The organism is Achromobacter sp. ACM03, from assembly GCF_014851665.1.
Classification (GTDB): Bacteria; Pseudomonadota; Gammaproteobacteria; order Burkholderiales; family Burkholderiaceae_B; genus Achromobacter; species Achromobacter aegrifaciens.
Map to the genome: position 1 here is coordinate 1,695,207 of NZ_JACVAD010000001.1, position 96,220 is coordinate 1,791,426.

90 protein-coding genes and 3 pseudogenes (1 of these 93 running past the window's edge) are annotated in these 96,220 nt (G+C 64.6%); 41 read left to right on the forward strand and 52 right to left on the reverse strand.

Going from position 1 to position 96,220, the window contains the following annotated elements; genetic code table 11:
- The 5 genes in view from IB257_RS07775 to IB257_RS07795 are tightly spaced (at most 28 nt apart) and all read left to right on the forward strand, a layout consistent with a single transcriptional unit that may run on beyond the window.
- A protein-coding gene (locus tag IB257_RS07775) for a PepSY-associated TM helix domain-containing protein (RefSeq protein ID WP_054452454.1) crosses the window boundary here: on the forward strand, positions 1-255 show its 3' end. Its footprint begins 372 nt before the window's first position; only the last 255 of its 627 coding nucleotides appear in the window; the start codon falls outside the window, past its left edge; it ends in the stop codon at positions 253-255.
- A 28-nt stretch (positions 256-283) separates the two neighbouring features.
- Entirely contained in the window at positions 284-799 is a 516-nt protein-coding gene (locus IB257_RS07780) for a DUF2271 domain-containing protein (protein ID WP_054452457.1), read from the forward strand.
- 20 nt (positions 800-819) lie between these two features.
- Positions 820-1,620, forward strand: a complete 801-nt coding sequence (locus tag IB257_RS07785; RefSeq protein ID WP_054452460.1) for a DUF4198 domain-containing protein — start codon at positions 820-822, stop codon at positions 1,618-1,620.
- Between the two features lie 14 nt (positions 1,621-1,634).
- Positions 1,635-2,660, forward strand: a complete 1,026-nt coding sequence (locus tag IB257_RS07790) for an FAD:protein FMN transferase (protein WP_175181448.1) — start codon at positions 1,635-1,637, stop codon at positions 2,658-2,660.
- Positions 2,661-2,664: 4 nt separating this feature from the next.
- A complete protein-coding gene (locus IB257_RS07795; RefSeq protein WP_119449288.1) occupies positions 2,665-4,035 on the forward strand; it encodes a sulfite reductase subunit alpha in 1,371 nt (456 codons plus the stop codon).
- Positions 4,036-4,042: 7 nt separating this feature from the next.
- Here the strand turns inward: IB257_RS07795 and IB257_RS07800 are convergent, their stop codons facing one another.
- Both IB257_RS07800 and IB257_RS07805 read right to left on the reverse strand, forming a co-directional pair.
- Positions 4,043-5,002 (reverse strand): tripartite tricarboxylate transporter substrate binding protein BugE, encoded by a 960-nt coding sequence (locus tag IB257_RS07800; RefSeq protein WP_054452466.1) that lies wholly within the window; start codon positions 5,000-5,002, stop codon positions 4,043-4,045.
- Between the two features lie 32 nt (positions 5,003-5,034).
- The gene (locus tag IB257_RS07805) at positions 5,035-6,519 is read right to left on the reverse strand and encodes an amidohydrolase family protein (RefSeq protein WP_175164169.1); all 1,485 of its coding nucleotides are present in this window, start codon (positions 6,517-6,519) and stop codon (positions 5,035-5,037) included.
- Between the two features lie 126 nt (positions 6,520-6,645).
- Between IB257_RS07805 and IB257_RS07810 the strand changes: the two genes are divergently transcribed.
- Positions 6,646-7,611 carry a LysR family transcriptional regulator gene (locus IB257_RS07810; RefSeq protein ID WP_054452471.1) on the forward strand — a complete coding sequence of 322 codons (966 nt, stop codon included), beginning with the start codon at positions 6,646-6,648 and terminating at the stop codon, positions 7,609-7,611.
- 18 nt (positions 7,612-7,629) lie between these two features.
- Here IB257_RS07810 and IB257_RS07815 read toward each other — a convergent pair whose 3' ends face one another.
- From IB257_RS07815 to IB257_RS07825, 3 genes are read right to left on the reverse strand one after another with little or no spacing between them, the layout of a single operon-like run.
- Positions 7,630-8,073, reverse strand: coding sequence for an SRPBCC family protein (locus IB257_RS07815; RefSeq protein WP_054452474.1), 444 nt, complete (start codon positions 8,071-8,073; stop codon positions 7,630-7,632).
- 56 nt (positions 8,074-8,129) lie between these two features.
- Entirely contained in the window at positions 8,130-8,960 is an 831-nt protein-coding gene (locus IB257_RS07820; RefSeq protein WP_175164168.1) for a phosphoenolpyruvate hydrolase family protein, read from the reverse strand.
- An 11-nt stretch (positions 8,961-8,971) separates the two neighbouring features.
- Positions 8,972-10,183: a Tm-1-like ATP-binding domain-containing protein gene (locus IB257_RS07825; RefSeq protein ID WP_054452480.1), complete on the reverse strand. Its 1,212-nt coding sequence runs from the start codon at positions 10,181-10,183 to the stop codon at positions 8,972-8,974.
- Positions 10,184-10,330: 147 nt separating this feature from the next.
- On the opposite strand from IB257_RS07825, the gene IB257_RS07830 reads away from it, so the two are divergent.
- Positions 10,331-10,978, forward strand: a complete 648-nt coding sequence (locus IB257_RS07830; protein WP_054453648.1) for a TetR/AcrR family transcriptional regulator — start codon at positions 10,331-10,333, stop codon at positions 10,976-10,978.
- A gap of 6 nt (positions 10,979-10,984) precedes the next feature.
- On the opposite strand, the gene IB257_RS07835 is transcribed toward IB257_RS07830, so the two are convergent.
- Positions 10,985-11,803: an IclR family transcriptional regulator C-terminal domain-containing protein gene (locus IB257_RS07835; RefSeq protein ID WP_156337347.1), complete on the reverse strand. Its 819-nt coding sequence runs from the start codon at positions 11,801-11,803 to the stop codon at positions 10,985-10,987.
- 140 nt (positions 11,804-11,943) lie between these two features.
- Between IB257_RS07835 and IB257_RS07840 the strand changes: the two genes are divergently transcribed.
- The 9 genes from IB257_RS07840 (at position 11,944) to IB257_RS07880 (ending at position 20,582) form a co-directional block, all read left to right on the forward strand.
- On the forward strand, positions 11,944-13,521 hold the full coding sequence (locus IB257_RS07840; protein WP_192492112.1) for an alkaline phosphatase family protein: 1,578 nt from the start codon (positions 11,944-11,946) through the stop codon (positions 13,519-13,521).
- Between the two features lie 50 nt (positions 13,522-13,571).
- Positions 13,572-14,540, forward strand: a complete 969-nt coding sequence (locus tag IB257_RS07845) for a tripartite tricarboxylate transporter substrate binding protein (protein ID WP_192492113.1) — start codon at positions 13,572-13,574, stop codon at positions 14,538-14,540.
- 71 nt (positions 14,541-14,611) lie between these two features.
- A complete protein-coding gene (locus tag IB257_RS07850) occupies positions 14,612-15,106 on the forward strand; it encodes a hydroxyquinol 1,2-dioxygenase (RefSeq protein WP_192492114.1) in 495 nt (164 codons plus the stop codon).
- Between the two features lie 34 nt (positions 15,107-15,140).
- Positions 15,141-16,160 carry a hydroxyquinol 1,2-dioxygenase gene (locus IB257_RS07855; RefSeq protein ID WP_175164164.1) on the forward strand — a complete coding sequence of 340 codons (1,020 nt, stop codon included), beginning with the start codon at positions 15,141-15,143 and terminating at the stop codon, positions 16,158-16,160.
- Between the two features lie 35 nt (positions 16,161-16,195).
- Positions 16,196-17,656 carry an aldehyde dehydrogenase family protein gene (locus tag IB257_RS07860; protein WP_119449282.1) on the forward strand — a complete coding sequence of 487 codons (1,461 nt, stop codon included), beginning with the start codon at positions 16,196-16,198 and terminating at the stop codon, positions 17,654-17,656.
- Between the two features lie 9 nt (positions 17,657-17,665).
- Positions 17,666-18,538 carry an intradiol ring-cleavage dioxygenase gene (locus tag IB257_RS07865; RefSeq protein WP_175164162.1) on the forward strand — a complete coding sequence of 291 codons (873 nt, stop codon included), beginning with the start codon at positions 17,666-17,668 and terminating at the stop codon, positions 18,536-18,538.
- Positions 18,513-18,884, forward strand: coding sequence for a Rieske 2Fe-2S domain-containing protein (locus IB257_RS07870; RefSeq protein ID WP_054452499.1), 372 nt, complete (start codon positions 18,513-18,515; stop codon positions 18,882-18,884). Before IB257_RS07865 ends, IB257_RS07870 begins: the two co-directional genes overlap by 26 nt.
- An 82-nt stretch (positions 18,885-18,966) precedes the next feature.
- On the forward strand, positions 18,967-20,157 hold the full coding sequence (locus IB257_RS07875) for an FAD/NAD(P)-binding oxidoreductase (RefSeq protein ID WP_119449280.1): 1,191 nt from the start codon (positions 18,967-18,969) through the stop codon (positions 20,155-20,157).
- Entirely contained in the window at positions 20,154-20,582 is a 429-nt protein-coding gene (locus IB257_RS07880) for a DUF1641 domain-containing protein (protein ID WP_119449279.1), read from the forward strand. The genes IB257_RS07875 and IB257_RS07880 overlap by 4 nt, the downstream gene beginning before the upstream one ends.
- A 94-nt stretch (positions 20,583-20,676) precedes the next feature.
- Here the strand turns inward: IB257_RS07880 and clpB are convergent, their stop codons facing one another.
- Positions 20,677-23,283, reverse strand: a complete 2,607-nt coding sequence (gene clpB, locus IB257_RS07885; RefSeq protein ID WP_175164157.1) for an ATP-dependent chaperone ClpB — start codon at positions 23,281-23,283, stop codon at positions 20,677-20,679.
- A 137-nt stretch (positions 23,284-23,420) separates the two neighbouring features.
- On the opposite strand from clpB, the gene IB257_RS07890 reads away from it, so the two are divergent.
- From IB257_RS07890 to IB257_RS07925, 8 genes are all read left to right on the forward strand, one after another.
- Positions 23,421-23,855: a gamma-glutamylcyclotransferase gene (locus tag IB257_RS07890; RefSeq protein WP_054452511.1), complete on the forward strand. Its 435-nt coding sequence runs from the start codon at positions 23,421-23,423 to the stop codon at positions 23,853-23,855.
- 97 nt (positions 23,856-23,952) lie between these two features.
- Positions 23,953-24,681, forward strand: a complete 729-nt coding sequence (locus IB257_RS07895) for a helix-turn-helix domain-containing protein (protein ID WP_013394848.1) — start codon at positions 23,953-23,955, stop codon at positions 24,679-24,681.
- Between the two features lie 62 nt (positions 24,682-24,743).
- The gene (locus IB257_RS07900) at positions 24,744-25,880 is read left to right on the forward strand and encodes an alpha/beta fold hydrolase (RefSeq protein ID WP_192492115.1); all 1,137 of its coding nucleotides are present in this window, start codon (positions 24,744-24,746) and stop codon (positions 25,878-25,880) included.
- A gap of 162 nt (positions 25,881-26,042) precedes the next feature.
- Positions 26,043-27,347: an MFS transporter gene (locus IB257_RS07905; RefSeq protein WP_054452516.1), complete on the forward strand. Its 1,305-nt coding sequence runs from the start codon at positions 26,043-26,045 to the stop codon at positions 27,345-27,347.
- 61 nt (positions 27,348-27,408) lie between these two features.
- Positions 27,409-27,861: a helix-turn-helix transcriptional regulator gene (locus IB257_RS07910; RefSeq protein ID WP_119449275.1), complete on the forward strand. Its 453-nt coding sequence runs from the start codon at positions 27,409-27,411 to the stop codon at positions 27,859-27,861.
- Complete coding sequence (locus IB257_RS07915; RefSeq protein WP_119449274.1) at positions 27,747-28,211, forward strand: SRPBCC domain-containing protein; 465 nt, start codon at positions 27,747-27,749, stop codon at positions 28,209-28,211. Before IB257_RS07910 ends, IB257_RS07915 begins: the two co-directional genes overlap by 115 nt.
- Positions 28,212-28,265: 54 nt before the next feature.
- Positions 28,266-28,967 (forward strand): DUF899 domain-containing protein, encoded by a 702-nt coding sequence (locus tag IB257_RS07920; RefSeq protein WP_119449273.1) that lies wholly within the window; start codon positions 28,266-28,268, stop codon positions 28,965-28,967.
- A complete protein-coding gene (locus IB257_RS07925) occupies positions 28,918-29,403 on the forward strand; it encodes a hypothetical protein (RefSeq protein WP_225588761.1) in 486 nt (161 codons plus the stop codon). Before IB257_RS07920 ends, IB257_RS07925 begins: the two co-directional genes overlap by 50 nt.
- Here IB257_RS07925 and IB257_RS07930 read toward each other — a convergent pair.
- From IB257_RS07930 to IB257_RS07940, 3 genes are all read right to left on the reverse strand, one after another.
- Positions 29,384-29,719: a 2Fe-2S iron-sulfur cluster-binding protein gene (locus tag IB257_RS07930; protein WP_054452532.1), complete on the reverse strand. Its 336-nt coding sequence runs from the start codon at positions 29,717-29,719 to the stop codon at positions 29,384-29,386. The genes IB257_RS07925 and IB257_RS07930 overlap by 20 nt on opposite strands.
- Before the next feature lie 25 nt (positions 29,720-29,744).
- Entirely contained in the window at positions 29,745-30,332 is a 588-nt protein-coding gene (locus IB257_RS07935) for an NUDIX domain-containing protein (protein ID WP_054452535.1), read from the reverse strand.
- 93 nt (positions 30,333-30,425) lie between these two features.
- Positions 30,426-31,445 carry an NAD(P)-dependent alcohol dehydrogenase gene (locus IB257_RS07940; protein ID WP_119449272.1) on the reverse strand — a complete coding sequence of 340 codons (1,020 nt, stop codon included), beginning with the start codon at positions 31,443-31,445 and terminating at the stop codon, positions 30,426-30,428.
- Between the two features lie 240 nt (positions 31,446-31,685).
- Between IB257_RS07940 and IB257_RS07945 the strand changes: the two genes are divergently transcribed.
- Positions 31,686-32,606, forward strand: coding sequence for a LysR substrate-binding domain-containing protein (locus IB257_RS07945; RefSeq protein ID WP_119449362.1), 921 nt, complete (start codon positions 31,686-31,688; stop codon positions 32,604-32,606).
- A 5-nt stretch (positions 32,607-32,611) separates the two neighbouring features.
- On the opposite strand, the gene IB257_RS07950 is transcribed toward IB257_RS07945, so the two are convergent.
- From IB257_RS07950 to IB257_RS08010, 13 genes are all read right to left on the reverse strand, one after another.
- Positions 32,612-33,865 carry an Hsp70 family protein gene (locus IB257_RS07950; RefSeq protein ID WP_192492116.1) on the reverse strand — a complete coding sequence of 418 codons (1,254 nt, stop codon included), beginning with the start codon at positions 33,863-33,865 and terminating at the stop codon, positions 32,612-32,614.
- A 65-nt stretch (positions 33,866-33,930) separates the two neighbouring features.
- The gene (locus tag IB257_RS07955) at positions 33,931-35,109 is read right to left on the reverse strand and encodes a RhtX/FptX family siderophore transporter (RefSeq protein ID WP_225588848.1); all 1,179 of its coding nucleotides are present in this window, start codon (positions 35,107-35,109) and stop codon (positions 33,931-33,933) included.
- A 25-nt stretch (positions 35,110-35,134) separates the two neighbouring features.
- A complete protein-coding gene (locus IB257_RS07960) occupies positions 35,135-35,563 on the reverse strand; it encodes a cupin domain-containing protein (protein ID WP_119449271.1) in 429 nt (142 codons plus the stop codon).
- A gap of 56 nt (positions 35,564-35,619) precedes the next feature.
- Positions 35,620-37,737 (reverse strand): TonB-dependent siderophore receptor, encoded by a 2,118-nt coding sequence (locus IB257_RS07965; protein WP_370540092.1) that lies wholly within the window; start codon positions 37,735-37,737, stop codon positions 35,620-35,622.
- Positions 37,738-37,852: 115 nt separating this feature from the next.
- The gene (locus IB257_RS07970) at positions 37,853-38,731 is read right to left on the reverse strand and encodes an AraC family transcriptional regulator (RefSeq protein ID WP_175164269.1); all 879 of its coding nucleotides are present in this window, start codon (positions 38,729-38,731) and stop codon (positions 37,853-37,855) included.
- A 100-nt stretch (positions 38,732-38,831) separates the two neighbouring features.
- Entirely contained in the window at positions 38,832-39,161 is a 330-nt protein-coding gene (locus tag IB257_RS07975; RefSeq protein WP_054452546.1) for a hypothetical protein, read from the reverse strand.
- 168 nt (positions 39,162-39,329) lie between these two features.
- Positions 39,330-39,554 (reverse strand): DUF3820 family protein, encoded by a 225-nt coding sequence (locus IB257_RS07980; protein WP_041655832.1) that lies wholly within the window; start codon positions 39,552-39,554, stop codon positions 39,330-39,332.
- A 5-nt stretch (positions 39,555-39,559) separates the two neighbouring features.
- Positions 39,560-39,709: a hypothetical protein gene (locus IB257_RS07985; protein ID WP_225588762.1), complete on the reverse strand. Its 150-nt coding sequence runs from the start codon at positions 39,707-39,709 to the stop codon at positions 39,560-39,562.
- Between the two features lie 23 nt (positions 39,710-39,732).
- Positions 39,733-40,290, reverse strand: a complete 558-nt coding sequence (locus IB257_RS07990) for a GNAT family N-acetyltransferase (RefSeq protein ID WP_192492118.1) — start codon at positions 40,288-40,290, stop codon at positions 39,733-39,735.
- Positions 40,271-41,200, reverse strand: a complete 930-nt coding sequence (locus tag IB257_RS07995; protein ID WP_119449268.1) for a sigma-70 family RNA polymerase sigma factor — start codon at positions 41,198-41,200, stop codon at positions 40,271-40,273. The genes IB257_RS07990 and IB257_RS07995 overlap by 20 nt, the downstream gene beginning before the upstream one ends.
- Before the next feature lie 11 nt (positions 41,201-41,211).
- Entirely contained in the window at positions 41,212-41,658 is a 447-nt protein-coding gene (locus IB257_RS08000; protein WP_054452557.1) for a carboxymuconolactone decarboxylase family protein, read from the reverse strand.
- Positions 41,659-41,769: 111 nt separating this feature from the next.
- Positions 41,770-42,417: a glutathione S-transferase family protein gene (locus IB257_RS08005; RefSeq protein ID WP_192492119.1), complete on the reverse strand. Its 648-nt coding sequence runs from the start codon at positions 42,415-42,417 to the stop codon at positions 41,770-41,772.
- An 11-nt stretch (positions 42,418-42,428) separates the two neighbouring features.
- A complete protein-coding gene (locus IB257_RS08010; RefSeq protein ID WP_054452562.1) occupies positions 42,429-42,902 on the reverse strand; it encodes an OsmC family protein in 474 nt (157 codons plus the stop codon).
- A gap of 163 nt (positions 42,903-43,065) precedes the next feature.
- On the opposite strand from IB257_RS08010, the gene IB257_RS08015 reads away from it, so the two are divergent.
- Together IB257_RS08015 and IB257_RS08020 are read left to right on the forward strand one after the other, a co-directional pair.
- On the forward strand, positions 43,066-43,491 hold the full coding sequence (locus tag IB257_RS08015) for a copper resistance protein NlpE (protein ID WP_054452565.1): 426 nt from the start codon (positions 43,066-43,068) through the stop codon (positions 43,489-43,491).
- Between the two features lie 80 nt (positions 43,492-43,571).
- On the forward strand, positions 43,572-44,309 hold the full coding sequence (locus tag IB257_RS08020) for an ABC transporter substrate-binding protein (RefSeq protein WP_119449266.1): 738 nt from the start codon (positions 43,572-43,574) through the stop codon (positions 44,307-44,309).
- Between the two features lie 74 nt (positions 44,310-44,383).
- Here the strand turns inward: IB257_RS08020 and IB257_RS08025 are convergent, their stop codons facing one another.
- Positions 44,384-44,716, reverse strand: a complete 333-nt coding sequence (locus IB257_RS08025; RefSeq protein ID WP_125472600.1) for an FmdB family zinc ribbon protein — start codon at positions 44,714-44,716, stop codon at positions 44,384-44,386.
- Positions 44,717-44,726: 10 nt separating this feature from the next.
- Positions 44,727-45,956, reverse strand: coding sequence for a formamidase (fmdA, locus tag IB257_RS08030; RefSeq protein ID WP_175213736.1), 1,230 nt, complete (start codon positions 45,954-45,956; stop codon positions 44,727-44,729).
- 368 nt (positions 45,957-46,324) lie between these two features.
- Here fmdA and IB257_RS08035 point away from each other — a divergent pair, with 368 nt between their 5' ends.
- Both IB257_RS08035 and IB257_RS08040 read left to right on the forward strand, forming a co-directional pair.
- Positions 46,325-47,371, forward strand: coding sequence for a glycosyltransferase family 9 protein (locus IB257_RS08035; RefSeq protein WP_054452574.1), 1,047 nt, complete (start codon positions 46,325-46,327; stop codon positions 47,369-47,371).
- A gap of 55 nt (positions 47,372-47,426) precedes the next feature.
- Entirely contained in the window at positions 47,427-47,786 is a 360-nt protein-coding gene (locus tag IB257_RS08040; protein ID WP_054452577.1) for a hypothetical protein, read from the forward strand.
- A gap of 28 nt (positions 47,787-47,814) precedes the next feature.
- Here the strand turns inward: IB257_RS08040 and IB257_RS08045 are convergent, their stop codons facing one another.
- Entirely contained in the window at positions 47,815-49,299 is a 1,485-nt protein-coding gene (locus IB257_RS08045; RefSeq protein ID WP_192492120.1) for an aminotransferase class V-fold PLP-dependent enzyme, read from the reverse strand.
- 108 nt (positions 49,300-49,407) lie between these two features.
- Between IB257_RS08045 and IB257_RS08050 the strand changes: the two genes are divergently transcribed.
- Together IB257_RS08050 and IB257_RS08055 are read left to right on the forward strand one after the other, a co-directional pair.
- On the forward strand, positions 49,408-49,881 hold the full coding sequence (locus IB257_RS08050) for an Lrp/AsnC family transcriptional regulator (protein WP_054452588.1): 474 nt from the start codon (positions 49,408-49,410) through the stop codon (positions 49,879-49,881).
- 191 nt (positions 49,882-50,072) lie between these two features.
- On the forward strand, positions 50,073-51,230 hold the full coding sequence (locus IB257_RS08055) for a porin (RefSeq protein WP_054452591.1): 1,158 nt from the start codon (positions 50,073-50,075) through the stop codon (positions 51,228-51,230).
- A 149-nt stretch (positions 51,231-51,379) separates the two neighbouring features.
- Here IB257_RS08055 and IB257_RS08060 read toward each other — a convergent pair whose 3' ends face one another.
- The 7 genes from IB257_RS08060 to IB257_RS08090 all read right to left on the reverse strand — a co-directional run bounded on the left by IB257_RS08060 (position 51,380) and on the right by IB257_RS08090 (position 55,601).
- Positions 51,380-51,742, reverse strand: a complete 363-nt coding sequence (locus IB257_RS08060) for a winged helix-turn-helix domain-containing protein (protein WP_192492121.1) — start codon at positions 51,740-51,742, stop codon at positions 51,380-51,382.
- Between the two features lie 26 nt (positions 51,743-51,768).
- Positions 51,769-52,077 (reverse strand): DUF4148 domain-containing protein, encoded by a 309-nt coding sequence (locus IB257_RS08065; protein WP_119449262.1) that lies wholly within the window; start codon positions 52,075-52,077, stop codon positions 51,769-51,771.
- A gap of 124 nt (positions 52,078-52,201) precedes the next feature.
- A complete protein-coding gene (locus tag IB257_RS08070) occupies positions 52,202-52,864 on the reverse strand; it encodes a class I SAM-dependent methyltransferase (RefSeq protein WP_192492122.1) in 663 nt (220 codons plus the stop codon).
- A 484-nt stretch (positions 52,865-53,348) separates the two neighbouring features.
- Entirely contained in the window at positions 53,349-53,690 is a 342-nt protein-coding gene (locus IB257_RS08075) for a transposase (RefSeq protein WP_370540095.1), read from the reverse strand.
- Positions 53,691-53,917: 227 nt separating this feature from the next.
- Positions 53,918-54,616 carry a transposase gene (locus IB257_RS08080; protein ID WP_192492123.1) on the reverse strand — a complete coding sequence of 233 codons (699 nt, stop codon included), beginning with the start codon at positions 54,614-54,616 and terminating at the stop codon, positions 53,918-53,920.
- Positions 54,617-54,804: 188 nt separating this feature from the next.
- Positions 54,805-55,116: an Imm45 family immunity protein gene (gene imm45, locus IB257_RS08085; RefSeq protein ID WP_370540093.1), complete on the reverse strand. Its 312-nt coding sequence runs from the start codon at positions 55,114-55,116 to the stop codon at positions 54,805-54,807.
- A gap of 194 nt (positions 55,117-55,310) precedes the next feature.
- The gene (locus IB257_RS08090) at positions 55,311-55,601 is read right to left on the reverse strand and encodes a hypothetical protein (protein ID WP_192492124.1); all 291 of its coding nucleotides are present in this window, start codon (positions 55,599-55,601) and stop codon (positions 55,311-55,313) included.
- 658 nt (positions 55,602-56,259) lie between these two features.
- Between IB257_RS08090 and IB257_RS08095 the strand changes: the two genes are divergently transcribed.
- The gene (locus IB257_RS08095) at positions 56,260-56,592 is read left to right on the forward strand and encodes a transposase (RefSeq protein WP_192492125.1); all 333 of its coding nucleotides are present in this window, start codon (positions 56,260-56,262) and stop codon (positions 56,590-56,592) included.
- Entirely contained in the window at positions 56,589-57,443 is an 855-nt protein-coding gene (locus IB257_RS08100) for an IS3 family transposase (RefSeq protein WP_370540094.1), read from the forward strand. The genes IB257_RS08095 and IB257_RS08100 overlap by 4 nt, the downstream gene beginning before the upstream one ends.
- A gap of 142 nt (positions 57,444-57,585) precedes the next feature.
- Here the strand turns inward: IB257_RS08100 and IB257_RS08105 are convergent, their stop codons facing one another.
- The 10 genes and pseudogenes from IB257_RS08105 to IB257_RS31840 form a co-directional block, all read right to left on the reverse strand.
- Complete coding sequence (locus tag IB257_RS08105) at positions 57,586-58,080, reverse strand: DUF2247 family protein (RefSeq protein ID WP_175163968.1); 495 nt, start codon at positions 58,078-58,080, stop codon at positions 57,586-57,588.
- A gap of 513 nt (positions 58,081-58,593) precedes the next feature.
- Positions 58,594-58,848 carry a MafI family immunity protein gene (locus tag IB257_RS31835; RefSeq protein WP_082400863.1) on the reverse strand — a complete coding sequence of 85 codons (255 nt, stop codon included), beginning with the start codon at positions 58,846-58,848 and terminating at the stop codon, positions 58,594-58,596.
- Positions 58,849-58,853: 5 nt separating this feature from the next.
- Positions 58,854-59,036, reverse strand: a pseudogene (locus IB257_RS08115) (hypothetical protein); the annotation flags it as partial.
- A gap of 548 nt (positions 59,037-59,584) precedes the next feature.
- The gene (gene imm45, locus IB257_RS08120) at positions 59,585-59,815 is read right to left on the reverse strand and encodes an Imm45 family immunity protein (protein ID WP_192492126.1); all 231 of its coding nucleotides are present in this window, start codon (positions 59,813-59,815) and stop codon (positions 59,585-59,587) included.
- 122 nt (positions 59,816-59,937) lie between these two features.
- A complete protein-coding gene (locus IB257_RS08125; RefSeq protein WP_192492127.1) occupies positions 59,938-60,336 on the reverse strand; it encodes a hypothetical protein in 399 nt (132 codons plus the stop codon).
- A 2-nt stretch (positions 60,337-60,338) separates the two neighbouring features.
- Complete coding sequence (locus IB257_RS08130; RefSeq protein WP_217481788.1) at positions 60,339-60,596, reverse strand: hypothetical protein; 258 nt, start codon at positions 60,594-60,596, stop codon at positions 60,339-60,341.
- A gap of 509 nt (positions 60,597-61,105) precedes the next feature.
- A complete protein-coding gene (locus IB257_RS08135; RefSeq protein ID WP_175181474.1) occupies positions 61,106-61,654 on the reverse strand; it encodes a hypothetical protein in 549 nt (182 codons plus the stop codon).
- Positions 61,651-64,143 (reverse strand): annotated as a pseudogene (locus IB257_RS08140) (hemagglutinin repeat-containing protein); the annotation flags it as partial. The pseudogene IB257_RS08140 and the gene IB257_RS08135, both read right to left, overlap by 4 nt.
- 335 nt (positions 64,144-64,478) lie before the next feature.
- Positions 64,479-65,009, reverse strand: coding sequence for an SMI1/KNR4 family protein (locus tag IB257_RS08145; protein ID WP_192492129.1), 531 nt, complete (start codon positions 65,007-65,009; stop codon positions 64,479-64,481).
- A gap of 2 nt (positions 65,010-65,011) precedes the next feature.
- On the reverse strand, positions 65,012-65,260 hold the full coding sequence (locus tag IB257_RS31840; RefSeq protein ID WP_225588853.1) for a DNA/RNA non-specific endonuclease: 249 nt from the start codon (positions 65,258-65,260) through the stop codon (positions 65,012-65,014).
- Between the two features lie 69 nt (positions 65,261-65,329).
- Between IB257_RS31840 and IB257_RS08155 the strand changes: the two are divergent.
- Positions 65,330-65,524 (forward strand): annotated as a pseudogene (locus tag IB257_RS08155) (IS110 family transposase); the annotation flags it as partial.
- Between the two features lie 31 nt (positions 65,525-65,555).
- Here the strand turns inward: IB257_RS08155 and IB257_RS08160 are convergent.
- From IB257_RS08160 to IB257_RS08185, 6 genes are all read right to left on the reverse strand, one after another.
- Positions 65,556-65,927: a hypothetical protein gene (locus IB257_RS08160; protein ID WP_156337349.1), complete on the reverse strand. Its 372-nt coding sequence runs from the start codon at positions 65,925-65,927 to the stop codon at positions 65,556-65,558.
- A 1-nt stretch (position 65,928) separates the two neighbouring features.
- Positions 65,929-66,138 carry a deaminase domain-containing protein gene (locus IB257_RS31845; RefSeq protein WP_119449257.1) on the reverse strand — a complete coding sequence of 70 codons (210 nt, stop codon included), beginning with the start codon at positions 66,136-66,138 and terminating at the stop codon, positions 65,929-65,931.
- Entirely contained in the window at positions 66,081-66,764 is a 684-nt protein-coding gene (locus IB257_RS08170) for a hypothetical protein (RefSeq protein ID WP_192492131.1), read from the reverse strand. The genes IB257_RS31845 and IB257_RS08170 overlap by 58 nt, the downstream gene beginning before the upstream one ends.
- A gap of 481 nt (positions 66,765-67,245) precedes the next feature.
- Complete coding sequence (locus IB257_RS08175) at positions 67,246-67,776, reverse strand: contact-dependent growth inhibition system immunity protein (RefSeq protein WP_175163979.1); 531 nt, start codon at positions 67,774-67,776, stop codon at positions 67,246-67,248.
- 1 nt (position 67,777) lies between these two features.
- Positions 67,778-83,449 carry a hemagglutinin repeat-containing protein gene (locus IB257_RS08180; RefSeq protein ID WP_192492132.1) on the reverse strand — a complete coding sequence of 5,224 codons (15,672 nt, stop codon included), beginning with the start codon at positions 83,447-83,449 and terminating at the stop codon, positions 67,778-67,780.
- Between the two features lie 55 nt (positions 83,450-83,504).
- A complete protein-coding gene (locus tag IB257_RS08185; RefSeq protein ID WP_192328651.1) occupies positions 83,505-85,211 on the reverse strand; it encodes a ShlB/FhaC/HecB family hemolysin secretion/activation protein in 1,707 nt (568 codons plus the stop codon).
- 444 nt (positions 85,212-85,655) lie between these two features.
- On the opposite strand from IB257_RS08185, the gene IB257_RS08190 reads away from it, so the two are divergent.
- The 7 genes from IB257_RS08190 to IB257_RS08220 all read left to right on the forward strand — a co-directional run bounded on the left by IB257_RS08190 (position 85,656) and on the right by IB257_RS08220 (position 93,901).
- On the forward strand, positions 85,656-86,168 hold the full coding sequence (locus tag IB257_RS08190) for a winged helix DNA-binding protein (RefSeq protein ID WP_035360603.1): 513 nt from the start codon (positions 85,656-85,658) through the stop codon (positions 86,166-86,168).
- A gap of 9 nt (positions 86,169-86,177) precedes the next feature.
- Positions 86,178-88,031 carry a dipeptide ABC transporter ATP-binding protein gene (locus IB257_RS08195; RefSeq protein WP_225588763.1) on the forward strand — a complete coding sequence of 618 codons (1,854 nt, stop codon included), beginning with the start codon at positions 86,178-86,180 and terminating at the stop codon, positions 88,029-88,031.
- Positions 88,032-88,086: 55 nt separating this feature from the next.
- Positions 88,087-89,619 (forward strand): ABC transporter substrate-binding protein, encoded by a 1,533-nt coding sequence (locus IB257_RS08200; protein ID WP_125472617.1) that lies wholly within the window; start codon positions 88,087-88,089, stop codon positions 89,617-89,619.
- Between the two features lie 208 nt (positions 89,620-89,827).
- Positions 89,828-90,751 carry an ABC transporter permease gene (locus IB257_RS08205; RefSeq protein WP_054452620.1) on the forward strand — a complete coding sequence of 308 codons (924 nt, stop codon included), beginning with the start codon at positions 89,828-89,830 and terminating at the stop codon, positions 90,749-90,751.
- A gap of 5 nt (positions 90,752-90,756) precedes the next feature.
- Entirely contained in the window at positions 90,757-91,626 is an 870-nt protein-coding gene (locus IB257_RS08210; protein ID WP_118934718.1) for an ABC transporter permease, read from the forward strand.
- 34 nt (positions 91,627-91,660) lie between these two features.
- Entirely contained in the window at positions 91,661-93,400 is a 1,740-nt protein-coding gene (locus IB257_RS08215; protein WP_192492133.1) for a peptidase M14, read from the forward strand.
- A 63-nt stretch (positions 93,401-93,463) separates the two neighbouring features.
- Complete coding sequence (locus tag IB257_RS08220) at positions 93,464-93,901, forward strand: acetyltransferase (RefSeq protein WP_054452633.1); 438 nt, start codon at positions 93,464-93,466, stop codon at positions 93,899-93,901.
- A 23-nt stretch (positions 93,902-93,924) separates the two neighbouring features.
- On the opposite strand, the gene IB257_RS08225 is transcribed toward IB257_RS08220, so the two are convergent.
- The 3 genes from IB257_RS08225 to IB257_RS08240 all read right to left on the reverse strand — a co-directional run.
- Positions 93,925-94,110: an oxidoreductase-like domain-containing protein gene (locus IB257_RS08225; RefSeq protein ID WP_054452636.1), complete on the reverse strand. Its 186-nt coding sequence runs from the start codon at positions 94,108-94,110 to the stop codon at positions 93,925-93,927.
- A 9-nt stretch (positions 94,111-94,119) separates the two neighbouring features.
- Positions 94,120-94,692 (reverse strand): GNAT family N-acetyltransferase, encoded by a 573-nt coding sequence (locus IB257_RS08230; RefSeq protein ID WP_054452642.1) that lies wholly within the window; start codon positions 94,690-94,692, stop codon positions 94,120-94,122.
- Positions 94,693-94,895: 203 nt separating this feature from the next.
- The coding region (locus IB257_RS08240; protein WP_192354948.1) for a lytic murein transglycosylase at positions 94,896-96,220 on the reverse strand (1,325 nt) is incomplete at its 5' end.

Sequence of the window (96,220 nt, forward strand, 5' to 3'; positions counted from 1 at the left end):
CTGGCCAGCGGCGACGTGGAATACGAACGCACCGACCGCGGCTGGATCTCGTACCTGAACGACCTGCACAAGGGGCGCAACACCGGCCTGGCCTGGAGCTGGTTCCTGGACATCTTCGCCGTCGCCTGTCTGGTCTTTTCGCTGACCGGACTGGTGCTGCTCAAGATGCACGCCGGCAACCGCAGCGCGACCTGGCCCATGGTCGGCCTGGGCGTGGTGATCCCGGTGGTGCTGGCCCTGCTTTTCATACATTGATTCCAACGATCCGCCCCTGGAGATTTCCATGCGCAAGCTGTTGCTGTCGGCCCTGCTGGCCGGCCTGATCGCCCGAACGGCCCAAGCGGCCGACATCGGCCTGTCCATCGAGATCCCGCGCCTGGACGTGGCGGAGTACCACCGCCCCTACGTCGCGATCTGGATCGAAAACCCGGATCAGAGCGTCGCGAGCGACCTGGCCGTCTGGTACGACGTGGCCAAGAAGAACAACGAAGGCACGGAATGGCTCAAGGACATGCGCCAATGGTGGCGCCGCAGCGGCCGCAACCAGCAGTTCCCGGTGGACGGCGTCAGCGGCGCGACCAAGCCCGTGGGCAAGCATGCGCTGAGCTTTGACGCGGCCAGCAAGCCGCTGTCGGGCCTGAAGCCCGGCCAGTACGCCGTGGTGGTCGAAGCCGCACGCGAAGTCGGCGGCCGCGAGCTGCTGCGCATTCCCTTCCAATGGCCGCCGCAAAAAGCCGAGCAATTGACCGCGCGCGGCGAACACGAACTGGGCGCCATCGCGCTCGACCTGAAACCTTGAGATCCCCTAGGAGCGCAACGATGAAATCCGCCGCCAAACTGGCCGCCGCCCTGGCGCTGTGCCTGCCCTTCGCCTCCCAGGCGCATGACGTCTGGATGGTGCCGTCCTCGACGGTGCTGTCGGGCACCGACAGCTGGGTCACCGTCGACGCCGCCGTCGGCAACGACAAGTTCTATTTCAACCACGCCCCGCTGCGCCTGGACGGCCTGGCCGTGACTGCCCCGGACGGCAGCGCCGCCGAAGCCGAGAACATCAACAAGGGCAAGCTGCGCAGCACCTTCGACCTGCAACTGAAGCAGGCCGGTACCTACCGCGTGGCCGTGGTCAACGACGGCGTGTTCGCGCGCTGGAAGGAAGACGGCAAGAACAAGCGCTACTTCGGCAAGCCCGAAGGCCTGGCGCAGGCCGTGCCGGCCAAGGCCGATGAACTGGAAGTCTCGCAAAGCCTGGGCCGCGTCGAAACCTTCGTGACCGCCGGCAAGCCTTCGGCCGTCAAGCCGGTCGGCCGCGGCCTGGAACTGGCGCCCGTGACCCACCCGAACGACCTGTTCACCGACGAGCCCGCCACCTTCCAGATGCTGCTGGACGGCAAGCCCGCCGCCGAACTGGAAGTCAACGTGGTGCCCGGCGGCAGCCGCTATCGCGACAAGGTCGGCGAAATCCAGCTGAAGACGGACAAGGACGGCAAGTTCTCCGTGAAGTGGCCGCAGCCCGGCCTGTACTGGATCGAGGCCGGCATGGAAGACGCCAAGGTCAGCGTGCCGCAAGCCAAGAAGCGCCGCCTGTCCTACGCGGGCACGGTCGAAGTGCTGCAGCCCTAAGCCGCCGCAGGCGCATGGCCAACTCTCCTTCCTACGCCCAGCGCGGCGCGCCGGCCGCGGCCGTGCGCGTCGCCTATGGCGCCATGCCGGCAATGCCGGCGGCGCCCGCGGCGTTGGCCGGCGCCACCATGGGCACCACCTGGTCGGCGCGCATGGCGCTGCCGGCCGGACGCACGGAAGCCGCGGCGCGCCATGCCATCCAGGCGGCACTGGACGAAGTGGTCGCCCAGATGAGCACCTGGGAAGCGGATTCCGACATCACGCGCTACAACCAGGCCGCGGCCGGCTGGCAGGAATTGCCCGCGGAATTCTTCCATGTGCTGAGCCACGCGCTGGCGCTGGCCGGGGACTCCGGCGGCGCGTATGACCCCACGGTAGGACCGCTGGTGAACGCCTGGGGATTCGGACCGCACCAGCGCGCCTTCGAGCCGCCCGCGCCTGCCGCCATCGAGGCGGCGCGCGCGCGCTGCGGCTGGCGCCGCGTGCGGCTCGACACCGAACGCCACGCCGCGCTGCAGCCGGGCGGCGCCTATCTGGATCTTTCCTCCATCGCCAAGGGTTACGGCGTGGACCGCGCCGCGATGGCGCTCGATGCCCTGGGCATCACCCAATACCTGGTCGAAGTGGGCGGCGAATTGCGCGCGCGCGGCAAACGGCCCGACGGCCAGCCCTGGCGCGTCGCGATCGAAGTGCCGGACGCGAGCGACGACCATGCGCTGGCCCTGCCGCTATCCGACCGCAGCATCGCCACCTCGGGCGATTACCGCCGCCACGCGGGCAACGGCGACGAGCGCTACGCCCACACCATCGATCCGCGCACCGGACTGCCGGTGCGCAACAATCTGGCCTCGGTCACCGTGCTGCATTCCGGATGCATGCAGGCCGACGCGCTCGCCACCGCCCTGACCGTGCTGGGCGAAGACGAGGGCCTGGCCTATGCGCGCCGCCACGATCTGGCGGCCTTGTTCATCCTGCGCGAGCGCGACGCGTGGCGCGTCGTCGCCACGCCCGCATTCCAGGCGCTTGCCGCCATAGCCTGACGACATGCCAGCAACCCGGTTGATCGCGGCAGCATGCGTGGTGGGCGCCTGGCTGCTTCTGTGCGTCTGGGCCCGCCGCCGCGCCAAGCGCCATCAGGCGCAGCAGGAGCAGGCCTTGCAAGCCCTGCAGGCGCCCGTCCCTGAAGACACGTTGCTGGTCGCCTATGCCACGCAGACCGGCTATGCCGAATCGCTGGCGGCGCAGACCGCCGAATCCCTGCGCGCGGGCGGCCTCGCCGTGCGCGTGGCCTCGCTGGAACAGCTGGATGCCAAGCGTCTTGCGGCGTATCGCCGCATGCTGTTCGTGGTCAGCACCTATGGCGAAGGCGATCCGCCCGACGCCGCCGCGGCCTTCGCCGAACAGATGCAGCAGACGGTCCCGGCGCTGGCCGGCGCGCATTACGCGGTGCTGGCGCTGGGCGACAGCGAATACGCCCAGTTCTGCGGCTTCGGCCATCGCCTGGACGACTGGCTGCACGCGCAGGGCGCGACGCCGCTGTTCGACCTGGTGGAAGTCGACAACGGCGACCCCGCCGCCCTGCGCCATTGGCAACACCACCTGGGCCTGCTGGCCGGACGCAGCGACCTGCCCGACTGGCAGGCGCCGGTGTACGAATCCTGGCGCCTGGCCGCGCGCGAGCAGCTCAATCCACATAGCCAGGGCGGCCCCTGCTACCTGCTGACGCTGACGCCGCCAGCCGATGGCGTGCGCGGCTGGCAGGCCGGCGACATCGCCGAGATCGGCCCGCGGCGCGAAGCCGGCGGCCCCTTGCTCGCGCATCGCGAATACTCGATCGCATCGCTGCCGGAAGACGGTTCGATCCAGTTGCTGGTGCGCCAGATGCGCGGCGCCGATGGCGCGCTGGGCCTGGGCAGCGGCTGGCTCACCCACATCGCCCAGCCCGGCGACGCGATCGACCTGCGCGTGCGCGTCAACCGCAATTTCCACGCCCCTGCCGACGACCGTCCGCTGCTGCTGGTGGGCAACGGCACCGGCCTGGCCGGCCTGCGCGCGCTGATCAAGGCGCGCCGCGCCGCGGGCCGCCGTCGCAACTGGCTGGTGTTCGGCGAACGCAATGCGGCGCATGACTGGTTCTGCCGGGAAGAGATCGACGCCTGGCGCGCCGACGGCACGCTGGAACGCGTGGACGCGGTGTTCTCGCGCGATCAGGCCGACCGCCGCTACGTGCAGCACCATCTGCGCGATGAGGCCCAGGCCGTGCGCGCCTGGGCCGATGCCGGCGCCGCGATCTACGTCTGCGGCAGCCTGCAAGGCATGGCCGGCGGCGTGGACGCCGCCCTGCAGGACATACTGGGCGCCGCGCGCCTGCAGGCCATGCAGCGCGACGGCCGCTACCGCCGCGACGTGTACTGAGCTGCGTTTACTGCAGCTTGATATCGGCCTTCTCGATCACTGTCTTCCAGCGGTCGCGCTCGGCGCGGATCTGCTGGCCGAACTCGGCCGGAGTATTGCCCAGCGGGAACGCGCCCGTCTCTTCCATCTTGGCCGCGGTCGCCGGATCGCGCACGGCGCGGGCGAAGGCGTCGGCCAGCTTGTCGCGCACGTCGTCAGGCATGCCGGCAGGTCCCACCACGCCGTACCAGGCCGTCACGTCGTAATCCTTGTAGCCCTGCTCCGCGAACGTCGGCACGTCCGGCAGACGCGGGTTGCGCTGGGCGCCGGTGATGGCCAGGGCGCGCAGGTGATTGCTCTTCAGATAGGGCAGCGACGACGGGAAATTGTCGAAGATCACCGGCACCACGCCGCCCACCGTATCGGTCAGCGCGGGCGCCGAACCGCGATAGGAAATGCTGTTCATCTTGCCGCCGATGATCTGCAGGAACCAGATCATGCCCAGGTCGTTCACGCCGCCCGCGCCGGCATTGGCATAGCCGTCCTTGTTGGGATTGGCGCGCACGTGCTCGACGAACTCGGCCAGCGTCTTGGCTGGAAACTGCGGATTCACGCTGAGGATGTTGGGGCTGGTGACCAGGTTGCTGACGGGCGTGAAATCCTTCACCGGATCGTAAGCCAGCTTGGGGAACAGGTGCGGCGCGGTGCCGTGCGTGCTGACGGTGGCCAGGCCCACGGTGTAGCCGTCCGGCTTGGCCCGTGCGGTGGCGGTCATGCCTATGGTGCCGGACGCGCCCGTGCGGTTCTCCACGACGATCTGCTGGCCCAGGATCTCGCCCGCCTTGGCGGCCGCAAGCCGGCCCACGATATCGGTCGGGCCGCCCGCCGGGAACGGCACGATCAGCGTGATGGGATGGTCGGGAAAAGCCGCGTGGGCGGCGGGCAGCATGGCGGCCAGCGCCAGGGCTACGCAAGTCTTGCGCATCATGGGTATGTCTCCTGTACGGATGGTTGGAATTCTTATGTGGCCGCGCCGGCGGCGGCTTGCGCCATTGCTTCACGGCGCAGGATCTTGCCGGGGCGGGCCATCCCGGGGCGGGCCATGCCGGCTTCGGCCGGGAAGACCTGCTGGCCGTTGACCAGCACGTGCTCCACGCCCGCGGAAGCCAGCGTCGGCGCCTCCCAGGTGGCGCGGTCCTCGACCGTGTCGGCGTCGAACACAACGATGTCGGCCCAGGCGCCCTCGCTCAGCTGGCCGCGCCCGGCCAGGCCGAACACGCGGGCCGGCAGGGAAGTCATCTTGGCGACCGCGGTCTCCAGCGTCATCAGCTCGGCCTCGCGCACGTAGCGGCCCAGCACGCGCGTAAAGCTGCCCCACAGCCGGGGATGCGGATGCGCGTCGTTGGGCAGGCCGTCCGAGCCCACCATGCAGCATTCGTGCTGGAAGATGCGCTGGACCTCGGCCTCGTCCATGGCGAAGTAGATCGCGCCCGCGGGACACAGCCGCTGCGCCGCGGTGGTCTTGTCGCAGCCCCAGCGCGCCGCAATGTCGCTGAGAAACTGGCCGCCGCATTCGGGATGGGGCGTGGACCAGGTGATGCGTATGTCCTCGATGGTCTCGGCGCGCTCTGGAATCAGGATGGTGGAGCTGCCGGGGTACGGGTAGATGTCCAGCGCCACCTCGACGCCCTCGCCACGCGCGCGGTCGATGTTGGCCAGCGTGGCGCGGCTCTTGCCCCAGTTCTGCGGCATCATGCATTTGTGGTGCGACAGCACGGTGGCGCAACCCGTGTTACGACCAACCGAGAGCACCTCGTCGACGGCCGCCTCGACCTCGTCGCCTTCGTTGCGGATATGGCTGGTATGCATGGCGCCGCGCGCCGCCGCCACCCGCGCAAGCCCCTCCAGTTCAGCGGGACGCGCCGCGCCGCCAGGCTGGTAGGCCAGGCCCGTGCTGAAGCCCACCGCGCCCGCGGCCAGGGCTTCGTCCAGCATGCGCTGCATGCTGTCCTGTTCTTCGGCCGTAGGCTGGGCCGCCGGGTCGCGCATGGCGGCCAGTCGCAGGTTGGCGTGCCCCACCAGGGCCGCCACATTGATCATGGGTTGCTGCGCGCGCAACTCGCCGAAATAGGCCTGCATGTCGGCGAACAGCGGCGTCTCCCCCAACAGGGCCAGCGCCGCGGCCGTATTGCCCGGCAAGGGCGCCGGGGCGCCGCTCACGCCGCAATTGCCCACCACCACCGAGGTGATGCCCTGGGTGGTCTTCCATTCCAGGCCGGGCCGCTCCACGAACATCAGGTCGTCGTGGCCATGCACATCGATGAAGCCGGGGGCCACGATCTTGCCGCGCGCGTCCACCCGGCGCGTGGCAGTCCTGCCCGACAGGTCGCCGATGGCGGCGATGCGCTCGCCCGCCACGCCCACGTCGGCGCGCCGACGTGGGCCGCCCAGGCCGTCGATGACCCAGCCGCCTTCAATGATCAGATCCAGAGGTTCCTGCCGCATGGTGCTCCCGCCTTGAGGGTGTCGCCGGCGGATACGCCAGGCCAGCGGACGCCGAAAGGGTCTAGTATCGTCGGCCGGATCAATCTGGGAAAATTGTTTTTATTGATCCATCTATCGCTATTTGAAATGAATCGTCTGCCCAAGCACGTCACCCTGAAGCACCTGACCGCCTTCGTCGCGGTGGCCCAGGAATCCAGCTTCACGCACGCGGCCAAGCGCCTCTTCCAGACGCAGTCGTCGGTGACCAGCCTGGTGCGGCAGCTGGAAGACGCGCTCGCCACGCAACTGTTCGCGCGCACCAGCCGGCGCGTGCTGCTGACGGCGGCCGGCGAGGAATTCCTGCCGCGCGTCATGCGGCTGCTGGCGGATTTCGATGGGGTGATAGACGACGTGCAGCGCTATGGCGCGCTGGAGCGCGGTCGGGTCGGGGTGGCGGCAGCGCCGTCTGCCATCACGCAGATCATCGCGCCCGCCGCCGCGGCGTTTTCCGCCCGCTACCCGGCGGTGCGCCTGTATCTCAGCGATGACAACTCCGGCCGCATCCAGCGCAAGGTCGCCGCGCGCGAGGTCGACTTCGGCCTGACCAGCCGCTGGGCCGACGCGCCCGGCCTGCAGTTCGACGCCCTGCTGGAAGATCGTTTCGGCGTGTTGTACCGGGAAGACGACGCCAGCCTGCGCCCCGCGCGCGACGGCACGATGCGCTGGTCGGACCTGGCCGGCCGCAAACTGGTGGGGGTGGTGGACGAGACCGGCATCATGGCGCTGTTGCGCGCCCGCGCCGACCTGCCGATAGAAGCCGGCGCGCCATTCTACGAAGCGTCCAGCACCACCTCGCAGGCGGCGCTGGTCCAGGCCGGCCTGGGCGTGGCGCTACTGCCTGCGCTGGCCGCGCAGCGGGTAATGGAGCCGGGACTGGCCTACGCATTGCTGGCGCGGCCCACTGTCGTGCGCACGGTCTGCATCATCCGGCACAAGGAATACCCCTTGAGCCCCGCCGCGCAGGCGCTGATTCGCGCCATCCACGACTACCTGCGCAGCGCGCCGCTGCCGGCCGGCTGCAAGCGCATGCCGGCCAAGGGTTTGAAAGCCTGAAAGACAGGCTCGGCGCGATCAGGCTCCGCGCAGCTTCTCATCCAGCGCCGCCAGCCCCGCCGCGAACACGTTGCGGCCCACGGCGTTGGCCACGTCGCTCAGCTCCGCGCCCTCGACGCGGAAATCCGCCCACCACTCCACCAGCGTGTGGCCGCCCTCGGTGACGGCATGCAGGGACACGCCGGCGATGTAATCGCGCATGGGCAGGTCGGTCTCGATGATGGAATAGCGCAGCGCCGTGCCCGGATCGTCCAGCATCAGCAACTGCTCGCGGACGAAACCGGAAGGCTTGAGCGACAGGTGCCGCACGCTGCCTACGGCGTCATGGCGGCCGCCCTCTTCCAGGCGGCTTTCGGCGATGCCGGGATGCCAGGCGGCCAGGCCGTTGAAGTCGCGGAAACTCGCCCAGACTTTCTGAAGCGGCGCGTGGATGATGGCGCTGACGTGTACGGTATGCGGCATGCGGACTCCTGCGGGCGCGCGGCCCAGGGATGGAGAAAACGTCGGAAGCGACGGAATCAGAACGTCAGGCTCTTGAATTCGCGCGTTGCCGCGGTCAGTGCCTGTTCAGTGGGCAGCCGCTCCATCGAGCTGGCGCCATAGAAGCCATGGCAATGCTTGCACGCGCGCAGCACGTAGGCCGCGTCTTCGGGCGTGGCGATGGGACCGCCGTGGCACAGCACGATGATATCCGGGCGCACCGCCAGCGCGGCAGCGGCGATGCGGTCGATGGCCGCCACGCAACCGTCCAGCGTCTGCGCGGTCTCGGCGCCAATCGAGCCGCCGGTCGTCAGGCCCATATGGGCCACGATGATGTCGGCGCCGGCCTTCGTCATGGCGACGGCGTCGTCCTCGTTGAACACGTAGGGCGTGGTCAGCATGCCCTTCTTGTGGGCCAGGCGGATCATGTCCACTTCCAGCGCGTAGCCCATGCCGGTCTCTTCCAGGTTGGCGCGGAAGGTGCCGTCGATGAGGCCCACGGTGGGAAAGTTCTGCACGCCGGCAAAGCCCTGGCGCTTGAGGTCGTCCAGGAACACGTCGAAATCGCAGAACGGATCGGTGCCATTGACGCCGGCCAGCACCGGCGTCTTCTTCACCACCGGCAGGACTTCGCGCCCCATGTCCACCACGATCTCGTTGGCGTTGCCATAAGCCAGAAGCCCCGCCAGCGACCCGCGCCCCGCCATGCGGTAGCGGCCCGAGTTATAGATCACGATCAGGTCGATGCCGCCCGCTTCCTCGCACTTGGCCGACAAGCCGGTGCCCGCGCCGCCGCCGACGATGGGCGTGCGCGAGCGCACCATGGCGCGATACTTGTCCAGGAGTTCGTTGCGGTCAAAGCGCGGCATGGCGGCGGTCCTCAGTGTGTAGCGATTTCAAGAAATTGGTCGACCGCGGTCTGGGCGAAGAGCGGGTCGTTGATATGGCACGGCACGCGCACCAGGCGGCGGTCGGCGGTCTGCACCAGATTCGCCTCCAGCGCCGCGTACAGCGCGGCGTCGGCTTCCGGATCCCAGAACGCCTGTCCCGGCGCGTCCAGCGCAGAGACGCCGCCCTCCGGGATCAGGAAGCGCACCGGACCCTGGCATTGATTCAGCCTGGCGGCGATCCACTCGCCCTGGCGGGTGTTTTCTTCCACGGTGGTGCGCATCAGCGTCACCTGCGGATTGTGCGGATAGAACTTGCGGCCGCGGTAGCGTTCCGGAACGGTGTCCATGGCGCCGAAATTCACCATGTCCAGCGCGCCGCAGGAGCCCACGTAAGGCAGTCCGGTGCGGGCCACTGCGCCGAAGCGGTCCTCGGTGCAGGCCAGCACGCCGCCAAACAGGAAGTCGCAGACTTCGGTGGTGGTCAGGTCCAGCACGCCGCCCAGCAGATGGCTGTCCAGCAGCTTTTCCATCGACTGCCCGCCCGTGCCGGTGGCATGGAACACCAGGCAGTCGTAGCGGGACTCCAGCAGCGGCGTCACCTGCTGCACGCAGGCGGTGGTGACGCCGAACATGGTGATGCCCACGGCGGGCCGGCCGTCATCGGCCGTGGCGCTCGCCGCCTGTTTGAAGGCGCCGCCGATCGCGCCGGCGGCATTGGCCAGCACCCGGCGGGAAATGCGGTTCAGGCCCGCGACGTCGGTCACGGAATACATCATGGCAATGTCCGAGGGCCCGACATAGGGCGCGACATTGCCCGAGGCCATCGTCGACACCATCAGCTTGGGCGTGCCGATCGGCAGCGCGCGCATGGCGGGCGTGATCAGCGCGGTGCCGCCCGAGCCGCCCAGGCCCAGCAGCGCGCCTATCCCGGCGTTGCCGGCCGCGTAGCGTTCGAACGCCAGCGCCATGGCCGCGATGGCCGTGCCACGGTCGCCGGTGAAGACCGCGCCGGCGCCGCCCGGATGGCTGGCGGCCACCTCGCTGGCCTGCACCTGTGCCGCGCTGGCGGCGCCGGAAGTGGACACGTCCACCGACACCGGATCCAGTCCGTCCCGGCGCAGCAGGTCCATCACGTACTCAGCCTCTTGGCCCTTGGTGTCATAGGTGGCGGCCACGTAGACCCGCCGATTCGTATGCGTCATGACTCCTCCGCGGGCGGCTACACTCGGTGCGCGCCTCGATATGTGAGGCCGCGAGGCCTGTAGAATCTAGAAATGAGACGAAAGAATCATACTGAGACACCTGTCTCACGTCAAACTCCCGCCCCCTCCGCGGCCGGCACGGCGCGCCTGATCGCGCCGGCCAGTCCGCAAGCCGCCGCCAGCGGCGAACCGCCGCACGGGCCGCGCGCGCGCATGCGCAAGATCCTGCTGGATGCGGCGCAGCGGCTGATGGCCCAGGGCATCACGCCGTCGGTGGCCGAACTGGCCGAACACGCGCAGGTATCGCGCGCCACCGCCTATCGCTACTTTCCCAGCCAGAGCGCGCTGATCGCAGCCGTGGTGGACGAGAGCCTCGGGCCCATCCTGGCCTGGGACTCTGCCGCGCCCGACGCCGCCGACCGCATCGACGAACTGCTGCGCTTCGCCTACCCCCGGCTGGCAGCGCACGAAGCGCCGCTGCGCGCCGCCATCATGGTGTCGCTGCAGCAGCACGCCGAAGCCAGCGCCGGACGCGCCGCAACCGAACCCCGGCTGGTGCGCGGCCATCGCGTCGACATCCTCAGGCGCGCCATCGCGCCGCTGGCGCCCGAGCTGACCCCGGCCCAGCTGGACCGCGTGGCCCAGGCCTTGTCGCTGGTCTATGGGACGGAGGTGTTCCTGGTGTTGAAGGACATCTGGAAACTGGAGCTGGCCGAACTCACGGACGTAGCGCGCTGGACCGCCCGCGCCATCATCGCGCAGGCGCGCGCAGAGGCGAAGGCCGCCAAGGCCTGAACGGCTTCAATCGCGCCGGTTCATCCCGGCGGAGATGGCCCGCGCCGTGCGGCACAGCGGCTCCAGGCACTGCTCCACCATCTGCTCGGCCGTGCGTACGCCCTGGATCCACACGATGTTGACGCAGCCGTAGAGCCGCCCCGGCGCGGCCAGGATAGGCAGGGCGATGGCCTCCAGCCTGTCGTTCTGATCCTTGCGGGTCTTGTCGTAGTCGCCGCCAAAGCGCTGCTCGCGCAGGCCGTAGCCTTGGCGGCGTGTCTGCTCCAGCATTTTCTCCACGGCGGCGCAATCGTGGGCCAGCGCGTCGCCCTCGCGGCGGCTGCGGCGCAGCGCGGCCAGGATCGAATCGCGCTCTTTGTCGGCGCAGAACGCCAGATACGCGCGCCCCACCGCGGAGCGCAGCATGTTGATCTGGAAGCCGATGTTGTCGCGGCGGATGGTGAAGTACGACTGGCTGCGGTTGGTTTCGCGCACGATCATGGCGGTGCCGCGGCGCACCGTCAGGTCCGACGGCCACAGTACCTGCGCCTGCAGCCGGTCCAGCTCCGGCGCCGCGCACTGGCCCAGCAGATCCAGCACGCGCGCGCGCCGGCTGGGCTCGTTGAGCGAGCTGGCGGGGCAAAAATAGTCGTCCGCGATCCGCCGCCAGATCAGTCCGCGCAGTTGCAGCGTCGCCAGGATGCGCAGCAGCGTGGCCTTGGCGTAGCCGGTGCGCACATGCAGCTCCTGCAGGCTTGCGCCCTGCGTGGCGCGCACCTCGTCCAGCACGATCAGGCCGCGCTCCAGCGCGTCTATGGTCTTTACCTTCGGCGTCCAACGGCTCATTGCGCCCCCTCTTTCAGCACAACCGGAAATTTCACTCAGTGAAACTCTAGCAAAACCTGCTTGAGCCGCCCAGCCCCCGCGAAATATCGTGGCGTCTAACGCAAGCCGCGGTGGCTGGCGGAACGGGAAGAGAGGCGGGAATGAGCGGACAGGCTGTACGCAATGTGCTCTGGATCATGTGCGACCAATTGCGCTGGGACTACCTGTCCTGCTATGGGCACCCGCGCCTGCGCACCCCCAATATCGATCGTCTGGCCGCCGAAGGCATGCGTTTCGACAATGCCTTCGTGCAGGGCCCGGTCTGCGGGCCGTCGCGCATGTCCTATTACACCGGCCGCTATGTCACCAGCCACGGTGCGGTGTGGAACTTCGTCCCCATGCCTGTCAGCGAAATGACGCTGGGCGACTACCTGCGCCCCCTGGGCGTGCGCGTGGCGGTGGCGGGCAAGACCCACGTGGAGGCCGACAGGTCCGGCATGCGGCGCCTGGGCATAGATCCGGCAAGCGCCAGCGGCCTGCTGGCCGCGCAAGGCGGCTTCGAGCCCTACGACCGCGACGACGGCATCTGGCCACCGGGCTTCAACGACGAATCGCACCACTACACGCAATACCTGCGCAAGCAAGGCTACGACGGCGCCAATCCCTGGCACGACCACGCCAACTCGGCGCTGGGCGCCAACGGCGAGATCCTGTCCGGCTGGAACATGCGCTATGCCGGCCTGCCGGCGCGCGTCGCGCAAGCCGACTCCGAAACGCCCTACATGACGCGGCGCGCGATCGAATTCATGGAGCAAAGCGGCGAGCAGCCCTGGGTGCTGCATCTGTCCTACATCAAGCCGCACTGGCCCTATGTCGCACCCGCGCCGTACCACGCCATGTACTCGGCCGACGACATGCAACCCGCCAAACGCGCGGCGCGCGAACTCGAAAACGCGCATCCCGTGCTGCAGGGCTTTCGCCAGGCCGAGGTCAGCAGGAACTTTTCCTGCGACCAGGTGCGCGAGACCGTGATACCCACCTACATGGGCCTCATCAAGCAGGTCGACGACCAATTGGGCGTGCTGTTCGACTACCTGCGGCGCAGCGGCCGCGACCAGGACACCATGGTCATCTTCTGCAGCGACCATGGCGACTACCTGGGCGACCACTACCTGGGCGAGAAGGAATTGTTTCACGATTGCGTGGCCAAGGTGCCGCTGATCGTGCGCCTGCCCGGCGACGGCGCGCGCCGCGGCGCGGTGGAATCGCGGCTGGTGGAAGCGATCGACCTGGTGCCCACCATCCTGGACGCGCTGGGCGCCGAGATCCCCGACCACATCCTCGAAGGCCGTTCCCTGCTGCCGCTGCTGCGCGGCGAGGAACCCTCCGACTGGCGCCGCGCCGTGTTCTCGGAAAACAACTACGCGTTCCGCGACTTCGTGCGCGAACCGCTGGGCCGTCCCGCCGACGGCTGCCACACCATCATGGTGCGCGACCACGATTGGAAGTACGTCCATTTCGAAGGCCTGCGTCCGCAGCTGTTCGATTTGCGCGCCGACCCGGACGAGTACGACGACCTGGGCGCGGATCCCGCGCACGCGTCCGTGCGGGAACGCTACCAGGCCATGCTGTTCGACTGGCTGCGCAACCGCAGGATCCACCCCACCGTCAGCCACGCCGCCATGACGGGATGGACACGCAAGGAGGACTCGGTCGGCATCCATATCGGCAGGTGGTAGCGCAGCGCGCCCGGACCAGGGCGCCTGAAAAAATAAACTCAGGAGACAGCATGAAATCGCAATTACTTGCGCTGGCAGCCTGTATGGCCGCCGGCACGGCGTCGCACGTCCAGGCGCAGGAGGAGTGGCCCACGCGCGCCATCCGCATCGTGGTCGCCTTTCCCGCGGGATCGCCGGGCGACACCGCCGCGCGCATCGTGGCCGACGCCGTGGGGCAGTCGCTCAAGCAGCCGGTCATCGTCGAGAACCGCCCCGGCGCGGGCGGCAACATCGGCGCCGAAGCGGTGGTCCGTGCGCCCGCCGACGGCTACACCTTCCTCGAAGCGCCCGACACCGTCGTCACCATCAACCCCGCCATCTATCGCAAGCTGAATTTCAAGGCCGACGACCTGACGCCGGTGGTCGCGCTGGCGAACTTCAACCAGATGCTGGTGTGCTCGGCCGCCTCGGGCCTGCGCACGCTGGCGCAGCTGGACGCGCAAGCCAAGAAGACGCCCGGCGCCCTCAGCTATGCCTCCGGCGGCCAGGGCGTGCCTGGCCATCTGGCGATGGAGCTCTATCTGTCGGGCGCCGGCCTGGACATCCTGCATGTCCCCTACAAGGGGCCGTCGCCCGCCACGCAGGACGTGCTGGCCGGCCAGGTGCCCTGCGGTTATCTGGCCTCGCCGGTGGTCGCGCCCTACGTTGCGGCCGGCAAGCTCTACGGGCTGGCGGTGTCGGGCAGCGCGCGCTCGGTCCAGGCGCCGGACGTGCCGACCATGCAGCAGGCCGGCGTGGCCGGCTACGACGCCACCTTCCGCGAAATGCTGTTCGCGCCCAAAGGCACGCCGGCCGCCATCGTGCAACGCATGAATACGGAGGTGGCGCGCGCCCTGGCGCTTCCGGAGGTGAAGCAGAAGCTGCAAGGCAACGACCTCGATCCGCAGCCCGAATCGCCCGACGCCACTGCGCTGCGCTTGCGCGAGGACGCCGCCAAATGGACCGGCGTCATCCGCAAGATCAATCTCAAGGTGGACTGAGACGCCCGCCCCTTTCCCCCGTCCGCGCCCTTTCCGCCGCGCGGGCAGCAGTACCCGACACAGGAGGCACCATGAACACCGCAACACCGACCACCGTCTTCGGCTCGCTCAAGGATTACCGCAAGGGCTCGATCGAGATCACGCAAGGCTCGCCGCGCCATTACGTCTTTTCCAACATTTTCGAGGTGGCCGCGAACTCGGCGCCCTACGAAAAGGTCGTCGTCGGCAAGAACCTGGAATACGTCATCGAAACGCTGCGCGCCGAAGGCGTATCGCCTTGGTACGCCTGCAGCCACGACGAGTTCGCGATCCTGATGGACGGCCAGGCCCAGGTCGAGTTCCTGGCGCTGGACCAGCCGCCCCCCGCCACTGACGGCACGGTGCTGGCGGGGACGGCCCCCGCCGGCAAGCCCATGGGCCGCGTGCTGCTGGGCCGCGGACACCAATGCCTATTGCCCGCCGGCTGCGCCTACCGCTTCACCGCACCGTATCCGGGCGTGCTGCTGATCCAGACCCGCGCCGGCGAATTGTCCGTCGAAAAGTGGGCGGACATCTGCCTGCAGTAAGCCGCCCCCCTTTTTCCTTTTCTGGAGTACCGATATGGCCATGCTGGACACCCCCGCTCCCGCCTCTTCCTTCGCCGCCGGCAAAGTCGCGGCTGGGCCCGCCGACGCCGTCACCGGCTACAAGCGCTTCGATCTCGGCGCGTTCACCTTCACCCGTGACGAATACTTCGTCAAGGTGCACTGGCCTTCCAAGGGCCAGACGCGCACCCACGCCATCGCGGCCGACGCTTTCCTGCGCGCGCTGATGCGCGACGTGGCCTGGGGCTTCTTCTACGGCTGGGTCAACTTCGACCACGTGTTCGGCACGCGCAACCACTACGGCAAGGTGGACGTCTACGCCGGCTCGTTCAACGGCGTCATGAAGGCCGCGGGCGTGGACTACACGGAAACCTTCGACACGCCGCTCATCATGGCCACCTTCAAGGCCATGCTGCACGACTGGACCAACGAAGGCTTCGATCCGTTCGCCGCGCCCGAGGAAACCGGCTCCGCCTTCGGCCGCAAGCACGGCGACAACATCGCCGCCATCGAGCGTTCGCGCATCGCCACGCGCCGCATGCCCGGCCTGCCGGAAGACTCGCCGCTGCGCGACGACCTGCCGGTCAACCGCGCCTTCGCCGACGTGACCCAGGATGAGCCGCAGATCCAGGCCGAACCGGGCTACGAAGGCGCGCTGCACGCGTTCAGCCTGTTCAAGTACCTGTCGCGCTCGGACGTGACCTGGAACCCCTCTGTCACCTCCGTCTGCGGCGCCAGCCTGTTCTGCCCCACCACCGAGGAGTTCATCCTGCCGGTGTTCCATGGCAATGACCGCGTCGAATGGTTCCTGCAACTGTCCGACGAAATCGTCTGGGACATCGGCGACAAGGACACCGGCGCGCCGCGCGCCCGCGTCACCATGCGCGCAGGAGACATCTGCGCCATGCCCGCCGACATCCGCCATCAGGGTTATTCGACCAAGCGCTCGATGCTGCTGGTCTGGGAGAACGCCACCCCCGATCTGCCCCAGCGCTACGAAAGCGGCGAACTCGCGCCCTACCCCGTCGAGTTCTGAATCCGCCTCCTTCCACCCATCACGTATCCAGAGCCATGCAGAACAAACTCTTTATCGACGGCCGTTTCGTGGACGCAGCCGCCGGCGGCACGATAGACGTGCTCAACCCGCACGACGGAACCCTCATCACTGCCATCGCCGCGGCCGAAGCCGAAGACGTGGACCGCGCGGTCGCGGCCGCGCAACGTGCCTTTCCCGCCTGGTCGCGCATGGCGGCGGCCGAACGCGGGCGCCTGCTGCTCAAGCTGGCCGACCTGATCGAAGCCAACGCGGAAGAACTGGCGCAGCTGGAAACGCTGGACACCGGCCATCCGATACGCGACACGCGCGGCCTGGACGTGCCGCGCACCGCCGGCTGCTTCCGTTACTTCGGCGGCATGGCCGACAAACTGCAAGGCAGCGTCATTCCGGTGGAAGCGGGCTTCCTCAACTACGTGCAGCGCGCGCCCATCGGCGTGGTCGGCCAGATCGTGCCGTGGAACTTCCCGCTGATGTTCACCAGCTGGAAGCTGGGGCCGGCGCTGGCGGCCGGCAACACGGTGGTGCTAAAGCCTTCCGAACTCACCCCCCTGTCGACCCTGCGTATCGCCGAACTGATGGCCCAGGCGGGCTTTCCCGAAGGCGTGGTCAACATGGTCCCCGGCTACGGCCACACCGCAGGCCAACGCCTGGCCGAGCATCCCGGCGTGGGCAAGATCGCCTTCACGGGGTCGACTGCCACCGGCCGCCGCATCGTGCAGGCGTCCCAGGGCAACCTCAAGCGGGTACAGCTGGAACTCGGCGGCAAGGGCGCCAATATCGTGTTCGACGACGCCAACCTCGACGCCGCCATCAACGGCGCGGCCTGGGCCATCTTCCACAACCAGGGCCAGGCCTGCATCGCAGGTTCGCGCCTGATGCTGCACGACAAGATCGCCGATGCCTTTCTGGAGCGCTTCACGGCGCTGGCGAATTCCATCCGCCTGGGCGACCCGCGTTCGCCCGATACCGAAATGGGTCCGCTGACCTCGGCGCAGCATCGCGACAAAGTCCTGTCCTACGTGGGCATTGCCGCCGAACAGGGCGCGCGCCTGCTGGCCGGCGGCCAGGCGCCCGGCGGCGAACTGGCCCGCGGCTACTACGTCGCGCCCACCATCGTCGAAGCCCGGCCCCAGGACCGCGTCGCGCAGGAAGAAGTCTTCGGCCCTTTCGTCACCGTGCTGCGCTTTGGCAGCGACGAGGAAGCGCTGGCCATCGCCAACGCCACCGATTACGGCCTGGGCAGCGGCCTGTGGACGCGCGACCTGGCCCGCGCCCACAAAATGGCAGGCGCCATCCACGCCGGCATGTGCTGGATCAACTGCTACAAGCGGGTCAATCCCGGCAGTCCGTTCGGCGGCGTGGGCCAGTCCGGCTACGGACGCGAAATGGGCTTCGAGGCCATGCATGACTACACTGAGGCAAGGTCCGTGTGGGTCAATGTGGACGCCGCCGTGCCGCCGCATTTCAAGCGCTGAGGAGCCGCCATGAACCCTGCCATGCCGAACGCCGAAACCGCCCTGACCGACACGGTCGCCGCCGCCTTTGCCCAGACGCCGGATCCCAGGCTGCGTCAGCTGATGCAGTCCCTGGTGCGGCATCTGCACGCCTTCGTTGCCGACGTCGAGCCCACCGAGGCCGAATGGATGGCCGCGATCCGGTTCCTGACCGAGACCGGCCAGATCTGTGACGGCGCGGTGCGGCAGGAATTCATCCTGCTGTCCGACACGCTGGGCGTGTCGATGCTGGTGGACGCCATCAATCACCGCAAGCCGGGCCAGGCCACCGAGAGCACGGTGTTCGGCCCCTTCTACATGGCCGGCATGCCCGAGCGCGCGGCGGGCGAGGACATGGCGCAGACGCCAGGCGAGCCCGCGCTGGTGCATGGTCATGTGCGCGACACCGAAGGCCGGCCGCTGGCCGGCGCCGTGCTCGACGTGTGGCAGACGGCCGCCAACGGCATGTATTCGGGCCAGGACCTGGACCAGCCGCAGGGCAATCTGCGCGGCCGCTACCGCAGCGGCGAAGACGGCAGTTTCGCGATCCGCACCATCCTGCCGGTGTCCTATCCGATCCCGGGCGACGGTCCCGTCGGCCGCATGATGGCGGCGACCGGCCGGCACATCTTCCGGCCGGCGCATCTGCACTTCATGATCGATGCGCCTGGGCACCAGCGGCTGGTAACCCATCTGTTCAACGCCGGCGATCCGTATCTCGCGTCGGACGCGGTGTTCGGCGTGAAGCCCTCGCTGGTGCTGCAATACCGCCCGCAAGCTGCGGATTCCGCGCTGGGCAAGCGCTACGGCTTCGGGTCGGACTTCCACGAGGGACGTTATGACTTCGTGCTGCCCCGCGCTTGAGCACGCCGCCGGGGCGGCGCTGTGCCGGGTCGAAGACATTCCGGATGGCGGCTCGCTGACGGCGGAGATGGGCGCGCAGCCGGTGGTCCTGCTGCGGCGGGGCCAGACGGTCTGGGGCTACGTCAACCGCTGCCCCCACTTCTCGGTGACGCTCAACGCGGCCGACGGCGCGGTCCTGACCTACGAAGCCCAGGTATTGATGTGCGCGCATCATTCGGCCCTGTTCCGCTTCGAGGACGGGCTGTGCATCGAAGGCCCCTGCCAGGGCGCGGCGCTCGATCCGCAACCGCTGCGCGTGGACGCGGGACGCGTCTACGCGGCCGATTCGAATCTGAAAATCGATTGAAAGGTTGACGCCGCCGACAACAGTTGTTACACACACAGACGCATTGCACTTGCCCTCAGAATCTCTCCATAAGAGGTGGTTTATGAACAAGCGTATTGTTGTCGTAGGCGGCGGCGTAGGCGGCACCATGCTCGCCAATCAGCTCGCCGGAAAGCTGTACCCCGAAATCAGCCGCGGTGAAGTCTCCATCACGCTGCTGTCGGACACGCCGGATCACTACTACAAACCGGCGTTCATGTACGTGGCCTTCAACCTCTTCTTCCAAGAGGAACTGAAACGGCCGGAACGTTCCCTGCTTCGCCCCGAGATCGAATTCCGCGTCGACAAGGTCACGCGGTTCCACTTCGACCGCCAAGAGGTCGCCACGCAGGGCGGCAAGCGCTACGGCTATGACTATCTGGTCATCGCCACCGGCTGCGTACCCTCGCCCGAACGCATCGAAGGCCTGAAGGAGGCCGGAGACCACTTCTACCAATACGCGCCCGCCAGGCAGTTGGCGGACCGCCTGTCGCGCATCGAGCGCGGGCGGGTATTCATCAGCGTCACCTTCCCCAAGACGCCCAACGTCCCGCACCAGTGCGGCATCGCGCCGATCGAAACCACGCTGATGCTGGACGACTACCTGCGGCGGCGCGGCGTGCGCGACAAGGTGGAGATCATCTACACCTACCCCACCACCTCGCAGCTGCTTCGCAATTGCCTGTTCCTGCAGCGGCCAACCTGCGAAGTGCTACCCGCCATCTTCGAGCAGAAGGGCATACAGTTTCAACGCGGCTTCACCTTGTCGCGGGTCGATCCCGACCGGCGCATCGCCTACTCGGAGGAAGGCGGCGAACAGCCCTTCGACATCCTCATGGCCACGCCGCCGATACGCGCGGTGGATGTCGTGCTGGAGTCCGGCGTGTCGCAAGCCGAAAACAACGAAGGCTGGCTGCCGACCGACCACGAGACGCTGCAGGTCTACGGGCTGCAGAATGTCTACGTCATCGGCGACACCGTCGACCTGCCGGTCAGCAAGGCGGGCGGCTCCTGCCATAACCAGGCGCCGGTCATCGCCAACAACATCGCCGGCGAGATCCGGCTGGGCCAACCGTGCAGCGCCTATGACGGCCGGGTGCAGGCGGTGGCCCAGATGGGGCTGAACGCCGGCATGCCGCTCTGGTACGACTACACCCATGACGTGCTGCCCACGCCGCCCACCAAACTCGGCGGCCTGCTGCGCCACGGGTTCAACCGCGGCCTGTACTGGGCCGTCGCAAGGGGAATGCTATGAACGCGCCGCACGAAGCAAGCGCCACGCAGGTCGCCGACGCGGCCGCTCCGTTCCTGGGCGGCGGGCCGGGCGCACGCGCGCTGGCCGACAGGCTGGGCCTGCTGGCCGAAGCGGGACGGCTGGACAACATCGCCGACCTGCTGTCGCTGGCGTCCGATCTGGTGGATCTGCTGGATCAGTCCATGGTGGAAAAGCTGGCGCTGCTGTCGGAACAGGCCAGCAGCGCCGCCTGGACCGCCGCCAATACGCTGCGCGATGCCCACACGCGCACATTGCAGGAAGCGCGCCCTCCGAGCCTGACCGGCCTCATCGGCCTGATGCGCGATGAGGACACCCGCCGTGGCATGGCCGTGGTGCTGCGGGCGCTGCAGACGCTGGGCAGGCAGATGGCGGCGCAACGCAAGGACTACGCCGACGCAAGCTGAAGACGCATGTAAAAAACCCCCGGAAACTGGACGTCAGTCCAGCTTCCGGGGGTTGTTTTCATGCGCGGCCGGGATCTCGCCGCGCCGGACCCGTTTACTGCAAGGTCCGCGTAAAGACGAACTGCCCGTCCTGCCAGTCCACCGGCACCACGTCGCGCGGGCCGAAGCGGCCTTCCAGGATCAGGCGCGCCACCGGGTTTTCGATCTGCTGCTGGATCGCGCGCTTCAAGGGGCGCGCGCCGAACACCGGATCGAAGCCGGAGCGGGCCAGTTCCGCCAACGCGGGTTCGCTCACTTCGAGGCGCATCTCCTGCTTTTCCAGGCGCTCGCCCAGGCGGCGCAGCTGGATGCGGGCGATCGACTCGATGTGCTGCGCTTCCAGGCCATGGAACACGACCACTTCGTCGATACGGTTCAGGAATTCGGGGCGCAGGGTCTGCTTGAGCTCGTCCCACACCACTTCCTTGACCACTTCGTAAGGCTTGCCGGCCAGGCTCTGGATATGGTGCGAACCCAGGTTGGACGTCATCACGATCACCGTGTTGCGGAAGTCCACCGTGCGGCCCTGGCCGTCGGTCAGGCGGCCGTCGTCCAGCACCTGCAGCAACACGTTGAAGACGTCCGGATGGGCCTTTTCGACTTCATCCAGCAGCACCACGCTGTACGGCTTGCGGCGCACGGCTTCGGTCAGGTAGCCGCCTTCTTCGTAGCCCACGTATCCCGGCGGCGCGCCGATCAGGCGGGCCACCGAGTGCTTCTCCATGAATTCGCTCATGTCGATGCGGATCATGTGCTCTTCGGAATCGAACAGGAACTCGGCCAGCGCACGTGTCAGCTCGGTCTTGCCCACGCCCGTGGGGCCCAGGAACAGGAAGGAGCCGTAGGGGCGCGACGGGTCCGCCAGGCCGGCGCGCGAACGCCGGATGGCGTCGGACACCAGGCGTACGGCCTCGTCCTGGCCCACCACGCGCTTATGCAGGTATTCCTCCATGTGCAGCAGCTTCTCGCGTTCGCCCTGCATCATCTTGGACACCGGAATGCCGGTGGCGCGCGACACGACCTCGGCGATTTCCTCGGCGCCGACGCGGGTGCGCAACAGGCGCGGACGCCCTTCGCCGCCCTCGGCTTCCTCGGCCGCTTCCGCGGCGCCCACTTCGGCCGCCTTCAGGCGCGCTTCCAGGTCCGGCAGCTTGCCGTACTGCAGCTCGGCCAGCTTGTCGAACTGGCCCTTGCGCTGCAGTTCCGCCATTTCGGCGCGCACGCTGTCGATTTCTTCCTTGATGGCCTGCGTGCCCTGCACCGCCGCTTTCTCGGCCTTCCAGATTTCCTCGAAGTCGTTGTACTCGCGTTGCAGCTTTTCGAGTTCGTCCTCGATCACGCCCAGGCGGCGCTTGGAAGCGTCGTCGGATTCCTTCTTGACGGCTTCGCGCTCGATCTTGAGCTGGATGATGCGGCGGTCCAGCTTGTCCATCACTTCCGGCTTGGAATCGATTTCCATGCGGATGCGCGCGCCGGCCTCGTCGATCAGGTCGATGGCCTTGTCAGGCAGGAAGCGGTCGGTGATGTAGCGGTGCGAGAGCTCGGCCGCGGCCACGATGGCCGGGTCGGTGATCTCGACGCCGTGGTGGATTTCATAGCGCTCCTGCAGACCGCGCAGGATGGCGATTGTGGATTCCACGTCGGGCTCGTCGACCAGCACCTTCTGGAAGCGACGCTCCAGCGCCGCGTCCTTCTCGATGTACTTGCGGTATTCGTCCAGCGTGGTCGCGCCGATGCAGTGCAGCTCGCCGCGCGCCAGCGCGGGCTTGAGCATGTTGCCCGCGTCCATCGCGCCTTCGGCCTTGCCCGCGCCCACCATGGTGTGGAGTTCGTCGATGAAGACGATGTTGCTGCCGTCGTCCAGCGACAGCTCTTTCAGCACGGCCTTCAGGCGTTCTTCGAATTCGCCGCGGAACTTCGCGCCGGCCAGCAGCGCGGCCAGATCCAGCGACAGCACACGCTTGCCGCGCAGCGTTTCGGGAACTTCGTCATTGACGATGCGCTGCGCCAGGCCTTCGACGATGGCGGTCTTGCCCACGCCGGGTTCGCCGATCAGCACGGGGTTGTTCTTGGTGCGGCGCTGCAGGATCTGGATGGTGCGGCGGATTTCGTCGTCGCGGCCGATCACCGGGTCGAGCTTGCCTTGGCGGGCGCGCTCGGTCAGGTCCATGGTGTACTTGGACAGGGCTTCGCGGTTGGATTCGCCTTCCGCGCCGGAGACGTTCTCGCCGCCGCGCACGGCGTCGATCGCGGCCTCCAGGGCCTTTTTCTGCAGGCCCGCGTCGCGCAGGATGCGGCCGGCGTCGCCCTTGTCGTCCGCCAACGCCAGCAGGAACAGTTCGCTGGCAATATAGGTGTCGCCACGGCGCGCGGCTTCCTTGTCGGTGCGGGTCAGCACCGCCTGCAGGTCGCGGCCGACCTGGACGTTGTCGTCGCCCTGCACCTGCGGCAGGGACTTCAGGGCGCTGTCGAGGGCCGACTGCACCCGGTTGACGGCCACGCCGGCGCGCGCCAGCAGGCTGCCCGCGCCGCTGTCGGAATCCGACAGCAAGGCGGAGAGCACGTGGATGGGCTCGATGTAGGGATGGTCGTTGCGGGCGGCCAGACTCTGAGCGTCGGCCAGGGCTTGCTGGAACTTGGTAGTCAGTTTGTCGAATCGCATAATGGTCGTTTGGCTTGTTGGGGAGCCTGACCGATACGTGCCGGCTGGCTCGATATCCTGAATATGCGGCCAGATGCGAGAATTTCAACACCCTGCCCGCGCCATGGTTTTTTCGACGTGCAGCAACAACCTGACCTATGAGCATATACGTTTTTGTCTACGGCACCCTACGCGCGGGCGAAATCAATGACCTGGCTCAAGCCGCCGCCCGGCGCGGCTTGCCGGCGGCCCGCCATGTCGGTCCGGCCAGCGTGCCGGGCCGCCTGGTGGACTTCGGCGACTGGCCCGGCCTGATCCCGGTGGACGACGGCCGGCGCGTGCGCGGCGACGTTTTCCAGGTGGAGCCCGCCCTGGTGGCGCTGATGGACGAGATCGAGGAGTACGAATCCGGCAAGCCCTGCTGCTTCGTGCGGCGCGAGGTCGTGGCGCGCCTGGAACCGCCCGCGCAAGCCCCGGAACTGCGCTGCCAGTACTACCCGATAGACCCGGCCCTGCGCGGCGCGGCGGTCGATATAGCCGCCGACGACTGGGTCGCTTACCGCCTTGCGCGCCCCCTATCGGACGCCCCGTAAGACGCCCGTAGTAACAACGGACTACAATACAGCTTGTCTTAAGCTTTATACCCATGCCGGCATCCGTCCGCGCAATGGGCACTATAGAGGTCATCGTATGCAAAAACGGGTCCCCGTTGCCCCTGATGCCGCCCATTGCTCCACATGCATGCTGGGGCATGTGTGCGTGCCCGTGGGCATGGCAGCCGCGGAAGTGGAAAAGCTGGACGAACTGGTCAGGGAACGCGTGCGCCTTGAAAAAGGCAAGCCGCTCTATTCGCTGAATCACCCGCTGGACGCGGTCTACAGCGTGCGCTTCGGCAGCCTCAAGACGCAGCTGGAAGACGCGACCGGCCAGATCCAGGTCACCGGCTTTCATCTGCCCGGCGAAATCGTCGGCATGGACGGCATGCTGGACGGCAAGCACGTCTCGACCGCCGTGGCGCTGGAAGATTCCGAGGTCTGCGTCATCCGCCTGGCCGACATCGACCGGGTCGCGGCCCACCTGCCCTCGCTGCAGCAGCAATTCCGCCGCCTGATGAGCCGCGAAATCAACCGCTCGCACCAGATGCTGGCATCGCTGGGCTCCATGCGCTCCGAGCAGCGCCTGGCCGCGTTCCTGCTGAACTTGTCGCAGCGCTACGCTTCGCTGGGCTATTCCTCCACCGAATTCGTGCTGCGCATGAGCCGCGAGGAAATCGGCAACTACCTCGGCCTGACCCTGGAAACGGTCAGCCGGCTGTTCTCGCGCTTTGCGCGCGACGGCCTCATCAAGATCAACCAGCGCGAGGTCCGCATCCTGGACCTGCCCGCGCTCAAGCAGTTGCTGGGCCAAGAGAGCTGCTGAATTTCCGCCGCGCCATGCGCCGCGCACCCATCCTCCCCTTGCTTATAGCGCGGCCGGACCGCATGCGCGGCCTGGCCGCGCTGTTCGCCCTGGCGGCGCTCGCGCCGCTGGCCGCGCGCGCGCAGACGCCCCTGCCCGACCCTTACGACTACAGCGAAACCGCGCCCGCGCCCAAGCGCGCGGCGCCCTTGCGCTGGCAGTCCGTGGAACTGGGCAAGCCCGGCCACCGCTACAAGATGCCGGTCTACGCCAACCGCGACCTGGCCAAGGACGACCTGCGCAACATCAAGCAGGTCGTGGTCGTGATCCACGGCGTCAAGCGCGACGCCGACCGCTATTACGAATCTGTCGCCGCGCTGCTGGCGCACAACCCCGAGCGGGCCCGCGACACCCTGATCCTGGCGCCGCGCTTCTCGGGCTCCATCGATTCGGGTTTCGGCGGCATGGCGGCCTGGCGCAAGGCCAGCTGGGAAGACGGGGAAGACAGCGTGCAGGCCGCGGGACGCCCCGCGCCCGTCAGCTCGTTCCAGGTGCTGGACGACCTGCTGCGCAGCCTGGACGACCGCAAGCGCCTGGCCTCGCTGGCCGGCATCGTGCTGGCCGGCCACTCGGCCGGCGGGCAGTTGGTACAACGCTACGCGGTGCTGAACAACATCGACGGCCCGCTGCGGCGCGACGGGCTGGCGCTGCGCTACGTCGTCGCCAATCCTTCGTCCTACCTGTACCTGAGCAACGAGCGCCCCCGCGCCGACGGCAAGGGCTATGCGCCCTACGAGCGCGGCATCTGCCCCACCTACAACCAGTACAAGTACGGCCCGGACAAGCTGCCCGCGTACTCGCGCGAGACCGACGAATCCAAGCTCTTTGTGCGCTACGCCGCGCGCGACGTCACCTATCTGCTGGGCGGCGCCGACAACAATCCCGAAGACCGCCTGCTGGACAAGACCTGCGGCGCGGAAGCCCAGGGCGCGACCCGGCTGGCCCGCGGCACAGGCTACGCACAATACGAACACGTGCTGGCCGCCCGCGGCGCCAAACCCGTGACGCTGCACCGGCGCGCCTTCGAAGTGGCCGGCATCGGCCACAACAGCAAAGGCATGTTCGGCTCGGTCTGCGGCACGCAGGCGCTGCTGGGCGACGAGGCCCAGGCGGCGGAAGGCGCCGCGCCTTGCGAAGTCATCAAGCCACGCGGCAAGTGAGCCGGCGCGGCCAGGCCTGACAAAAAGCTGAACAAGAAGCGGTATTGATACGCGTGCATTTCCGCGCGCGCAGGCGCAACATAACGCAATGCATGTTCCATTCGCGGCCCACCCGCGATCGCGTGTCCGGCGTCCCCCGACAAACGCACCCGAAGGATGGATATGACACAAGCGTATCTCGACATCCCCGACGCGAAGCGCCGCATCAAGGCGATCTTCATCGGCTCCATGGGCAATCTGGTGGAGTGGTATGACTTCTACGCCTATACCGCTTTCGCCCTGTACTTCGCCCCCGCGTTTTTCCCGTCCCACGACCCGGTCGTCCAGCAACTGAACGCGGCCACGCTGTTCGCGGCCGGCTTCATCGTGCGTCCGCTCGGCGGCTGGCTGTTCGGCCATCTGGCCGACCGCCATGGGCGGCGCCTGTCGCTGATGGTGTCGGTGGGGATGATGTGCGTGGGCTCGCTGATCATCGCGGTCACGCCCACCTATGCCACCATCGGCCTGGCCGCGCCCGCGCTGCTGGCCCTGGCGCGCGTGATCGAGGGGCTGAGCCTGGGCGGCGAGTATGGCGCCAGCGCCACCTACCTGACCGAGATCGCGGACCCCGAGCATCGCGGCTTCTATTCCAGCTTCCAGTACGTCACGCTGATCGGCGGCCAGCTCTGCGCCATCCTGGTGCTGCTGCTGTTGCAGAACGTGTTCCTGACCCACGAGCAGTTGGTGGAATGGGGCTGGCGCATCCCCTTCGTGATCGGCGCCATGCTGGCCATCATCACGGCCCTGATGCGGCGCGACATGCCCGAGACGGATTCCTACAAGGAGGCGCAGAAAGCACCCAAGCCGCAGACCAGTTCGCTGCGCGGCCTGCTGAAATATCCGCGCGAGGTCGCGATCGTGGTGGGCCTGACCGCGGGCGGCACCGCGGCGTTCTATACCTTCACCACCTACATGCAGACCTTCGTGCGGCAGACCTCGGGCTTCTCCGACATCGTCACCACCTACATCATCGCCGGGTCGCTGATCTTCGCGCTGATCCTGCAGCCGGTGTATGGCGCGCTGTCCGACAAGATCGGGCGCAAGCCGCTGCTGGTGTTCTTCGGCGTGGCAGGCGCGGCGCTCACGGTGCCCATCCTGATGACGCTGTCGCATACGCATTCGCCCTTCATGGCCTTCCTGCTGATCTGCGGCGCCTGGGTGTTCACGGCCGGCTACACCTCCATCAACGCGGTGGTGAAGGCGGAACTCTTCCCCACCAACATCCGCGCCACCGGCGTGGCCGTGCCCTACGCCGTGACGGTGTCGATCTTCGGCGGCACGGCGCCGGCCATTGCCCTGTTCTTCAAACAGCAGGGGCACGAGGAGTGGTTCTACTACTACCTCGCCGGCATCATCTTCCTGTCGCTGCTGGTGTACGCCACCATGCGCGACACCAAGCACCGGTCGGCCATGCACCAGCACGCCTGATTCCTTTCGCGCCAACTTTGTTGCTTGACAGTCCCGCGGCTTCGGCTTAATACTTAACCCTATGGTTAAGTTTAAAGACGACACACTGGACAGCATCTTTTCGGCCCTGGCAGACGGCACGCGGCGCCGGGTGCTGGCCGACCTGGAACAAGGCGCGGCCTCGGTCAGCGAGCTGGCCCGGCCGCACGCCATGTCCCTGCCCGCTTTCATGAAGCATCTGCGCGTGCTGGAAGACGCCGGCCTGATCGCCCGCGCCAAGGACGGCCGCGTCGTGAACTGCACGCTATCGCCCGAACCCATGCGGGCGGCATCCGACTGGCTGGCCCGCTACGAGAAGTTCTGGAACGGGCAGCTGGATTCGCTGGCGCGCTACCTGTACCACGAGGAAGAGGTCCATCCATGGAAAAACGAAGCACCCGAGGCGAAACAGCCCCCATCGAACTCCGCCTCAAACGCCGCTTCGACGCCCCCGTCGAACGCGTCTGGCGCGCCTGGACGGACCCGCAAGCGCTGATGCGCTGGTTCGGTCCCGCCGAAACCCGCAAGGTGCTGCGGGCGGAAACCGACGTGCGCGTGGGCGGCGCCTATCAGGTGGGATTCGCCACCGAGGACGGGCTGGAGCACCACGCCAGCGGCCACTACCGCGAAGTCGAACCGCAGCGCCGCCTGGTGTTTACCTGGGCCTGGCGCGATACGCCCGCGGAAGTCTCGCTGATCACCCTGGAATTCACCCCTGCCGGCGGCGGCACCGAGCTTGCCTTCCTGCAAACCCCGTTCGTCGACCAGGCCACCCGCGACAGCCACCAGCATGGCTGGCTGGGCGCGCTGGAACGGCTGGCGGCCCATCTGGCGAAGCCGGCCTGAATCCCCGCCGTTCGCCCTACCCGGGCCTGCCGGCCCGTTCCAAGGAGACACACGATGCAGACCGATCACCCCGTCGTATCCCGAGCGCAATGGGACATCGCGCGCGAGGCGCTGCTGCGCCGCGAAAAAGAACTGACTCGTGCCCAGGACGCGCTGGCCCGCGAGCGCATGGCCCTGCCCTGGGTCAAAGTGGACAAGCCCTATCGCTTCCAGGGCGCGGCCGGCTCCGTGGACCTGGCCGCGCTGTTCCAGGGCAGGAGCCAGCTCATCGTCTACCACTTCATGTTCGGCCCGGACTGGGAGGAAGGCTGCGTGGGCTGCTCGTTCCTGGCCGACCACATGGACAGCGCGCTCATGCACCTGCGCCAGCATGACGTGACGGTGGTCGCCGTGTCGCGAGCCCCCTACGCCAAGCTGGAGGCCTTCAAGCGCCGCATGGGCTGGCAGTTCCCCTGGTACTCGTCCGAAGGCTGCGACTTCAATTTCGACCTGCTGGCCTCCGTGCCCAAGGCCGACGGCAGCATGGAGGAAAACTCCGGCGCCAGCGCGTTCTTCCGCGACCCGGACGGCGAGATCTTTCATACCTATTCAAGCTTCTCGCGCGGCGTGGAAAGGCTGGCCGGGGCCTACAACTACCTGGAATTGGCGCCCCTGGGCCGCAACGAGAACGGCCCGCACTTCAACCTGGGCGACTGGGTACGCCACCATGACCGCTACGACGACGCGCGGCCGCACGCCTGCCACGCCTGCGGCTAGGCGCAAGCCCGGCGATGCAGTCCGCGTGGCCTCCGACGCCGCCGTCCTGTGGCTGGCCTGCACCGCAGCCATGGCCGCGGGGCTGTGGGCAGACACGCTGCGCACGCCGGCGGCGCTGCTGGCCAGCCTGTGCGGGGCGTCCGGCGGGCTGCTGGACCAAGCGTGGCGCCATGCGGCCCTGATGCCCGCCAGCAGCGCAGCCATGCTGCTTGCCGCGCTACTGCCACTGCCGGGCGCGCCGCGCATGGCAGCGCGGCTGGCCTGCGCGCTGGCGATGGGGCTGGGCATGCTGGCAGGGGCTCAATGGGGCATGGCGGCGGCGCTGGCCGCGAGCGTCGCGCCATTCGGCGGAATGGCGGCCGGCATGGCGCTGGGAATGGGCGTCGCCATGGCCGCCGCGGCGCTGATTGCAGGCGCTAGCGCCGCGCCCCGGTAAGCGGGCGCGGCGGCGCAACGGGCGCGGCCTCGATCGGCGCGGCCAGGGGCGCCTGGATTTCCAGGGCGGACTCGGCCTGCGCCACGCAGGGCAGGATCCAGCCTTCTTCCTTCTCGTCGCGCGACAGCCCCGGCCACTCGATGCGGTACGAGATCTCGCCTTCCAGCAGCAGGCACATGCAGGCGCGGCATGTGCCGTTACGGCACGAACTGGGCAGCTTGATGCCGGCCGCCTGCGCCGCCAGCAGCACGGAGGTATCGGCCGGCGCGTCAAAGCGCAGGCCGGCGGGCTGCACCAGAACGGGAAATGCGGACATGTCTGGACAGATTCCGGACCGGGCTTCAGCCCGCGTTGTCCTGCCAGTCCAGCTGCCAGGCGCCGGACAGCACGTTCTGCATCCACAACACGCAGGTCAGCGTCTTGGCGTCGGTGACCTCGCCCTTGGCGCAAGCCTCGATCAGCTCGGCGGGATCCGCGCTGATCACATCCAGGAATTCGTCCTGGTCCAATTGGCGAGGCCCGGCGCGCAGGCCGCGGGCGAAGTAGATATGGATGATCTCGGTGGAATACGCGATGGCCAGGTGCAGCGCTCCCGCATGCGCCCACTGATCCGCGGTATAGCCGGTTTCCTCCAGCAGCTCGCGCTTGCCGCAGGCCAGCGGATCCTCGCCCGGATCCAGCTTCCCGGCCGGGAACTCGGTCATCACGCGTCCGATGGGATAACGGAACTGACGCTCCAGCAGGACCCGGCCATCGTCCAGCAGCGGGATCACCACCACCGCGCCCGGATGCACCACGTACTCGCGCGTGGCCGTGTTGCCGTTGGGCAGGCTGACCGTGTCGCGGCGGATCTTCAGGAAGGCGCCGTTGTATGGCGCCTCGCTGGCGACGAGTTTTTCTTCGAGATGGGAATCGGGCTTGCGGGTCATGGCGGGTCGGATACCTCAAGGGACGCGCGGATGATGGCCAGTCCGCGCGGGCAGCACGAGCTTACCATCGCCGCCCGCCTTCCCCGATGACGCCTACTCCGCGACGCGGATGACGAGCTTGCCGAAGTGCCGGCCCGACGCCAGGTGCTCGAACGCCTCGCGCGCTTCGGCAAACGAGTAGACGCGGTCGATGACCGGCGCGATGCGCGCCACGTCGACGAAACGCGCCACGTCCTCGAGCATCTTGCGGCTGCCGACGAAGATGCCTTCCAGCCGCTTGACGCCCGCGATCAACGCCAAGGGCGCGACCGGCACGGCCGCGAAGCCGCTGACGCCGCCGATGACCGCAATGGTGCCTCCCATGCGCGCGGCCGCGACGGAACGTTCGAGCGTGCCTTCGCCGCCGACTTCCACCACCACGTGGGCGCCCTCGCCGCCGGTCAGGCGCAGCACTTCGTCCTGCCATTGCGGCGTTTCACGGTAGTTGATCGTAAGGTCCGCGCCCAGCTCGCGCGCGCGGGCCAGCTTGTCCGCGCTGGACGAGGTGATGATGGTGCGCATGCCGGCTGCCTTGGCCAGTTGCAGGCCCCAGATGGAAACCCCGCCCGTGCCCAGGAACAAAGCCGTCTGGCCCGCCTTGGCGCGTCCGGCGACGAACAGCGCGTTCCATGCGGTGACGGCGGCGCAAGGCAGGGTCGAGGCCTGCTCGTCGCTCAAGGATGCCGGCGTTGCGACCAGGGCGTGCTCGGCAAACACACTCTCGGTGGACAGCAGGCCGTCGGTGGCGGCGCCCGGCGCCAGCGCCACCGTGGCAGGCGTGGGCTCGCCATCGATCCAGTCCGGCATGAATGCGCCCATGACGCGGTCGCCGACCTTGAACCGGCTCACGCCCGCACCCACCTCGATCACCTCGCCCGCGGCGTCGGAGGCGGGTATGACCGGATCGCCCGAACCCTTCAGATACTCGCCGCGCGCCACCATCAGGTCGCGGTAGTTCAGCGACACGGCCTTGATGCGCACGCGCAGCTCCAACGGCCCCAGGCTGCGAGGCTGGCGCGTGACGCGCTCCAGCGAAGCGATGTCCTTGCCGCTGGTGACGGTGTATGCCTGCATGTTGTTTCTCCTATCGATTCAAAAAAGGCCCCCACGCTGCGCCTTCGGCTTGCTGCCCCCCAAGGGGGCTTTTTTTTTGCCTTGGGGCGGCCCGGCGGCAAAAAAGACCGCCGCCCGCCATTGGCGGCTATCCGTGACGGTCAAGTACCGATAAGATATATGGGAACCAATTTCCCTAGTGGCGAATGTTTTTCATTTCATAGAATCCCACCAGGAACCAATAAATGCAGGGAGTCCATGATGGCTACAGCGATCACCTATGACCGGCTGAGCGGCATCGAAGTCTTCGTTCAGGCCGTGGAAGCAGGCAGCTTCGCGCTCGCGGCGCAACGCCTGAACCTCACGCGCTCCGCGGTGGGCAAGTCCATCGCGCGGCTGGAGGCGCGGCTGGGCGCCAGGCTGTTCCACCGCACCACCCGCCAGCAAAGCCTGACCGACGATGGCCAGGCCTATTACGACCGTTGCGTGCGCGCGCTGGCCGAACTGCAGACCGCCGAGGCCGAGCTGGACAGCGGCCGGCGCGAGCCCCAGGGTCGCTTGCGCGTCAGCGCGCCGTTGGTGTTCGGCCGCCATTGCGTCGCGCCCGTGCTGCGCGAACTGGCACAGCAGCATCCGCAACTGCAGGTGGAGGTTTCATTCAACGACCGGGTGGTCGATCTGATCGAGGAAGGCTACGACCTGGGCATCCGCGTGGGCGAGCTGCCCGACAGCGCCAGCCTGGCCGCGCGGCGGCTCGGCATGCAGACCATGGGCATCGGGGCTTCTCCCGCATACATCCAGGCACATGGCCGCCCGGTCACCGTGGATGAGATGCAGCGGCATGCCGCCATCGTCTACACGCGCAACGGCGTGGACAAGGCCTGGGCGCTGCATGGGCCCGACGGCCAGGTACTGCAGCTGCGTCCGCGTCCGTGCCTGCGTCTGGACGACCTGCAAGCCATCGCGGACGCCGCCATCGCCGGCGCGGGGCTCGCCTGGCTGCCCTGCTGGATGCTGACGCACTATGTGCGCACCGGCGAGCTGGACGTGCTGATGCACGGCGATCGCCTGGCCGCGCAAGAGGTGCACGCCGTCTGGCCGCAAGCGCGCTACCTGCCGTCCAAGACGCGCGCCGCCATCGACGCGCTGGCGGCCCGCGTACCCTCGATGCTGGCCGCCTGAGCGGCTCAGCCGAACTTGCGGCGGGCGTCCAGCGCCAGGCCGGCGCCGATGCTGCCGAACAGGTCGCCTTCGACGCTGCGCGCGCCCGGCACCAGGGCTGACACCGATTCGCGCAAACGCGGCACGCGGCTGGAACCGCCGGTGAAGAACACCGTATCCACGTCCGCGGTCGATACGCCGGCGTCGCGCAGCAACGCGCCCACCGTGGTCTCGACCTTTTCGATCAGGCGGCCCACGCAGGCGTCGAACGAGGGGCGCGTCACGTCCACGCCCAGCTCCGGCGCGATGCGCGACAGGTCGATGCGCGCGGCGGGCGTCTCCGACAGTGCGATCTTGGCCTCTTCGACCTGCACCGCCACCCAGTGGCCGGCGCGCTGCTTGACCAGGTTCAGCAGCAGGTCGATCTTCTCGCGGTCGCCGGCCTCGGCGCGGATGTAGGCGAAATGTTCGGCGGCCTTGCGCGTATAGGCCTGGTTGATGGTGTGCCAGCAGGCCAGGTTGCCGTATTGCGTGGAGGGCACATCCTTGCCGCTGCGCAGCTGGCTGCCCAGCCCCAGCATGGGCATCACGTGCGCCAGGCTGAGCTGCTTGTCGAAGTCCACCCCGCCGATGTGCACGCCGCCGTAGGCCAGGATGTCTTCGCGGCGGTCGGCCTTGGTGGCGCGGCCGGGCCCCAGGCGGATCAGCGAGAAATCGGAAGTACCGCCGCCGATGTCGATGACCAGCACCAGTTCTTCGCGGTCGATCTGCGATTCATAATCGAATGCGGCGGCCAGCGGCTCGAACTGGAACTCGATATCGGTGAAGCCGACGCTGCGCGCGATCTCGCCCAGCGTGTCCTGGGCGGTCTGGTCGGCGGCCGGATTGTCGTCCACGAAGAACACCGGCCGGCCCAGCACGGCGCGCGTGAAGCCGCGCCCCGCTGCGGTTTCCGCGCGGTGCTTGAGTTCGGCGATGAAGCGCGTGAGCAGGACGCGGAACGGAATCGAACGGCCCTGCACTTCCGTCGAGCCGTCGATCAGCGAGCTGCCCAGCAGGCTCTTCATCGAGCGCATCAGGCGCCCGTCGTAGCCCGCCAGGTAGTCGGAGATGGCGGCCCGGCCATAGCTGACTTCGGCGTCTTCGTCATGGAAGAAAATGGCCGAGGGCAAGGTGGTCTTGCCGTCTTCCAGGGCGAGGAGCGCGCGCTGATCGGGGCGGCTCCAGCCCACGGTGGAATTGGACGTGCCGAAGTCGACGCCGCATGCGGTGGAAATCATGGGGAATTCTGGGGCTGAAAGCAAAACGGCGCATAAGTGTAGCCGCAACCGCCAGAATCGCCATATCAGCCCGTGCGCGCCAGCGCCCTGGCCGTGAACGCCAGCGTCGCGGCCGCCACCAGCAAGCCGCTGGCAAAGCCCCCCGCGTAGCCGACCTGGGCCGCCAGCCCGGTCATGAGGGACGAGGTCAGGATCTCGCCCAGGTCGCGCGCGCTCTGCACCGCCGTCATGTCGGTGCCGGCCTGCTCGCCGCGGCTGGCAAAGCGCATGGCCAGCGTCATCAGGGCCACGGACGCGGCGCCCGCGCCGAACGCGCCCAGCGCCTGCGCGCCCAGGGCGCTGCCCGCCTGCGACGGCATCCAGCCCTGGGCCTGCGCCATCCAGGCCAGCGCGGCCGCGCCCGAGGCAGCCAGGCCCAGCGCCAGCACCGCGCGCGCGCCCAGCCGGCCGATCAGCCATGCGCCACCGCCGCAACCCAGCAGCACCGTCACCACGCCCCCCGCCATGCCGACGCGCCCCACGGCCTCGACCGCCCAGCCCGCATCCACCAGGAACAGCTTGGACAGGCCATAGCCCGCCACCGCCGTCATGGCCGACAGGAAGGCGGCCGCGGCCAGGGCCCAGGCGCCGGGGCGGCGCACGAAGGCGCCCAGCGTGGCGCGGCGCCTGGCCGCGGGCATGGCCAGTTCGGTTTCACGCCAGGCGGCCGCCAGCAGCAGGCTGAACGCCACCACGGCCGCCAGGGTCAGCAACGCGCCGGTCTGTCCGATATGGCCGGCCAGTACCAGGCAACCCGGTCCGCCGAAGAAGAAGCCCACCATGGTGCCGCCCACCTGCACGGCATTGGCGCGCGCCAGATCCTGCCCCTGGAAGCGCTCCGCCGTCAGGCCGTCGGTGGCGATATCCTGCGTCGCACTGGCCAACGAAGCCAGCGCCATCAAAGCGACCACCCACGCCGCCCCCGCGGCATCGATGCCGAGCAAGGACAGCGCCAGCAGGCAGGCCAGCACCACGGCCTGCATCGGCAGGATCCAGCTGCGCCGCCGGCCCATGGCGCGGGTCCAGCGGTTGTCGACCACGGGCGCCCACAGGAACTTCACCACCCAAGGCAGGCCGACCAGCGGCAGCCAGGCCAGCGCGTGCAGGTCCGCGCCGTCGCGGCGCAGCAGCGTGGGCAAAGCCTCCATGGCCACGCCCAGCGGTATGCCTTGGGAAAAATACAAGGCGCCTATCATCACGAACATGCGTGCGTCTGCAATACGGTTCACTTCAGATTTCCTTCAACAAGGGGCTGCGGGATTGCGGCGCATCCGCGCGACGGTGTTCGCTGCCCTGCCCCGGCGTCACGAACAGGATCTTGCCGGGACAGGCCACGTGCAGCCTGTGCCACACGCCGCGCGGCACGATGGCGCTGCGCCGGGTATCCAGCAGCATGTCGGTCTGGACGCCGTCCTCCGCCATCAGCGTGACCACCACGCGCCCTTCCAGCACGCAGAGCATTTCATCGCCGGCCGGGTGGCGCTCCCACACATCGCCATGCACGTCGGCGTCGCTGGCCACGGCCTTGATGCCGACCAGCCATTCGTCCTGCGGCGCGAGGCGGCGCAGACGGCCCACGTCGCGCATGGCGCCGTCGCGCCCCAGCGCCACGAAGTGGTCCAGCCAGTCGAACACCGGCCCGGTATCGGGTGCACTCATCGATCTCTCCTTCTGGTTGCCGGCGGACGCGCGCGGTGGGCGTCCGCCGCGGGTCATCAGTATTCGGCGCGCAGGGTCAGCATGACGTTGCGGGGCTCGCCGTAGCGGTTGTTCCAGGCCGTGCCCGACAGGCTCTGGTAATAGCCGCGGTCGAACAGGTTGTTGACGTTGAGCGCCGCGGTCACGTGCTTGTCCACGCGATAGGCCATGCGCAGGTCCACCAGCGCATAGCCGCCCTGGCGCAGCGTGACGGGACCGGACACCGTGGAATAGCCCGACTGCACCTGCAGCCCGCCGCCCACGCTCAGCCGCCGCTCCATGCCGGGCAAGGCATAGTTGGTCCACAGGCGGAAGATGTGCTTGGGCGTGAAGCGCGCGAACGGCTGTCCGCCGGATTCCGAATCCGTCAGGTACTTGCTGGTGTTGAAGGTGTAGCCCGCGGCCACCGTCCAGTAGGGCGTGATGCTGCCGGAGGCTTCAGCCTCGATCCCACGACTGCGCACTTCCCCACCCGAGATGTAGTAGCAGTTGCGGCCCACGCATGGCCATGCCGGGTCCTCCTGCGCGCGGTTCTTCTGCTGGATCTGGAACACGGCCAGCGACAGGTTCAAGGCGCCGTCCGCCAGTTCGCCTTTGACGCCGGCCTCGTAGTTGGTGCCGGTAATGGGATCCAGCGGCTGGCCGTCGCGCGTCAGCTCGCCCTGCGGCTGGAAGACCTGCGCATAGCTGCCATACAGCGACCATTGGCGGTCGAGGTCGACGATCAGCCCGCCATAGGGCGTGAACTCCGGATCGATGCGCTGGCGCGCGCGGGGCGCGCTCTGGTTCCACCAGCTCATGCGTCCGCCCAGCACCAGCGTCACCGGATCGGCCAGCGAAAAGCGGCCCATGCCGTAGACGCCCTGTTGCTTGAGCCGGGTCTCCCCGGGCGAGGTGTACGGCCCCACGCCAGGCTCGGGCACGCTGTGCGGATCCCAGTCGAAGACATTGACCGGCACGTTCGGATAGGGCGTCAGGTCCGCGCTGTACTGCTCGGACGTGGTGCGTTGGGCATTGCCGCCCAGCAGCAGTTCATGGCGCCGGCCGAACAGTTGCACCGGGCCGCCGACATAGGCGTCCACGCTGGCCTGGGTGTTGTCGAACTTGTAGGCCGCGCCCATCAAGGAGGAACCCAACCCGGTCTGGCGGTCTATCGCGCCATAGGCGCCGGCGTACTTCAGGTTGCTGTCCGCGGTCAGGTAATTGGCGCTGATCTTGGCGCTCCAGCCTTGGCCGAAGCGATGCTCCAGGTCCGCGAACACACGCGTCGTATCCCAGTTGAAGCGGTCCCAGGCCACGTCCAGGTAGGTCGAGCGCTTCAGGCCGATATCGCCGCCGTCCTTGTAGCGCGGCACGCCGGCCATGTTGGTGGTGGAGCGGATGCGTTGGGTCTGCAGGCCGGCGGACAGCACCGTGTCCGGCCCCAGGTCCACCTCGCCTATCGCGTAGAGCAGCGCCGATTGCTGATCCGCGACGTCATAGAAATAACCACGGTCTTCCACGGCGCCGACGATGCGGCCGCGCACGCTGCCGCTGTCGTTCAAGGGGCCGCCCAGGTCGGCCTCCGCACGGTAGCGATCCCAGCTGCCGGCGCTGAGGGAGCCGTTGAACGAGAACTCGCGTTGCGGCCGCTTGCGCACCAGGTTCACCGTGGCGGCGGGATTGCCCGCGCCATGCATCAGGCCGTTGGCGCCGCGCAGGATCTCCACGCGTTCGTACACCGCCATGTCCTGCGGCGATGCCGCCATGTTGCCCATCAGCACGGGCACGCCGTCCTGCTCGAACGAATCTACTTTGAAGCCGCGCGCGTAGTACGCGGTGGTCAGCAGCTGATAGGGCTGCACCGTGATGCCGGTGGCGTGCTGTATCACCTCATCCAGGCTTTGCAGGTTCTGCTCGCGCATCCGCTCCTGCCCGATCACCGTCACCGACTGCGGAATCTCGCGCAGCGTCAGCGGCAGTTTGCCGAGGGTCGCCGTGTCCTGCGCCACGCCCTCGCCGCTGACCGTCACCGCCGGCAGCGACGCGGCCTCCTGCGCCAGCGCCGGCCCCGCCGCCACCGCCAGCCACAGCGGCCAATGCCGCGCCCGCGCCGCGTTCCTGCGCGGCGCCCCCGTTTTCACCTGTTTTCGCACTGCCTGTCCTCTTAGAATTTTATTGAGAATAATTCTCAAGTAATTCTAGGAACGACAGCGGCCGCGCGTTGGCGATTGCGGAAGTCTTGCTGGCGATTGCCGAAGTTTCGACGCCTTAGCGGCCCGGCGCGACACTGCTGGGCAGCACGCCGTAGCGGCGCAGGAACGCCTTGGTGAAGTGCGAATCGGTATAGCCGCAGGCGTAGGCCGCCTCGGACACGGTATAGGCGCCTTCGGCCAGCAGCGCCTGGGCCTGCTCCATGCGCCGCTCGCGCACGTAGGCGTAGACGCTCTGGCCGAACAGCTTGCGAAAGCCGGTGGTGAGCTTGTTGACGTTCACGCCCACGCGTCGCGCCAGTTCGGGCAGCGAGGGCGGGTCCTGCAGGTTCGCCGCAACCAGGTCGCGCGCGTGATGCAGGCGTTCCACGTCGGCGCGCGTCAGGCCGCGCACGGGAGCGCCCTGCTCCGCCGGCTGCAGCGCGCCCAAGGCAAGCGCGGTCAGTTCCAGCGCCTTGGCCGAGAGGTACATGCGCCTGAGGGCGCCCTGCACCGGGCAGGCCAGCATCTGGTGGCCCAGAGCCTCCAGCTTGCGGTCCGCCCGCATATTGGCCTCGGCGTATGCGCCAACGGCCCGCGGCGCGCGCAGCAGGCCCGCCAATTGGGCCGGGTCCATGGCAAAGGCATCGCGCAGATGGTCCAGTCCCGTGCGCAGGGACACGAAGCGCAAGGACTGATGGGCGCCAAACTCGTGCTCCATGCCCATGGCGTCCTGGCACACGCTCAGGTGCAGCGCGGGCCCGCTCACGCGGGTGGACGCGGCGCCGCGCACGCTATAGCGCAGGTCCCCGTCCAGCACGAGCACCAGCTTCAGGCCCGGCTCCAGGCGCTCCTGCACGCGCTCGTCGCGGCCAAAGCGCAGCGTGCCGCCCGCCAGCGAAATAGCGGGCGTGGCGGCCGATACGGTCCAATCAGGTTCGGGATGGGCGGCGGTCAAGATGGCGGCTCCGTCGCGGCGGGCAGCGCTGTTGATGAGATTGAATATTATTACCGTTTGACCAGAACGGAAAGCCGCCCGTTGGGCGGCGGCGCGCGCCCTATTGCTGGCGACGCTGCTCCAGCTCTTTCAGGCACTGCGCCACGCCGGCCTGCATCTGCGCGTTCGACACGGCGGCGCGGTCCGACACTTCGCGGCAGCGCACGTACTGGGCCTGGCTTTCCGGCGTGTCGCGGATGACCGCGGGCGCGGAGCCGGCTTCGGGCGTGACCGTCATGCGCAACGTGGAAGGCGGCGACAGGCTGCCGTCCTTGGAGCGCACGCTGGGGTACTGGTATTCCTGCGTGACGGGCGCCGCATTCTGCGCCTGTACGGCGCCGGCCGCGCACAAGGCGGCAAGCAGGAAGGCGGAAATGTGGAGTTTCTTCATGACGACCTCTCTTCAATGGACTGACGTCCAGGGCGCGCTCCGGGGCCCCTGGACATGCCGCACTATGGTATCCCCGGCCGCTGGCGCGCGGCGTGCCAAGACGCTACACAATCCGCCACAGTTGTTTCCCGGGGTTTCTCTGGCGGGCCGCCCTACGCGGGCCGCGCCCTACTTCTTCGGCGCGGACTGGCGCAGCGGCGCCAGCAAGGAAGACAAGCCGTTGTGGTCCAGCTCGTGCATCAGGGCCAGCAGACGCCCCAATTCACCCGGCGGAAAGCCCTTGCGCGCGAACCAGGCCAGGTAGGGCCCGGGCAAATCCGCGATCAGGCGTCCCTGGTACTTGCCGAAGGGCATGGTGCGCGTGACCAGCAGGGACAGCAGTTCAGGATCCATGGCGGTCACCGGGCAACCACGGCGGCGAAGGCAATGTCCGCCGCAGGCCCGGCCAGCGCATTGATGCGGGCCAGCACGGCCTCGGCATCGGCTGGCGCGGGATTCGTCTCGAACAGCGCGCGCTGCACGTCTATCACGATCAAAGCGGAGGTCATGGTTTTCTCGAATTGGTTGGGCGTCAGTCCTGCGCGGCAGCGACCCGCGCGTACATCCAGAAGTCGCGAGGTTCGCCGCGCACCAGGCGGTAGCGGCGCATCAGTCCTTCGCGCTGAAATCCGCAGCGTTCCAGCACGCCGGCCGACGCCACGTTGGTATCCAGCACGGTAGCCTGGATGCGTGCGAAGCCCTGCTCGCGCAAGGCCCACTCGGTCACGGACACACAGGCGCGCGTGGCGATGCCACGCCGCCAGTACGGCGGCGCGACGTCATAGGCGATCTCCGCGCGCCGCGCGGACGCAGCGATCTCGTTCAAGCCTATGGTGCCCGCCAAGACGCCGTCCAGCGTGACGATGGCCAGGCGCAGGCTGTGCGATACCGCTGGCTGACCATAACCGCGGATCAGGCGCACCAGCGTATCCGGTCCGTCCAACTGCCAGCTGGTATGGCGCGTGACCGCCTCGTCGCGCAGATATGCGTGCCAATCGGCCGCGTCTGCTTCCCGCAATGGGCGCAGACGCAAGCCTTCCAGCCCCAGTACGGGCAGGTCCTGCGGATAGTCAGTGAGGTGCGGAATCATCCTGGGGCGCGGTCGGCTGCGGCGGCGGCGCCGCGACATGGCGCAGCTTATCAGGGTTGCGCACGATGTAGATGGCGGCGATCCTGCCGTCGCGCACCTCCAGCGTGGTGGACCGGGGCAAACCGTCCAGTTCGGTCGCCAGCACCCCCGGCATGCCGTTCAATTGCGTCACCACGGCGTCCAGGAACTGGCCGCTGGGCTTTTTCGCCAGACCGGCAAAAAAACGCGCGATCTTGTCGCTGCCCAGAATGGGCCTGAACACGGCCAGCTTTTTGCCGCCGCCGTCCGCATGCAGCACGGCGTCATGCGCCAACAGGCTGCGCAGGGCATCCACATCGCCCGCGCGCGATGCCTGCCAGAAGGCATCGGCGATGCGCGCGCCTTCCTGCTCCGTCACTGCGAACCGCGGACGCGCGTCGCGCACGCGGCTGCGCGCCCGCGCGGCCAACTGGCGGCAGGCTGCCTCGTTGCGGCCCAGCGTCGCCGCGATCTCCGCGAACGGCATGTCGAACACGTCGTGCAGCAGGAAAGCGGCCCGTTCCAATGCGGACAGGCGCTCCAGCGCCAGCATCAGCGCCACCGACAGATCGTGCGCAATCTCCCCCGCACCCGCCGCCTCATAGCTGCCCGCGTCGGGCAAGGGTTCGGGCAGCCATGGCCCCACGTACTCCTCGCGCCGCGCGCGCGCCGATTTCAACTGGTCCAGGCACAGCCGCGTGACCGTCCGCGACAGGAAGGCGCGCGGCGTCTCGACCCGGCCGCGGTCCGCGTCGCGCCAGCGCAGCCACGCGTCCTGCACGATGTCCTCGGCCTCCGCCCATGACCCCAACATGCGGTAGGCCAGGCCCTGCAAATGCCTGCGATGGGGCTCGAAGTCGGCAACGGCATCGGGAATGGCGGACGCGCTCATACGGCCTGGCCTCAGTGCTTGGGATGCTGCGAGCGGAACCCGACTGCGATGCGGTTCCAGCTATTGATCATGTTGATGGCGACGGTCAGGTTGACCTGCTCTTCCTCGTTGAAATGCCTTGCCATTTCGGCGTAGTCCGCGTCCGGCGCGCGAGTATCGGCAAGTCTGGTCAACGACTCCGTCCACGCCAGCGCGGCGCGCTCACGCTCGCTGTACAGCGAAGATTCGCGCCAGGCATCCAGCAGGTACAGGCGCATTTCGGTTTCGCCCTGTTTACGGGCATCGGTGGAATGCATGTGCAGGCAGTAGGCGCAACCATTGATCTGCGAAGCGCGCATCTTCACCAGTTCGAGCAGGCTGTGTTCCAGGCCGCAGCTTTCGACGAAGTCGTTCAGGGCGATCATGGCTTTCATGGCCTTGGGCGAGGCGGTGTAGGCGTTCAGGCGGGCGGTGCTCATGGCGGGTCTCCGGCAAGGTAGGCATGCGCCGCAGGATGCGGCGCCATTACCCGTAGGACGAGACAGCCTGCCATGACGTGACATCGCCCGCCGGAAAATTTGTAAATCCGGCTAGAAAGCCAGCCGTCCGCGCAGCTCCCCGAACGGCACCATCACATGTTCGCGATAGGCTGGACGGGCCTGCAGGCGCTCGTACCAGGCCTGCAGATGGGGCATGGACGGATGCGGGATGTCCAGTTCGAAGTAGCGGTAGAGCGTGGTGCCCGCCGGAATGTCGGCCAGGCCCAGGGTTTCGCCGCCCAGATACGGACGGTCCGCCAGCGCGCGGTCCAGTTGCCGCAGGCAGGCATGCGTGGCGGCGATGGAGCGCTCGATGGCCGCCGTGTCGCGCTGCGCCTCGGGAGTGCGGTAATAGCCCCAGAACACGCCCGTCAGAAAGGCTGGCTGCAAGGCGGTCTGGGCCCAGTCCATCCAGCCGTCGGCGCCGGCCCGCTGCGCGGGGTCGTCCACCCAGAAGCGGCCGGCGCCGTCGCGTGCGGCCAGATAGCGCAGGATGGCATGGGACTCCCAGACCGTCGTCGCGCCATCGCGCAGCAGCGGCACCTTGCCGTGCGGATTCATGGCGCGGAACTCGGCCGTGTCCAGCAGCCCGTGCTCGCCGCCAGCCAGCACATGTTCGTACTCCAGGCCCAGCTCTCCCGCCAGCCACAGCACCTTCTGCACATTGAATGAACTGCGGCGTCCCCAAATGGTCAGCATGGCGATGGTCCTCAGGCAGCTTGCACGATGCGCGGCTCGCAACGCACCGGGAAGTTGACCGAATTGGCGATGAAGCAGAAATGATGCGCGCGCTCGTGCAGTTCGGCCGCCAGCGCAGCGTCGTCGCCAGCGCGGATGGTCACTTCGGGGCGCAAGGTGACGGCGCTGAAGAAGCCGCCACGCTCGCGGTCCTCGACCATGACGCCTTCGGCCTCGTCGCGGTAGGCCTCCACCGTCACCCCTTCGACCGCGCAGAAGTGCAGATACCAGAGCTTGTGGCACGCGGACAGCGACGCCACCAGCATGTCCTCGGGATTCCAGCGCGCGGGATCGCCGCGGAAGGCCGGATCGGACGATCCCGGCACATCGGGCTTGCCCGCCGCACGGATCACGTGGTCGCGGGAATAGGCCGCGTAGCTGGACGTGCCGGAGCCGGTGTTGCCGGTCCAGTCGACGGTGACGTTGTAACGGTGTTCGCCTTTCATCGGAATCGTCCTGTTCAAGAGGGAAGGCCCGGGCCGGTGCGCCTGGAAAATAAGGTAGCGTAGCGCATGCACGGCCGCTGCCGGCCCCCGCGCTTTACATCCCGTTTCAGCACCGCCCCGTTACTGTCCGTATCGTGACCGGTTTGCCAAACAGGAGCTCGCCATGATGAAAACCACCCTGACCTGCGCCCTGACGCTAGCCCTGCTCGCCGGCTGCGCGCCCTCCCGGCCCGGCGCCGGCGGTTCCGCCCCCGTCGACAGCCACACCGCCCGCGATTCGCTGGACTGGGCCGGCAGCTACGAAGGCACCCTGCCCTGCGCCGACTGCCCGGGCATCCGAACCCGCCTGACCTTGGAACAGGATGGCCGCTACGAAAGACAGACCCAGTACCTGGACCGCCAGCCGCAGCCCGAGGTGGTAACCGGCACATTCAGCTGGGAGTCCGACGGCAGCACCATCCGCCTGGACGCGTCCGGCGACAGCCAGCGCTACTTCGTGGGCGAAAACCAGGTGACCATGCTGTACCGCGACGGCACCCGACCTACAGGTCCGCTGGCCCCGCACTACGTACTGCGCCGCGCACAATAAGGCATCGCGCAACGCGCGCGCTTGCGGCTATGCTTGCCGCATCGTGCGCGCCAGCGCGCGCCCCTACGCCCAAGGAAACCATGAAGACCGACCACGAGCTGCTTTCCGCCTTCGCCCCCACCGGCGCGTTGCGCGCGTCCATCAACCTGGGCAATCCCATCCTCGCCCACGCCGATCCCGTCACCGGCCAGGCCGGCGGCGTCTCGGTCGACCTGGCAACTGAACTGGCGCGGCGCCTGGACGTGCAACTGGAACTGGTGGTCTTCAAGTCGGCCGGCGAATCCGTCAATGCCGTGGCCGCAGAAGAGGCCGACGTGGGCTTCTTCGCCATCGATCCGCTGCGCGGCGCGCAGATCGCATTCACCGCGCCCTACGTGGTCATCGAAGGCGCGTACCTGGTGCGCCAGGACTCGCCCATCGCCAGCATGGACCAGGTGGACCGCAAGGGCCAGCGCGTGGTGGTCGGCAAGGGCAGCGCCTACGACCTGCACCTCACGCGGGAACTCAAGCAGGCGGAGATCTTCCGCGCGCCGACCTCGCCCGCCGTCGTCGACACCTTCATGCAGGAAAACATGGAAGTCGCCGCAGGCGTGAAGCAGCAGCTTGAAGCCGACGCGCAGCGCCTGGGCGGCCTGCGCCTGCTGGACGGCCACTTCATGCTGATCCGGCAGGCCATGGGCGTGCCCAAGAGCCGCGGCGACAAGGCCAGCGCTTACCTGGCCGCCTTCGTCGAGGCCATGAAGAAATCGGGCTTCGTCGCCGAAGCCCTGGCCCGCCACAAGATCCAGGGCGCCGCGGTGGCGCCACTGGAGGCCTGAACCCGTTGCTCGCGCCTCGCAAGAACAAGGCCCCGCTCGAGCGGGGCCTTGTTTTATGCGCCATCGGCGCGTCCTCAGTGGCTGATCATCCAGGGCCTTGCGCCCGCGAACGACTTCGCCCCATCGGGCGTGGTGCGCGTCTTGCCCGCCGTCTTGCCGCCGGAGCAGCATCCGCAATTCATGCCGTGGCCGGAACGCGAACTGCGCGGCTCGTGGGCGCTGCGTTCATTGACCGCGCGCGCCCGGTTCACCGCGGACGATAGCGCCGAGATCGCCGGCGCTCCGCCCAGGATGCGGCCGCACATCGCGCCGCATTGCGGGCAGGCCGCGGGATCACGCCACTGGGCCAGAGGCACCAGCGCCGCGAACTCGCCGCAATCGCCGCAGGCATAGTCATACATGGGCATGGGATGGCTCCTAGCGGTCGCGCGACAGCGGCATGTCCACGCCGCCCTGGATGTGCTTGACGGGGCCGGACGCCGACGGTTGGATGTCGAAGTCGAAAATCTCCGTCGGCAGCCACAGCGTGGCGCAGGAGTTAGGGATGTCCACCACCCCGCTGATATGCCCCTGCACCGGCGCGCAGCCCAGCAACGAATACGCCTGGGCGCCCGAATAGCCGAACTTCTTCAGGTACTCGATGGCGTTCAGGCAGGCCTGCCGGTACGCGACGTTCACGTCCAGGTAGTGCTGCTTGCCGGATTCGTCCACCGAAATGCCTTCGAAGATCAGGAAGTCCTTGTAGGCCGGCGTGATCGGGCTGGGCTTGAAGATCGGATTCTTGATCGCGTACTTGTCCATGCCGCCCTTGATCAGCGACACGCGCATGTGCACCCAGCCCGCCATTTCAATGGCGCCGCAGAACGTGATCTCGCCGTCGCCCTGCGAAAAATGCAGGTCGCCCACCGACAGGCCGCCGCCCTTCACATAGACCGGAAAGAACACGCGCGCGCCGCGCGAAAGGTCCTTGATGTCGCAGTTGCCGCCGTGCTCGCGCGGCGGCACCGTGCGCGCGCCTTCGCCCGCCGCCTTGTCGCGCTCCGCTCCCTGCATGGCGCCCATGTGCGCCGTCTTCGGCGCGGGCGGATTGGCCAGCGGCGGCACGCGGTTGGGATTGGTGTCGATCAGCGCCTGCTCGCGCCGGTTCCAGGTATCCAGAAGCTTCTTGTCCGGCAGGCAGCCGATCAGCCCGGGATGGATCAACCCGGCGAAGTTCACGCCCGGGATATGGCGGGACGACGTGAACATGCCATGGAAATCCCAGATGGATTTCTGCGCGTGCGGAAAATGCTCGGTCAGGAAGCCGCCGCCGTTATTGCGGCTGAAGAAGCCGTTGAACCCCCACAGGCTGTCCGGCTTGGCGCCGATGTCCAGCAGGTCCACCACCAGCAGGTCGCCAGGCTCGGCCCCTTCCACGCCCACCGGCCCCGAGAGAAAGTGCACCGTGGACAGGTCCACGTCGCGGACGTCGTCGGCGCTGTCGTCGTTCTTGATTGCGCCGCCGGTCCAGTCATAGGTTTCCAGCACGAAGTCATCCCCGGGCTTGACCCACACGGCCATCGGAATGTCCGGATGCCAGCGATTGTGGATCTGTGCGTTCTCGTAGGGGGATTGGGCCAGGTCGACCTTGATGAGGGTATCTGTCATTCTCTTTCATCTCCAACGTAACTTGTTGATAAAACAGAAATTTCTATCTCCGACTGTCTCGCGAGCGCGCCAGGCGGCGTTGCAAGTCGTTGATATGTAAAGAACAGTAGGCGAGTTTCAGGCAACCGTAAACTGGGTTTTCGACCAGTAACCAGGGGATAAATTGGAGTAGAACTTAAGAGGCATGGGATGCGTCATGCGCCCGCTGCACCCCCACCTGCCATCACCTGATCCAGGGCCATCGCACAACACTCTTTCCATATATTCAATACAAAAAACTACACACGCAGGAAACATACCTCCGCCAGACTAATGGATCCGAAATTCAGTTCCTTTTCAAAGGGCAGTGAGCGTATCTATTGGATGCCATGTCGACCGCCCCCTCCGTCTCGTGCAGCACTGCGCGAAATTGTGCGATTTATATTTCCGGCGGCATCGGCGACGGAGTGCTCAGCATGGTTTTTGCCCGGGCATTGGCCGAACAAACCGGAGGGACGGTCTCATTGCTCATGACTCAAAATGAGTCCGCGCAAGAACTGTTCCGCGCTCAGCCCTATGTAGGGGAAGTCATCTCGCTGCGATCGGAAAACCGGCTGCAAGGCTGGGAACGAATCACACGGGTGAAGCAGGTGCTGGCGGATCGCGCCTACGACAGCCTGTTTCTCTTTACCTTCCGTACTCACATTGCGCTGGCGGCCCGCTTGGCAGGAATTCCACGGCGCATCGGTTTCGTACGCATGCATCATCCGCATCTCGCGGCACTGCTCACGCATCGTCTCTGGGTACGCCGCAAAGGAACCCCGCACCCCGACATCTATACATGGCTGCCGTTGCTGTATGCCAAGGCTGGCTATCAGTATGAGCCACGTTATCCGTCGCTATTCTGTACGGATTCGGCGAGCAGCAAGGCCATCCAGTTCTGCCAAGCGCAATCGCGGACGGTTGGCTTCGGCTTGAATGGATCGATACCCTGCAAACGCTATAGCGGCAGAGCTTTTGCGGAGGTCGCGCGCATCTTGCATGCGCAAGATAGCGGACTGCGTTTTGCATTGGTGGGCGGCAGCGATGTCCAGGAGATCGCCCAAGAAATTCGCAGCTTGCTGCCCGAGTCCATTGTTTTGTTGGACGCAACGCAACAGGCCACGGACATATGCGATAGCCAGGCGCTGATCGCGCGCTGTTCGGTGTTTGTTTCCAACGACAGCATGGGCATGCACATTGCGGCGGCCCACGGAATACCGACCATAGGTCTGTTCGGCGCCACTCCTGCGTTGCGGTATGTGCCCTGGCTGCATCCGATTGAAGCCGCCGTAAAGGGCGACATGGCCAGCATTGCGCCGCAGACAGTGGCCGAGGCGATCTGGAAGCATCTGGCGGCAGCGGGTTCGGACGGATCTGCCCATCCGGCGCACTGATGCTCGCGGCAGTTATGATGCTGCCCATTCAGTCGCATTCCCAAGGTATCCCCGCATGGCCGCTCTTGACCGACGCTCCCTCGCCGTCCTGCTCCTCTGCGCCGCCAGCGCCCCCGCCGTCGCGCAAGACTGCGTTGCGCAGGTCCAGGCAGAGCAGGCGCGCATCGACCGCGCGCAGGACGTGCAGCGCACGCGCGAAGCATCCAACGATCTGCAATTGAATCGCGAGCTGTGCCAGGGCCGGCTGGACCTGCTGGATGCGCGCTACGCCCTGGTCGACGACTTCGAGGCCTGCCGCCGCAAGGGGGTCGAGTTTCCGGCGAAGATGGCGCGCGCGCTGAGCGACGCGTCCGAGGAACTGGCCGACAAAAAGGCCGCATGGATCAGAACCTGCGGCCTGCAGATGAAGGATTGAGCGGCCCGCCAGCCGGCGGGCGCGCGGCTCAGGCGGCCTGCTTCTCAGCGCTGTGCGGGAAGAAGATGGCCCGGCTTGGATCGAAGCCGTAGCGGTGCTCGAACTCGGTCGCATCCGCGGCCAGCGCCAGCACCGAATCCAGGATGAAATCGGCCTTCTCGTCTGGCAGCAGCACGCTGAAGTTCAAGCGGATGAAGCCTGGCTTTTCCATTTCCCGGCCGTCCAGGATGGCCTGGCGCATCTGCTGCGACTCTTCCGCGTCGATATCCAGCAGGCGATGCACGTAGGGTCCCGCGCAGGCGCAACCGCCGCGCGCCTGGATGCCGAAGCGGTCGCTCAGCATGCGCGTCACCAGTTGCTGATGCACGAAGCCGCCGCGGCCGTTGCGCACCCGGAACGAGAAGATCGGCAAACGGGCCGCCGTCAGCGAACCCAGCAGTTCCAACTGCGCAGCGCCCTGCCATCTGGCCAGCGCGCGCTGTACGAAGTGTTGATTGCGTTGGCGCATGAAATCGGCGCCCAGCGCTTCCTTCACAAGCAGCACCAGCGCCGCGCGGATATCGCCCACCACATTGGGCGTGCCCGCTTCCTCGCGCGCTTCCAGGCTGCCGCTGTAGTCGTGGCCCGCGGGCGAAACAAAGCGCACCGTGCCGCCGCCGGGCCAGGTGGGCTTGGTGTCCAGCACCGCGTCGCGGCGCACGATTAGCACGCCCGAGGCGCCCGGGCCGCCGATGAACTTGTGCGGCGAGAAAACAATCGCGTCGATCGCCGCGTCGGCAGCAGGCGTCATCCGCATCGTCAGATAAGGCGCACCACCTGCGTAGTCCCACAGCATCTTCGCGCCCGCGGCCTTGACGCGCCGGGTCACTTCCGCCACATCCGCCACGATGCCCGTCACGTTCGAAGCCGCCGACAGCGCGCAGATGACCAGCGCACCCTCCCCGGCTTGCAGCGCCGCGTCCAGCTGCGCCAGGTCGGGGCCGCCTTCCGGGCTTTCCGCCAGCTCGACGACTTCAGCGCCGCATTCGCGCCACGGCAGGATGTTGGAATGGTGTTCGTAGGGGCCGATGATGATGCGCACCTTGCGGCCCGCGGCGATGGCCTCGCGCACGCCGAACAGATGCACCAGCCGGTTGATCCCCGCCGTCGCGCCAGACCCCGCAAAAATCACGGCATGCTCATCGCTCGCGCCGCAGCACCGCGCAATCGCCGCGCGCGCCTCGCGGCGCAGGCGGGTAATGAAACCGCCGCAGTATGACGCCTCGGTATGTGAGTTGGCGTAGTACGGCAGCACCTGCTCAAGAATGAAACGCTCGACCTGCATCAGCGCCCGGCCGGACGCAACGTAGTCGGCGTACACCAGCGGCTTGATGCCATAGGGCCCCTCGACCACCGCATCCTTGCCGATCAGCCCCTCGGCCAGCGCCGCGGCCACGTCGTCCGTCTTCAGGCTTTCCTGGAATTGCTGCAACGGAGTGATCTTGGCGGGGGTCGTTTTGGTAGGCGTATTCATGTCGGGGATGTTCCTGGGCACACCGAAATATCATACGATGGAAAGAAATTTGAAACCTCACCTAAATTTTGCCAAAAACCTCATAAATTGGGTCATTTGATCTTTTAAATGGAAAAAATAGATAAATTTGATCTGAATATCATCTCCTGCCTGCAAAAGGACGGCGCGCTGTCGCAACGCGAGCTGGCCGATCGCGTCGGCCTGTCGCAAAACGCCTGCTGGCGCAGGCTGCAGCGCTTGAACGCCTGCGGCATCATTCGCGGCACCCGGGCCGAGGTCAATCTGGTCGAACTGGGACTGGACCTGACGGTCTTCGTGATGATCCGCACCAGCCATCACGCCAAGGCCTGGGCTGACGGCTTTCGCCAACATGTGGAACGCCTGCCAGAAGTCACGGAGTTCTATCGCATCGGCGGGGACTGGGATTACCTGATCAAGGTGGTCTGCCGCGGCATGGCCGGGTACGACCGCTTCTACCAGAAGCTGATCACGGATTTCGAGCTTTCCACGGTGACCGGGTTCTTCAGCATGGAGGCCATCATCGAGAACCGGCCTCCGGATCTGGGGGGATTGGAGGGATAAGGCAGGCGGGGTACGACCCATGCGGACATGACAGAACCGTGACGCCGGGACGATCGGATTTGTAATTCCAATGACTGCGGATTGTCGGGCGACGGCCTGCACACTGGCCCTGCCAATCCGCCAGAAGACATGGTTTCCGTGGCTTCCGGTCGGTATGACGCATATCGATCTTCCCCGCTCACGGAGTCCCCATGAAAAAGCTATACGCCGCGGCGGCCGCCACGGCACTGTCTGGCGCCGCCTATGCGCAGCCCTCTTCCGTCACGCTCTATGGCCTTATCGACACCGGCATCGGCTACGCCAACGTCGATGGCGCCTACACCGATCCCGCCACCGGCAGCCGCACCCGCGTCGACAGCAGCCGCATCGGGTCCACCACCGGCACCACCGCGGGTTCGCGCTGGGGCCTGCGCGGCAAGGAAGACTTGGGCGACGGCCTGTATGCGCTCTTCCAGCTGGAGTCCGGCTACGACAGCCGCAACGGCAACTCGCTGCAAGGCGGCCGCCTGTTCGGCCGCGAAGCCACCGTGGGCCTGGGCAGCGCCGACTGGGGCGAAGTCCGCCTGGGCCGGCAATACAACGTCGCCGCGCGCTACTTCACCGGCATGTTCGGCTCGTCGTTCGGCGGCGGCTTCAATCAGTTGAACACCGGCGCGGGCCTGGGCTTCAGCTCGGCCTACTTCGTGCGCTACGACAACCTGGTCGTCTATGAAACCCCGTCGATGGGCGGCTTCAAGGGCGCCGTCGGCTATGCCTTCAACGCCGACGACCGCCGCCTGGCCCAGACAGGCTTCGCCACCGCCGACAACACCCGCGCCATCACGGCCGGCCTGCGCTACGACAACGGCCCCGTGATGGGCTTTGCCACCTATGACCAGCTCAATGCCTCGAACAAGCTGAGCCCAAGCCAGACCGACGCCACGCCGCGCTCCTACATTGTCGGCGGCTCCTACGACTTCGAGGTCGTCAAGGTCGCCCTGGCCTACAACCGCATGAGCGACGGCTGGTTCGCGGGCAAAGGCTTCCCCAATGGCGGCAGCATCGGCGGCTTCACCGGCACGCCGTCCTACGCATTCGTCAAGGGCTTCCGCTCCAACGCCTACATGCTGGCGCTGGCCGCCCCGGTCGGCAGATCCGGCGGCGCGTTCGCATCGTGGCAGCGCGCCGACGCCAACAACAAGCAGCTCACGGGCGGCGATGCCACCAGCAACACCTACAGCCTGGGCTACAACTACAACCTGTCCAAGCGGACCGATCTGTATGCGGTAGCGTCCTACACCACCAACTGGGCGTTCCTGGACAACGTCAAGGCGACCGAAGTGAACATGGGCATCCGCCACCGGTTCTAGCGCAAGCTTTCACAAGACGCTGTATGCAGGGAGTCCCTTGATCGCGCCCTCCTCCGCGAAGGGAAGGCCAGATGATCGCCGCGCGCCTTTCCGGCGCGCGTTTTTTTGACACCGCGCAGTTGCCGGCCGCGCATGAAGGCTTGTGCCGATCACAAAGGACCCGCCGCCAGCATATAGCTGCCGCCCCGTATCGTATGCAGCAGCTTGGGCCCCGGGCCTGCGTCCACTTTCTTGCGCAGCCTGCGCATGGCGACCGCAACCGCATGCGACTTGAAATTGCGCTTGTCGTGGATATGCAGCTTCATTTTCCAGACCTGCTCGGCCAGCTCCCATCCCAAGCACACGACCCCGGGCCGCTGCATCAGAATGGCCAGCAAGCCGAATTCCTTGGGCGTGAGCGGCAGGAACTGCCGGTCGCGGTAGGCGCGGCAACGCAACAAGTCCAGCTCCAGGTCGGCAAGCTGCAACCTGGGGCTGGACTCGGGGGGATTGATCACGGAGGATTCGGCCACGCCGGGCGCTCCTGCCGCGCCGGCGGCTATCGCCGCGACGCGTTCTGGCGTTGTACTTCAGCCTGGTACTCCGGCCCCGAACGCAGGCGGAAGTATTCGGTGAATGCCGCCTTGTACTCCGGGCTATAGATGTCCGGCGTCTCTTCGCCGCGCCAGAACCGGTCCACCCCCGCGCGCTTCCAGAGCGCCAGGTCGGCCAGCACTTCGGCGCGCGTCAACGAGGGGCCATAAGGATTGGCCAAACCAGCGGGCGGCGGCGCGGACTGCGCCAGCGCCGCGCCGGTAGCGGCGGCCGACAGTGCCAGGATGAATGCGGCTTTGCGGATGATCTGCATGCTTGTTTCCTATGTATCGTGGAGGGGACTGCACGATCAAATTCTAGGAAAGCGATGCGGACAGAAAGCGGATAGCGGGATTACGTTTTTGAAATGGCGGACCGCTTTGCGCTTTGCGATGCCCCTACCAAGCCAGGCCCTGCTGCGCCAGTCCAAGGCGCCGCGGCCTCAAGAACACATAACAATGCTGAAACCCGTCCGCCACGACGTGGCGCGCGCCGGTCATCCCCGCTATTCCGGGTTCGAATGTCTTGAAGACCTGAAATCCCTTCGCCTGCTCGACCTTGAATTTCAGCCGATCGGGCTTGTCGTTATAGCCAAGCACCAGCATCCCGTCGTCGGCCAGCACGTGATGGCATTCAAACATCAACTGATTGAATGCGTCTTCCGTATCCAGGCCGAAGCCGATCAGTCCGTTGGCGAACACCACGTCAAAGCCATGCGGCGGATAGTACGAAGACAGTTCAGTCGCCGAACCCACCACGTGCCTGTTGGGCGGGCCGTAGGCGGCGTTGCGCGGATTCAGGTCGATCGAATAGAAGTCCAGATCCAGCAGCCGGTCGTAATGCCAGTTGTGCTTGTCCAGGCCAATGAAAAGGCACCTGGCCGCCGGCGCCGCCGCGCCGCGGCGGAAATGTTCATTGACGTAGTCGAAGACCTCCTGCTCCATGAACATCCGGCTAGGCACACGCAGCCGGAAATCGACGCCTAGCGATTTGGCAAGAGCCGGAGAAGCCCTAAAAGCCGCGCGTTTCAGGGCATACGATATTTTTTTTATGAACTTCATGATCCCTAAAACCCCGAATAGCGCCTATATCCGAGTGGCCTTCCAGCAGGCCATCAGCGTCATTTTTTTGAATTCTAGGTTGAGGCTTTTTCTTCTATTCTGAGTTTTTCTGGACTCGTATTTACCTATTCTTGTAGCGGCAGCAGACCGCAGGTCCGGACCTGCAAGACAAGGCTCAAGGCGTCCATGATTCCTGGCGTCCGGCATTCACGTTGCGAACTGACTTGGCGTCGCGGGTCGTGAAATGGCCGTTCCGGGATCGATGAGAATGATGCTGTCAATCTCCTTTTTTTATCATCGCGGGCGGAGCTGCACGTCAACACCGGATTCACGGAACGTCCATCTCATAACTGAACACAAGCAGCGCTTGGCTCGGCACTGCGTTGCCATCCTGGATCGCGGCCATCATGCGCACCGCGCCCGAGGCTTCGACGGCAGCCTGATCCAAGGTGCGGTTCCCTGACGGGAACCGTAAGCGCCCCTGTCAAGTAGGCTGTCTGATAGACGGTCGGAGCGAGGTTAACCGAGGCATGAAGTGCACCCGTGGGAGGCCGCCCAGCGACTCATGCGGGCGGTATTCGTCGTAATCGACCAGCCAACGATCGGTAATTGCTTGGAGCTGCTTAAGGTTGGCGAACAGATGCGCATCGAGCACTTCGGTGCGATAAGTGCGATTGAACCGCTCGATAAAGGCGTTTTGATTCGGCTTGCCAGGTTGGATATAGCGGATCGAAATGCCTTTGGCAGCAGCCCATTCGATAAAGGCCTCGGTAAAAAAGGTGAAAAAAGGTGTCAGACTACATTTTAAGGTGAAAAAAGGTGTCAGACTACATTTTCAGCTGTGGAAAACGTAGCCTGACACCTTTTTTACGATTTTCGCCAATGCCGGAGCTATTTCTATATAAATCCTAAGATACGTAGATCCTGCTTGAATTCATCAATCTCGTCCTGAGACGCCAATTGAAGCAAATTATCTAGGGCCCGCTCCGTAAATATCGTAACAGAGCCTTTTGCCGCTGCATTTTCAAGGAATAAAAGTGTCAAATAAAAGTGTCAGACTACAATTTTCGCTGGCCGCCCGCGCCGTCGGGTAACCACCTGTCGATGCAGGCCGTTTTCCAAACTCACACAATACGCTTCCGACCCAAGCGGGTTTCCTGACTGAGTCGATTGTCGAATACACTCAATTTCTTCAGTGGACACCGCTGATTCCACGTAGCTGCGATAAACAGTTCGACGCTCGTCCTCCGAACAACCCAGCGCCAGATATAAGGGATGCAGTTCCAGCATCCCATCTTCGGCCATCCCCATGCGACCTCTGTAGCTCGACCAAGGGTAGTCTGCCGCGTGTGCTGTCATGTGCGCGCGCACTGGGTTAAGTTCAATATATCTACAACATGCCAGCATGTAGGCTTCTGTCTGCACAACGCTCGATTTATACCGACTCTCCCATAACGTCCCTGAGCACCCCCAGCGTTGATTCCATCTCCGCGTCGCGCGCCGGCCTATCTCCTGCATTAATTTCGCTAGCGTCGTCGTTTCGTCCGTCGGCATCAGGAGCAGATGCACATGATTGGTCATCAGACAATATGCATATACTCGGACGCCAAGTTCTGTACTTTTCTCTTTGAGGTCGCACAGATATGCTTGATAGTCTTCTGGCGCAGTGAAGATTGCTTGGCGGCTATGACCGCGTTGCACAACATGATGAGGTGTATGCGCGATCACTACGCGCGGCAGGCGTGGGGCCATTGGTTCTCCTAACTCGATGTCAGATCGAATCCACGCTAGCATTTTTCCCCCAGCCATTGGAGCATCGCGGGACAAAGTGCTCACTCAACCGGAAGTCTCGCATCGGGAGTCCACCTTCGCCCCTCCCTTAACAATCTTTCGAAAATAGTATCTAGGTAAAAATTTCAACAATGGAAGATTTAATCTTTTCAGATGGTGTTATATCCATCAATCAAATATACATCCGCCGCATCACATTCCGGATATATCCATCGCTCCCAATTAGCTATCACCCAGCCTTTATCCACCCCAGATAGCTCCGCATGGCTTTCTTTCGGAAGATGAACCACAACTGATCCCGCCTTATATCCAGAAGTAACAAGCAGACCGTAGGTTTTTTCATCTGCCGGTACTTCATAAATCATGAAATCCACCCATCCTTCATATGGATATTTTCCACGCATTCTGAGAACGTTTCCACGTTGAATTGAATCGACAGAGGACTCAATAATTTTTTTCACTCATATACCTATTTAATCACGCTCTGAACCATCTGCCGGCTTCGCATTATTGAAATAAAAGTCAAAAAGTGTCAGACTAAATTTTCAGGTGAGAAAAAATGTAGCCTGACACCTTTATCATTTTCAGCTGTGGGAAATGTAGTCTGACACCTTTTTCTAATTGCAATACCCCCCCATGTCAAATTCATTAATATTTATAATTGAAAATTCACACTCAGACGCTCTAACTGCGCATACACATGAAGACAGCCCTCAACCAAAGAATCTGTATCCAACCTAACTACACTGCCATCAGCATCAACTAGATTTACCACAAAAGTGTATTTTTTTTCCAACCTCTCACCATCGATTTTAAATAAGAACATGCCCTTCCCGTTCGAAGCCAGAGCATCCATTACCTCCAGGAAACTTTTAATATCACAAGCCTCATCCAAAGACATTCCGAGGCGAGCCACATAGATTTTTGCAAGAGTTTTAGTTGACATCACTTAAGTCCTCTCAGCGCTTTTGAAATATCCAAACCATTCGTTAAACCTCCGATCGCGACGCAATCAACGACACTCCAGACAAGTTCTTTGGAAGGACCATCGATTAAAAAAGATGTCAGACTCTGAGGTTTCCCCACGGATTTCTGGGGAAATACATTCTGAATCAATAGCTTGTTGCACGGAGCGGACTCAAGCTTGTAGCTTGTAGATGATCAGGGCGTGCATGGTGCCAGTCCTATACCCTTCATCAGACGACCAAACCGTTTGAAGGAAGACAGGCCATGCACGCAGTCGGAGTATTGCAGAAACTGCTCCAGGACTCGATCCCCAGCCTACACTTGAACCGACTCAACGCCTTGATAAGCACGGTGCGGAGTGCAATGACAACACGGCGGTTGACGCTCAGCGGACTGGCGCGTGGCTTGCCCGCCGGCCAGGCAATCAGGCATAGCATCAAACGTGTGGACCGGCTGCTGGGCAACCGTCATCTGCATAACGAGCGGCCCATGTTCCATCAACTCCTGTGTCGGCAGTTCACGGCGGGGGCCAGAAAAAAAGTGCCAGACTACATATTCAGCAGCTGAAAATGTAGTCTGAGCTAACCCGGGTTTTCCGGACACCCGAAGAAGTAGACAATACTTGAAGGAGGTGTCCCATGGATAAATCCAAACCCGAAGGCAAGCCGCTTGAAGCCAAACGCCAGTATCACAGTCGAGAGTTCAAGATCGAGGCGGTCAGACAACTGGAGGAAGGCAAGGTCAGCGGCACGCAACTATCGCTGATGCTGGGCGTGAAGCGGTCGATCATTTACCGATGGAAGAAAGAGCTGGCGACACACTGCCGAGACGTCTCATTTCCCGGTAAAGGCAAGGCTCGCACCGACGAGCAGACCGAGATTCAGCGCCTCAAGCGTCAGTTGGCCGAGGTCACCGAAGAGCGCGATATCCTAAAAAAAGCGGCAGCGTACTTTGCGCGGGAACTGCCGTGAGGTACGCCTTTGTGCAGGCTCATCAGCAGCAGTTCCGGGTCGCTCGGTTATGCCGGGCCTTGCACGTCAGCCGCAGCGGATATTACGACTGGCAACGTCGTGAACCCTCGGCAAGGCAGCAAGAGGACGTCAAGCTGCTCGCGGCCATCGAGCAGACCCATCAGACCTGCCGGCAAGCGTATGGCGCGGAAAAGACCTGGCGCGCGCTTAACGCCAACGGCGTGGCGTGCGGCAAGCATCGCGTCGCAAGACTGCGACGCCAGGCCGGCATCGAGGCGCTGCGCAAGCAGCGCTTTCGTCGGCTGGAGAAGCATTCGCTGCTGGGGCCGGCCCCGAACCGCCTGCAACGTCAGTTCACCGTGCAATGTCCCAATAAAGTCTGGGTGGGCGACATAACGGTTGTACCAACACGGACAGGCTGGCTATATCTGGCCGTACTGCTGGATCTCTACTCTCGGTCGGTGATCGGCTGGAGCACGGCCGAGAAGGCCGACCGCAGGTTGTTGGTCCATGCACTTCAAATGGCCCTAGCCCGGCGCCGTCCCGATCCTGGACTGTTGCACCACAGCGATCGCGGTGCGCAGTACAGTTCGGCAGAGTACCGAGGCATGCTTAAGGACCACGGCATCATCATCAGCATGAGCGCCAAGGGGGATCCCTACGATAATGCCGTGGCAGAGAGCTTCTTCAGCAACTTAAAGAACGAATTAACGCATCATAAGGTCTTCCACAGCAGGGAGCATGCGCGGCTGGCGATCTTTAACTACATCGAGGTCTTCTATAACCGCCAGCGAATCCACCAGGGGCTAGGTTATCGAACCCCTGCCCAGGTCGAGGCCTCCGTGCCTTAACCAAAATGTCCGAGAAATCCGGGTCAGCTCAGTCTGACACCTTATTTCTCTCGGATTACGCCTAATCTCTTGACGAGTAAGACGGTATCTTTTTCGTGACACCTTTTTCGTAGCCCGACTTCTTTTTTTTCTGAGCAACGTTTCATTTCGTTCCCTTAACCTGAAGTTCCCTTCTAAGCACGTCCAACATGTCGGACCAGTTTTTAAAAAGCCACTCATCCCCTTCGAGAGAAGCATTTGCCGTCGGCATATATCTGACAAAAGAAGAGACAGACACAGGATAACCAAAATCTGCGTACAACTCCTCAACGACCCCCAAGGGATCTCGATATGAATTCCTATTTCTAAATACCCAAAGAAAAATCAAGAAAATCCATACCTTTTCCTCCCGCTCGGTATCTCTCGGGAATTCTGAAGCAAGATTACTAACGTGCTGCATCACCTCATTTACGTCATCACCGGCCAAGCAGGCCAACTCATAATGTTCAGCAGAAGAATCTACAGTAAGATTTTTAACAGCATACTGAACGGCGCCACGAGGACTCAAGAAACCGCGCTCCAACCCATATTTTATATCGCCCCATTGCATCCAGGGCGCTTCTTCAAGACAAAAATTACTATCCAACTTAATATCCACAACTCGCCCCATTATTTTGGCAGCCTAGACGGAACCTGATTTGGCGTTCCCGTTATTTTCCCCTCAGGTATAAATCTCTGATGCGTCAGCTCTCCTTTCGCATTGACTATCCACTCAAACACTCCTGACTTTCCATCCACAGCCCCTTCCATCTGGGTAAGGTTATACGATTTACCATCCCCACCTCGAAGAGTGAAAAATCTCCCCTTTTCTGGGATTTGATCAACAACGTAGCTGGGAGCCCGATGGAGAGAGTCGTCTTTAAGCGCACTCCCGACAGGCTGAGCACTTCTTATTTCTTGAGCAGCGTACGCTGCACGCTGCCTTTCGAAGAGAGCGATATTCGCTGCGGAGTCCGCCCCCCTAGCACCGGCGCCTCCTACCTTCCCTACATCAATTAAAAAAGGTGTCAGACTACATTTTCAGATTTGGAAAATGTAGTCTGACACCTTATTTTTATCTCGGATTACGCCTAATCTCTTGACGGACAAGACGGTCTCTTTTTCTCACTGCTTATTTTCTTAGTCCTGCCAAGTGCTTGAAAGGTCCTTCTTCCAAACTCAATCCCATGTCAGAAGCCAATTTAATAGCCTCCACATACTCCTCATCCGTTATCAAGATATCGTACTCACAAAGATGATCACATAGAATTTCGAAGGCCAAGCCCTCTTCATTGTATGAGATATAGTCCAACGCGCCCTGAAGCAGTAAGGAACTAATTCTTCCTTTGAATTTATTTCCAAATTTTATAATTCGATCCGAGTACATAGAAATCAATTTATATGTTTATAGGGTGGAATTGGTGCATTATCAGGGAAAGCGGTAATCACCTCCCCTGTTGCTGGCTGATACACGACGCGCATACGTACTCCATCACGAACCTCATATGCCACCCATTTTGCGGGATCTCCCTTCGCGGTGTAGATCCCGCCGGTTCCAGTTTGGGCGTACCATTTAAAAAATGTCAAAAAAAGGTGTCAGACTACATTTTCAGATTTGGAAAATGTAGTCTGACACCTTTTTTATTCTTCCGGCAAGAAAATTTCAAACAGACGGCAAATCAGCGAAAAATTCCGAAATGGTTCCCACGCGGGAGGGGATCGCCCACCAACAATTGAAACAACATGCCACCAGACCTTAATATAAAAAATTAAATTAATTAACACCCACTTTCTAAGTAAGCATCATGCCAGCCTGAGATCGGCATAGATTCATAAATCCTGCAAATCCAAAAGAAAACAAAGAGGAATAAAAAACATTCCAAGTCGGCTCACTATATAAAAACCACAACATAAGAGCAAAAGCTGTGATTGCGGTCGATTTTAGCCAGTACAGGAATTTTTCCCGTTTTCCATGACGTTCCACTCGACCAAACAAACACCACGTTATAAACATGAATACTAAACAAATGACCAACACTCCAATACCCGTACTCATAATTCGCTCAAAAAAGGTGTCAGACTACATTTTCAGGTTTGAAAAATGTAGTCTGACACCTTATTTCTCACTCATTTAAACCACACGACTCTGAGTGGCTTTCTTTCGGCAGATGAACCACTACCGAACCCGCTTTATACTCAGACGTCACGATTAAACCGTAGCCCCTTTCATCCGCTGGCACCTCATAGACCATGAAGTCTACCCACTCTTCATAGGGATATTTTCCATTCACCCGGAAAATATTCCCACTTTGAATTGAATCAACAAAGGACTCAGTAATTTTTTTTGCATTCATCGAATCATTTCACCTTCAAAAAAAGGTGTCAAAAAAAAGGTGCCAGACTACATTTTCTAACCGTCTAAATGTAGTCTGACACCTTTTTTCCTTTTCTATATACAAAACAGAAAAATATTTCATCAAGATGCCACGAGCCGCCCATCCTCCTCGACCCATATCAATCCCGGCAATTCATAGAAATAATATTTTGAATTTTCGTCATTTTCATCATTAACCGAATCTGGCCACCGACTCCGCAAGAAACTTATTATTTCCGATACAGGCGCGCGCCATTGAGCTCCCACATTTTCGACTGTCAGCTTGGGATTTGGATTGGTCGGTGAAACATAGCAATCAGCCCCCGGCAAAATAAAAATCACTTTTCTCTCTATAAACAACCTTTCCAGAATTAAAAAGAAAAACTCTTTTTTTTCGATAAAAGATGCATTTTTGTTCCACCCACACACAGCACTAAACAATCCAGATATCCACAAACCTAATGAATCCCTGACAATTTCTTTCTCATTTCTTACAAGCATGATCATCTCAAGAATTTTATTTCAGGATTGAAATTCTTACCCACAGAAGCACCCGGCAAATCAATCGTCCATGCTGCCCCGGTTTGGCTCGACGAGCTGGAAAAGTCTCGCAAAGTAAAATTCCCTTGTGGTGTATTGATCACATAAATATTTCCTCGCCCAGGAATATTCGTAGCAGCAGGCATGTCAGTGGCACCAGACAACTCCATAAAATATTGCCGAACTTGGTCATCCGTTGCCCCCCTGGAAAATGGCAGCATTTCCCGAATTAGGTACTTCTGTAAAAACCGTCGATCCAATTCGCGGAAAAAAAGGTGTCAGACTACATTTTCATATTTGGAAAATGTAGTCTGACACCTTTTTTTCTCCCGCAAGCGGAAATCAGGGCCTAGTTTCCTGCCAAGAGCCGGAGACGCGCAGAATATTGAAAATGTAGTCTGACACCTTATTTTTTTCCCGTTCCTTTGTGAACGAACTCTACATCGATTTCGTACTAACTAGGGGGGCAGGTCATGACACCTTATTTCATCTACGGGCTAGCTCAGTCTGACACCTTTTTTTCTCCCGCAAGCGGAAATCAAGGCCTAGTTTCCTGCCAAGAGCCGGAGACGCGCGGAATATTGAAAATGTAGTCTGACACCTTATTTTCGCGCCCCCTAACATCTTTCGAAAATAGGTTATAGATAAAACTTTCAACGCTGGAAGATGTAGTCTGACTACCTTATTTTCATGCAGGGTCTAACATCTTATTCCCTGCACCTTCCAACTTTTATTTTTCCCTAGCAATCAGAATCGCTCTATCAAGCATTTCTGTAGTTACATACAGAACAAAGCCAAGTCGATTACCTCTTTCGAAGCTATCTCTATAGGACACGAGAATATCCACTTCGCGCGCCATTGCTAGGGCTGCCAAATGGCGAAGCGGCATAGCGCCCTTGGCATCCGTTGGCAAACTTCTATATATTGCCAGCCCAGATTCAAGACTCTCGGCGTCAGCCCAGGAGATAGCCTCTTCAGCCAACCCCAACACATCGCCAGTTGATAATTCCAACATTTTTCTTGGCGGACTATTTCTAACTACAATCGGCTCATATTCAATATTTTCCCCAAAAATACGCGAGACTGCTTGTGAAAACGGCTTGCAAGATATCGACGGCATGAACGTAACTCTAAGATGATCAGATCGCTTGCGAATCGTTGGAAATATCCGGATCATCTTATCGCCGAAATCCAGCACACAAAAATGATCGCCCACCTCGTCAGGTTTGCAACTCCATCCACATTTTTCAAGAATTGAAGTAATTTCAATCTCTGTCATTTCTTAGCTCCGGGAAAACGCAGCGGTTCGACTGGAATACCATTAGGATAGCCTTGGTCTTTAAGTGGTATTCCGGGAATCAGTCCGAACTCCCTCGCCACCTGGCCTCGGGGGATAGAATTCCCATTCTCTATCTGCGGGAAGATCTCAGACTGCCTAATACTTAAGTCCGCATTCCCTGTCTTTATTTCGATAATTTTTATCCCACCATCAGGAGCTCTTGCCACGATATCCGGTCTGCAACGACCAACGACCCCGCATGAGTTTCCAAAAGAGATCTCTCTCTCACTAACACTATAACCCTGCTTAACTAGTTGATCCTTGACATCATCCACCATGTCTAAGTGGTGGTCATAATGATCTCTAATAGTGATTCTCGAAGCACCCGCGCCTCCAATGGCCTCTCCCTCGCCCTCGGAGAATATCAACCCCGGCCCGATTTTATCTGGCATCGGCGTTACGGTCGTAGTCCGCCCCGACGGCCCCTTATTCTCCTGCCCCGGCACCCCACCAATCTCAGGCACATCCCCCGACTTACCAGGCAACTGCGTATCCGGCACTGTTCCCACACCACCACCAGGCGGCACGCCCACCGGTGGCACCGGGTCTCCGGGTTTCCCTGGAATGCTCTGGGGTTCGCCGCCGGTGGCGATGTACTGAACAACCGCCAACAACAGCGCTTGGTCCTCCGACAAGCCAGGCGTCTTGCCGATCAGGTCTGCGGTCATCGCTGTGATCGCTGCGAATGCGATTGGCCCGATCACCTTCTCTTCGCATGCCGGTGACCGGAAGCAAGCCCCTAGCGCCGCCATACCACCGCGCTTCAGCAGGGTCGCTACCGCGTTGTTCTCCGTTTCCAGTCTGCCGCTGTTAACCACCGCACTCGCATCCGCTCCTAGCCCGACAGCGACGCCTGCCAACAGCGAGGACACCAGATTGCTACGAGCCTCCTTGTCTTCCGGTGACAAGGCCGAACCAGACTTGCCGCTGGCGGCATCCAACAAGGCGTTCACCACGGAGGCAGCTCCCGCGCCTAGCGCGGAAGCCCCGCAACCCTCACCGCGCGCCGAGCCTCCAGCACATCCCACCAACGTGTGCAGCGCGGCGCGTGCAGCTTGTGCTTCCGCACCGTCGCCCAACGCATCCGAGTAAAGCTTGACCTGTTGCGCGGTCAACCCCTGGAGGTAGTTGACTGCGCTGGCTTTCGCCACTTCAGAAACACCACCGGTAACATTGCCTGTCACACCGCCCAGAATCGCGGTGGCGATCAGACGGTATTGGCCGCCGGGCTCCCACTTTGCCGCATCGCCCAGATCATCAGTTAGCTGCGCAATACGTGCGGAGTCCCCTCCACCGGGCTTCTTCAGTTCAGCGGTCAACTCGTCAGAGAGCGCCTTGGCTTCCGCCGCCCGATTCGCCAAAAACTGCCCCATCTGGCGTCCAGTCTCTCCAACGATCTCGAAGCCGGCCCGCACTTCCTTCTCGTCAAAGATCGGGTCCAGGCTGTTCAGCGTGTCCTTGGTGTCGCGATTCAGGCTAGCGATTGCCTCCGCTGCCGTCTGGCCCGTCTGCGCCTTCTGGCCCGTTTCGTCGCGTATGACGATCTTTCCGCCGCTGATGCCGCTAAGCGTCGTGGAGCTGGATTCGCCATTGGCGCCCATCGGTACAGGCGGGACCGTGCTGACGCCGTTGATGGCAGGCAGGTTCGAATTCGGCGTCGCCTTGGAGCCGCCCGCGGCTTCGCCCTTGCCATCCGTGCCGACGTTGTTCTTGTCCTTGCCGTCCTCCTTACCGCCGCCAAAGCTCACGCCTCCGCCCAATTGCAGGGACTGGCCTTCATAGCGGGCGCGGTTCTCGATGTCGCGGCTGGTCAGCGTGCCGGTGATCAAGACGTTCCTGGCGTCGGCTACAGCCTTGTCACTGCTGGCGATCACGCCGCCGATCAAGCTGGTGTTCTTGGCAACGTCCAGTTGGAAGCCGCCATCACCCGCCCATAGCCCGGTCTGTTCGGTGACGCTGGCGTACTTGCTGTCGATGTTGGTCTTGCCATAGTTGCCGCTTACCGAGCTGGCGCCATAGCAGATGGGCGGAATGCACAGGCTGACCTGCACGCCTACGCTGCGGTCGCGAGCAGTGAAGCTATTGATGTCCTGCAGGCTCTCGACGAGCAGATTGCCGCCCACGGTTGCCAGGATACGATCGCCGCTTGCCTGCGCGCCGCGCAGCACGGTGTCGCCGCCGGAGTTCATGGTCAGCGTGTTCCCGGCCTGGACGTGGGTGTTGTTCCAGGTGGAGGCTTGTCCATCGGACTTGCTCTTGCTGCCGCCCGCCCCGAGGTTGATGCTGAAGCCTTGCTGGCTTCCGCCCAGGGAGAAGCCCACGCCTATGCTGGCGTTGCTGCTCTTGCCGTCGGTTTTCTGGCTGGACGTGTTCTGCTGCGCGATGAGCAGCAGATCGCCTTGCGCGTCCAACAGCACGTTGCGTCCAGCCGCGAGGTCAGAAAAAAAGGTGTCAGACTACATTTTCAGATTTGGAAAATGTAGTCTGACACCTTTTCTCATCAGACTACATTTTCAGCTTTGGAAAATGTAGTCTGACACCATATCCCCGCCGACACCTTTTTTATTGCCGACTGCATGCATGGCCTGTCTTCCTTCAAACGGTTTGGTCGCCCGATGAAGGGTATAAGACTGGCGCTATGCACGCCCTGATCACCTACAAGCTAAAAGCTTGAGTCCACCCTGTGCAGCAAGCCATTGATTCAGAATGTATTTCCCCAGAAATCCGTGGGGAAACTTCAGAGTCTGACACCTTTATTTGACCTCTAGTCAGCAGCCTTAAAAAAATGCTTATCTAGATCGGCAGGAGGGAACTGACCAGGTAGAATTTTTGACGAAATATCCCTACCAAGTAGCCCTAAAAGAAACTCAACACAGCCACAACTGTAGATTTCTTCTTCCCCTTGATCGGAGCTATGAATAGCAACTCTCCATGAATCTGGCTCTCCGTCAATCAACCAAACAAACGTTTCCCCATTATCTGTCACGGCCCAAGGAAGAAAAGAACCTTTCGCAGGATAATCTGGCCTTGGATAGTCCGATAAAAACTCCTGCCGCATTACAGCGTACGCACCTATAAAGTACTTACTTTTCTCAAAATTCAAATTTGAATTTTCTGAAAAAGGATCTAGCACCCACACAAAATCGTCTATTGCTCCACATCCGTAAATTGAAATAAATTCTTTAAAATCATTGGGCAGGCGCAGGTTCTCCTCCGTTTCAAAATTCGCCCAAGCAGCCTTATCAAAGGCTCGTGGAGAGGGTGGCGGAAGAAGGCTAATCAGCTTATTTATCATTCTTACTTCACCCCACTTATGTTCGGGATTGATACATCAAAAGTAAAACCACCTGACCCACGAGCAGACAACGTTACACCGGTCGGCATTGGGTTTGCACCTGTATAAATAGGAATCGCCCTATAGCTTACTGTTTCACCACTCTGCACAGCGCCTCTGACTTGACGCTCAAATGAGCTCATATTTGGATGATTCGCCTTGCGCTGGAAAAGCGTCACCAAATTTCTTGCATCATCACCAGCCCCCCCCAGTGAATTCGCAAAAAAGGTGTCAGACTACATTTTCAGGTTTGAAAAATGTAGTCTGACACCTTATTTCTCAGAGTGAGAGCAACGCTGTACATGGCCGCGATTGTGACCACGCGCTATAACCCGCATGTTCAAGCCCTCTACGCCCGACTGCTAGACGCCGGTAAAAGCAAGATGTCCGCGCTCGGCGCTGCAATGAGAAAGCTTGCTCATCTCTGCTTCGGTGTGCTCAAAACGCGTTCATCCTATCGCCCGGATTACGCCTAATCTCTTGACGGGCAAGACGCTATCTTATTTACTATATAAATCCTAAGATGCTTAGATCGTGCCTAAACTCATCATTCTCGTCCTGAGGCACCAATTGAAGCAAATTATCTAGAGCATGCTCCGAAAGCAAACGACAGATTTGCGCTCTATGATATTCGGCTTGTGCCGGATACCAGCAAGCCAAAACCAAACAAACAACCTCAAGCATCAAGTACTCCAGGGGAGAATCAAAGCTACCCTCTCCCCCCGCATATCCATCGTAAACGTCAGACGCTATCTGCTCTAGTGTCCATCCTCTTTGTCCCTTGCCCGTGGGGAACGGCCCATGATCCCGGCAGCCGTCCCAGTAGTTCTCCAAAATCCAGCTCTTAATTTGAAAATAGGAAACACGATCTTGTTCCACATTAATTTCCTTTCGGAGGTCGCATGACCACACCATTGTTATCCAAAATATTAACCTGAATATTCGGATACTTAGCTTTGAACTGCTCAGCCACCCCCAAACAACTACTGCACGCAGCCCGCTCCGTAAATATCGTAACAGTATAAAAAGGCGTCAGACTACATTTTCGGCTGAGATAAAAACTCCAACTATCGAAAATGTAGTCTGACACCTTTTTTCACAAAGATACACCACCTCATCCCCCAACTGCTCTACCCGATATGCTGGAGCCGTCAGGAGCCTCTCTAAACCAAATAGCCGTACGTAGGCAGGCCCGAAAATTTGAGACCAGAGAACATCTGGAAGTGCTCGCGAAAGGGTGTGAGTGTAAACCATAATATTGCCAGCCGTCGGAGCAAACCCATTAGCAAAACCGATCATCTTATACTCGGCAGCCATACTATCGCAAAATGCATATTCCACCCCGAATCGTGGCACCAGTTGTTTAAGGTAATCAATCAAGGCATCAATGCCGCTCGACTTCTCTACCACAACCTGCATGCCGTGTATCGCGAACTGCGGCCCGCGCAATGGATATGTCCGCTTCTTAAAGTGCCCCCAGCCTTTTGGAGGCGATTTTCGCTTCCAAAGAATTTCATTTCTATTATCACCCAAAAAATCGCGCACCCCGGCGATATCCAACTCCAAGTTAATGGGCTCCCCCTCCCCCCAATATTGAGGCCGAAATTCTGGCGACGTCTCTAAGAAATTCTCTATAAGATCACCAAAAGAGGCCGAATCTCGAAAGGAGGGCGTCAACAAGATCGTACTATCGGCATGTATAAATCTATTCTTCATATAATCACCTCAGCAACTAGCGAACCCATGGCAGCAGAGTCTGCTCTGCGATATTAAACTCCCGAATCGTTCCACCGCTTTGAACAATAAGATTTTCTATTGGTTTGGATATTTTTGTGCCGGAGAAACTATAAGATCAATCCCCTTACCCAGAAAAAAGGTGTCAGACTACATTTTCGGGTGTGGAAAATTTAGCCTGACACCTTATTTCAAAAATTTAGTCTGACACCTTATTTTACAGAGATACTTGACGGCGGCGGCCTGCACGAATTCACCGGTCGCCCCCGTGACATTGCCCGTAGCCGCGGCAAGAATAGAAAAAAAGGTGTCAGACTACATTTTCAGGTGTGAAAAATGTAGTCTGACACCTTATTTTAAGGCCCAGTTTCCCGGCAAGAGCCGGAGACGCGCGGAATATTGAAAATGTAGCCTGATACCTTATTTTCTTATTTTTATTTTCTTATTTTCAAACATCTACATATTACGTGCACCGACTAAAAGCCAAGCGCAAGGCCGCACCTACATCAGAAGGGCTACTACCGCTGGAGATAGAGACGTAATCACTTTCACTTATTCCCTTACCACTCCAGGCTTCTAGCTTTTCGTGATGGCTGGGACGGATAGTGATCTGATCACTCCTACTTTCGATACTGCATTTTTTCATATCTTTAAATAATGCACGCTTAGTCTTGTAGCCATAGCGTTCCATAGTGCTGCCAACCCATTGATCATATCGTTGATTAGTCAAACTGTAGTCATACAGCTCCATATCAAAAGTAGCTTCAGGATGAATCCAAACATCCTTTCGAGGCTCGGGAAGCACAAATCGGCTATGAGCCAAGGCGTCAAGCACAGCAAAACCTAGCTCTTGATCGGTAGCATCAGGGCTGAAAAAATGCTCCACACCTTGCGGATCCGCTTGACTACTCCGATAGCCAGAAAAAGTTTTTACGGAAATAAAATCTTTATTTATTTTCGCATCTGCCCAAGCTGTTTTTACAACATCACTCATCTTAATCCACCCTGGTAATTCTTACCGTAACACCTTTGCCCTGACCATACTCAATAGCTCTATTAATTTGATCCCACTGAGCACTCGTCGTAGCTTTCGGAACTGCCACCTGCAATTCACGCCTAGTAATTTGACTAGAGGATACTGTTACGTCCTTCAAACTGTACTCAGCAAACCCTGCAGCGCTATCAATATTTCCTTTTAGCGATGAATAAATCTGACTTGGATTGGCTATTTTAGCCGCAGTGGTCGTATCAAGTGTTTTTGCACTGGTCGCAATACCGGTCGTTCTATCAAAAAAGTCAAACGTCTTGAAATTCGGTGGTAGTCGAGAGCCAGCTGGCAGTTGCGTCCCAAGGTAATCCTCCCAAGGTAATCCTTGACCTTGGATACCCTTACCCCACTCAATCCCAGTGGTAGCACGATCTACCACCCCGCCAGTTGCTTTTGCAGCAACAGCAATTTCGGCCACGCCAGGTTTAATTAAGCCACGAATTGCGGATCCCACCCCGCTCAGCGCCCCGCCACCACTGTCGATCGCCAGCCCTTCAGCAACACCAGCAGCGATGGTGTAATGCCACGTACCGTCCCGAGGATCGGGCGTAGCTTGAATCATAGGGGAATCAGCCGGCACAGCAAACGGTACGCCACGCTGATCGAAGAACACGACATTGCCGCTCGCCGTTGCTAGCTGGATTGCAGCACGGCACAGGGAGTATTCACCGTTTGCGCAAGCGCTTGCCAACTCTTTGTCGCGTTGTGCTGACATGCCGCTCAGTTCTCGCGCCCGATTGCAGCTATCTGGATTTTCCGAACTGCAAGAAGCGACCGCCGCGTCGAATTGGCGTTGTTCGGACGCCCTGAACCCCTCATTTTTTTGTCCAAGATAGTTGTTCTCGGTCTCGATCTGGGCGGCTAAAGTCGCAACCGCACTGTCTCCACCCAAGGCTGCTGCAAGGCCCCCGACGAGGCTGGCGACCAAGTTAACTCGTGCTTCCTTTTGCTCAGCCGTCAGCTCCTTAGCCTCCGGGCCAGAGAGACCCTGGATAATGTTGTTGAGTACGACACTCGCAGCAGCCCCAGCCGCAGCAGTACCACAACTGCTTCCTTGACCAACGGCCCCAGCGCAACCCACCAACCCTTGTAATGCCGTCCGGGCCGTCTCGCTGTCCAACGCATCCGCAATCTGCTTCACTTTGCCCGCGCCCAATGCTTGCAGATAGTTCGCCGCAACAGACTGCACCACCTCGCTAGCCGCCCCAGTCACATTGCCACTCACGGCACCCATGATCGCGGTCAGCCAACGACGGCTCTCACCGCCAGGCAGCCACTCCTTGGCGTCCGCATAGGCTTGCTCAAGCTGTTTCCGGCGCGGACCTTCGGGCTCGTTATCCAGCGCATCTTTCAGCGCCTTCGCCTCCTTCGCCCGATTCGTCAAAAACTGCCCCACCTGCTGCTGGGCTTCCGACGCAATCTCAAACCCCGCCTCGATCTTCTCCTTGTCAAAAATCGGCTTCAGCGCATTCAAGGTATCCGAGGTATCCCGATTCAACGCCGCGATCGTCTCCGCCGCCGTCATCCCGCTCAGATCCTGCTGCGCAGCCTCATCGCGGATCACGACCGTGCCGCCGCTGATGGCGCTTTGCGTGGTCGAGTTGCCGCTGCCCTTGGCGGCCACGACGATGGGCGTGCTCATGCCGAAGCCGTTGCTGCCGGTGGCGATGGACGTGGCATGGTCCTTGCTGGCGCCGCCTGCCACCTGGCCGTCCTTGGTGGTCCCCAATCCGGAATCCGCCCCCTTGGACGCGCCGAAGCCGAAGCCCCCGCCTATCGAGACCTGGCCGCCGCTGTACTTGGCGCTGTTCTTGATGCTCTCCGTGATCAGCGTGCCGGTGTCGAGTTTGTTCAGCCCTTCCGCCACCGCACGGTCGCTGCTGGCGATGACGCTGCCGATCAATGTGGTGTTGTTCTTGACATCGATCTGGAAGCCGCCGTCGCCTGCCCGCAAGCCCGTCTGCTCCATGACGGACTTGAAGTCGCTATTCATCTTGCCGGTGCTGGCGTTGGCCCAGGCGTTGCTGGCTCCGGCGCAGAACGGCGGGATGCACAGGCTCAGCCCGAAGCCGGCGCTCTTGTTCTTGGAGTCGTACTTACTGCTGTCCTGCAGGCTTTCCAGCAGCAGGTTGCCGCCGACGGACGCGATGATGCGATCCGCCTCCCCCGTCGCGCCCTTGAGCGTGGTATCCCCGCCCGACTGGATCGCCAGCACGTTGCCTGCCGTGACGTGGCTGTTGGTCCAGCTTTCGTCCTTGCCGTTGGCCGAACCCCGGCCAACCGAGGCGCCCAGCTCCAGCGTGAAGCCGTTGCGCTCGCCGCCGGTCGAGAAGCCGATGCCGATGCTGCCGCTGCTGCTCTTGCTGTCGGTCTTCTGTTCGAAGGCGTTGCGCGCGGCCTGCAGCACGACGTCGCCTTCGGCCTTGAGCACCACATTGTTGCCTGCCGACACGTTCGAGCCCGTGACGGTAATGTCGGAGTCTTTACCCGCGCCTTGCGCAACAATGGTCAGATCCTTGCCCGCGGTAACGGTCGAGCCGTAGGCGCTGGACGAGCTGCGATCGGTGGTGCTGGTGCTCTTGCTCGTGCCCAGGCTGAGCTTGATGCTGATACCGCCCACTTGGTCGATCTTGTTGCTTGAACCGGGCTCGGCCAGCTCCGCCGCTTGGGCGGCCAGGGCGGACTTGCGGACGGCGTCGTAGGCATTGACGCCCGCGACGCCGGTGGTTACGCCTGCCAGGCCCTTCATGACGGTGTTGTCCGTCTTGCCCGCCGCGTCGGCCATACGGACGCCGGTCTGCACGGCGCTGACCAAGGGGTTGCTGGCAGTGAGCGTCAGCCCGGTCTGCTTGATCTCATGGAACTCCTTCTCGCGCGTGGTATCGAGCGCCGCGGCGATGTTCACCTCCTTGCCGATCAGCGTCATGTCGCCCTGGCGCGCCAGGAGGTTGCTGCCCGTGATGTTCAGCGCTTCACCGGCCTTGATCAGCACATCGCCTTCGACGCTGCCCACCGTGCTGGCGGTGTTGAAGACTTTCTTGCCGTCGATCCAGTCGGTCTGCTTGCTGCTGCCGTAACTGATGCCTCCCATCGCGCCGAAGCCGGACTTCTTGACCATCTTGTAGTTGTAGCTGTCCTCGGCGTTCTGGCCCGGCAGGATGTTCACGTCGCGTTCAGCGGACATGACCAGGTCCTTCTGCGCGCCGACATTCGACCCCACCACATTCAAATCCCGCCCCGCCATCAGCACCGCCGTGTCGCCGGTAAAGGTCGCCCCCTTGGCCTGTTCCCAGTCGCTGGAGGTGATGGTGTGCGTGGTCTTGGACGACAGGAAGCTCTTGGTCTTGTAGCGGACCTCGTCGTAGGCCGAGCCGGTTTCCACGCCAGCGACCAGATTGATGTCGCGTCCCGCGCCCACCGCCAGCTGCTTGCCGGCGGTGACTTCGGCCGCACGCGCGTTGACGTCCTGTCCCGCGACCAGCGTGAGGTTGCCGCCCGCCGCGATGGTCGAGCCGACTTCGGAGCTGGTGCTCAGGTCGTGGCGATTGTTCTTGTTCAAGACCAGCGTTTCGCCATGGCTCTCCGTAAGCGTTTCCAGCGCGATATCGCGCCCGGCCTGCAGGCGTGCATCGTCCTTGACCGAGACTTGCGCCGCAGTCAGGGTGATATCGCGTCCGGCCTGCATGTTGAGGTTGTCGGCATCGACGCGGGCCACGCCGCTGACGTGCGTGCCCCAGGTGCTGCCGAAGTTCTCGGAGGCCGAGGTGGACGTCAGGGCGATGTCTCGTCCCGCCTTCAGGGCGACGTTGTCGCCCTTGATCAGCGACACCAGGTTGGTCAGGTCCTCGCGCGCGGCGAGGTCGACGGTGGCGCCCTGGATCAGGCCGCCGCCCTGGTTGACGATGTTGCCGGCGGTCATGACGGTGGCTTCGCGCGCGCCGATGGTGCCGCTGTTGACGATGTCGCCTTCGGCCTCCAGCTTGACGTTGCGGCCGGCCATGAGCGTGCCGTCGCCCTTCAGGTCGCCTTCGCGCACCAGCAGGTAGACCTGCGGGACCAGCACGGTCTCGGTGGTGCCGTCGGGCAGCGTGACAGTCTGTTCGACCAGCCAGACCAGGTCGGTGGTCAGTTGGCGCTGCTGCGCCTCGGTCAGCGCGACGCCGAGCTGGACGCCGTTGTCACGGGCGAATTGGGCGCCGGCGGCAAGCAGGGCCTTGTACTGGCTGTCGTTGTCGCTGTACTTGTCGAGGAAGCGTTGGCCAGTGGTGGCCAGGATCTGGTCGGACACGAGCTTCTGTTCATAGAAACCGTCGCCCAGGCGCTTGGGCTGGCCCGAGGGCGTCAGGAACTTGGCGCCCGCGGGCACCAGGGAATCCCAGCTGCCCAGGCGCGCGCCAGACAGGTTCTGGCCGTCGGCCGCGGCGGTGGCGCCGCTGGCGGACAGAGAACCGCCCGTGCCGAGCGTGGCGCCGGCGGGTCCCGATGCGCCCTGCGCGTCCAGGCGCTGGCCGTCCAGGCCGCTGCTGGCGCCGACGGTGGCGCCGGCTTGGCCCGCATGCGAGACCGAACCCGCGCCGACGCCCGCGTTGACGGGTCCGGAGCCGCCTTGGCCGTCCATACGCTGCCCTTCAAGGCCGCTGCTGGCGCCCACGGACGTGCCGCCTTGCCCCGGGGTCGAGACCGAGCCTGCGCCCACGCCGGCATTGACCGTGCCGGCCGTGCCGGGCTGGTCGTTGCGTTGGCCTGCCAGGCCGCCGCCCGAGCCGGCGCCGTTGCCGATGGTGGTGCCGGGCAGCGCGCCCGGCTGGCTCAGCAGGTCCAGCAGGTAGTCGCTGGAGACGGTCGGACGCTGGCCGACGAAGCGCGGATCGGTCGCGACGACGTAGGGCGCATCCGGCCTGCCGTTGACGGTGTAAAGCTGGCTGTCCGGAATGCCGGCAGGATTGGAGACGGTGCGCACCACCGTGCCGCCGGGCAGGCCGACGCTGGCGACAAGCACCGGCCCGGGCGCGGCGCCGCCATTGCTGGCGCCGGGCTTGGAGCCGTTGAGCTGGACAGCGACGTTGCCGCCGGACGTGCCGACTGGCAGTTCGATGGGCTGGCCGGCCAGGGTGGCGTTGTAAGCGCTGGAATACTCCTTGCGGTCGCGCGAACGCGCCTGGGTTTCCGTCATGGTCCCGGTCCGCGTGATGGTGCGCACGCCGCCCGCGCCGATGTTGTTGATGGCAGGGCCCGCCACTGTGAGCGCGCCGCCCGCGGCGATCTGGCTCTTATCGTTGGTGACGTCGCCGGTGAGCGTCATGGACCCGCCCGACAGGATTTTGCCGGGATCGGAGGACAGGGTGCGGGTCTCGGTGACGGTCTCCTGCACCCGGTAGTACACGAACGTGCCGACCAGGCGACTATTGAAGTCGGCGTTGAATTCCCGGATGCGCGCATCCAGCACCATGTGCGGCGCCTTGTACGCAGCATAGGCTTCTTCGTAGGCCTGGCGACGCGCTTTCTCGGCGTCGCAGGTGGCGCGGTTGTAGCAGGCCCGCTCAGGCTCCGTCCAGACCGGCATGGGGCCGGACGGCGGCGTCACGCCGAAGACGGACCAGATGCGCTCCTGGGCGCCGTACCGGAATTTTTCCGGAACGTCCGAGCAGGTCGCACCCGCATCGCCGCCGGGACCGTCACACACCATGGTGACCGGCGTGTAGGTAGGAGTGATGGGCGAAGTCGTGCCGCCCTTGCCTTTCAGACTAGGCGCGTAATCAAACGGCGGCCCATAACGCGACGCCGGATACTTGGTCGACGGCAGCAGGAACATGCGTTCCGGATCATCGTCCAGCCACGCCGGATCCTTGCTGCACATAGGCGTCACTTCGTCGCACAGCCAATTGGTCTCGGCGTCGTACATGTCGGTGGTGCCGGCCGGGGTGAAGTACACCTTGGACGTGCTGGACACCTGCACTGTTTCGTTGGTGTAGCGGTCGTTCTGGTTGCGGATGGACGCGGCCGAGATGTTGGCATTGCCGGCCGCTTCAATGGTCGCGGAGGCGTTCAGGAGCGAGCCGGCCTGGCCGATGGCACGGCCGGCGGCATCCAGCGCGCCGCCGATGCGCAGGTCGGCGCCCGCGTAGATCAGCGCGTGGTCGCGGTTGATGAGCGATCCCACGCCCAGGTCCATGTTCCCGCGCGACGCAATGACGGCGCCGCCGCCTGCGCCCGCGCCGTTGACCAGCGTGCCAGCCTGGATCGACACGGCATCGCCGTAGATGCGGCCGGTGTTGTCGACGCGGCCCGCGGTGATGCGAGTCGAACCGCCGTCGATGAGGCCGGCGTTGGTCAGGCCCTGCGTCACCGTGATGCGGTTCTGGCCGGCGGCCAGCAATTGGCCGGAGGCCTGGTTGTTCAGCGAATCCGCCGTGATGCTCAGGTCGCGGCCGGCGCTGATCTTGGCGCGGTTGTCCATCGCGCCGCCGACCGACAGATTGAGATCGCGGCCGCTGGAGATGTCGCCCTCCTGGTTCAGCGGACCGGCATAGGCGAACGACAGGTCACCCGCGGATTGCAGCACCCCCAGCCCTTGCAGCGCCTGCGCGATGACGGTCAGGCTCTTGCCCGCCTGCAGCGTGCCTTGGGTGTTCTTGAGCGTGTCCGCGACGATGCGCGCGTTGCCTTGGGAAGCGACGGCGCCGCCCGTGTTGTCCAGTTCCTTGGTGGTGAGGCCCAGGTCCTCGATCGCCTCGATGGAGCCTCCCTGGTTGTTGACGCGGTCGGCCACGATGGAGACGACCTTGCCCAGAACGCCCTTGGGCGGCGTGCCGGCCGCGTTCAGCGTGCCGCTGTTGTCCAGGCTGGCGGCCTTCAAGGTCAGCACGTTGTCGGCCTGGATCAGGCCGCCGCGGTTGTCCACCGCGCCCGTGGCGGTGATGGTCAGGTCGCGCGCGGCCAGCGTGCCGTCGCGGTTGACGATGCTTGCGGCTTCGATGCGCGCATCGCCTGCGGCGGCGATCACCCCGCCGGTGTTGTTCAAGGCGCCGCCCAGTTTGATCGCGGCATCGCCCGTGGACGTCAGTTTGCCGCCCTGGTTGTAGAGATTGGCGGCGGCGATATCCAGAGCGCCGCCCTGCACGACCGCGTTGCGGCTGTCGACATCGCCCGGCGTGGCCAGCGTGACCTTGCCGATGGCGGACAGCTTGCCGCCCGCCAGGTTCAAGCTGCCCGCTGACAGGCTCAGATCGCGGCCCGCGAGGCTGGTGCCGCCATGAACGATGGAGCCCCCGGTCAATCTGATGCTGCCCGGCTGGCTGAGCGAGCCGTCGGCGCCCACGCCGGCCACGAAGCGGCCGGCGTTGGAAAGCTGGCCCAAGGCGGTGGCGATGAGATCGCCGCCGGCCAGCACCGAACCGGTGTTGTCCAGCGTGGATCCCGCCCACAGCTTGGCATTCGTACCCGCGGACGCGATGCCCGCGTTGAGCAGCGCGCCGCCCGCGCTAAGGTCCAGCGCCGCGCCGGACTGCAAGCGGCCGTCCGCCAGGATGGTGAGTTTGCCGCCGGCGCTGGCGACCAGGTCGCCGGCCTGCGTGGCGGCGATGCCGCCCAGCGTCGCGTCGGTGCCGGCCCGCAAGGTCATGCCTTGTTCCGCGGCGGCCGAGCCGAGCGCGGTAAGCGCGCCCCCCGCCTGCGCGGTCAGCGCGCCCCCTGCCTGCAAGCGCGACGCCGCGCCTAATGCGATATCGCCGCGCTGCGCGGTGAGCGACAAGTTGCCTTGCAAGGCGGCCACCGTGCCATCGACCGAGATCTTGTCGCCCGCTGTCAAGGCCTGCGAGCCACCGGCCAGCATGCGCCCGGCCGCCTGCAGCGCGCCTTGCGCGGTGGCGTTCAACGTGCGGCCGGCCTGCGTCAGCCCGGCCGCACCGACGGTCACGTCGCGGCCCGTCAGCGTCAGATTGGCATCGGTGGCGGCAGTGCCGTCCACTCGCGCGTCGCGAGCGGCAGCCAGCAGCATGTCGCCCACCGAACTCAGGGCGCCCGTTGCGTACAGGTCACGATCCGCGCGGGCAGTCAGCGTGCCAGCGGCTTGCAGTTGGCCGTTCTGTTTGACGACGAGATCGCGTCCCGCCGTGATCGAGGCATTGCCCGCCGCGCGTTCGCCCAGGGCGGCAGCAAGGCCGCCCAACAGGACGTCTCCAGTTGCGGCGAGCGTCAGGCCGCCGCCCGCGGCAATGACGCCGTCTGACTCCAGGTTGCCGCCCGCGCGCGCGCTCAGGCCGTCGAAGGCCTGCATCCTGCCGCCCGCGCCGACGAGCAGGTTCGCGCCTGCGTCAGCGGTCAGGCCGCCTTCCAGCGCGGTGGCGATGCCGTCGATGCGGATGTCGCGCTGCGCGCCCAGGACGATGGGGGAACCGGCGGTCGCCGTGCCCGTGATGAAGAGGTCGCGGCCCGCCTGCGCCTGCAAGACGCCGCCCGCGGCGCCCGCGCCCGTGGCGGTGCCCGCCGTGCCTGCGATGCGCAAGTCCTGGCCCGCGCCCAGCAGCAGCTTGCTGCTGCCCTGGGCCAGGCCGGCCTGGCCGATGCTCAGGTTCCCGGCCGCGTCCGCGCGCAGCGTGCCGTTGGCGACGGTCTTGCCGTTCAGCTCGGCGTCCGCGCCTGCCTTCAGCGTGATGTCCTGCTCGCCCGAAATCGTGCCGTTTGCCAGCAGCTTGCCGCCGGCCTGTGCTTGCAGCAGTCCGCCTGCTTGCAGCGCGCTTGAGGCGCCCAGCGTCATGGCGCCGCCGCTGTCCACCTTGAGCGCGCCCGCATCGGCCAGGACCGTGCCGTCCACCGCCAGATCCTTGTCGATCCGCAGCGTCGCCGCTTGCCCGGCCACCAGCGTGCCCGCCAAGGCGGCGCTGTCGGCTTGCACATCGACCGAGCCATCGGCCTGCAGGCGCGCGTTCGCGCCGGTGGCCAGCGCGCCGCCGGCCTGTAGCGCCAGATTGCCGGCCGCCAGGTTCTGGCCGTCGAGGCTGATGTTGCCAACCGACTCCAGGATCAGATCGGCCAGCGAGGAAATCGTACCTGCCGCCGTCAGCGAACCGCCCGCCCGCGCTTGCAGCGCGCCGCCGGACAGCGCCCGGCTGCCGGCCGTCAAGACCAGGTCTTCACCCGCTTTCAGATTCAGGGCGCCGTTGGCGGATGCCGCCGTGCCGGACATATCCAGTCGCCCCCCGGCGTCCAGGCTTGCCCCCTTGTCGCCACGCACGACGCCGGCCATCTCCAGATTGCCCGCAGCCGCGATCCGCGCCTGGTCCGCGGCGTCCAGTTGCGCCGCCGCGCCGATGCGCAGATTGCCCCCTGCGCCGAGATCCAGCGCGCCGTCGGCGCCCAGCTTGCCGTCCACGCGCGCATCGCGCACCGCCTGGAGTTCCGCGTCCGCGGTGGACACCAGAACGCCGCCCAGCGCCAGGTCGCGCCCGGCGTCAGCCTGCACGCCCTTGCCTTGCAGTTGGCTACCCGCGCCCAGCAGCAGGTCATTGCCGCTCTTGAGCTGCAGCGCCCCGCCATAGGCGAGCGCATTGCCGTCCACGCGCAGGTCGCGCGACGCGTCCAGCGACATGCCGCCTTCGGCCAGCGCCGTGCCGGCGAGGTTCAGATCCTGCCCGGCCGCAAGCGTCATCGATGCGTCGGATTGCAGGTGCGAGCCGCCCGCCGCCGTCAGCGTCTGGCCCGCCTTCAGGTCCAGGCCGCGTGCCGCGTAGACCTGTCCCGCCACTGCCGCGTTGCGCGCGGCCTGTAGCGTCAGGGCGTCCAGCGAACTGAGCGCGCCCGCCACGCGGAGATCGCCCAGCGTCGTGACGTTGACCGCGCCCTTGGCCGCGACCCGCGCCAGCTCGCCCATCGACAGGTCGCCGCCGGCGTTCAAGCTCAGGCCGCCGGCGCTGGCGGCAAGCGTCCCGTCCACGGACAGCTTGCCCGCGGCATCGATGTTCATGTCGCCGTTGCCGCGCCAGACGCCGGCCAGCGTCATGTCCTGGCCGGCCTGGGCGCGCGACGCGCCTTCGGCGTCCCATTGCGCCGTCTTGCCCATGGCAAGGTCACGCACTGCAATCAGCGACGTGTTGCCGGTGGCTGCAGCCTTGCTATCGATGCGCGCATCGCGTCCCGCGCTCAAGAGGATGTCGCCACGCGCGGCCATCACGCCGCCCGCCAGCAGATCGCCCATGGCGCGCGCCTCCACGCCCACGCCCTGCGTGCGGCTGGCGTCGCCCAAGCGGAGGTCCTTGCCCGCGTTCATGGCCAGTTGGCCGCCGTAGGCCAGCGCCGCGCCGTCCACCTTTACGTCGCGCCCGGCATCCAGCGTCAGGCCCTTGTTGGTTTCCGCCTCTCCGGCGAGCACCAGATCCTGGCCCGCGCGCAAGGTCATGGCGCCTTCCGATTGCAGGCGCGCATCCGCGCCGGCCTGCAACCGTCCTATCGCCTCCAGCAGCAGCGGGCCGCCGGCCAGCAGCTTGCCCGTGACCGTTGCATCGGTTCCTGCTTGCGCCGTCAAACCGGCTAGCGAGGACACTGTGCCCGCCACGTTCAGCGCGCCCTTCGCGACCATGGACAAAGGACCACCGGATTGAGCGCTGCCGCCGACCGTCATGTCGCCGTCCGAGGCCAAGGTCAATGCGCCCGAAGCCGCGCCGGCCGTGCCGCTGAGGTCCAGCGCGCCTCCCGCCCGCAGTTCCGTGCCCTGGTTGCTGAGCAGGCTGCCCGACAACGCCACGTCGCCGCCGGCTTGCAGGCTTGCAGCGCCCGTCGTTTGCAGTTCGCCCGTAATCTTCGCCGACTCCTGCGCGCGCAGCGTCAGGTCGCCGTCGGCGCCGAGCTTGGCGCCGAACACCGCGTCGCGGCCCGCCGTGAGGGCGGCCGATCCCGCGGCCACCATTTCGCCGGCGGTGCTGAGGTCACGCCCGGCTTGGGCCGTGACGCCCTTGCCCTGCGTCTTGCTGGCCGCGCCCAGCAGCAGATCGCTGCCGGCGTTCACGGACAAGCCGCCGCCGTAGGCCAGCGCGCTGCCGTCCACGCGCAACTCGCGTGTTGCGTCGATTGCGATGCCGCCATCACTCAGGGCAGCGCCCGCGAGGCTGGCGTCCTGGCCCGCGCTCAGCGTCATGTTCTTGGACGATTGCAGTTGCGCGGCCTGTCCCGTGCGCAGGTCCTTGCCTGCCCGCAGCGACAAGGCGTCGCCGGACAGCAGCTTGCCGTCCACCGTAGCGCCGTCCACCGATACGAAAGTCAACGCGCCCTGGCCGGCCAGTTCGCCCGCGACCGACAACGCGCCGCCGCTCTCGCCGCGCAGCGCGCCGCCCGCCAGCGCCTTGCCGGCGCTGCCCACCGTCAGGTCGCCGCCGGCGAGCAGCTCGATTGCGCCCGATACCGCGGAAGTCGTACCGTCCAAGCGCAGCGCACCGGCTGCCTCGATGCGGTTGCCCAAGTTGCTGCGCACGGCACCCGCCAGCATCGCATCCTGCCCCGCCTTGAGTTGCGCCTTGCCTTCCGCGTCCAGTTGCGCGGCTTGGGCGATGGCCAGATTGCGCCCGCCATCCAGCTTCAGGTCGCCTGCGGACACGGTCTTGCCGCCGAGGCTGGCATCGCGGCCCGCGACCAGTGCGATATCGCCGCGCGAAGCCATGGTTCCCTCTGCCAGCAGATCGCCGCCGGCGCGCGCGGCTACGCCCTCGCCCTGCGTGCGGCTGGCGTCGCCCAAGCGCAGATCATTGCCAGCGTCCATCGACAGTTGGCCGCCGTAGGCCAATGCCGCACCATCCACGCGCATCTCGCGCGCGGCGTCCAACGTCAGACTCTTGTTGGCTTCCGCCTCGCCTGCCAGGACCAGATCCTGGCCCGCGCGCAACTGCATGGCGTCTTCCGATTGCAAGCGCGCATCCGCGCCTGCCACCAACCGGCCCAGCGTTTCCAGCAGCAGCGGACCGCCGGCCAGCAGCTTGCCATTGACCGTCGCGTCGCCGGCGGCCCGAGCCGTCAAACCGGACAGCGAGGACACCGTGCCCGCCACGTTCAGCGCGCCCTTCGCGACCATGGACAAGGGACCGCCGGATTGGGCGCTGCCGCCCACCGTCATGTCGCCGTCCGAGGCCAGGGTCAATGCGCCCTGCGCTGCACCCGCCGTGCCGCTGACGCCCAGCGCGCCCCCAGCACGCAGTTCCGTGCCCTGGTTGCTGAGCACGCCGCCCGACAACGTCATGTCGCCGCCGGCTTGCAGGCTGGCCACGCCGGTCGCTTCCAGCTGGCCCGTGACTTGCGCCGTGTCTTGCGCACGCAGTGTTATGCCGCCGTCGGCGCTGAGCCTGGAACCGATGACCGCGTCCCGGCCCGCGGTGAGCGTCACGGAACCCGGCGCCACCATCTCGCCGCCAGCGCCCAAGTCGCGCCCCGCCAGAGCGGTGATGCCTTTGCCCTGGGTCTTGCTGATGTCGCCCAGCCACAGATCGCGACCGGCGCTCATCGACAGGCCGCCGCCGTAGGCCAGCGCGCTGCCGTCCACGCGCAGCTCCCGTGTTGCGTTGATCGCGATGCCGCCATCGCTCAAGGCAGCGCCCGCAAGGCTGGCGTCCTGGCCCGCGCTCAACGTCATGTACTTGGACGATTGCAGTTGCGCCGCCTGGCTTGTGCGCAGGTCCGTGCCCGCGCGCAGCGACAGGGCGTCGCCGGACAGCAGCTTGCCGTTCACCGTAGCGCCGCCCACCGATACGAAAGTCAACGCGCCCTGGCCGGCCAGTTCGCCGTCCACGCGCAACGCGCCGCCGCTTGCGCCGCTGAGCGCGCCGCCCGCGTATGCCTTGCCCTGCGCGCCCACGGACAGATCGCCGCCCGCGAGCAAATCGATGGCGCCCGCGACCGAGGAGGTTTCTCCGTCCAGCCGCAGCTTGCCAGCGGCGTCGATGCGTATGCCCTGATTGGTGCGCACAGCGCCAGCCAGCGTGGCGTCCTGCCCAGCCTGGATTTGCGCCGAGCGTTCCGCCTCCAGCTGCGCGCCCTGCGCAATGGCCAGGTTGCGTCCTCCCGCCAGCGTCACATCGTTGGTGGCGACCGTCTTGCCGCCGAGCTGCGCATCGCGCCCCGCGGTCAACGCGATATCGCCGCGCGCGGCCATCGCGCCGTCCGACTGCAGGTCACCGCCCGCGCGCGCCGACACGCCCTCGCCCTGCGTGCGGCTGGCATTGGTCAAACGCAGATCCTGGCCCGCATCCATCGACAGGACGCCGCCATAAGCCAGCGCCGCGCCGTCCACGCGCAGGTCGCGGCCCGCGCCCAGTGTCAGGCCGGCATTGGTTTCCGCCACGCCGGCCAGAAGCATGCTCTGGCCAGCACGCAGCTGCATGGCGCCGTCCGATTGCAGACGCGAGTCCGCGCCCGCCGCCATCTGGCCTATCGCTTCCAGCAGCAGCGGACCGCCAGCCAGCAGCTTGCCGTCGACCGCGGCATCGCGCGCGGCCTGGGCCGTCAATCCGGCCAGCGAGGAGACCGTACCCGCCACGTTCAGCGCGCCCTGCGTGCTCAACCTGACCGGGCCGCCTGCCTGCGCGCTGCCGCTGACCGACAGGTCGCCGCCGGAAGCCAGCGTCAGTTCACCCGCTGCCGCGCCCACCGCGCCGCTGATGGCGAGCGGGCCCGCCGCGCGCATGTCCACGCCCTGATTGCCGCTCAGGCTACCCGCAAGCGAAATGCCTGCTCCGGACTGCAGCCGCGCGCGGCCCAGCGCTTCCACCTGTCCGGTGACGGCCGTGGCGCCTTGCGCGTTCAGGTCCAGATCGCCGCGCGCCAACACCCGGGCGTCCACCGCGGCTTCGCGTCCGGCCTTCAGTTCAGCTGCCGTCTCCGACACCAGTTCGCCATCGGCTCGCAGATCGCGCGCCGCATCGATTCCCACACGCTTGCCCTGCGCCTTGCTGGCCGCGCCCATGCGCAGATCGCCGCCGCTCTTCAGATCCAGCGCACCTCCATAAGCCAGCGCGCTGCCGTCCAGGCGCAGGTCGCGCGTGGATTCGACCAGCATCGCGCCATCGGTCAGGGCCGCGCCGGCCAGCGAGACGCCCGAACCCGCGCGTATCGTCATGCCGCCTGCCGACTGCAGCTGCGCGCCGGCCTCCGACACCGCGTCCGCGCCCGCCTGCGCCTGCAACACGCCGGACGCATAAACCTGGCGCGACAACAGCATGTCGCGTCCCGCCTGCAGCGTGACGCCTTCCTTCGCGGAAACCACGCCACCCGCCGTGGAAACGCCGCCGCTCGGCTCGCCCGGCGCGGCCGGGTCGGGAGTCTTGCCGGGCTCGCCGCCGGTGGCCGATCCAGATCCAGTTCCCGATCCGGCGCCGGAGCCCGAACCATTGTCGGTTCCCGCCCCCCCGCCGGTCCCGCCACCCGTGTTCCCGCCTTGCCCCGGCTGCGGCGCGACCGCCTGGCCCGCTACCTTCAGATTGCGTCCGGCTTGCGCACGCAAGTCCTGATCCGAAGTCAGCAAGCCTCCCGACAAGGAGAGATCCTTGCCCGCCGCCACGCGCAAGACGCCTTGCGTGCGCAGGCTGCCCTGCGCGCCGACAGCCACATCGCCGCCAGCATCGAGCGTCAAGGCGCCACCGGCGCCGACCGCGCCCTGCACGGAAACGTCGCGCGTAGCCGCAAGCGCGGCAGTCCCGCCGGCCTGTGCCGCGCCTTGGACAGACAGATCGCCGCCGCTGTCCACGCGCAGATTGCCGGCCGCCTGCGCGGTGCCGCGCGGCGCAATACGGACGTCGCCCGCCGCCGTGACCTGCAGGTCGCCGGTCAGCGCCACCAGGTTGCCGCCGATGTTCACGCCCACGCCGGCCTCGGTGCCGATCAGGCGCACGCTATTGGCATACATGCCGCCCAGCGCCGCGGTATCCAGCGCCACCTCCGGCGCCGCGCCTTCGCCCGCCTGGGCGGACACGGCTCCCGTGGCATAGTCGACGCGCGCCGCGCCTGCGGTCACGTTGAGCTTGTCGGCCCACACGTCCGCGTTGATCTCCAGCGTGCGCGCCAGCAGGTCCACCTGGCTGAGGTTGGCGCCGTTCAAGCCGGCGCCTTCGACGCGGATCTTGCCCGAAGCAATATCGAAGCCGATGCTGCCGTCCGGTCCGACCTGGGGCTTGCCCGTGGTCAAGGTGGCGCGGTCCGCATTCAGAAAGCCGCAGCCGTTGCAGGTAATGCCCGCCGGGTTGGCGACGATCACATTGGCGCGGTTGCCGGCCACTTCCAAGGTGCCCAGCAGTTGCGACGGGTTGGGCGCGGTGACCTGGTTGAGAATGGTGCTGGCGCGCTGATTGCCCAGCATGGGGTTGCCGCCGACCTGCCCCGCCAGTTGGGTCTGGCTGGCGCCGCCGCTGTTGTTGAGCACCGCGCCGGACGGGCCGACGTTGAACTGCGTGTAGCGGTTGTTGGACACGCCGCCCGCCGACGGCGGCGCGATGTTGATGACCGGCACGCCGTTGCTGACGCCGACGGAGGGCTTCGCTCCCGCCACGCTCTTGTCCACCGAAATCGGCAAGGTCTGCGCCAATACTGGCGACCAGACCTGGGTGAAGACGACGGACCAGACTATCAGGGAGCGAAGCTTGGACATCATGCGTATCCGGTTGGACTAAGGATGGACTGCGGTTTCGCGGCGCAAGGCCGCCGGATCAGAACTCGAACATCAGCACCGCCGCGAACATGGTCGAAGCGGTTTTCAGGGACTCGGGCTTTTTCAGCGGCCAGCCGGCAGACAGGTCATAGCTGGCATTGACATAGGGCATGGCGAGCCGTCCACGCAGCCCGGCCACGGCGCCGACCAGCGTGCGGCCGGATAGCGACGCCGCCGACGGACCGCCCACCCGGCCCACGTCCAGGCCCGTGTACAACTGGTGGCCGGGCACGCGCAGCAGCTTGTCCAGGCCCAGCGACAAGTCGTTGCGCAAGGTCCAGCCGTCCTCGGCGGCCAGCGTCATCTGCCCGTCGAAACCCCGCACCGCATAGCGGTTGCCGATGGTGAAGTAGTCGGACGGCACGATGGGCGTCTTGGCGTGCTGGATCTGCCAATTCAGCTGGTAGGCCAAGGGCTGCTCCGCCAGTTCGAACGGCAGATACAGGCCCGCATTGGCCGAAAGTATGGTGCTGCGGCCGTTCCAATCCGGATCGCCATAGACGTAGCCCGGCTGGTCGGACAGCCCGGTCAGCGTGCCGCGCACGCCGCCGCCGACGTCCAGCGCTGCGCGGCCCAGATAGTGGCGATGCCCCAGGTTGAACTCGTAGCCGGTGACGTCGCGCCGCTGCACCTCGATGTCCACGTCGTTGAGCGTGCTGGTGGTGCGCTTGCGCAGCAGGGTCAGCGATGCCGTGCCCTTGTAGGTGGCGCTGCGATACGGCACCACCGAGACGCCTGCCTGCACCTGCTTGGTCGTGCCGCCGTAGATGATGGGTTCATCGAAGCCGGCCACGGTCTGGCGGTAGGTGGATTTGCTGGCGCCGGCAAAGAAGGTCCAGTAGCCGAAGGGAATGCTGTAGTTCAGCGAGGCGGCGCGCGTGTTCGACTCGGCGTCACGCCAGCGCGCATTGCTGTTCCACGACACCGACAGCTGGTCGTACAGGAACAGGGGCGAGTCCAGGGTCAGGCCGGCGTTGACCTGGTACTTGCCGATGGCGTCCATGCCGGCGTTGTCGCCGCCGATGTATCCATGCCAGCGCTTGCCGGTGCCGGGACGGATGAGGATGTCGGAATCGCCCAGCTCCGGCCCGGGCGCGACGTCGATGGACGCATCGGCCTGGCTGCCCAGCCTGCGAATGTTTTCCAGCGCCTGGTCCAGGTCGCGCTGGTTCACTTCGCCGCCCGGCCCCGTGGGCAAGGCCGTGCGCCACCAGCCGATGGCGCCCTCGCCCTTGACGGCGGATATGCGGCCCGGCAGGTAGCGCAGCGTCAGCGTGCCCGCGGCCAGGGATTGTTCCGGCACGACCACCCGCGCCGTGACGAGTCCGCGATCGATCAGCAGGCCGATCAGATGTTCCTGCAAGGCCCGCAACCCCAGGCCGCCCACGCAATGGCCAACGACGGCATCGGCTGCGCGCGCCAGCGATTCAGCGGGCTGCGCTCCGTCCCAGACGACTTCCTTCAGGGCGAAGCAAGGCGTTTCGACCGGCAGGACCAGGCCGCCGGCGGTGGGCGCGGCGGGCGACAGCACGTCCGGCCGTTCGGCCGCTCGGGCGCGCTGCGCTCCAAGTTCCTGTTCTTGGCGACGTTCGATTTCGGTGGCGCGCACCGCTGCTTCGGGCAGCGGCTGTGCACCGGATCCAGCCGGGAAAAAGCCAGCCGCCAACATGCCCGCGGCCATGCGCAGGCGCCAATAGTGATTCATGCCGGTATGGCGCCTGCGGACGTGCGCGGCGCTCCTTGTTATCGCTGTGTGAAACTAAATGTTTTTCGAGTTTGCCTTAAAACACAATTAATAACAATAGATATCCGAATGTATAAATTCAAAAATTACCGTACTTAGTTGAACTTAGCGGATAAAGGACAGGAAATTGGCGCACAAAGACCATAGTTCCGCACCCCGGAACTATCATCTCTACAGCAAGGACGATTTGATGTGAAACAAACCGCAAGTGACTCGGAGCAAGCGAGCCTGCGGAATCTTTTACGTGGAGAGGTGCAGCGAATAAATAGGGCGAGTCTGAAAACCGGCGGTAGAGCCTGGGACCAGCTGGTTGAACACGGGTTATCCCCGATACGGGCATATCAACAAATCGTCAATAATTCGCCAACGTTTTATCGCCGATCCGTCCCCTTCCCCTCCCAGCCCATGCCTGTATCCGTCCGGGACGCCATTGTTTCCTCCTCCCATCTGGCCTCTTCAGCCCCCGAGCTTTCCGAAGTCGAATTCGGCCTGATCATCGCCTCGCACGCGTTCAACCGCTGGATGGTGCGCTGCATGGCCTGTGCGGGACTGCCCGAGCTGACCTCGCTGGACATCCTGGTGCTCAACCACGTGTTCCACCGCGGCCGGGGCAAGAAGCTGGCGGACATCTGCTTCACGCTCAACGTCGAGGACACCCATCTGGTGAACTACTCGTTGAAGAAACTCGAGCGCCTGGGCGTGGTGCAAAGCGCCAAGACGGGCAAGGAAGTGATCTACACGGCGACCGACGCCGGCGCGGCCGCCATCCAGCGCTACGCCGAAGTGCGCGAGCAATGCCTCGTCAAACCCTTCATCGACTCCCCCGCGGCGGACGACGCCAGCCATCAGCTGGCCAACACTCTGCGCGCCCTCTCGGGCCTGTACGACCAGGCCGCCCGCGCCGCCACCTCCCTGTGAGAATCCAAGTTGTCTAGCACCACCGCATCTACTTCCGCCCCGCTGCTGTCCGTGCGCGGCGTGTCGGTCGACTTCAATACCGAAAACGGCGTGTTCCGCGCCGTCGACAACCTGGATTTCGAGGTGCGCCCCGGCAGGACGCTGGCCATCGTCGGCGAATCGGGCTCGGGCAAGTCGGTCACGTCCATGGCCATCATGCGCCTGACGGACTACACCAACGGGCGCATCGCCACGGGACAGATCCTGTTCCGCGACAGCGCCGACCGCGAGATCGACCTGACTGCGGCTTCCGACGAAGACATGCGCGCCATCCGCGGCAACGACATCGCGATGATCTTCCAGGAGCCGATGACTTCGCTGAACCCGGTGTTCACCGTCGGCGACCAGATCGTCGAGGCCATCATGCTGCACCAGCAGCTGTCGCGCTCGGCCGCGCGCCAGGCGGCGCGCAAACTGCTGGAGAAGGTGCGCCTGCCGGACGCCGAACAGATGCTGGACCGCTACCCGCACCAGCTGTCGGGCGGCATGCGCCAGCGCGTGATGATCGCGATGGCGCTGTCGTGCCAGCCGCGCCTGCTGATCGCCGACGAGCCGACCACGGCCCTGGACGTCACCATCCAGGCGCAGATCCTGAACACCGTCCGCGAACTGCAGCGCGACCTGGGCACCGCAGTGATCTTCATCACCCATGACATGGGCGTGGTCGCGGAAATGGCCGACGACGTGGTGGTGATGCTGCGCGGCAAGAAGGTCGAGCAAGGCACCGTGGACGAGATCTTCAACACGCCCAAGCATCCCTACACCCGCGCGTTGCTGGCGGCGGTGCCGCGCCTGGGCAGCCTGACGGGCCGCGACCTGCCGCTGCGCACGCCGCAGACCGTGCTGGAAGGCGACACGCTGCGCGAAGTGGGCGAGACGCGCGAGCAGGACACCGCGCGCTACGACGAGCCCGTGCTGCGCGTGGAAAAACTGACCACCCGCTTCGACGTGGGCCACAACTTCTTCGGCCGGGTCACGCACCGCGTGCACGCCGTCGAGGAAGTGAGCTTCGACGTCTACCCTGGCGAAACGCTGGCGCTGGTGGGCGAGTCCGGCAGCGGCAAGTCCACCATCGGCAAGACCTTGCAGCAGCTGGTGGCGCCGACCTCGGGCGCCGTGCGCTACAACGGCCAGGACATCTTTTCGATGGACAGCGCCGGCCGCCAACGCCTGCGCCAGGAGATCCAGTACATCTTCCAGGATCCCTACGCCTCGCTGGATCCGCGCAAGACGGTGGCGTTCAGCATCGCGGAACCGATCCGCACGCACGGCCTGTTGACCAGCGAAGACGCCATTGCCCGCCGCATCGGCGAACTGCTGGAGCAGGTCGGCCTGAAGCCCGAACACGCCAAGCGCTACCCGCATGAATTTTCGGGCGGGCAGCGCCAGCGCGTTTGCATTGCGCGCGCACTGGCCAGCAATCCCAAACTGATCATTGCGGACGAATCCGTGTCGGCGCTGGACGTGTCGATCCAGGCGCAGATCCTGAACCTGCTGATGGACCTGCAAAAGGACCGCGGCCTGTCCTATCTGTTCATCACGCACGACATGGCGGTGGTGGAGAAAGTCAGCCACCGCGTCGCGGTCCTGTACCTGGGCCAGATCGTCGAACTCGGCACCCGCCGCCAGATTTTCGAATCGCCGCAACACGCGTACACGAAGAAGCTGCTGGCCGCCGTGCCGGTGGCCGAGCCCGGCCGCCACATCGACACCTCGCTGATCGAAGGCGAGATTCCCAGCCCGGTGCGGCGCGTCGGCGACGAACCCGCCATCATTCCCCTGGTTGAATTCGCGCCCGGCCACCAGGTGGCCCGCGCGGCTTGAGCCGCATATCCTTTTTCACGTCGGCCCGTCCGGCTTCCCGTTCCTGGAGTTGAACATGCTCTCCCTACGCAAAACCTACACCGCCACCGCCCTGGCTCTGGCGCTGGGCGGCGCGCTGCCCGCAGTCTTCACGACCGCTCACGCCGCCGGCACGCTCAATGTCGCCATCAACCAGGACCCGGGCAGCTGGGACCCGATCGACACCTTCGTGACCTTCTGGGGTTCGGTGGGCAGCAACCTGTATGACGGCCTGACCATGCGCGGCGCCGACCTGAAGCTGCAGCCGGGGCTGGCCACCAGCTGGGAATACCTGGACGACAACAAGCGCCTGCGCTTCAAGCTGCGCGAAGGCGTCAAGTTCCACAACGGCGAACCCTTCAACGCCGAAGCCGTGAAGTTCACCTTCGAGCGCCTCTTGGGCGCGGAAGGCGCCAAGGGTCCGCAGAAGTCCAACTACGACTCGATCGGCGAGATCAAGGTGGTGGACGAATACACCGTGGACTTCATCCTGAAGCAGCCCGATCCGGTCCTGCTGACCAAGCTGGCCGGCTATGGCGCCATGATCGTGCCGCCCAAGTACATCAAGGAAAAGGGCGAAGACAACTTCAACACCAACCCGGTCGGCACCGGCCCGTTCAAGTTCGAAAGCTACCAGCCCAAGGTCAACGTGACGCTGGCGCGCAATGACGACTACTGGGGCGGCAAGCCCAAGCTGGACAAGGTGGTCTACCGCTTCATCGGCGAGCCGGGCACGCAAGTCGCCGAGCTGCAGGCTGGCCGCATCGACGTCGCCACCCTGATCCCGCTGGGCCTGATCGAAACCGTGAAAAAGTCCGGCAACGCCGATGTCATCTCCACCGGCGGCCCGGTCGCTTTCGCGCTGCGCTACAACACCAAGAGCGGCATCACGCAGAACCGCGACGTGCGCCGCGCGCTGATCATGGCCGTGGACCGCGACGCCATCGTCAAGCAGCTGCTGCTGGGCCAGGCCAAGACCATCGCCAGCTTCCAGGGTCCGCAGTCCTTCGGCTACAACCCCGAGCAGAAGCCCCTGCCCTTCAACCCCGCCGAAGCCAAGAAGCTGCTGGCCGCCGCCGGCGTGAAGCCGGGCGCCACCGTGCAGATCGACGTGCGCGGCAGCGATTCGAACTTCCGCGAAGTGGCCCAGGCCGTGTCGGGCTATCTGCAAGGCGTGGGCGTGCGCGCCACGATCAAGCCGTATGAAACCGGCGTGCTGCTCAACGACATCATCCCCGGCGGCAAGACCGGCGAAATGTGGCAGAACCAGTGGGGCGGCTGGACCTACGACTACGACAACACGGCCTACCTGATGTACCACACGGGCCAGAAGTGGAACCCGTACGACAACGACGCCAAGCTCAACGGCATGCTGGAAGCGCAGCGCACGGTCTATGACGTGAAGAAGCGCGAAGCCATGCTGCAGGAGATCGCCGGCTACGTGGCCGATCAGGCGCTGGAAATGCCGCTGTACAGCCTGAACACGATCGTCGGGGTGAACAAGCGCGTGAAGGATCTGGAGGTTCCGGGCGACATCCGCTTCCGGTTCCTGAACGCCTCTGTGGACTGACGCCCCCCCCGAAGCGCTGCGCGCTTCCCCCCAGGGGGCATGCCTGCGGACCGGCAAAGCCGGCTCCGCGGCATCCCGCTTGGGGAGGACCGGTTGCTATTGGCGTGATGACGCTATGAACAACCGGCACTTTTTTGGAATGCTTTTGGCGCTGCCTTGAGGCATTAACCTTACCGACCCGTTCCGGCGCAAGCCGGGACGGCGATTTATGACCGGATTTCTCATCAAACGCGTGTTGCAGGCCGTCTTCGTGATTGTCGCGGTGACACTGCTTGTCTCCTATGCCGTGCGCCTGACCGGCGATCCTGCGCTGATGCTCAGCCAGGGCTCGGGCAGCGTCACCGAGCAGGACCTGGCCAATATCCGCCAGGCGCTGGGGCTGAACCGTCCCTTCTACGAGCAGTACCTGTCCTATATGCAGGGGCTGCTGCATGGCGATTTCGGCCGCAGCTTCATGGGTGGCACGTCGGTCGCCAAGCTGATCGGCGATGCGTTGCCCGCCACGCTGATGCTGGCGTTCACCTCGCTGCTGGCGTCGATCCTGATCTCGCTGCCGCTGGGCATCCAGGCCGCGATCAAGCGCGGCAAGACCACGGACCAGGCGATTCGCATCCTGTCGCTGGTGGGGCTGTCCTTTCCCAACTTCTGGCTGGCGTTGATGCTGGTGCTGCTGCTGTCGATCACCTTCCCGCTGTTGCCGCCGTCCGGCTGGAGCGGGCCGGCCAGCCTGGTGCTGCCGTCGCTGACGATGGCCATCATCCTCAGCGCCACCAATATCCGCCTGGTGCGCACCACCATGCTGGAAACGCTGTCGGCGCAATACATCATGGTGGCGCGCAGCAAGGGCCTGAAGGAACGCGTGGTGCTGTACAAGCACGCGCTGCGCAACTGCGCGATTCCGCTCATCACCTACCTGGGCCTGCAGTTCGGCGGCCTGATCGGCGGCATCGTGGTCATTGAAATGGTCTTCAACTGGCCCGGCCTGGGCACGCTGGCGTTCGACGCCATCTCCGGCCGCGACTACCCGGTGCTGCAGGGCACGGTCACCGTGCTGGCCTCCGTCATCGTCCTGGTCAACCTGATCGTCGACATCGCCTACGGCATCGTCGACCCCCGCATCCGCACGCGCTGAGCCTTATGCAGACTACTACCCCCACCGCCGCCGCTCCCAAGGCGGCTAAGCCCCGCAGCCGCTACCGCTCGCTGGAATTCGTGCTGGGCGCGCTGCTGACTGGCACCATGATCGTGCTGGTGCTGACCTCCGGCTGGCTGTTTCCCGACGGCGGCGAAGCCATGGACCTGGCCGCCCGCCTGATGGCTCCCTTTACCTCTGCGGCCCACCCCTTCGGCACCGACCCGCTGGGCCGCGACGTGCTGGCCCGCGTCATCGTCGGCGGCAAGATCTCGCTGACGGTGGGCTTCGCCTCGGTCGTCGGCGGCGCGCTGCTGGGCATCGTCATGGGCCTGATCGCCGGCTACTACCGCGGCTTCTGGGACATGATCGTCATGCGCTTTGCCGACGTGCAGCTGGCGCTGCCGTTCATCCTGGTGGCCATCACCTTCATCGCCATCCTGGGCGGCGGGCTGTTCAACGTCATCTTCTTCATGATCGTGTCGCAGTGGGTGCAATACGCGCGCCTGGTGCGCGCCCAGGTCCTGGCCCTGCGCGAGCGTGAGTTCGTGCTGGCCGCCCGCGCCTTCGGCGTGCGCGACCTGGCCATGATCCGCCACCACATCGTGCCCAATCTGCTGGGTCCGCTGGTCATCCTGATGACGCTGAACGTCGCCAACAACATCCTGCTGGAAAGCAGCCTGACCTTCCTGGGCCTGGGCGTGGACCCCATGATCCCGAGCTGGGGCGGTATGCTTGCCGACGGCCGCACGTATATGCAGACGGCCTGGTGGGTCAGCGTCTTCCCGGGCCTGGCCATCATGCTGACGGTGCTGGGCCTGAACCTGCTGGGCGACTGGCTGCGCGACCGCCTGGATCCGACCGGCAAGGTCTGAAGCCGCCCCGGTCCGCCTGAAAGGAATATCGAGTATGTCTTTGCTGGAAAAAACATTCGACCGCACGCTGGACGCCTGGACCCACGCCTACATGGCGCCGGCCTGGCGCGGCGCGGTCGTGGAAGGCTGGCTGTTCGAAGGCGTGGAAGCGCGCCGCGCGGCCCAGGAACGCCTGGCGCAAGCCGGCGTCACGGCGCGCTTTCGCAGCGCCTACAAGCCGCTGCTGCACTACTTCCTGGAAGAGGTCGAGCGCGAAGGGCTGGCGTCCATCGTGGTGCGCTATCCGCTGCACGAACATGCACAGGCCAAGCGCTTCACGCTGGAAGCCTATCCGCTCATCGCGCTGCTGCAAGGCGTGGACGTCGCCATGCAGCCCGGCGCCGATGACCTGCACTATGACGTCAGCCTGCGCTACGCCGATGGCCGCGAGCTCGATACCCGCGTCTATGCGCCCAACCAGGTCGGGTACGCCCAGGACGGCACGCCCGAACTGTCGCCCACCGGCTGGCTGCGCGTGCGCGACGCCGAAGGCGCGCTTCAGACCGATGCCGCCCAGGCCACCGAATACCAGCAGGCGTTCCGCGCCATCTTGGACACGGTGCGCAACCATGCCTGGGGCGCGCACGAGCCCTATTTCGAACGCCTGGAAATCCGCGTGGATCTGCCGGGCATCGACTTCGCCCTGCCGGTGGACGAGGAAATCGTCAGCACCTTCGAGGCGCTGCACGAAGACATCTATTTTTCGCTGCTGGAACATTTCCAGAAACACTCGGGCCGCCCGTCCGGCGACCGCGGCCTGCAACCCGGCCAGATCATTCCCGACATCCGCCGCCACGACGGCGCGGCGCGCGTACAGATCTCGCTGGAGCATTTCGGCGCCCTGGCGCCCGTTGCGCCCGCGCCGCTGGCTGCACCGCTGGCCCAGGCCCGCGAACCGCTGTCGGCAGGCCAGATCGCCAGCTGTATGGCGGCGTTCGGCGGAGACTCCTTCCAGGCCGTATCGCGCCAGGGCCGTCCGGTGCTGGGCACCTACCTGCGCGGCCCCGGTCCCGCGGTCTTCATTTCGGGCGCGCAGCACGCCAACGAAACCTCTGGCGTCGTCGGCGCCCTGCGCGCGGCGCAAACGCTGGCCGAGCGCGGCGACGCGCACTTCGCCCTGATCGCCGCCGAAAATCCCGATGGCTACGCGCTGTTCAACCGCCTGCGCGCGCACCACCCGCGCCACATGCTGCACGCCTCGCGCTACAGCGCGCTGGGCGACGACATCGCCTACCGCGAGCGCGCCCCGTTCTTCGAACGCGAAGGCCGCCACCAGGCGCATGCGATCAGCGGCGCGCAGCTGCACATCAACCTGCACGGCTATCCCGCCCATGAATGGACCCGGCCGCTGTCCGGCTACCTGCCTCGCCATTTCGAGCTGTGGACCATCCCCAAGGGCTTCTTCCTGGTGCTACGCCATCACCCGGGCTGGGGCGACCGCGCCCGCCGCCTGATCGAGGGCGTTACCGCCAGGCTGGCCCGCACCGTTCCCGGCCTGGTCGAGTTCAATGCGCGACAACTTGAACTATTCCAGGCGCACGCGCTCGAAACCGGATTCGACGTGCTTAACGGCATCCCGGTGCAGATCAGCGAAAGCGACCGCGAAGACCTGCCCATGGCGTTGATTTCCGAGTTTCCGGATGAAACCGTCTACGGCGAGCGCTTCGTTTTCGCGCATACTGTGCAGATGGAAACCGTCCTGGCGGCGACCGAGCTCTACCGCGCAGGGCTCTAGCGGCAAAAAGACCGGCGTAGCCAAGGACCGCGCCGGCACCCGACCTGTAAAACCATTAGAAAAATGAATATCCGAGAACGCAACCACGGCGATGACCTGGCCCTGGTGGACATCTGGCTCCGTTCGGTACGCGCCACCCACACGTTCCTGACGGAAAAGGAAATCCAGGCCATGTACCCGCAGGTGCTCAATACCGACCTGCCTTCGGTGCGGGTCTGGGTCTGTGAGGACGATGCCGGCGAAGTCGCTGGCTTCATGGGCCTGAACGGCAACAAGGTCCAGATGCTGTTCGTGGATGCCAACAAGCGCGGCAAGGGAGCTGGCCGGCGCCTGCTGAACTTCGCGCGCTCGCTGCACGGCACCCTGGTGGTGGACGTCAACGAACAAAATCCCCAGGCCCACGGCTTCTACAAGCACTACGGGTTCGAGGACGTGGGCCGCTCGGAGCACGACGACGCGGGTCGCCCTCGTCCCATCATCCACATGAAGCTGGCGGGCTGACGCCTGCCCGCCCCGCCAGGCGCCTAGCCTTTGGATTGCTCCGGATGCCTGGCCCGCCAGGCTTTCAGCGCTTCCCGGTAATCGTCCATGGCTTCGTTGTAGGTGTCATAGACACAGGGGATGCAGCCGCTGTTGCAACACTCTTCGGGTTCGGGCGCGACGGGCGGAACGGGTTGCGGGTCGTCGTCGGGGATCTGCTTGGTGCTCATACCCGAATCTTAGCGCCGATGCCCTGCGCCAGCCGCCGCGTCCGCCTCTGGCAGCGGCCATTCGGCGCGGCGGATTTCGTAGCGACGCTTGCCAGCGCCGCCCGCTCCCGCGCCGCCGATCTGGCGCATGCCGCATTTTTCCAGCACCCGGCAGGACGCGGCATTCTCTTCCAGCGCCACGGCCGACAGCGCCTCGACCGGCAAGCGCCCGAATCCCAACGACAGCAGCGCCTGGGCGATTTCGGTGGCATATCCCATGCCCCAGCTCGCGGGGAGGAAGGCATAGGCGACCTCGACCTCGTCGCAGCCCCGCGACTGGGTGCGCTTCAAGCCCGCGCGGCCCGCCAGCGCGCCGCTGGCGCGGTCGGCCAGCACATACATGCCGTAGCCCAGCTCGGCCCAATGCTCGACGTTCTGCAACAGATAGCGGCGGCTGGCCGAGTCCGTCCGGGTGCCGCCCATGGTGGCCATGAGGCGCTCGTCCGCATGCATCGCGGCAATGAAGGAAAAATCAGTTTCGTCCATGCGCCGGGCTTGCAGCCGGGCGGTCTGGAAAGTGTCGGGGAGCAGTGCGGCGGACATGGCGGGCGGAAGGAATGGCGTGACGGAAATGATACCGGCGGACGGCCCGCCGGCCCATCGTCCAACGGACGAATCCCCCGGGCCGAGGCCGGCCCCGGGGCGTGGCTTTCAACTGCGGTGCACGTCCGCGAACGCGATGCTCTCGTACTGGTCCGCCAGGGCCGCGGCGTTTTCACCGTAGCCCTGCGTGCCGGAAGCCCCTGTCATTGCTGGGCTGCCGGCCGAGCCTGGATCGCCGCGGGCGGCCAGGTGGCCTTGATGGCGTCGTAGATGCGCTTGCCCACGCGGCCGTCTTCCGGCAGCTTGCGCTTGACCTGTTCTTCGCGCACGGCATCGCGGGTCTTGCTGCCCGGAATGCCGTCGGCCACGCCTACGTCATAGCCCAGGCCGTAGAGCATCTCCTGGAGCTCCTTGATCTGCGCGCGCGACAGGCCGGGGTCGTCCGTGGGCCAGGCCGCGACGAGATCCGGACCGCCTTGCAGGCGATTGAGCAGCATCGACACCGCCAAGCCATAGCGGCGCGACTGGTTGTAATGCAGGATGGCGTCGAAATTCACGGTCGCCAGGAACACCGGGCCAGCGGAACCCGTGGGCGCGAACAGATAGGCCTGCTCCTCGTTGCCCGACGCCAACTTCAAGGCCGAGCCGTTGCCCTGCTTCACGCCGGCCTGGGCCCACTGGGCTATCGTGCGGCGGTCCTGCGAGCCCACGTATTCGGCTTCGGGCGAGGCCGGAATGGCAGAGGCCAGCTCGGCCGGCACACGCACTTCGATCACGGCGGGCAGGCTGTGCGTCCACTTGGCGCGGCGCTTGCGCAGGTGATTGGCGGTCGACGCCAACGCGTCGGGCAGCGAGTTGTAGAGATCGATCTTGCCGTTGCCGTCGCCATCGGCGGCCAGTTCATAGAACGAGGTCGGGATGAACTGCGTCATGCCGAAGGCGCCGCTCCAGGAACCGACGAAGCTGTCCGCCGGCACCACGCCGTCGCGCAGCAGGCGCACCGAGGCGTAGGCGTTCTTTTCCCACAGCGACTTGTTCTCGGTGCAGGCGCGCGTCAGCCAGGCGTCCAGCACATTGGTCCTGCCGACCTGGCGGCCGTAGTTGGTCTCGATGCCGAAGATCGCGACCAGCGTGGCCGGATCCACCTGGTATTGCTGGCTGATGGCCGACAGTTGCGGACCATACTTGGCGAGCACCCCCAGGCCGTCGCGCACGCGCTCTTCGTCCACGGTCTTGGCGATGTAGTCCCACCAGGCCTCGCGCCCCTCGGGCTGGCCCTTGGCCGATGCGACCGTGGTGGGCAGCAGCTTGGCGTTGGCGGTGTATTTGTCCCAATCGGCCACGGTCAGGCCGTTGGCCGTGGCGCCCTTGCGCAGCTTGGCGATGCAGGCCTTGGTGTCGAGTTCGGTCGGGATGATGACCGTGGGCGCGGGGGTGGCGGTGGCGGCGGGCGCCGCGGTGGCAGCCGGCGCAGCCGTTGCGGCAGGCGCAGCGGTCGCCGCCGGGACGGCAGCGGCCGGAGCCGCCG

What these genes read in the sequence shown, in the direction of transcription:
- IB257_RS08020 (WP_119449266.1), top strand. Translation starts at nt 43,572, where the DNA reads ATGAAGACCGACCACGAGCTGCTTTCCGCCTTCGCCCCCACCGGCGCG.
- IB257_RS08130 (WP_217481788.1), bottom strand. Translation starts at nt 60,596, where the DNA reads ATGCTGCCATTTTCCAGGGGGGCAACGGATGACCAAGTTCGGCAATAT.
- IB257_RS08070 (WP_192492122.1), bottom strand. Translation starts at nt 52,864, where the DNA reads ATGAAGTTCATAAAAAAAATATCGTATGCCCTGAAACGCGCGGCTTTT.
- IB257_RS07905 (WP_054452516.1), top strand. Translation starts at nt 26,043, where the DNA reads ATGACACAAGCGTATCTCGACATCCCCGACGCGAAGCGCCGCATCAAG.
- IB257_RS07980 (WP_041655832.1), bottom strand. Translation starts at nt 39,554, where the DNA reads ATGGATCCTGAACTGCTGTCCCTGCTGGTCACGCGCACCATGCCCTTC.
- IB257_RS07950 (WP_192492116.1), bottom strand. Translation starts at nt 33,865, where the DNA reads ATGATTTCCACCGCATGCGGCGTCGACTTCGGCACGTCCAATTCCACC.
- IB257_RS07810 (WP_054452471.1), top strand. Translation starts at nt 6,646, where the DNA reads ATGAATCGTCTGCCCAAGCACGTCACCCTGAAGCACCTGACCGCCTTC.
- IB257_RS08025 (WP_125472600.1), bottom strand. Translation starts at nt 44,716, where the DNA reads ATGCCCATGTATGACTATGCCTGCGGCGATTGCGGCGAGTTCGCGGCG.
- IB257_RS07795 (WP_119449288.1), top strand. Translation starts at nt 2,665, where the DNA reads ATGCCAGCAACCCGGTTGATCGCGGCAGCATGCGTGGTGGGCGCCTGG.
- IB257_RS07910 (WP_119449275.1), top strand. Translation starts at nt 27,409, where the DNA reads ATGGTTAAGTTTAAAGACGACACACTGGACAGCATCTTTTCGGCCCTG.
- IB257_RS08090 (WP_192492124.1), bottom strand. Translation starts at nt 55,601, where the DNA reads ATGTCAACTAAAACTCTTGCAAAAATCTATGTGGCTCGCCTCGGAATG.
- IB257_RS07990 (WP_192492118.1), bottom strand. Translation starts at nt 40,290, where the DNA reads ATGATTCCGCACCTCACTGACTATCCGCAGGACCTGCCCGTACTGGGG.
- IB257_RS07860 (WP_119449282.1), top strand. Translation starts at nt 16,196, where the DNA reads ATGCAGAACAAACTCTTTATCGACGGCCGTTTCGTGGACGCAGCCGCC.
- fmdA (WP_175213736.1), bottom strand. Translation starts at nt 45,956, where the DNA reads ATGACAGATACCCTCATCAAGGTCGACCTGGCCCAATCCCCCTACGAG.
- IB257_RS08230 (WP_054452642.1), bottom strand. Translation starts at nt 94,692, where the DNA reads ATGTCCGCCGCACTGCTCCCCGACACTTTCCAGACCGCCCGGCTGCAA.
- IB257_RS08050 (WP_054452588.1), top strand. Translation starts at nt 49,408, where the DNA reads ATGGAAAAAATAGATAAATTTGATCTGAATATCATCTCCTGCCTGCAA.
- imm45 (WP_192492126.1), bottom strand. Translation starts at nt 59,815, where the DNA reads ATGAATGCAAAAAAAATTACTGAGTCCTTTGTTGATTCAATTCAAAGT.
- IB257_RS07995 (WP_119449268.1), bottom strand. Translation starts at nt 41,200, where the DNA reads ATGAGCGCGTCCGCCATTCCCGATGCCGTTGCCGACTTCGAGCCCCAT.
- IB257_RS07915 (WP_119449274.1), top strand. Translation starts at nt 27,747, where the DNA reads ATGGAAAAACGAAGCACCCGAGGCGAAACAGCCCCCATCGAACTCCGC.
- IB257_RS08200 (WP_125472617.1), top strand. Translation starts at nt 88,087, where the DNA reads ATGCTCTCCCTACGCAAAACCTACACCGCCACCGCCCTGGCTCTGGCG.
- IB257_RS07800 (WP_054452466.1), bottom strand. Translation starts at nt 5,002, where the DNA reads ATGATGCGCAAGACTTGCGTAGCCCTGGCGCTGGCCGCCATGCTGCCC.
- IB257_RS08040 (WP_054452577.1), top strand. Translation starts at nt 47,427, where the DNA reads ATGGCCGCTCTTGACCGACGCTCCCTCGCCGTCCTGCTCCTCTGCGCC.
- IB257_RS07880 (WP_119449279.1), top strand. Translation starts at nt 20,154, where the DNA reads ATGAACGCGCCGCACGAAGCAAGCGCCACGCAGGTCGCCGACGCGGCC.
- IB257_RS07815 (WP_054452474.1), bottom strand. Translation starts at nt 8,073, where the DNA reads ATGCCGCATACCGTACACGTCAGCGCCATCATCCACGCGCCGCTTCAG.
- IB257_RS07870 (WP_054452499.1), top strand. Translation starts at nt 18,513, where the DNA reads ATGACTTCGTGCTGCCCCGCGCTTGAGCACGCCGCCGGGGCGGCGCTG.
- IB257_RS07825 (WP_054452480.1), bottom strand. Translation starts at nt 10,183, where the DNA reads ATGACGCATACGAATCGGCGGGTCTACGTGGCCGCCACCTATGACACC.
- IB257_RS07985 (WP_225588762.1), bottom strand. Translation starts at nt 39,709, where the DNA reads ATGACCTCCGCTTTGATCGTGATAGACGTGCAGCGCGCGCTGTTCGAG.
- IB257_RS07840 (WP_192492112.1), top strand. Translation starts at nt 11,944, where the DNA reads ATGAGCGGACAGGCTGTACGCAATGTGCTCTGGATCATGTGCGACCAA.
- IB257_RS08010 (WP_054452562.1), bottom strand. Translation starts at nt 42,902, where the DNA reads ATGAAAGGCGAACACCGTTACAACGTCACCGTCGACTGGACCGGCAAC.
- IB257_RS08045 (WP_192492120.1), bottom strand. Translation starts at nt 49,299, where the DNA reads ATGAATACGCCTACCAAAACGACCCCCGCCAAGATCACTCCGTTGCAG.
- IB257_RS08175 (WP_175163979.1), bottom strand. Translation starts at nt 67,776, where the DNA reads ATGAGTGATGTTGTAAAAACAGCTTGGGCAGATGCGAAAATAAATAAA.
- IB257_RS08095 (WP_192492125.1), top strand. Translation starts at nt 56,260, where the DNA reads ATGGATAAATCCAAACCCGAAGGCAAGCCGCTTGAAGCCAAACGCCAG.
- IB257_RS08135 (WP_175181474.1), bottom strand. Translation starts at nt 61,654, where the DNA reads ATGACAGAGATTGAAATTACTTCAATTCTTGAAAAATGTGGATGGAGT.
- IB257_RS07975 (WP_054452546.1), bottom strand. Translation starts at nt 39,161, where the DNA reads ATGAAGAAACTCCACATTTCCGCCTTCCTGCTTGCCGCCTTGTGCGCG.
- IB257_RS07865 (WP_175164162.1), top strand. Translation starts at nt 17,666, where the DNA reads ATGAACCCTGCCATGCCGAACGCCGAAACCGCCCTGACCGACACGGTC.
- IB257_RS08145 (WP_192492129.1), bottom strand. Translation starts at nt 65,009, where the DNA reads ATGATAAATAAGCTGATTAGCCTTCTTCCGCCACCCTCTCCACGAGCC.
- IB257_RS08125 (WP_192492127.1), bottom strand. Translation starts at nt 60,336, where the DNA reads ATGCTTGTAAGAAATGAGAAAGAAATTGTCAGGGATTCATTAGGTTTG.
- IB257_RS07900 (WP_192492115.1), top strand. Translation starts at nt 24,744, where the DNA reads ATGCGCGGCCTGGCCGCGCTGTTCGCCCTGGCGGCGCTCGCGCCGCTG.
- IB257_RS08080 (WP_192492123.1), bottom strand. Translation starts at nt 54,616, where the DNA reads ATGGCCCCACGCCTGCCGCGCGTAGTGATCGCGCATACACCTCATCAT.
- IB257_RS08055 (WP_054452591.1), top strand. Translation starts at nt 50,073, where the DNA reads ATGAAAAAGCTATACGCCGCGGCGGCCGCCACGGCACTGTCTGGCGCC.
- IB257_RS08170 (WP_192492131.1), bottom strand. Translation starts at nt 66,764, where the DNA reads ATGAAGAATAGATTTATACATGCCGATAGTACGATCTTGTTGACGCCC.
- IB257_RS07805 (WP_175164169.1), bottom strand. Translation starts at nt 6,519, where the DNA reads ATGCGGCAGGAACCTCTGGATCTGATCATTGAAGGCGGCTGGGTCATC.
- IB257_RS08225 (WP_054452636.1), bottom strand. Translation starts at nt 94,110, where the DNA reads ATGAGCACCAAGCAGATCCCCGACGACGACCCGCAACCCGTTCCGCCC.
- IB257_RS08185 (WP_192328651.1), bottom strand. Translation starts at nt 85,211, where the DNA reads ATGAATCACTATTGGCGCCTGCGCATGGCCGCGGGCATGTTGGCGGCT.
- IB257_RS08000 (WP_054452557.1), bottom strand. Translation starts at nt 41,658, where the DNA reads ATGAGCACCGCCCGCCTGAACGCCTACACCGCCTCGCCCAAGGCCATG.
- IB257_RS07820 (WP_175164168.1), bottom strand. Translation starts at nt 8,960, where the DNA reads ATGCCGCGCTTTGACCGCAACGAACTCCTGGACAAGTATCGCGCCATG.
- IB257_RS07855 (WP_175164164.1), top strand. Translation starts at nt 15,141, where the DNA reads ATGGCCATGCTGGACACCCCCGCTCCCGCCTCTTCCTTCGCCGCCGGC.
- IB257_RS07835 (WP_156337347.1), bottom strand. Translation starts at nt 11,803, where the DNA reads ATGAGCCGTTGGACGCCGAAGGTAAAGACCATAGACGCGCTGGAGCGC.
- IB257_RS07845 (WP_192492113.1), top strand. Translation starts at nt 13,572, where the DNA reads ATGAAATCGCAATTACTTGCGCTGGCAGCCTGTATGGCCGCCGGCACG.
- IB257_RS08015 (WP_054452565.1), top strand. Translation starts at nt 43,066, where the DNA reads ATGATGAAAACCACCCTGACCTGCGCCCTGACGCTAGCCCTGCTCGCC.
- IB257_RS07780 (WP_054452457.1), top strand. Translation starts at nt 284, where the DNA reads ATGCGCAAGCTGTTGCTGTCGGCCCTGCTGGCCGGCCTGATCGCCCGA.
- IB257_RS08215 (WP_192492133.1), top strand. Translation starts at nt 91,661, where the DNA reads ATGTCTTTGCTGGAAAAAACATTCGACCGCACGCTGGACGCCTGGACC.
- IB257_RS08190 (WP_035360603.1), top strand. Translation starts at nt 85,656, where the DNA reads ATGCCTGTATCCGTCCGGGACGCCATTGTTTCCTCCTCCCATCTGGCC.
- IB257_RS07925 (WP_225588761.1), top strand. Translation starts at nt 28,918, where the DNA reads ATGACCGCTACGACGACGCGCGGCCGCACGCCTGCCACGCCTGCGGCT.
- IB257_RS07930 (WP_054452532.1), bottom strand. Translation starts at nt 29,719, where the DNA reads ATGTCCGCATTTCCCGTTCTGGTGCAGCCCGCCGGCCTGCGCTTTGAC.
- clpB (WP_175164157.1), bottom strand. Translation starts at nt 23,283, where the DNA reads ATGCGATTCGACAAACTGACTACCAAGTTCCAGCAAGCCCTGGCCGAC.
- IB257_RS07920 (WP_119449273.1), top strand. Translation starts at nt 28,266, where the DNA reads ATGCAGACCGATCACCCCGTCGTATCCCGAGCGCAATGGGACATCGCG.
- IB257_RS08205 (WP_054452620.1), top strand. Translation starts at nt 89,828, where the DNA reads ATGACCGGATTTCTCATCAAACGCGTGTTGCAGGCCGTCTTCGTGATT.
- IB257_RS07875 (WP_119449280.1), top strand. Translation starts at nt 18,967, where the DNA reads ATGAACAAGCGTATTGTTGTCGTAGGCGGCGGCGTAGGCGGCACCATG.
- IB257_RS07785 (WP_054452460.1), top strand. Translation starts at nt 820, where the DNA reads ATGAAATCCGCCGCCAAACTGGCCGCCGCCCTGGCGCTGTGCCTGCCC.
- IB257_RS07940 (WP_119449272.1), bottom strand. Translation starts at nt 31,445, where the DNA reads ATGCAGGCATACACCGTCACCAGCGGCAAGGACATCGCTTCGCTGGAG.
- IB257_RS08220 (WP_054452633.1), top strand. Translation starts at nt 93,464, where the DNA reads ATGAATATCCGAGAACGCAACCACGGCGATGACCTGGCCCTGGTGGAC.
- IB257_RS07935 (WP_054452535.1), bottom strand. Translation starts at nt 30,332, where the DNA reads ATGACCCGCAAGCCCGATTCCCATCTCGAAGAAAAACTCGTCGCCAGC.
- IB257_RS08065 (WP_119449262.1), bottom strand. Translation starts at nt 52,077, where the DNA reads ATGCAGATCATCCGCAAAGCCGCATTCATCCTGGCACTGTCGGCCGCC.
- IB257_RS08005 (WP_192492119.1), bottom strand. Translation starts at nt 42,417, where the DNA reads ATGCTGACCATTTGGGGACGCCGCAGTTCATTCAATGTGCAGAAGGTG.
- IB257_RS08180 (WP_192492132.1), bottom strand. Translation starts at nt 83,449, where the DNA reads ATGATGTCCAAGCTTCGCTCCCTGATAGTCTGGTCCGTCGTCTTCACC.
- IB257_RS07850 (WP_192492114.1), top strand. Translation starts at nt 14,612, where the DNA reads ATGAACACCGCAACACCGACCACCGTCTTCGGCTCGCTCAAGGATTAC.
- IB257_RS07890 (WP_054452511.1), top strand. Translation starts at nt 23,421, where the DNA reads ATGAGCATATACGTTTTTGTCTACGGCACCCTACGCGCGGGCGAAATC.
- IB257_RS31835 (WP_082400863.1), bottom strand. Translation starts at nt 58,848, where the DNA reads ATGTACTCGGATCGAATTATAAAATTTGGAAATAAATTCAAAGGAAGA.
- IB257_RS07955 (WP_225588848.1), bottom strand. Translation starts at nt 35,109, where the DNA reads ATGTTCGTGATGATAGGCGCCTTGTATTTTTCCCAAGGCATACCGCTG.
- IB257_RS07895 (WP_013394848.1), top strand. Translation starts at nt 23,953, where the DNA reads ATGCAAAAACGGGTCCCCGTTGCCCCTGATGCCGCCCATTGCTCCACA.
- IB257_RS07960 (WP_119449271.1), bottom strand. Translation starts at nt 35,563, where the DNA reads ATGAGTGCACCCGATACCGGGCCGGTGTTCGACTGGCTGGACCACTTC.
- IB257_RS07790 (WP_175181448.1), top strand. Translation starts at nt 1,635, where the DNA reads ATGGCCAACTCTCCTTCCTACGCCCAGCGCGGCGCGCCGGCCGCGGCC.
- IB257_RS08035 (WP_054452574.1), top strand. Translation starts at nt 46,325, where the DNA reads ATGTCGACCGCCCCCTCCGTCTCGTGCAGCACTGCGCGAAATTGTGCG.
- IB257_RS07945 (WP_119449362.1), top strand. Translation starts at nt 31,686, where the DNA reads ATGGCTACAGCGATCACCTATGACCGGCTGAGCGGCATCGAAGTCTTC.
- IB257_RS08210 (WP_118934718.1), top strand. Translation starts at nt 90,757, where the DNA reads ATGCAGACTACTACCCCCACCGCCGCCGCTCCCAAGGCGGCTAAGCCC.